Genomic DNA, 109,505 nt, shown 5'->3' with positions numbered 1-109,505 from the left:
GCAGCGCTCCGGCGTGGTCTCGGGCGGCTCCGAGGTGCTCGTGGTCGGCGACCTGGTGATGAACACCCGCACCCACGAGGTGACCCGCGGCGGCGACGAGATCGAGCTGACGGCCACGCAGTACAACCTGCTGAAGTTCCTCATGGCCAACGTCCGCACGGTGCTCTCCAAGGAGCGCATCCTGCAGGACGTCTGGGGCTACGACTTCGGCGGCCGCGCGAACATCGTCGAGCTGTACATCTCCTACCTGCGGAAGAAGATCGACGCGGACCGGGATCCCATGATCCACACCATCCGCGGCGCCGGGTATGTCATCCGGCCTGCCTGAGACCGCCGCGGTCCCGTCGGGGCACGGCAGCACCCGCCGCAGGCGGCCCACGTCGCTGGCCCGACGCATCGGCGCCGGCGTCCTTCTGATCCTGATGGCCACCATCCTGGCCTACTCGTTCTACGCGGCCGGCATCACGAAGGCCCTGCTGACCGAATCCGCCTCCCGGGACGCCTCCGAAGCATGGATCCGCGCCTCGGAGCAGCTGACGGCCCCCTCGCCGGGCGGAGGGGGCGACGGCGGCCCGGGGCAGGGGGACCTCCGCGTGCCGGGCACCCTCGGCCAGCCCGAGGGCACGGTGGTCGCGCTCGTCCCGCTCTCCGGTCTGGAGGAGCATCAGCAGGACGCCCTCATCGGGCACCGGGTCGGTGACGCCGGGGAGTCCGTGCCGCTCACGGCGCGGGAGGCCCACGACCTTCTGCACGCCCTCCGGGACCGGCCGGGCGGGCCGATGCTGGACGCCGTCGTCGGCGACGTCTCCTATCGCGTCCAGGCCCAGACCCTGACCGCGCCGGGCCCCTGGGTGGCCGCGGACCAGGTGCTCGTGGTGGGGGCGCCGACGGGCGCCATGTCCGACGTCACACGGCAGGCGCTGCTCGCGGTCGCCGTCGGACTGTCCGTCACCGTCCTCACCACCGCGATCCTGGTGACCCTGTGGCTGCGTCGGGGACTGGCCCCGCTGCGCGAGGTCGCCGCCGTCGCCGAGCGGGTCGCCCAGGTGGACATGGCCCGCGCCGGGCTCGATCCGGAGGACTCACGCATGCCGCCTCGGCTCCTGCAGGGGCCGGACGAGGTGGCCGTCGTCGCCCAGGCGCTCGAACGGTTCACCGGCTCGGTCGAGGCGGCCCTGGAGCAGCGCCGCGTGCAGGAGCAGCAGATGCGCCGGTTCATGGCGGACGCCTCCCACGAGCTGCGCACGCCGCTCGCCTCGGTGCGCGGCTACGCCGAGATGATCGCGATGACGGAGGAGCTCTCCGCGGCCGGCCGGCGGTCGCTCGACCGGGTGCTGTTCCAGGCCGACCGGATGGCCGCCCTCGTGGACGACATGCTCCTGCTCGAACGGCTCGAGTCCGTCTCGCGCGGCCGGGCCATGGGCCTGGAGCCCTCCGAGGAGGTGGCGCTGGCCGAACGGGTGGATCTGTCCGAGGTGGTCCTCGAGGGGGTGATGGACGCCCGCGCGGCGTGGCCGGACCACACGTGGGTGGTGGACCTGCCCGAGGGGGTGGAGCCGGGCACCCAGCGGTCCGTCACCGGTGACCGGTCGCAGCTGGCCCGCGTGGTCGGCAACCTGCTCTCCAACGCGGCCAAGCACACCCCCGTCGGGACCACCGTCACGGCCTCCGTGCGGCAGGACCAGCCCCGGCCCGGCTTCATGCTCGTCAGCGTCCACGACGACGGCGGCGGCATCCCGGCCGACCGACACGCCACCCTCTTCCACCGCTTCGTCCGCGGCCCCGGGAAGGGCCGGACGGGCCCCCCGGGCACGGAGCCGTCCACGGGTCTGGGTCTGGCCATCGTGCGCTCGATCGCGCGCAGCCACGGCGGGGACGTGACCGTGGCGTCCGAGGGCGGGTGGACGCGTTTCGACGTCGTCGTGCCCTGCACCCCGGGGCGCGCCGGGCCGGGGGCTGCGGGCTCCTGCTGCGGCTCCGCCCGGGCCGGCCGGCCCTGACCCCGGGACGGCAACCGTTGACGTATCCCCACCCCCCTATGCGTACGGTGCCTGTGTATGACCGACAGGGTCGTCCGGGACTTCCGGCCGATCCACCCCGACGCCGGTCGGCGCAGGCCGCCGGTGAGAGGAGCACGATCATGACTGACATCCGCCGCACCGCCACCGCCCTGACCCTCGGCGCCGCCGTCGTCACCGGCCTCGGTGCCCCCGCCGCCGTCGCGCAGACCACGGCCCCGGCCACCGAGACCGCCACCACGGCACCGGCCTCCGAGTCGCCCGCCCCCCAGGAGGAGGAGAAGGACGACAACGGCAACTGGGGCCTGTGGGGCCTGGCCGGCCTGCTGGGCCTCGCGGGCCTGGCCGGTCGCCGCAAGCGTGAGGTGCACGCCGAGCCCGTGCGCCGCGACCACCACGTGGCCGGCGCGCACCGTGACCACGACGTGCACCGCGTGGACGACCGCGCCGGCGACGTGCGCACCGAGGGCGCGGACGCCCGCCGTCGCGAGGCCGACGGCACCCTGGGCGACGCCACCCGCCGCCCGGGCACCGGCGACGCCCGCTGACCCGACCCCGGCCGCCCCGAGCGGCCCGTGACCGCGACCCCCGCCCCTCCGGCGGGGGTCGCGGTGTGTCCGGGAGAGTCTCGAATGCGCCCGTCAGTCCGCGGTGTCCCCCGCCGAGGGCGCGGCGCGCAGCACCGCGTCCGTGAGGCGGTCCAGAGCCGCGGTCCCGGCCGTCCAGCGCTGCCAGTGCAGGTGCACGTCGGCCGCGCCGAGGGCCGGGATCGGCTCGAGGTCGGGGTGCCGGCCCTCGAGCACGCCCGGCGGGATCTGCACCGAGGGGAGCATGCCCCAGCCCAGCCCGAGCTCCACCGCCCGCAGATACGCGTGCACGGACGGCACGAGGTGGGTCGGCGGGTCGGCCACGGGCCGGCCGCGGGTGACGCGGCGCAGCACCGTGTGCTGCAGGCCGTCACGGGGGCCGTAGTCCACGATCGGCAGCGAGCCGAAGTCCACCCGGCCCCGCGCGTCGCGGTGCAGCTCCAGCAGGAAGGACGCGCACACCGCGTGATAGCGCATCGTGCCCAGCGGGGTGGAGGTGCACCCGGCCACGGGCGTGGGGTCGTCCGTCACGGCGGCCACGACCGCGCCGTCCCGCAGCAGGACGGCGGTGTGCTCCTGATCCTCGGACTGCATCTGCAGGACGACGTCGTCCCACGTCGCCGCCTCGCGCAGCACGGGCTCCCACCACGTGTCGAGGGAGTCCGCGTTGAGGGCCACGCGCAGCGGCACGCGGCCTCCGTCGCCGCGGCCGAGCGCGGCGAGCGCCTCGTCCTCGAGTGCGAGGGTCTGCCGGGCGAGACGGAGCAGGCGCTCTCCGGCCGCGGTCGGCCGGACGGGGACGGTGCGGGCCAGGAGCACCTGGCCCACCTGCCGCTCGAGGGCCTTGATCCGCTGCGAGAAGGCCGAGCCGGAGATCCGCAGGGAGTCCGCGGCGGCGTCGAAGGTGCCGTGGTCGACGGCCGCGACGAGGGCGCGCAGGTGGTCGGAGTTCATGCGGTCCAGGGTAGGGGTGGTCATGAAGGATGTCTTCAGATCTTGAAGAAGATCGCGATGGCACGGACGTGGGACGGCTCCTATCCTCGCTCGGTGACCATCTTCGCCACCGGATTCCTGACCTACCTCGCCCTCATCGTCGCCATCGGCGCGCAGACCCTGTTCCTGCTGCGCCAGATCGTCCGACGCGACCGCGTGTGGACCGTCCTGACCGTGTGCTTCGTGGCCGATGTGGCGCTGCTCGTGCTCGGCGCCGGCGGCGTGGGCGTGGTGGCCGAACGCTGGCCGTGGCTCGTGCCCGCGCTGACCGTGGCCGGCGTGGTCTACCTCCTCGCGTTCGCCGTGGGCGCGCTGCGCTCCGCCTGGCGCGGGGACCGGACCCTCACCACCGCGGCCGCGGACGTCGAGGGGACCGGGCACGGCCCTGACCGCATCGACCTCGCGGTCCTCACCGGCGAGCTGCCGCTGATCGACCCGGCGACCGGCCGCCTGGCCGATCGCGAGCCGGCCGGGGCCGGCGTCGGCCGTCACGACGACGGCGCGCCCGGCTTCGGCGCCCCCTCGGGCGGCGGGTCGGTGGCGGTGCGGCAGCGCGTGCAGCCGCGCCGCGTGGCGCTGGACCGCCCGCAGACGCCGCTGCCGCGGATCATCCTGCTGGCGCTGTCCGTCTCCCTGGTGAACCCGCACGCCATCCTCGACACCGTGGTGATGATGGGCACCTTCGCGCAGACGTTCGGGGCGGCGAAGTGGGTGTACGTGGGCGGCGCGGTGGCGGCCTCGCTCGTCTGGTTCACCGCGCTCGGCTGGGGCGGCACCAAGCTCGCCCCGTCCATGGACTCGGCGCGGACGTGGCGGATCGTGGACGCCGTGGTGGGCGTGCTCATGCTGGGAATCGCCGTGAAGGTGGGGCTCACGCTCCTCTGAGCCGCCCGGGGAGGATGATGGGGGCATGAGTCCTTCCCCCTCCGACTCCGCCCGCACGCCGACCGTCGCGGGCGGGGAGGTCATCCGCGTCTCCGCCGTCGTGCTGGCCCGCCCGGACCGCCGCGTGCTGACCGTCCGCAAGGCCGGCACCGCCATGTTCATGTTCCCCGGCGGCAAGCACCTGCCCGGCGAGGCCGCCGTGGACACCGCCGTCCGCGAGGTGGCCGAGGAGACCGGGTTGCGCCTGCGCCCGGACGAGCTGACCCGCCTCGGTGCGTGGGACACCGCCGCGGCCAACGAGCCCGGTGCCGCCCTGCACTCGGAGGTGTTCGCGCTGTGGCGGCCCGTCGCCCGGCACGAGGTCCCCGAGCCGACGGACGAGATCGTCGAGCTGCACTGGATGGACCCCGCCGCCCCGGCCGCACCGGGCGGGCACGGCGTGGCCCCGCTGCTGCACCCCGTGCTGGCCGCCGTCGCCGCCACGCCCCCGTTCTGACGTCCTGGCGGGCCGGCCGGCCCGCGCTGATGTCCGCCCCGGCCACTAGCCTGGCCCGGTGACGTCGCTGCTCCGCATCCTGCGCCTTGCGCCCCAGCTCCACCGCCTCTACCTCGGCATCGCCGTCAGCTCCGTGCTGGCCGCGGTGCTGGCCCTGGCCACCCCGTTCCTGATCGGTGCGGCCACGGACCGGATCGTCGCCGCCGTCGCGGGGGAGACCGACGTGGCCGAGGCCGTCACCGCGGTGACCTGGCTGGCGGTCGCGTTCCTCGCCGTCGAGGTGGCGACCACCCTGGTGGTGAGCGTCGGCGGCTACTGGGGCGACGTGATGGCCGCACGCATGCGCACCATCCTCTCCACGCGGTACTTCGAGCAGCTGCTGCACCTGCCCCAGCGGTACTTCGACACCGCGATCACCGGGCGGGTCGTCAACCGGTTGAACCGCACCATCAACGAGCTCACCCAGTTCCTGCAGTTCTTCGCGAACAACGCGTTCACCATGCTCATCACCACCGCCGCGGTGCTCGTGATCACCGCGTTCTACTGGTGGCCGCTGGCGATCCTGCTGGCCGTCGTCTTCCCCGTGTACATGTGGCTCACCGCCCGCACCTCCGCGAAGTGGCAGGTGTGGGAGGGGGAGAAGAACACGGAGGTGGACATCGCCTCGGGGCGGTTCGCCGAGGTGGTCTCTCAGATGTCCGTGGTGCGGGCCTACAACCGGCAGGACCACGAGCTCACCGGGTTCCGCGACCGGTTCCTGCGGACCGTGGGGATCACCCGGCAGCAGTCCCGGTTCTGGCACGGCATGGACGCCGGGCGGCGGCTCGCCCTGAACGTGGCCTTCGGCGCGATGTACCTGATCGTGTTCGTCCGCACCGCGCAGGGCCTGTTCTCCGTGGGCGACATGGTGATCCTCCTGCAGCTGATGAACATGGCCCGGCAGCCGATCTTCTCCATGAGCTTCCTCGTGGACTCCGCCCAGCGGGCCGTCGCCGGGTCGAAGGACTACTTCGAGGTGCTCGCCGAGGAGCGCGAGCGGGCCGGCGGGGCGGCGCTCGCGGTGGCGGGTGCGGAGGCGCCGCGCACGCCGGCGGAGCCGCGGGCCGACGTCGTGCCGGGTGCGCCGGGCGTCCCCGCGGACGTGCCGGCCGTGCGCTTCGACGAGGTCTCCTTCGCCTACGACGCCGACGCCTCCCGCCCCGTGCTGGACCGCGTGTCCTTCGACATCCCGCGGGGTGCCAGGGTGGCGCTCGTGGGCGAGTCGGGCGGCGGGAAGTCGACCATCGCGCACCTGCTGCTGGGTCTGTACCCGGTGACGAGCGGACGCATCGAGGTGTTCGGACAGGATGTCGCCGGGCTGGACCTGGCCGCGCTGCGCGGGCGGATCGCCACCGTGTTCCAGGAGCCGAGCCTGTTCTCCGGGACGGTGCGCGAGAACATCGCCTACGCGGACGCCGGCGCCTCCAACGAACGCGTCCGGGCCGCCGCCAAGGCCGCGTACGCGCACCGGTTCGTGGAGGCGTTCGACGACGGCTACGAACAGGTGATCGGCGAGCGCGGGCTGCGGCTGTCCGGCGGGCAGAGGCAGCGGATCGCGGTGGCGCGGGCCGTGCTCAAGGACGCACCGATCCTCGTGCTGGACGAGGCCACCTCCGCACTGGACACGAAGTCCGAACGGCTCGTGCAGGCGGCCCTCGAGGACCTGATGGTGGGGCGGTCGAGCCTGATCGTGGCGCACCGGCTGAGCACGATCGCGTCCGTCGACCGGATCGTCACGCTGCGCGGCGGGCAGGTGCAGGAGATCGGGACCCCGGCCGAGCTGGCCGAGTCAGGCGGGATCTACGCGCAGCTGCTCGAGCTGCAGAGGGCCGGCACCCAGGAGGCCCGGAAGATGCTGAAGGAGTACGGGCTGAGCGGATGATCCCGGAATCTTCTGCGGATCCGACCCTTCCGAGCGCTGCGCGGCGGCCCAGAAGGGTCAGATGTGCAACGGATTCCCAGCGCGCGGCAGGACGTCCACGACGACGTCGGCCCGACGCCTCCGCAGGGCCTGTGGACAACCGGGCCCGCCGACGTCGGGAGCGAGCAGGATCGGGGCCATGCGCGTGCCCGGACCCTTCCCCGCCCACCTCCAGGACGCCCCGTTCACGCGGGCGCAGGCGCTGGCCGCCGGGGTGTCCGGGTCGCGGCTGCGCAGCCGGGACGTCGAACGCGTCGCGCACGGCCACTACCGCTGGATCGGCCCCGTCACGGGGGCGACGCCGCCCGCGCGTCCCCGCGCCACCGAGATGTCCCGGCTGCAGGACCTGGCGGCGATGCGTCCCGACGTCGTGGTGACCGGAGAGTCCGTGGCCCGGCTGCTGGGCTGGCCCCTCCCGGACGACGTGAAGGCCCGGGTGCGTCCCACCGTCCTGCGGTCCCGCACCCGCCGGGTGCTGCGAGAGCCCGGCGTACGCACCCGGCTCGTGGACCTGGACCGCGTCCTCGTGCGGCGGGACCGGCTGCACGGGCTGCGGTGGACCTCGCACGCCGACACCTGGTTCCACCTGGCCACCGTCCTGGACCGGGACGCGCTCGTGGCGGTCGGAGATCGCCTGGCACGGGAGGACGAGCGGCGGGGGAAGGTCGCGCTGGCCACCCGCCGCGAGCTCGACGCCGCGCTCGAGCGGCACACGGGAGAGGCCGGGATCGTGCGGGCGCGAGAGGCGCTGGCACTCGTGCGCACCGGGTCCGACTCCCCGGCCGAGACCGAGCTGCGCCTGGCGCTGATGGCCGCGGGGCTGCCTGAGCCGGACCTGCAGATCGAGCTCTGGGACCCCGACTACTCGCTGTGGCACCCCGCGAGCGCGGACCTCGGCTACCGGCGGTGGCGGATCGCGATCCACTACGAGGGCAAGACCCACGACGGCGCCGCGCAGGTCGGCAAGGACACCCGCCGGGACGCGGTGTTCCTGCGTCAGGGCTGGCTCACCATCCGGGTGGCGGGGACGGACCGGTGGCGGGGATTCGTCGAGACGGTGGCGCTGGTGCGGGCCGCGATCGCGGAGCGTGGCGGTCTCGACGCCGGTGGCGCGGAGGATCGTCTGCGGACCTGACCCTTCTGGGGCAGGAGCGGACGTCCAGAAGGGTCAGGGGCGCAGAAGATTCCGCAAGGGCGACGACGGCGCCGCGTCACGCGACGACGCACCGCGGTCGCGCTCCTACCATGACGGGATGACCGCACCGGATCCCGCCCCCACCGACGCCCGCCGCGCGGAAGACCGCTCCGCGCGCATCGCCGTCACCGTCTTCCCGCTGCTGGTGCTCGCCGCCGCGCTCGTGGGCTTCCTCGCCCCGACCGCCGCGAAGACGCTGCTGCCCCAGGTGAACCTGTTCCTCGGGATCATCATGTTCGGCATGGGCCTGACGCTGACCCTTCCGGACTTCGGCCTCGTCGCCCGTCGGCCGCTGCCCGTGCTGCTGGGCGTGGTGGCGCAGTACGCGATCATGCCGCTGCTGGGGCTCGGCGTCGCCGTCGTGCTCCAGCTGCCGCCCGAGCTCGCGGCGGGCGTGATCCTCGTGGGCTCGGCCCCGGGCGGCACCTCCTCGAACGTGGTCAGCTACCTCGCCCGCGCCGACACAGCCCTCTCCGTGGCCATGACCTCCGTGTCCACGCTCCTGGCTCCGCTGCTCACGCCGCTGCTCACCCTGTGGCTGGCCGGCCAGTACATGGCCGTCGACGGCGGCGCCATGGCGAAGTCCATCGTGAACATCGTGCTCCTGCCGGTCCTGGGCGGACTCGTCGTGCGCCTGCTGCTGCGCCGCGTCGTCGACCGCGTGCTGCCCGCCCTGCCGTGGGTCTCGGTGGTGTTCATCGCGCTGGTGGTGGCCGCCGTCGTCGGGAACAGCGCCTCGCGCGTGCTGTCGGCGGGCCTGCTGGTGTTCGCTGCGGTGGTGCTGCACAACGGGCTCGGCTACCTGCTCGGCTACGGCGCGGCGAAGCTGTTCCGGCTGCCCACGCCCGTGGCGCGCACGGTCTCGATCGAGGTCGGCATGCAGAACTCGGGCCTCGCCGCGGGCCTCGCGGCGCAGTACATCTCGCCGGCGGCGGCCCTGCCGGGCGCCGTGTTCTCGATCTGGCACAACCTCTCCGGGGCCGTGCTCGCCATGGCCTACCGCCGCTCCGACGGCCGCAGGGCCGCGGGCGTCCCCGGCTCGGCCCCGGCGAATCGTCTGCGGAACTGACCCTTCTGAGGCGGGACCGGACGTCCGGAAGGGTCAGTTCCGCAGACGATTCCGAACGGTCGACGGTCGTCGGCCGACGACGGCGGCCGTCAGCCCTCGGCCGGCGGCTCGTTGATCTGGAACGTGGCCCCGGCGGGGTCCTGCACGGTGGTGACGCGGCCGAACGGGGAGGCCTGGGGACCGTCCAGGACCGTGCCGCCGTGCTCGCGGATCACCTCGAGCGCGCGGTCCGTGTCCGCCACGGCGATGTACATGCGCCAGTACCCCACGGCGTTCGGCGGCAGCCAGGCCCGCGCGTCGCACAGGCCCGCGGTCGCGCGGTCGAACGGGTGGTTCGTCGCGTAGCGGGGGCCGTCGTGGACCGCGTCCTCGGCGTCGGCCGCGGTCTGCGTGTCCTCCGGGGCGTCGTCGTCCCCCATCAGGGTGGGCTGCCAGCCGGCCACGGCGCGGTAGAACTCGGCGGACTCGTCGAAGCGGGTGGTCATGAGCTCGAACCACACGGAGGTGCCGGGGGTGAGCGGCAGATCGTGGCCGGAGAAGGTGCCGGACTGCCAGAAGCCCACGACCTCGTGGCCCGGGCCCTCGGCCACGGCCATCACGCCGAGGTCGCCGACGGGCATCGCGTCCACGAGCACGGCGCCGCCGTTCTCCCGCACGGCGGTGAGGGTGGCGTCCATGTCCTGTGTGCGCAGGTACACGGTCCACGCGGCGGGCGGGGCGTCCTCGCCGGTCATCTGCGAGAGCTGGTCGGCGTCCATGGCGCCGCCCACGGAGGCGCCGTCCTTGGTGATCATGCGGTAGTGGCCGAACTCCTCGCCGGAGTCGGTGAAGGACCAGCCGAAGAGGGCCTCGTAGAAGGCCTGCTGGCGGGCGAAGTCGGGGGCGGTGTAGTCGATCCAGGCGGGGGAGCCGGCGGGGGCGGCAGGGGCAGCGAGGAGGGTCTCGCTCATGCGGCTCAGCGTAGGGCGCGCCCGGGACCCCGTCACGAGGTCTCGGGCGCGTCGCCGGGGCCGCGGACCGGCGCCGAGCTGTGGGGCGCGGCTCGCACGCACCGCGCCCCGCCTGCTCACACCTCGGTGGAGGTGGCGGTGTCCAGGTTGCCGGTGGGCTCGTCCCCGAACACGACGCCCGGTCGGGTGAGCAGGGCGCGGGCGACGGCGACGCGCTGCTGCTGACCGCCCGAGAGCTCGTGCGGGCGGTGGCGCAGGCGGGTCAGGGCGGTGTCGTCCAGTCCTGTGATCTCCGTGCCGCCGATCCTCACGGAGCCCGAGGTCCGCGCGTCCAGCCCGGCCAGGCAGTGCAGGAGCGTCGACTTGCCCGACCCCGAGGGCCCCATGATCGCGGTGAACGCGCCCGAGGCGAAGTCCACGTCCACCCCGCGCAGGGCGTGCACCTGCGCGTCACCGCGCCCGTAGGCGCGGGTGAGGCCGCGGGCGCAGACGGCGGGCGCCGTCGTCGTGGTGGCGGACGACGACGGCGTGCCCGGCCCCGGCGCGACGGGGCCGGGGGTCGTGGGGGAGAAGGGGTGTGCGGGGGAAGAGGTGTCCATGGCGGCCACTCTCCCGCGCGGACCCGGCGGGGCGGATCGGAGGAGGGGACCACCTCCGCGGGCGGCGGGTCATGCCCGGGGATGAGGCGGGCCGGCGAGGCGTGGACCCGAGGGCGTCAGGTCCCCGCCGCCGGGCGGTGCCGGGCGGAGTGGGATGATGGGGACATGAGAGCCGACGCCCGCGCCAACCGCCAGGACCTGCTGGCGGCCGCCGGCCGTCTCATCGCCACCCAGGGGGCCGCGATGTCCCTCCGCGGGGTGGCGCAGGAGGCCGGGGTCGGCGTGGGCACGCTGTACGGGCACTTCCCCACGCGTCGGGATCTGCTGGACGCCGTGCTCGAGGACGTCGTGGCCCGCACCGGAGGGATCCTGCAGGCCTTCCTCGACGGGGCGGCCGGGGACGAGCGCGACGGCGGGGCCGAGGCGCGGTGGCGGCGGCTCGCCGAGGACCTGGGGGCCGTGAACCTGGCCTCGCTCGCGGCGGCCCGGGACGACTTCGACCCAGCCGACCGGCCGCCGGAGGCCCTCATCGCCGAGGCCGAGCGTGTGATCCTCGAGCTCGCGGACCAGGTGGTGGCCGGGGCGCGGCGGGCCGGGCTCGTGGGCCCGGACGTGACCGGGGCGGACTACCTGTTCGGCCTGCTCATGGTCACCCGGTCGCCGGAGTGCGAGCTGCTGGGCCACGGCCCGGGCCAGCGGGGCTGGCTGCTGGACACGTACCTGCGCGGCCTGCGGCCCTGAGGGCGCAGCCGGGTCAGTCGCCCGGGGCGTCGTCCTCCAGGACGGGGCGGGCGGTGGCCCACGCGACGGCGCCGGCGAGCAGGCCGGCGCCCGCGGTGAGTGCCAGGCGGAGCAGCCCCTCGACCCCCGTGAACAGGCTCAGGCCCAGCATCACGACGGCGGCCGTCACCAGCGCCACGAAGAAGGCCACGCATTCACTGTCCCGCTGCGCCTGCTCGGCGGCTGGGTCGGAGGCGCGGGACGTCGTCGGGGTGGGGTGGTCCAGGATGCTGCCGGTCATGGTGCCTCTCCTCCAGTGCGCGTCGGGCCGGGGCGGCCATCGGCGCGTGCACCCCGGCGGCGGACCCGCTGCGGGGCCTGCGTCCAGCATCGCGGAGGGGGTGGGCGCACCGGCAGGGCCATGAGGATGAACCTCGGGGCGTCCGACTCATACCCAGGTATGACCTGTGATTGTGCTGGCAGGTGCCTGGGGAGTGGCTCAGGGAAGGGCCCCGCCGCCCCGGCCGACCGCTGAGGCCGGCCGTTGAGGCCGGCCGTTGAGGCCCGCCGCCCAGGCCCGCAGACACGCCGCTACGACGACGGCGTAGCGGCGCGTCTGCGGGCCTCGACGAGGGGTGGGGCAGGGGCTAGGGCGGGGGCTGCAGGGCGTGCCGGAACGGCGGGTCAGAACTGCACGAGGCCCGCGCGGTGGGCGATGAGCACGGCCTGCACGCGGTCGCGGGCGCCGAGCTTGGCCAACACCCGGCCCACGTGCGTCTTCACCGTCGCCTCGGAGAGCACGAGCTCGGCGGCGATCTCCAGATTCGCGGCGCCCTGCGCCATGAGCACCAGCACCTCGCGCTCGCGCGGGGTCAGCGACGCCACCGCCGCCTGCTGCTCCTCGCACTCCGCGCTGCGGACCTGGTCCGAGCGCAGACGCGGGGCCATGTGCGTCAGGAGCCGGCGCGTCGTGGACGGGGCGATCACGGCGTCGCCCCGGTGCACCGTGCGGATCGCGGCGAGCAGCTCCTCGGGCGGGGCGTCCTTGAGCAGGAAGCCGCTGGCGCCCGCCTCGATCGCGTCGAAGGCGTACTCGTCCAGGTCGAAGGTGGTCAGCACCACGACGCGCGGGGCGTCCGGCCGGCGCAGCAGCGCGCGGGTGGCCTCGATGCCGTCCATCTCCGGCATGCGCACGTCCATCAGCACGACGTCGGCGCCCGCCACGGACACCGACGCCACCGCCTCGCGCCCGCTGCCCGCCTCCGCCACGACCGTCAGGTCCGGCTGCGAGTCCACGAGCATGGCCAGCCCGGACCGGATCAACGCCTGGTCGTCCACCAGGGCCACGCGGACGGGGGCGGTCTCCTCGGAGCTCATGGGGTCATCCTCTCAAGTCGGGCGGGGGCGGCCACCCCTCACACCGCCGAGTACGGCAGGTGGGCGGACACGCGGTACCCGGCCCCCACGCGCGGCCCCGACTCGAGCGTCCCGCCGAACAGGGCCGCCCGCTCGGCGGCCCCCCGCAGACCCTGGCCGCTTCCCCGGGTGGCGGGGTCGGCGGCGGCGCCGCAGCCGTCGTCGTCGATCTGCAGGTCCAGGCCGCGCGCCGTCCAGGCGAGCGTGACGAACGCGTCCGCGTCCGGCCCGCCGTGGCGCAGCGTGTTGGTCAGCGCCTCCTGCACGATCCGGTACGCGGCCAGCTCGCCGCCCGCCGGCAGCGCACGGCGGGGCGTGCCGGTCTCCAGCAGGGACACCTCGAGTCCGGACAGCCGCATCGTCTCCACGAGCGCGGGCAGGTCCGCGAGCCGCGGCTGGGGTCGGCGGCCCGGGGGTAGGCGGGTGCCGCGGCCGTCGGGGGAGGCGTCGGCGGCGGGCCGCCGGGCGTCGTCGTCCGTCACGCCGGGCACCCCGGCCACGGTCTCGCCGGTCTCGCGGAGCACGCCGAGCAGCTGGCGCATGTCCGCGAGCGCGGAGCGGCCGGTCTGGCCGATGGTCTCGAGCGCGGTGACCGCGAGCGCGGGCTTGGCGGCGGCGGCGTACCGGGCGCCGTCGGCCTGGGAGATGACCACCTGCAGGGAGTGGGCGACGATGTCGTGCATCTCCCGGGCGATGTGGCTGCGCTCGTCGGCGGCGGCGAGCTCGCGCTCCTGCCGGGACTGCACCTCGAGGCGGTGGGCGCGGTCCTCGAGGGCGCGCACGGTGAGGCGGCGGTTGCGCACGACGTCGCCGAACGCCCACGCGGTGAGCACCATGAGCCCGCAGCCGATCGCCATGATGACCATGGCCAGCGGCTCCGCGGGGGAGCGGACGGTGAGGCCGTCGGGCGTGACGAACTGCGCCGGGAACAGCCACACCTTCACCCCGTTGGCCACGCCGCCGGCCAGCCCCGTGAGGAGCCCGGCCACGGAGATGCTCCGGGGCGCGTTCGCGGCGAGGTTGTAGACGGTGAGCGGCACCATCAGCAGGGACATGCTGAACTCGGGCCCGGCGAGCAGGTGCAGGACGGCCGCGGCCGTCACGACGGCGGCCGAGGCCACCGGGCGCACCCGACGCACGGCCCACGGCAGGACCATGCCGGCCCCGGCCAGGAGGGAGACGGCCGTCTGCCTGCCCTGGGGGTCCGGGGCGACCATCGGCCCGAGCGCGATCCACGGGAGCGCCACGAGCACGGTGAACAGTGCCGCGGCGGCCATCACGTCGGTGCGCACGGGGTGCAGGCGCGTCCACTGGTCGAGGCGGCGCAGGGGGTTCACGCGGGCCAGCCTAGGCCGCAGGCGGAGGGGCCGGCGTCAGCCCGCGGGATGATCCGGGGCGGTCCTCAGGGCGTGAGGGAGGCGAGGACGTCGACGGCCGGCGCCTCCCGGACCCGGTGCGCCTCGGTGCCGGCCCACAGGTGGACGCGTTCGAGGTCGCCGGCGGCCGCGGCGGCGGCGCGCAGCCCCTTCGTCAGGACGTTGACCTCGGGGTACGCGGCGGGGGCGTCCGGGTGCTCCGCCATGAACGCGGTGGCCAGCGACCGCGCCCACCGCCCCGTGTAGGCGCGGGTCAGGCCGGTGCGGGCCCGGCCGTCGTCAGCGGAGAAGCGTGTCCCGGCCGCACACGCCGCGACGGCGGCCCGGTGCGCCGCCGAGGTGCCCGCCTCCGGGGTGAGGAGGAACGCGGTGCCGGCCGAGACGGCGTCCGCGCCGGCGGTCAGCAGGGCGCGCACGTCCTCGGCGGTGCCCACGCCGCCGGCGGCCACCACGGGCACGGCGCTCGTGGCCCCCGTCCCGACGACGTCGCGCACCGCCGGCAACACCGCCGGCAGCTCGGCGCGGGGCGGCTCCGCGGCCGGGTCCGACGTGCCCCGGTGCCCGCCGGCGCGGTGGCCCTGCACCACGAGGAACGCGGCCCCGTGCTCGAGGGCGGCCCGCGCCTCGGTCGCGTCCGTCACGGTGGCCCCGGCCGGGATGCCCGCGGCGGCCAGCCGGGCGAACACGTCCGCGGCCGGCAGGCCGAACGTGAAGGAGACCAGCGGCCACGCCTGCTCCTCGGCGGCGGTGAGCAGGGCGTCGAAGTCGGCCCGTTCGGCGTCGGGGTCCGGGACCACGTCCGCGGCCGTGGGCAGGTCGGCGGCGCCGTCGGCCGTCAGGTCCGCCCGGTACGCGGCGACGGCCGCCGCCCGCGCCGACCGTGCCGCCTCCGTGCGCGCCGCGTCCGGGATGGCCGTGTTCACCGCGTCCGGCACGAACAGGTTCACGCCCCAGCGGTCCGGCCCCTCCGCGCCCAGCAGCGCGCGCAGCGCGTCCACCTGCGCGCGCATCTGCGCGGCCGTCCGCATGCCGCCGGCGAGGAACCCGCCGCCGCCTGCGCCGACGACGGCGGCGACCAGCTCCGGGGTCGAGGGGCCGCCGGCCATCGGGGCCACCGCCACGGGCACGGGCGGGATCAGGCGGGCGCGGGTGACGTCGTCGGGGTGGGATGGCTGCGTCATGACCCCCAGAGTAAGGGGAGGGGTGTCGGCCCCACCCCGCGCCTACAGTGGGGCGCAGTACACGAGGAGAGGGGGTGCGCCGTGGAGGTGCTGCTCGCGCTCTCACCCATCCTGCTCACCCTCGTGCTGCTGCTCACCCGGCTGCCCGCGTGGGTGGCCCCGGCCGCCGGGACGGCCGTGGCCGTGCTGCTGGCCCTCACGGTCTTCGGCGTGGCCCCGGGCGACCTGGGCGGCGCGGTCGGCGCCGGCGTGCCCACGCTGCTCGAGATCCTGGCGATCATCGCTGGCGGTATCACCCTGTCCCGCGTCATGGAGTACTCGGGCGGGCACGCGCGCCTGGCCGCGTGGCTGTCGGCGGGCAACGGCCCCACGATCGCGACCGCGCTGCTCATGGTGCACGGCGTCATCCCGTTCCTCGAGACCGTGACCGGGTTCGGCGTCTCCCTGATCGTGGGTGTGCCGCTGCTGCTGGGTCTGGGCTACACGGCGTTCCGGTCCGCGCTGATCTCCGTCCTCGCGCTCACCATCGGCCCGTGGGGGTCCATGGCGCCGGGCACGCTCATGGGCGCCCGCCTGTTCGGCCTGGACTTCCGGGAGATCGGGGTCACCGCCGCGGTGTTCAACCTGCCGGCCTGCCTGGTGGCGGGCGTGGCCACGGTGCTGCTGCTGCGCGGGGCGCGCGGCATGCGAGTCGACGTCGGCCCGGCCCGGACACTGCCCTGGCTCGGCGTCGCCGTGCTCTCCGGGGTCGCCCAGTGGGCGCTGATCCTGGGGGCGAACCTCGTGGTCGGCACCGCGCCGGCGGGCGCCGTCGCCACGTTCGTGCTCACCGTGGCCTGGCTGCTCGTGATCCGCGGCGGCCGGCTGCTGCCCGGGCCGGGGCGGGACGTGGTGCCGTACCTGACGCTCATGGCCGGCACCGTGCTGGGCACCACCGTGAAGGGCGCGTTCGGACTCGAGGGGGCGGCGGCCCTCGTGGGGACGCCGGCGCTGTGGGCGTTCGTGGCGGTGGGCGTGGGCGTGCAGCTGCTCCACCTCGACGCCGCCGCCCGCCGCCGCGTCCCCCGCGAGGCCGGGAAGCTGTGGGTGGGCACCGCCATCCCCAACGCGCTCTACGTGGCGTTCGGGCTCATCCTCTCCGCCGGCGGGGTCTCGCAGGCGCTCGCGGGCGCGCTCAGCGGGATGGGGGAGTCCTACCTGGTGGCGATGCCGTTCCTCGGTGCGTTCGCAGGCTTCATCACGGCCTCGAACACCGGGGCCATGGCCCTGATCGGCCCCCTGCAGATGGACACAGGCGCCGCCCTGGGCGTCCCCCCGCCCTGGTCCAACGGCCTGCACAACGCGGCCGCGGGCTGGGGCATCGTCGCCGGGCCCGCTCGCATCCAGGTGGCCCACGGCATGGCCGCGGGGGCGCAGTCGCCGCAGATGCCCGGCTGGGCCGTGACGCGGCGGAACCTGTTCGTGGTGCTGCTGCCGGCCATGCTCGCCGGGATCCTCGGCATGGCCGTGATGGGCTGGTTCCTGCTGCCGCGGTGACGCGCGGGGGGTGGAGCGGGGCCCGGGTGGGGCGGCCCGGTTCCGTGGGCGGAAGCGGCAGGCCAGAGCGTTCCGTGGGCAGAAGTGCCCTCTCTTCTGCCCACGGAGGCGATGGGGTTGTGGGTTCTGCCCACGGAGGCGCCGGGACTGCGGTGGCCGGCCGGGCGCGGGAGCCGGCCCGGTCCGCCCCGAGGCGGGGGCCGACGTCGACCTTCGGTGGACGCGCGGCGGCCTGTGCGCCTCCTAGGCTGGGCGCCATGATCCGAGTAGTCGTGGCCGACGACCAGGCGTTGATGCGCACCGCCCTCGAGCACTTCGTGGCCCAGGCCGAGGACCTCGAGGTGGTCGGCTCCGCCGAGGACGGGGTCCAGGCCCTCGAGGCGGCCCGCACGCTGGCCCCCGACGTCGTGCTGATGGACATGCAGATGCCCCGCATGGACGGCGTCGAGGCCACCGCGCGCATCTCCGCCGAGGCCCCCGGCGTGCGCGTCCTGGCGATCACCACCTTCTCCTCCGAGCAGTACCTCGTGCCCGCCTTGCGCGCCGGCGCCGCCGGCTACCTCGTGAAGGACGCCCCGCCGGCCGAGGTGGTGGACGCCATCCGCCGCGTCCATGCCGGGGACGCCGTGTTCTCCGCCCGCGTGGCCGCGGACCTGGTGGAGGCCGTCACCGCGGCCCCCGAGCACACCGCCCCCTGCCCGGCCGAGCCCCTCGCCCCGCACGAGCGCCTCACCGAGCGCGAGCTGGACGTGGTCCGCGAGCTCGCCAAGGGCGCCTCCAACGCGGAGATCGCCGGCGCCCTGTTCCTCGCGGAGGCCACGGTGAAGTCCCACATCGGCAAGGTCCTGGACAAGTGGCAGGTCCGTGACCGCGTGCAGATCCTCATCCGCGCCGCCCGCGCGGGCCTCGTGGACATCGGATGAGCATCGCGGCGCCCGCCCCGGCTCGGACGACGACGGCGACGTCGCCCCCGCCTGCCGAGTCTCCCCTGGGCTCCCGCCTGCCGGCGATCCTGCGCACGGAACCCGTCTCCCGGCACACGCGGATCGTCCTCTATGTGATCGTCGGGCTCATGGTGCTGGGGGAGATCCTCACCCTGATGCTGGGGCCCACGGTGGCCGCCGGGCTGAGCGCCGACCCCGAACTCGCGGGCATCCTCGAGGAGGACGGCGGGCTGACGGGTGAGGGGCGGGAGCCGCTCCTGCGCTGGGTCCTGTTCCTGGCGAGCGTGCTGGTCACGCTGCTGTTCGGGTGGCAGCCCACCCTCGCGGCGGTGTTCGTGCTGCTCGGGTGCACGTTCGGTCTGGTGGGCCTCGTGGAGGCGGACCACGCGCACCTCACCCCGCAGGCGTTCAGTGGCGGGGTCGTCCTGGGCGCGGCCATGGTGACGCGGTACTCGCACCGGGTGTTCGTCTGGTTCGCCCTGGGCGCCCTCATCCTGCTCACCGTCGCGGGCGAGGTCCTCACCGACGGCACGTGGGCGGACGAGGACAGCCTCAAGGGCGTCATGGTCATCACGCTCATCGTCGCGCTGTGCGTGGCGGTGCCGGCCTTCATGATCCGCCGATCCCGGCATCGGGCCCGGGACCGCGAGGCGGCCCTGCGCCGGGCCGAGGAGGCCGCCGCCTGCGCCGCGGAGGCCGAGCGGCAGCGGATCGCGGCGGAGCTGCACGACGTCGTCGCGCACGGGCTCACCGTGATCTCGATGCAGGCCGCCATGCTGCCCACCCAGAGGGACCCGGACAAACGGGCCGCCGCGGAGAAGGCCATCGAGGAGGCCGCCCGGCAGTCCCTCGTGGACCTGCGCCGCATGCTCACCGCGCTGCGCGGCTCCTCCCGCAACGCGCAGACGGCGGAGGGGGACGCCGTCGTGGACCTGCCGGCCCGCCTCGACGAGTTCGAGGCCCAGCTGCACGCGGCCGGGTTCGCGGTCGAGCGCTCGCTGACCGAGCTGGACGAGCTGCCGCGCTCCCTGGAGCTGACCGTGCTGCGTGTGGTGCAGGAGTCGGTGACGAACATCCTCAAGCACGCCCCGCGCCGCGGCACGGTGCGCCTGACCTCGCAGCTCGAGGGCGCGGACCGCCTCGTGCTGTGCATCGCCAGCCCCATGGACGAGGGCGAGCCCCGCCGCGACCGCGTGGTGGTCGCGATGGCCAGCGGCTTCGGCCTGGCCGGCATGCGCGAGCGCGTGGCCGTGTTCGGCGGCACCCTCACGGCCGGCCCGCTGGGCGGCTGCTGGGTGGTCCGCGCCGAGCTGCCGCTGCGCTGAGCCGGGGCGGCAGCCGCGTCCTCCCGCGTCCTCCCGCGTCCGGGGGCGAAAGTGGGCGGTATCCGCGCGGGATACCGCCCACTTTCGCCCCCAAAGGGACGGGGTGGGGTGGCCGACGACGGCGGCCCTCAGCCCAGCGGGACCGTCAGCTTCTCGCCGGGGGACAGGGTGTGCTCGCGGCCGGCGATGATCATCGGCACGTCGTGCCACATGCCCTCGCCCGCGGCCACCGTCACCTCCCGCTGGGTCATCTGGATGACCACGGGCTGCTGGCGGAACCGGATGGTGAACCGGGCGCCGGGCAGCTGGGCGGGCATGCGGGGGTGCAGCCGGACGACGTCGTCGCGCGTCTCGAGGCCCGCGTAGCAGCGGATCACCGTGTCCACGGTGCCCGCCATCAGGCCCAGGTGGATGCCCTCCTTCGTGGTGCCGCCCTGCGTGTCCGAGAGGTCCGACTCGAGGGCCTCCGTGAACAGGTCCCAGGACCGGTCCGGGTCCGTGCGGGCCGACACCCACGCGTGCACCAGCCGGGAGAGCGTGGAGCCGTGCGTCGAGCGGGCCTCGTAGTACGTGACCATCCGCTCGAACGCCTCCTCGGGCAGCTCGTAGCCCATGCGGCGCAGGATCCGGTCCAGCTCCTCGGCGGAGAACAGGTATCCGAGCATGAGGGTGTCGGCCTGCTTGGAGAGCTTGTACCGGTTGGTGGCGTCGCCCTCGGCCTGCAGGATCAGGTCCATGCGGCCGATGTTCCCGTACTTGGCGCGGTAGGCCTCCCAGTCGAACTCGAGCAGGTCCTGGTAGCCCTCGAACTGGGCGAGGATGCCGGCCTCCTCGCCCTCCTCGAAGAACGGCACGGTCAGACGGGTGCTGACCTCCTCCCAGCGCTCGATCTCCTCCTCGGAGATCTCCATGAGCTCGGGCAGGCCGTCGTCGATCGTGTCCAGCCAGCGGACCAGGCGGGCGGTCTCCGCGAGCACCCACGAGGTCAGCACGTTCGTGTACGCGTTGTTGCGCAGGCCGGAGCCGGGGGTCTCGGGATAGCCGTCGTGGAACTCGTCCGGGCCCATGACGCCGTGGATCTCGTAGCGGTCCGTGACGGCGTTGTGCAGGGTCATGGACATGAAGAACCGGGAGATCTCCACGAGCATCTCCGCGCCGTAGTCCGAGATGAAGGACGTGTCCTTCGTGATCTCGATGTACCGCAGCACCGAGTAGGCGATGTCCAGGGAGACGTGCCGCTGGTTGTGGGAGTTGTCCGGCATCCACATGCGCGAGCGCGGGTTCCACAGCTCGGTGGGCGTCTCCTCGGAGCCGTCCGCCCCGGACTGCCACGGGTACATGGCACCGGCCCAGCCCTCGGCCTGGGCGTTGGCGCGGGCCTCGTTGAGACGCCGGTAGCGGTACATCAGCAGGCCCCGGGTGATCTCGGGGCGGCGCAGCGTGAGCATCGGGTAGACGTAGATCTCGTCCCAGAAGATGTGGCCGCGGTAGCCCTCGCCGTGCAGGCCGCGTGCCCCCACGGAGGCGTCCAGGTCCCGGCGGCGGCCGTAGGCCGTCTGGAGCACGTGGAACGTGTGCAGGTTCAGGGCGAGCTGCTGGCGCAGCGACGCGCCGTCCTTGCCCATCGGGACCGCGGACCCCACCGGGGCCGAGTGGCCGGCGTCGACGACGGGCGGCGCGTATTCGCCGCCGGCCTCCGCCGCCGTGGAGCGGCGCTGATGCCGGTACGGCTCGGCCAGGTCGATGCGCACGGAGAACCGGTCCCAGTTGGTGCCCCAGCGCTGCTCGTGCAGGGTCAGCAGGTTGCGGAAGTTCTGGGCGCGCTGGACGTCCTTCACCGCCGACTCCCACACGGAGGCGTTGGCGTGGTCGTGGCTCGTGGCGACGGCGGCGATCTTCTCCAGCACGAGCGGCACGCCCTCGTCCACGTGGAGGAGGATGTCCTGGCCGACCACCAGGTCCGAGCCGTCCACGGGGCGGCGGATGGGCTCGTGGTGGCCCACCGGCGCCACCTGGCGGGTGCGGGTGGCCACGGCCACGTGGATGCCGGACTGGTTGGTGGCGGTCTCGAGCAGGACGGTCTCGCCGTCGATCTCCCGGGCCTGGACCGGCTCGAGGTGCTGGTTGGCGAGGGTGCGGTCGTCGGAGACGTTGAGGTTGGCCACGCGGCCCTCGATCTTCGAGCGCACCGTGAGGTCCCCGGACCAGTTCTCCGCCACGACGGTCAGCTCGATCGCGGCGAGGTGCCGGTTGGCCAGCGAGGTGAACTGTCGGGTGTGGACCGTGGTGCGCCGGCCCTGCTCGTCCTCGAAGGTCATGGTGCGGGAGAGCACGCCGCGGCGCAGGTCCATCTCCTGGCCGTACTCCACGAGGTTCTCCTCACCCGGCAGCAGCGGGCGGCCGTGGCGCGGGGTCACCACGAGCGGGGTCCAGTCCTGGATGTTGACCATGTGCTCGGTCTCCACGACCCGGCCCTGGACCATCGAGGTCAGCCGGTTGAACACCCCGGCCATGTAGGTGCCGGGGTAGTGGACGGAGGAGATGTGCGTGCCGGGCACAGCGCCGCGGGTGCCCCAGTACCCGTTGGCCAGGGTGCACAGCACCTCGCGCGTGCCCTCGGAGGCCGGGTCGAAGCGGTCCCAGCGCAGCACCCACGCGGGGTCGAACGGGGTGGTGGTGCGGTCCTCCAGATGCAGGGTCCCGTAGTCCTGGACCACCAGGTGGGCGCCGGCCGCCTTGAGTCGGCCCTTGCCGAGCTCGGGCTCGCGGTCCACGCCGATCACGAGGCCGAAGCGGCCGTCCGAGGCGGCCTTCACGCCGGAGACGGCGTCCTCGAGGACCATCGCGTCCGCGACGTCGACGCCCAGCTCGCGGGCGGCCTCCCAGAACATCGCCGGGTCCGGCTTGCCCGGCAGCCCGCGCTCGACGGCGGTGTTCCCGTCCACGATCACGGGGAAGAAGTCCAGCACGCCGCCGGCCGTGAGCACGGCGCGGGAGTTCTTGGAGCTGGTGACCAGTGCGACCGGCACACCCTTGGCCCGCAGCCGCTCGAGGAGGTCCTGGGCCTCCGGGAACACGCGGACGCCGTCGCGCTCGAGGACCTGCTCGAAGTAGCCCTGCTTGCGCTCGGCGAGGGCGAGGACGGTCAGCTCCGGGGCGGCGTCCGCCTCGGGGGCGTCGGCCTCCGGCACCCTCAGGCCGCGGGAGGCGAAGAACGTGCGGACCCCGTCCTCGCGGGGGCGCCCGTCCACGTGGTGCAGGTAGTCGGCGGCGGCGTCGAAGGGACGCAGCACGTCCGGGTCCGCGGCGACGACGGCGGCGTTGGCGGGCAGCGCGCCCACGGCGGGCAGCGCCCCGTCGAAGAGCTCCTTCCACGCCTGCGCGTGCACGCCGGCGGTGTCCGTGATGACCCCGTCCATGTCGAAGATGACGGCGCGGTAGCGGCGGAGCCGGTGACGGCGGGCGTTCAGGTCCTGCGGAGCGGCGGGGGTGAGCGTCTGCGACATGGGAACCAGCCTACGGGCGGGGAAGTGGGGCCGCACGGGGAGTGCCGCGGCGATGTTCACCGCAGCGAGCGCGCCGTCGTTCCGGCCGACCGCACCGCAGCGACATCACAGCGGTTCTCAGCTGCGGTGATGTCGCTGCGGCGCGGTGGGTTCCGGGAATAGGGTCGTGCCGACGGGGCGGACGTGTGCCCCCGCGCGCCGGAAGCGTGGCCCGGGAACGAGCAGGACACACTCGGCGGAGATGGCCGGGGGGCGAAGGGCTCATGAACTGGATGATGAGCAAGTGATGGATGCGAAGCCGACGCGGTTGCGGAAGAAGGCGACGCGGGAGGAGATCCTGGCGAGTCTGCCGGTGCAGGCGCGGGTGCGTCCGGCGCGGTGGTTGCTCCTGTGGCTGATCGTCGTGGTGTGCATCGCGGTGTTCGTGTGGGTGATCTTCCGGCCGCCGGAGGATGTCTCGGCCGGGTTCGGGGTGTGGCGTGTGGCGTCGTTCATCGGGTTGGCGCTGGCGTTGGCGGTGCTTCCCGCCGCGACGATGGGTCTGTTCCTGCCTCGGCATGTCACGTTCGATGAGCGACGGGTGTGGACGCGGGACTGGTCCGTGGACTGGGCGGACGTGAAGGAAGTCCGTGCTGTGGCGCCAGAGTCGGAGCACACGATGAAGGTGGCGCTCAAGGTGGACGAGCGGCTGTGGAACGAGGGTGGTCTGCGCAAGGCCAACCGGTGGGACTCGGGACGGCCGTTGCAGGGTGGCGGGTTGACCCGTGCGCAACCGCTCGTGCTCACGCAACCCGCGCTCGCGCCGTCGGCTCTGACGCTGCTGCAGGTCTTCGTCGAGTTGAAGAAGCGGAACCGTCGGGCGGGGAGCCCGCGGTGACGCGCCCCGGCTTCCGTCACCGCCGGGTCAGCAGCGTGAGCACCTCCGCGTGCCGGGTCTGGGGGAACATGTCGAACACCTGCACCCGCGCCACCCGATAGCTCGGCATCCGGGCCAGGTCCTGCGCGAGCGTCGCCGGGTTGCAGCTGGAGTACAGGACGGTGGGCACACCCGAGTCCTCCAGCGCGTCCGCCAGCTCGGCGCCGATGCCCCGCCGCGGCGGATTCACGACGACGGCGTCCGGGCGGGGCCGCCGTTTCTTGGACGAAAGCGCCTCCGGAGCCCGCCGTTTCTCGAACGAAAGCGCGGAGGTGGCGTCGCCGTCGGAGAAGCGCGCCCGGTCGGCCAGGCCGAGCTCCGCGGCCGTCTCCCGGGCCGCGGCCACCGCCTCGGCGGAGGACTCCATGCCCCACACGTCGCGCACGCCGGCCCGGGCCAGGTGGAACGCGAACCCGCCCACCCCGCAGTACAGGTCCCACGCCGACGCCGGCACACCGCCCTCGGCGACCCACGCCGCCGCCGTCGCGTACAGCCCCTCGGTCACCGCGGTGTTCGTCTGGAAGAACCCCTGCGGGCGCAGCCGCAGGCCGATCCCGTTCAGTTCCATCCGCAGGGTCGGCCCGCCGGCGAGCACGATCTCCTCGTCGCCCTCGGGCAGGGCCACGTGCTCGGGCAGCAGGTTCGCGCTCACCACGGCGGCGGGTGTCCCGCGCGCCGCGAGGTCGTCCAGCAGCCCCGGCACCGCCGCGCGCAGCGCGTCCAGCCGGTCGGCGGAGCGCAGCACGAACCGGACCATCGCCTCCCGGTCGGGGGAGAGCGTCACGATCACGTTCTTCAGCTCGCCCGTGCGGGCGGCGACGTCGTAGGGCTCCAGCCCGGCCGCCGTCACCGCCGCCGCGCACGCGTCGAACACGCCTTCCATGCCGGCCTCGTACAGGCCGCAGTCGCGCAGGTCCACGCCGGCGCCGTCGTGATGCCGGGGGTGCTGGCGCGGGTCCAGGATGCCCAGCCGCGGCGCCGCCGCCGACCCCGTGACCACGAGCTTCGCCTTGTTCCGGAATCCGGCCTCCGCGGAGGCGAACGGCTCGGCCACGACCGTGTCCGCGTCGACCGCGTCCGCCAGGGCGGCCAGGACCGCGGCCTGCTTGTCCGCGAGCTGCCGGGCGTACGGCACGCCCATCAGCGGGCAGGAACGGCACTCGCCGACGTCGAAGTGGGGGCACTGCACGGGCGTCGCCTCAGCCCTCGAGGCTGACCCGCAGGCCGGGCCGGTCCAGGCGGATCGCGAGCTGCTCGAGGGCCAGCTCGGCGGCCGCGGCCAGGTCCGCGTCCACGTCCATCACCATGCCGGTGAGCACGGGCAGGGCGGACTCGAGGTCCTCGGGGCGGGCGAGGGCGCCCAGCGCGGACGCGGCCGACGCGCGGACCTCCGGGTCCGGGTCGGCACAGCCGGCCCGCACCGCGTCCACGAGGGTGCGGTCGACGGCGGCATCGCGGCGCAGCGAGCCGGCGCGGGAGGCGAGCACGAGGTGGGCCGCCGAGCGGACGTCCGCCTCGGGGGCGGTGAGCGCCCCGGTCAGGGCGGGCAGCGCGCTGCGGTGCCACGCGTGCATCAGGGCCAGGGCGCCGGTCGCGGCGGGGCTGAGGTCGCCGTCGTCGCCGGTGAGGGCGCGGGCGGCGCCCGAGGTGACGTCATCGGGAGTGGCCGCGCCGGTCATCAGGCGCACCGCCAGCCCGGCGACGGCGGCCTCCCCGCGCTCGGCGACGGCGGCCTCGGTGCGGCGGCGCAGGCGGTCGTGCGGAGTCTGGGGCTCCGCGGGCAGGGGGAGACGGTCGAAGGCGGTCATGGGTCCATTGTCCCCCGTGCGCGGACCCGCCTGGGGCGCGGCCGGGAGGTTCCCCGCAGACTCCTGGACGGGGCGTGACCGGCCGCACAGGGCCCGGACTCGGGTGATACGTTCGACGGCATGAGACCCCCCGGAGCCCTCGCCCTCGAATTCCGGGCGGACAGCTTCGATCATCCCACCGGCCTGGTGGACGCCGGCACCGTCATCTCCTGGATCGAGAAGGCCGGCTACGCCGTCGCGGCGAGTTGGGCCGGGACGTTCGTGCGTGCCCGCTACATGGGGCACACCCAGTTCCGGCACCCCGTGCCGGTGGACCGCCGCGCTGTGGTGCAGGCGCGCGTGGTCCACACGGACGGCGCCGAGGTGCACGTCCAGACCCGCCTGCTGCTGCCGGAGATCCGCGACGACGACGGCGACCCCGTGGTCGCCACCTCGTCCCTCGTGGTCTACGCCGCGGAGGAGGGCGGGGTGCCCGTGACCGTGCCGGTCTGGGAGCCCTCGACCCCCGGCCAGATCGAGCGCGACGAACAGGCCCGCCGCTCCACCGTGGCCCGCCGCGCCGTCGAGCGCGGCATGGCCCGACTGCCGTTCCCCGCGCCCGGGGAGGCCCCCGAGGAGATGAGCACCCTCGCGTTCCTGGCCCCCAACGCGGAGGCCACCGTGGGCGGCACCATCAACGCGGGCGCGATCCTGCGCTGGGTGGACGAGGCGGCCGCCGTCTGCGCCGCCCGCTGGACCGGACATGAATCCGTGGTCGCGGTGTTCGGCGGCGGTGTGCGCTTCGTGCGGAACATCCACGTGGGCGACCTCGTGCGCGTGGAGGCCCTCCTGGTGAACACCACGGAGCGGTCCATGCATGTGGCGCTGCGCGTCTACGCGAGCCGACGCACCGGGGCGGAGTCCCGCCTGGTGGCGCACTCGATCGCCGTCATGGTGGACGTCTCCGCGGAGGACCAGGCCCAGCGGGTGCGGCAGTACATCCCCGAGAGCGAGAGCGCCCGGAGGCTGCAGGAGACGGCGATCGAACTCGTGCGCATGCGCTCCGAGGTGAGCGCGGCCTGGACCGAGATGCGCCGCTCGACCGATCCGCGCTGACGGGGCCCTGAGTAGACTGAGCGAATGCGTCGACCGTCCCTGCCGTCCCTGTCCCGCCTGCCGGTCCGTCGTCTCCTCCGGGGAGCGGCCGTGGCCGCGGGCGTCGGTCTCGTGGGACTGCCGCTGACGGTCGCCGCCGGGCTCACCGGCGTGGACATGGTCAAGCGCGGCGGCCGAGTGCGCCGACCCGCGCCGAACCCCGGCGTGTTTGACGCCCACGTGGAGGGCTCCGAGCTGCGCATCTTCACCTCGGGTGAGGACCTCTACAAGGAGATGATCGCCGCGATCGACGGAGCGCAGCGGATCATCAAGTTCGAGACCTTCATCTGGAAGGGCGACCCCACGGGCCAGCGGTTCATGGACGCCTTCAACCGGGCGGCCGCGCGCGGCGTGGAGGTCTACGTCTCCTACGACGGGTTCGGGAACCTCGTGGTCCCGCCCCGCTTCTACCGTCAGCTGGACCCGCGCATCCACGTGTTCCGGCTGCCGGCCTTCGCCCGCCCGATCTGGCGAGGCGTGGTCCGGCACAGCGGGTTCAACCACTCGAAGATCATGGTGGTGGACGACGAGGTCGGCTTCGCCGGCGGCTTCAACATCGGCGACGACTACGCCCGCCTGTGGCGGGACACCCACGTGCGTGAGCGCGGCCCGGCGGTGTGGGCGCTGGGCCAGTCGATCTCCATCAAGTGGAACGCCCACCACCGCGCGGGCGAGCAGATGTCCTGGCGCCCCCCGGACACGTGGGACCCGCGCGTCACCGTGGCCGCGAACCAGCCGCCGCTCCTGGTCTACCCGATCCGGCTGAGCTACCTCGACGCCATCCAGCGGGCGCAGCACCGCATCCTCATCAACACGCCGTACTTCATCCCGGACCAGCAGGTCCTCGAGGCGCTGCTGCACGCGGCCCGGCGCGGGGTGGACGTGCAGGTGATGGTGCCGGAGGACTCCAACCACATCGTGGCGGACTGGGCCTCGCGCGGCTTCTTCGGGAAGATGCTCGAGGCCGGCATCACGATCCTGCTGTACAGGGCCAGCATGATCCACGCGAAGACCGCCACCGTGGACGGCATCTGGTCCACCGTGGGCTCGGCCAACGTCGACCGCCTCTCCCTGGGCTTCAACTACGAGTCCAACGTGGTGGTCGTGGACCGCGACTTCGCCGCCCGGATGGAGGAGATCTTCGCTCTCGACGCCCAGCGGGCCGTCCGGATCGACACCCCGCGCTGGGAGGACCGTCACGGCCTCGCCCGCGTGGTCGAGGCCCTGCTGGTACCACTGCGTCCCCTGCTCTGAGGACCCCGGGCGCTGAGCCAGACGTTTCTGCAGTTCTGACGCCCGATCCGCAGCGGAATCATCTGGCTCACGCCCCCCGCCGCGTGAGCCAGACGTTTCTGCCGTTCTGACGCCCGATCCGCAGCGGAATCATCTGGCTCACGCCCCCTGGCGACGTCTCCCGACCGTGCCGTCCCTTCCCGTCGCCGCCCGGGCTCACCCTCTCTCTTGCATACCCCTGGGGGTATACCCTACGCTCGTTCTCGACATACCCCAGGGGGTATCGGATGGACATCGAGACCCCCCGACCCGGAGGAGAACCATGCTGCTCGAGCGCATCTACGACGAGGACCTCGCCCAGGCCAGCTACGTGACCGGCTGCCAGGCGAAGAACGAGGCGATGGTGGTGGACCCCCGCCGCGACATCCAGGTGTACCTGGACCTGGCCGCCAAGAACGGCATGACCATCACCCACGTGACCGAGACCCACATCCACGCGGACTACCTCTCCGGCACCCGCGAGCTGGCCCACGCCACCGGCGCCCAGATCCACCTGTCCGGCGAGGGCGGCGAGGACTGGGCCTACGGCTTCGAGGGCAACCTCCTCAAGGACGGCGACACGGTGACGCTCGGCAACATCACCGTCGAGGCCGTGCACACCCCGGGCCACACCCCCGAGCACCTGTCCTTCCTCGTCACCGACGGCGCCTTCGCGGACGCCCCGGGCTACATGCTCACCGGCGACTTCGTGTTCTCCGGCGACCTCGGCCGCCCGGACCTGCTGGACGAGGCCGCCGGCGGCGTCGACACCCGCTTCGAGGGCGCCCAGCAGCTCTTCGCCTCCCTCAAGGCGAAGTTCCTGACCCTCCCGGACCACGTGCAGGTGTTCCCGGCCCACGGCGCCGGCTCCGCCTGCGGCAAGGCACTCGGCGCGCTGCCCTCCACCACGGTCGGCTACGAGCGCAAGTACGCGTGGTGGTCCGACTACCTGAAGAACGACGACGAGCAGGGCTTCATCGACGAGCTGCTCGACGGCCAGCCCGACGCCCACGCCTACTTCGCCCGCATGAAGCGCCAGAACAAGCAGGGGCCAGCCATCCTGGGCGAGCTGCCCGAGCTCGAGGAGCTGGACGCCGGGGGCGTGCAGGCGACGCTCGCCGAGGGCGCCGTGTTCGCGGACACCCGCGGTGTGGACGAGATCCTCGCCGGCACCGTGCCGGGCGCGCTGGCCTTTCCGTCCCGCGGCAAGGTCGCCACGCACGCCGGCTGGGCCTACGACCCGGAGAGCGACGACGCCGCCCTCGTCCTGCTCGCCGAGGACCGCGAGGACGCGCACACGATGCGCGACCACATGATCCGCGTGGGCGTCGACGCCGCCGCCGCGTTCACCACCTCCGTGGACGGCCTCACGTTGGAGCCGGTGCCCACCGTGCAGGCCGACGAGCTGCGGTCCCGCATCGAGGCCGGCGAGGTCGGCGCGGAGCAGGACACCGTGCTGGTGGACGTGCGCAACAAGACCGAGTTCTCCCACGGCACCGTGGCGGACGCCCGGCAGCTGAACGCCGGCAAGGTGCTCTTCCACCAGGAGGAGCTGCCGAAGGACAAGACCCTGGTGACCTTCTGCCAGTCCGGCCTGCGCAACATCGTGGCCGCCCAGGCGCTGCGCCGCGCCGGGTTCGACGTGATCGAGCTCGAGGGCAGCTACGCCGCCTGGCAGCAGTCCTGACACACCCCCAGACCAACCCCGAGGAGCCCCTCCCATGAGCGTCACCCTGTCCCCCGTCGCCCCGCGCGACCTGAAGGCCGAGCTGGCCGCCCGCCCCGACGCCGTCGTGCTGGACGTGCGCACCCCCGGCGAGTTCGAGACCGAGCACATCGCCGGCTCCTACAACGTGCCGCTGGACCTGCTCCAGGAGCACGCGGACGAGGTCGCCGCCCGCCTGGACGGCACCGCGGTGCTCGTCTGCCAGTCCGGCAGCCGGGCCGGCACCGCCCAGGACCGTCTGGCCCAGGCCGGCTTCACCTCCGCGCGCGTCCTGCAGGGCGGCATCTCCGCCTACGCCGAGGCCGGCGGCGAGGTCGTCCGCAGCGGCAACCGCTGGTCCATGGACCGTCAGGTCCGCATGACCGCCGGGTCCATCGCGCTGGTCGGGGCCGTGGCCTCCCAGGTCGGCTCGAAGCGGTTCGGCCTCATCCCCGCCGCGATCGGCGCGGGCCTGTCCTTCTCCGCCGTGTCCAACACGTGCGCCATGGCGTCCGTGCTGGCCAAGATGCCGTGGAACCGCCCCGCGCAGGAGCGCTCCGCGGGCGACGTGATCGGCCGCATCCCCACCGGCGCGGGGAAGCGGAGCTGACCCGTGATGTGGATCGTCCTCGCCCTGGCCCTCGTGGTCGGCCTGCTGCTCGGCCTCATGGGTGGCGGCGGGTCGATCCTGATGGTGCCCCTGCTGACGTACGTGGCCGGCCTCGAGCCGAAGCAGGCCATCGCGGGCTCCCTGTTCGTGGTGGGTGTGACCTCGCTGGTCTCAGTGCTGCTGCACTCGCGGCACGGCACCGTCCGGTGGCGCACCGGCCTGATCTTCGGCGCGGCCTCGATGGTGGGTGCCCTCCTGGGCGGCGTCGTCGGCGGCTTCCTGCCGGGGACCCTGCTGCTGATCGCCTTCGCGGTGATGATGCTCTTCACGGCGTGGGCCATGATCCGGCCCAAGAAGACGCAGCCGGCGGCCGCCCCCTCAGTGGAGGCCTCGGCTGACGTCGAGCCCCGCCGCCACCCGCTCGGGAAGATCCTGCTGGAGGGCGTCGTCGTCGGCTTCGTCACGGGCATCGTCGGCGCCGGCGGCGGGTTCCTCGTGGTCCCTGCGCTGGTCCTGCTCGGCGGCCTGCCGATGTCCGCTGCGGTGGGCACGTCCCTGCTGGTGATCGCCATGAAGTCCTTCGCGGGCCTCGGCGGCTACCTGACCAGCGTGACGCTGCCGTGGGACCTGCTGCTGTGGGTCACCGGTGTGGCCGTGGTCGGTGCGCTGATCGGCGTTCCGCTCATGAAGCGGGTCCCGGAGAAGGCGCTGAAGAAGGGCTTCGGCTGGTTCGTGCTGGCCATGGGCCTGGTGATCCTCGTCCGGGAGCTCATCGGTCTCCTCGTGTGACATCCGGCGACGTCGCCGGATACCCCTGGGGATATGATTCCCCTCCCCGCCACCGTGACAAAGGAGGTCGCCGTGCGCACCGCCGACGCCGAGACCCAGCGCAAGATCCTCAACCGCCTCAAGCGGGCCCGCGGCCAGCTGGACGCCGTCATCCGCGAGGTCGAGGGCGAGGGTCGCTGCAAGGACGTGGTCACGCAGCTCTCCGCCGTCTCCACCGCGCTGGATCGCGCCGGCTTCGCGGTCGTCTCATCCGCCATGCAGTATTGCCTCGCCGACCCCGAGAAGGCGGAGGACGAGGAGAAGCTCACCGTCGCCGAGCTCGAGAAGCTCTTCATGACCCTGGCCTGACCGGCCACCCCGAAGCCCCCTCGCCGAAAGGATCCCTCATGTGCCGTCCGGCGCGCTGACCCGTCTGCCGCAGGGCCACCTGGGCCGGATGCGGCCGGCACGTCGAGTCCCTCAAGGCCGTCGTCCCCGCGGCGCAGTGGTGCGATGGCCGTCACCCTGATGCCGAGCGCGACGCAGCCCGCGCGGGCCGTGCCGGGGCCGCAAGGTTCTTCGCGAGGCTCTTCGGGCGCTGAGCCAGGCGTTCCGGGGGCGTGAGCCAGATGTTCGTGCTGTTCTGAGGGACCCTCAGCCGCGGAAACGTCTGGCTCACGCCCCCCGTCTGGCGTCGCTCAGTCCTCGTACGGGTCCGCCAGCGGGTGGTTCGGCAGCCGGCTGTCCGGGGTGCGCCCGCGTCCCCTCGACGACGGCTGCTGCCCGCGCCCTCCCGCGGCTGGGGCACAATGAGCCCGGCCCCCTTCGGCCCACCTCACTGCAGCCCACGCGGCCGCGCGCCCATCCCGACTCCCTGGGAGCCCCATGCTCTGGACCCTGCTCCGCCGTCACGGCCGGCGCTATCGCGGCGCCGTCGCGGCCGTCGTCGTGCTGCAGCTGATCAGCACGCTGGCCATGCTGTACCTGCCCAGCCTCAATGCCCGCATCATCGACGAGGGCGTAGCCCGCGGCGACACCGCCCGCATCTGGGACATCGGCCTCGTGATGCTCGGCGTCGCGCTGGTGCAGGTGGTCGCCGCGATCGCCGCCGTGTGGTTCGGGGCGAAGGCCTCGATGGGCGTCGGCCGGGACCTGCGCCGCGCCGTCTACACCCGCGTGGACGCGTTCTCCGCGGAGGAGCTCGGCCGCTTCGGCGCCGCGACCCTCATCACGCGCGGCACCGACGACGTCAACCAGGTCCAGATGCTCACCCTCATGGCCCTGAACTTCATGGTGGCCGTGCCGATCATGGCGGTCGGCGGCATCATCATGGCCATCCGCGAGGACCCGGGCCTGTCCTGGCTCGTGTGGGTCTCCGTGCCGGTGCTGCTGGTGATCGTGGCGTGGATCGTCGCCCGTCTCATGCCGCTGTTCCAGCGGATGCAGGACAACATCGACGACGTCAACGGCGTGCTGCGCGAGCAGATCCAGGGCATCCGCGTGGTCCGCGCGTTCGTGCGCGAGCGCCACGAGACACGCCGGTTCACGGACGCCAACGCCGCCCTGACGGAGACCTCCGTGCGGATCGGCCGGCTGTTCGTGCTGCTCGGCCCGGTCATCACGATGATCCTCCACCTCGCCACCGCCGCCGTCCTGTGGTTCGGCGGCGAGCGCGTGGACGCGGGGCTCGTGCAGGTCGGCGCGCTCACCGCGTTCATGCAGTACCTGCTGCAGATCCTCATGGCGGTGATGATGGGCACCTTCATGATGATGATGCTCCCGCGCGCCGTGATCTCCGCGGGCCGCATCGGCGAGGTCCTGGACACCGTCCCCACGCTCGGTGAGCCGGTCCGCCCGGTGACCCCCGCGCGTCGCGACGGCGCCGTGGAGCTGCGCCACGTCACCTTCCAGTACCCCGGCGCCGAGGCGCCGGTGCTCGACGACGTGAGCTTCGCCGTCGCCCCCGGCACCACGACGGCGATCATCGGCTCGACCGGCTCCGGCAAGTCCACGCTGATCAGTCTGCTGCCGCGGCTGTACGACGCGACGTCCGGCGAGGTGCTCGTGGACGGCGTGCCGGTGACCGACCTGGCCCGGGCCGAGCTGACCGAGGCCGTGGCCCTCGTGCCGCAGAAGCCGTACCTGTTCTCCGGCACCGTGCGGGAGAACATGCAGTTCGGGGCCCCGGACGCCTCGGACGAGCGCATCTGGGCGGCCCTCGAGACGGCCCAGGCCGCCGACTTCGTGCGCGCCCGCACCACCGGCAAGGGAGAGGCGGCGGCTTCCGGTCTGGACTCGCGGCTGTCTCAGGGCGGCACGGACGTCTCGGGCGGCCAGCGCCAGCGCCTGTCCATCGCGCGTGCCCTCGTGGCCGAGCCGCGGGTCCTCGTGTTCGACGACTCATTCTCCGCCCTGGACGTCACCACCGACGCGCGGCTGCGGGCGGCGCTCGACCGCGCGGCGGCCGGGGTGACCCGGATCGTCGTCGCCCAGCGGGTGGCCACCATCACCGACGCCGACCAGATCATCGTGCTGGACGAGGGCCGCGTGGTCGGCCGCGGCACCCACGCCGAGCTGCTGGCGGACAACCAGACCTACCGGGAGATCGTGGACTCCCAGCTGACCGCGGAGGACGTGGCATGAGCGAGCACCTGACGGACGAGGAGATCCTCGAGATCCAGGAGCAGGGCGCCACCGACGACTGGGGCGGCGGGCCGGCCCGCAAGGCCAAGGCGTTCTGGCCGTCCGCGAAGCGGCTCATGAGCCTGTTCCGCACGGAGAAGCTGGGCCTGGTGGTGGTCGCGCTGATGGTGCTGGTCGCCGTCGTGCTCAACGTGTGGGCCCCGCACGTCCTGGGCCGGGCGATGGACGTGATCTTCGGCGGCGTGGTCTCCGCGCAGATGCCCGGCGGGCTGAGCCGCGAGCAGGTCATCGACGGGCTGCGCGCCCAGGGCGAGGACCAGGCCGCAGAGATGCTCTCCGGCATGGCGTTCACGCCGGGCGAGGGGATCGACTTCACCGAGCTGGGCCGGCTGATCCTCATCGTCCTGGGCATGTACCTGGTGGCGCAGACCTTCATGTGGCTGCAGGGCCGCGTGCTCAATGACATCGTCATGCGCATCGTCTTCCGCCTGCGCGAGGAGATCGAGGCCAAGATCAACCGGCTGCCGCTGAGTTACTTCGACCGCGGGCAGCGCGGCGACCTGCTCTCCCGCGCCACCAACGACGTGGACAACGTCCAGCAGGCCCTCCAGCAGGCGTTCGCCTCGCTCGTGTACTCGGTGCTGACCGTGATCGGCATCGTCGGCATGATGTTCTGGCTGTCCTGGCAGCTCGCGCTCATCGCCCTGGTCGCCCTGCCGGTGGCCGGTGTGGTGGTGGGCGTGATCGGCAAGAAGTCCCAGGCGCTCTTCTCCGCGCAGTGGCGGGAGACGGGCCGGCTCAACGGGCACATCGAGGAGTCGTTCACGGGGCACGAGCTGGTGACCGTGTTCGGCCGTCAGCGGGACATGGCCGCGCGCTTCGACGAGCGCAACGAGGAGCTGTACGAGGCCGCGTTCACGGCGCAGTTCTACTCGGGGATGATCATGCCGATCATGCAGTGGGTGAACTGGCTGGGCTACGTGGGCATCGCGGTGGTCGGCGGCCTGCGCGTGGCCAACGGGCAGATGACCCTCGGCGCCGTGACCGCGTTCATCCAGTACTCGCGCGAGTTCAACCAGCCGCTTGGGCAGATCGCCGGCATGTCCAACATGCTGATCTCCGGCGTGGCGTCGGCCGAGCGCATCTTCGAGCTCCTCGACGAGCCGGAGGAGACCCCCGACGGCACCCCCGCCCGCACCCCCGACGGCACTTTCGTTTGGGAAACGGCGCCCTCCGAGAGCGCTTTCGTTCGGGAAACGGCGCCCTCCGCCATCCCCGGGCCCGACGGCGTCGCCCACCTCCCGCGCCCGCTGCGCGGTCGCGTGGAGTTCGAGCATGTGCGCTTCTCCTACACGCCGGAGAAGCCGCTCATCACGGACCTGAACTTCGTGGCGGAGCCGGGGCAGACGGTCGCGATCGTCGGGCCGACCGGTGCCGGCAAGACCACCCTGGTCAACCTGATCATGCGGTTCTACGAGGTGGACGGCGGGCGGATCCTGCTGGACGGCGTGGACACCCGCACGGTCAGCCGCGGCGAGCTGCGCGCCGCCACCGGCATGGTGCTCCAGGACGCCGTGCTCTTCGGCGGGACCATCCGGGAGAACATCCGCTACGGCCGACTCGACGCCACGGACGAGGAGGTCGTCGCGGCGGCGAAGGCCACCTACGTGGACCGTTTCGTGCACACCCTGCCCGACGGCTACGACACCGTGATCGAGCAGGACGCCGCCAACGTGTCCGCGGGCGAGCGGCAGCTCATCACCATCGCCCGTGCGTTCCTGGCCCAGCCCTCGCTCCTGATCCTGGACGAGGCCACCTCCTCCGTGGACACCCGCACCGAGGTGCTGGTCCAGGGCGCGATGGCGGCGCTGCGCTCGGACCGCACGAGCTTCGTGATCGCCCACCGCCTCTCCACCATCCGGGACGCGGACGTCATCCTCGTGATGGAGGACGGCGACATCGTGGAGCAGGGCTCGCACGATCAGCTGCTGGCCGCTCGCGGCGCGTACTTCCGGCTGTACAGGAGCCAGTTCCAGGGCGGGGAACAGGCGGAGGAGCAGGACGACGACGGCGCGCCCGCCGCGCGCGAGGACGCCCGCTGAGGCCGGGGCTGGATGGCGCCGGCGCCCAGCCACTGGCCGCTGGCGTCGCTGCGACACGGGACCACCCGATGACCTTCTCGATCCAGGTGCCGGTGAGTTTCACGAGCCCGCACCTCTCCGGAGCCGGAGGTGTACGGGGCTAGGGCGCGCGGCGGTGACGGGAGTATCGAAACCCGATCGTCGGGCCACCCCTGCCGGTGTGGCCGCGCTCATTCGTCCCCTGAGATTGCGCATCCGTCACGCGCAGGACCCTCTTGACTCCCTGGTGGGGCACGTCTGTGGACCGACCGAGAATTCTCTGGACACAGGGCGAGCACCTTCATAGAGTGTGATGTAGATCACGACTGAGCGTGAACCATAAAGAGGAGCGACATGGGTATGAAGCAGCGGATTTCTAAGGTCGGTGCCGGCGTGGCCGTCGCTGGACCGTTGGCCGTCTCCGGTGCGGTGCCAGCGCAGGCGCTGACGGACTCCGGTCGGCAGGACTGCAGCGCAGGACTCCTCCTGTCGGGCACCTACGGCTACTGCTACTACCCGTACTGACTCGCCGGCACCGATGACTTCATTACGCATTCCTGCGACGGCCGCCCTGGTGGCGGCCGTCGCCCTGACCCTCACCGGCTGCGTCGGTCGGGAGTCTGCGGGCCTCGGCGGTTCATCCACGGTCGCCGCTCCCCCCACCGCGACGGCCGAGAAGACCTGGGACGCCTCGCAGTGGGTTCCCACCGAGAGGATCGAACCCCTCCTGACGACGGAGGCGGAGAAGGAGCGCGCCTACCGTGAGCAAGTCGCGCGGCACGCTCAGGGGGCGGGAATGCCCGCGCCGCCTCAGGTGGAGCGCTCCGGGTGGTACGCCACGTCCCTCGAGTCGGACCGCATGGTGTCCACATGCCTGGCCGAGGCCGGGTGGCCGAACTCGGTCGGTCCGACCGGGGGAATTCAGATCGACACCCCACCTGAGTCCCAGAGGTCTGCTTTCGAGGCGGCCTACGTGACCTGCTACGCACAGCACCCGGTGGATCCGAGCTACACCCAGGACTGGACCGATCCGCAGCTCCGCCTCGTCTATGACTACTGGGACCAATACCTCATCCCGTGTCTCGAGGCCTACGGCTACACGGTCGACACCTCCGCGCGCCCCTCCAAAGAGGCATTCGTCTCCGCGTTCTACACTCCAGGCCGCCACCAGTGGTGGCCCTTCGCGGACAGCATGAGGGGCGTGTCGGCAGAACGCCAGGCCGAGGTCGCGCAGACATGCCCGGAGCTTCCGCCGCAGGATGTCTTCTGGGGGTCATCCGGATGAATCGCCCCGCCCGCTGGGCCGCCCTCGTCCTTGCGCTCGTGGCCGTCGCCGCGCTCGCCTTCTGGGCCGGCCGGGTCACGCTCACCCCTCCGGCTCAGGCCGAGCAGCGTCCGGCCGCGAGCGCCCTCGTCACCGTCGCCGAGCAGGAGCTCGGCCGCGTCATCACCCTCGGCGTCTCCGTGTCGCGCGAGCAGACGCCGGCGGCGGTGAACGCGCTGACCGGCGTCGTCACCCGGGCCGGAGAGTCCGGCGAGGTGGCTGCCGGGGAGGTGCTGTACGCCGTCGCCCAGAAGCCCGTGCTCGTCCTCCAGGGCGAGCTTCCCCAGTGGCGCCCTCTCGGGGAGGGCACTTCCGGCGACGACGTCGCCGCGTTCCAGCGCATGCTCGCCGCCACCGGCGCGAAGGTGGAGGCCACCGGCACGTGGGACGAGGCCACCGCGGACGCCTGGGACGACTGGCTCACCGAACGCGGCTACCCCGCCGCGGACACCGTGGAGCTCGGCCAGCTCGTGGTCCTCGACGCCCTCCCCGCGCCCCTCAGCGTGGACGCGAAGACCACCGCCGTCGGCACCACCCTCGCCGGCGGCGAGAACGTGGTGGCCCGCCCCGGCGACCAACCGGACTTCGCCCTCGAGGTCAACCAGGAGCAGGCCGCCCTCATCCCGGCCGGCACCCAGGTCACCGTGCCCCACGGCGAACACGAATGGAAGGCCGTCGCCGGCGAGTCCACCTCCGACGAGCAGGGCCTGATCCGCATCACCCTCACCGCCCCGGACGGCGGCGTGGTCTGCGGCGAGGACTGCGACACCCTGCCCGCCGACGCCACCACCTCCCTGCTCTCCCAGGTCAGCGTGGTCCCGCCCGTCTCCGGGCCCGTGGTCCCCGTGTCCGCCCTGCGCACCCAGCCAGACGGCGCCGCGACGGTCACGGTGGTCCGGGACGGCGCCGCGGAGGACCGCACCGTCACCGTCCTCGGCTCCGCCGACGGCCTCGCCGTCGTGGACGGCGTGGACGCCGGCGAGCAGGTGCGCGTGCTGAACGGCACCCGATGACGGGGCCCGCCACCCCGGGCACGCCCGCCGCCCCCGTCGTCCCCGCCGCCCTCGCCGTCGAGGACCTGCGCTTCGCCTATACCCGCGCCGCCGAGGAGCTGTTCGACGGCCTCACCCACGCGTTCACGCCGGGCGCCGTCACCGCCCTCACCGGGCCCTCCGGGCGCGGCAAGTCCACCCTCCTGTACGTGCTCGGGCTCATGCTCACGCCCACCTCCGGAGTGGTGCGCCTCGGCGACGTCGACGCCTCCACCCGCCCGGACCGGGAGCGCTCCCGCCTGCGCGCCACCTCCGTGGGATTCGTGTTCCAGGACTCGGAGCTGGACCCGTCCCGCCCCATCCTGGACTCCGTGGTGGAGCCCGGCCTCTACGCCGGGTTGGAGCGCCAGACGCTCGAGGACCGGGCACGGGCGCTGCTCGAGCGCTTCGGCCTCGCCCACCGCGCCGACCACCGGCCCGGGCAGGTCTCCGGCGGGCAGGCGCAGCGGGTGGCCGTGTGCCGCGCCCTCGTGAACGCGCCCGTCGTCGTCCTCGCGGACGAGCCCACGGGCAACCTCGACCCGGACAACGCCGGCCTCGTCATGGACGCCCTCGCCGATGCCGCCGCCGAGGGGCGCACCGTGGTGGTCGCCACCCACGACCCCGCCGTCGTCGCCCGCGCCGACGAGGTGGTGCGGCTGTGAACCGGGAGGACCGCCCATGAACCTGCGCACCCTGCTGCGTGAAGCCGTCACCGCCGCACGCACCTCTCCCGTGCCCTCCGCCCTCGTGCTGCTCGTGGTGGCCGCCATGTGCTTCGCCGCCGTGGCCACCGTGGGCAGGCAGGCCGCCACCGAGGCGGCCGTCGCCGCAGAGCTCTCCGGCCCCGGCGCCCGCGTGCTCACCGTCACCGACACCGGCGGCACCGGTTTCCTCACCGGCGCCACCGCGGCCACCCTCGCCGGACTCGACACCGCCGAGGCCGCCCTCGCCCGGGACTCGCCCATGGACGCCGTGAACACCGGGATCGGCCGGGGCGGCGCCCGCGTGGCCGTGACGAACGTGGTCGGCACCCTGGACCGTGGCATCGTGCTGACCCGCGGCCGCCTGCCCGCCCCCGGCGAGGTGGTGGTCCCCGAGGCCAAGCTCGCCGAGCTCGGCCTCGCCCAGCCCTCCGGAGCGATCGAGGCCACGGACGGCGGCCAGTGGGCCGTCGTCGGGGCGTTCCAGGCCCAGGACCCCTTCCAGGACCTCGACGGCTACGCCCTCACCGTCCCCGCCGCCCCGGACGCCCTCGTGATGCAGCAGGTCCGCGTCCTCGCCGCCGACACCGCCGGCACCCGCGCCATGCAGGAGGCCGCGCTCGCCGTGATCGACCCCGACCCGCGCGCCTCCTCCATCCAGACCGCCCGTGCCCTCTCCGCCGGCAACCAGGTGATCACCGGCGAGCTCGCCGGGCTCGGACGCTCCCTGCTGCTGCTGATCCTCGGAGCCGGCGCGTTCTTCGTGTCCATCGTGGTGCTCGCCGACGTCCTCATCCGCCGCCGCGACCTCGGCCGCCGCCGCACCCTCGGCATCGGCCGCGGAGACCTGATCCTGCTCGTGGCCGTGCGCACCGCCGTGCCTGCGCTGCTGGGCGCCGTGCTGGGCTCCGGAGCCGGGTACGCCGTCGTCGCCGGCCAGGGCGGGACGCTGGGGGTGGACTTCGTGGCGGCGGTGGCCGTGCTGGCCGCCCTCACCGCGCTGCTGGCCAGCCTCGCCCCGGCGGCGTTCGCCGCGTTCCGCGACCCCGTGCGGGTGATGCGGACGGCGTGAGGGGTGGCGGGCGGGCCCGCTCACCGGCGGGCACCCCGCCCGCGCACCGCTACCCTCGGGAGCATGCCCGCCTTACCCGCCGCGCCCCCGCCTGCCCTCACGCCGCTCCAGCGGCAGTCCGTCCTGCGCACCCTGCGCAGCCCTCGGCTGCTGGGCACGGAGGTGCTGGCCGCCGTCGTGGTGGCGCTCGCGCTGATCCCGGAGGCCATCGCGTTCTCGATCATCGCGGGCGTGGATCCGCGCGTCGGGCTGTTCGCGTCCTTCACCATGGCGGTGACCACGGCGATCGTGGGCGGACGGCCCGCCATGATCTCCGCGGCCACGGGGGCGGTGGCGCTCGTCGTCGCACCGCTGTCCCACGCGTACGGGGTGGGGCACCTGCTTGCCGCGATCATCCTCGGCGGCGTCATCCAGATCCTGCTCGGCGTGTTCGGTGTGGCCCGGCTCATGCGGTTCGTCCCGCGCTCGGTGATGGTGGGGTTCGTCAACGCGTTGGCCATCCTCGTGTTCACCTCGCAGCTGCCCGAGCTGATCGGCGTCCCGTGGCTCGTGTACCCGCTCACGGCGTTGGCCCTGGCGATCGTGGTGCTGTTGCCGCGGCTCACCACGGCGGTGCCTGCGACGCTCGTGGCCGTCGTCGTGGTCACCGCCCTGGGGATGGCCGCCGGCCTGGCCGTGCCGCGCGTGGGGGACCGGGGCGCGCTGCCGGACGCGTTGCCCGCGCTCGGCCTGCCGGACGTCCCGCTGACGTGGGAGACGCTGTGGCTGATCCTGCCGTTCAGCATCGGCATGGCGTTCGTGGGGCTGCTCGAGTCCCTGCTCACCGCGAAGCTGGTGGACGACATCACGGACACCCGCTCGGACAAGACGCGCGAGTCCTGGGGGCAGGGGGTCGCGAACGTGGTCTCCGGGCTGTTCGGCGGGATGGGCGGCTGTGCAGTGGTGGGGCAGACCATGATGAACGTCAAGGCGAACGGCGCCCGCACCCGGATCTCCACGTTCCTCGCGGGCGTGTTCCTGTTGGTCCTCGTGGTGGCCCTCGGCGAGTTCGTGGCGCAGATCCCCATGGCCGCGCTCGTGGGCGTGATGATGTTCGTGGCCGCCGCCACCTTCGATTGGCATTCGGTGCGCCCCGCCACCCTGCGCGCGATGCCGCGCTCGGAGACCGCCGTCATGGTCGTGACCGTGGCGGCCACGGTGCTCACTCACAACCTCGCGATCGGCGTGGGTGTGGGTGTGCTCACTGCGCTGGTGCTCTTCGCCCAGCGCGTCTCGCGTCTGGTCACGGTGGCCCGCGAGGTCCACGACGACGGCGACGCCGTCACGTATCGCGTGCACGGCGCCCTGTTCTTCGCGTCCTCGAACGACCTCTACTCGCAGTTCGAGTACGCCCTCGATCCGCCGTGCGTCGTGATCGACATGGGTGCCGCGCACGTGTGGGACGCCTCCACTGTGGCCGCGCTCGACTCGGTGCTGACCAAGTACGCCCAGCACGGGATCCACGCCGAGGTGACGGGGCTGAACGAGGCCTCCGCGGAGATGCACGCGCGCCTCACCGGGCGGCTCGGCACCTGAGCCGGCGGGCTCAGGCGGTGACGAACTCCCACTGGTGCCCGTCCGGGTCGACGATCTCGCGGGAGTGCATGCCGGAGTCGGCCATCTCCTCGCGCAGGTCCTCGGGCAGGGGCACCTCGGCGGCGCCGAGCTCGATCGCCCGGTCCGCCAGGGCGTCCACCGCCGCGGCGTCGCCGACGGTCAGCGCCATGAGGGCGGAGTTGGTGGTGAGGCAGTCGGCGATCTCACGGTTGCCGATGAAGTCGGTGTAGTAGCCGGGGCTGAGGTACATCGCGTACGTCGACTCGGTGAGCTCGATGCACACCGAGTGCTCGTCCGAGTAGTCGTCCATCGCGGTGGCGCCCAGGGTCGTCCAGAACTCACGGATCCGCTCGGTGTCCGTCGTCGGGAGGTTGATGAACACCGGCTGGGAGAACAAGGCCATGGGGAGCACCGTAGACGAGGCGTTCGGCCCGCCGCCACCGCGCGCGTGTCGCGGGCGCGCGGGCGTGGCGTGGGCCACGGAGCCGCTCCCGACGACGGCGCCCGCGGCCTGGCGCGTCCGCCCCCGTTGGTAGCGTGGCCGCCATGAGCGTTCCTCCCTCCGGCCCGCCGGCCGGTCCGCCCGCCGGCTGGCCGCCGTCGGGCCGGCCGTCCGCCCGCCGCGCCGCCGTCGCCCCGAGCCTGCACGGGCACCCCGGCGCCCCCGGTGGCGTCCCCGCCGGCTGGCCCGGCCGCCGGCCTGCGGCCCGCACCGCGCCGGACTGGACCCCGGGTCGGTTCCACTGGGGCGACGCCGTCGTGGTGCTCGTGTACGTGGCGCTCATGGTGCTCGGGCTGGGGCTGTGGCTGGCGGTGTCGCTCGGCCTGGTCCCCGGTGACCTCGAGGCGTTCGACCTGGTCCGCGACGGGTTCACGGTGAACATCGTCAGCTACGCGATCCTCGTGGTGCTCGTGCTGGCCGTGGCCTGGCGACCCCTCGTGACGTCGCTGCGGGTGTTCCGCACGGGCACGTGGTGGAAGCTGTTGCTGCTGCCCGCCACGTGGCTGGCATGCATCGTCGTGAACGTGATCGTGCTGAGCCTCATCGGAGAGGCGCAGACCAGCGCCAACCAGGCCGCGCTCGAGGAGATGACCACGCAGGCCCCGCCCGTGCTCATGATCCTCATGACCGTGGTGGCCGCCCCGCTCGTGGAGGAGTACCTGTTCCGCCACCTGCTGATCGGCAAGCTCTCCCGCTGGATCAACGTGTGGGTGTGCGCCGTGGTCTCCGTGCTCGCGTTCACCCTCCTGCACTTCCTCGGCACCGGCGGCGACTTCCGGCTCGTGGAGACCATTCCGTACCTGACCCTCGCGGTGGCGATCACGGTGTCCTACATCCTGATGGGCCGCTCGTTCGGGTACGCGGTGCTGCTGCACATGGTGAACAACGGCATCGCCATCGCGATGCTCTACCTCGTGGCCCCCCTGCTGCCGGACACGCTGCCCGGCCCCACTGCCCCGACCACGGCGCTGGCCCCGCTGCTGGCCCTGCTGGGCTGAGATGGCAGGACCCTCCGGCTCGACGGCGGCGCCCGCCCCGCAGGACGCGCGCGCCCTCACGCGGCGCATCCTCGCGCTCGCGGTCCCCGCGTTCGGCGCGCTCATCGCGGAGCCGCTGTTCCTGCTGGCCGACACCGCGATCATCGGGCACCTGGGCACGGCCCAGCTGGCCGGCGTCGGGATCGGCACCACCATCCTGCACACGCTCACCGGCCTCATGATCTTCCTGGCCTACGCCACCACCCCGGCGGTGGCCCGGCTGATCGGGGCGGGGAACCCAGCCGCCGCGATGGACCGCGGCCGCGACGGCATCTGGCTGGGCCTGCTGCTCGGCGCGGTGCTGGCCGTCCTCGGCTGGCTCGCGGCCCCCGCGCTGACGGCGGCCCTCGGCGCGACGGGCGAGGTGCAGGCCCACGCCGTCGCCTACCTGCGCTGGTCCATGCCGGGGCTGCCGGCCCTGCTGGCCGTACTCGCGGCCACCGGGGTGCTCCGCGGCCTCCAGGACACCGTGACGCCGCTCGTGGTGGCGGGTGTGGGCTTCGGCGCGAACATCGGGCTGAACGTGGCCCTGGTGTACGGGCTGGGCTGGGGCGTGGCCGGCTCGGCCGTCGGCACGTCCGTGGTGCAGTGGGCGATGCTCGTGACGTACCTGTTCGTGCTGGCCCCGCGCTTCCGCCGCTCGGGCACGGCGTGGGCGCCCCGCGCGTCGGGCACGCGGGCCACCGCCCAGGTGGGCTCGTGGCTGCTGCTGCGCACCGCGAGCCTGCGCGCGGCCATCCTCATCACCGTCATGGCCGCCGCCGGCGCGGGCGACCTCACCCTCGCCGCGCACCAGCTCGTCTTCACGCTGTTCTCCACGCTGGCGTTCGCCCTCGACGCCCTCGCGATCGCCGCGCAGGCCCTGATCGGCGCCGAGCTCGGGGCCGCCCGGCCCGACGCCGCCCGTCGCCTCACCCGGACGATGGTGCGCTGGGGGCTGGGCTTCGGCGTCGTGACCGGGGCCGTGCTGGCCCTGGCGGCACCGGTGCTGCCGGGGCTGTTCACCACGGACCCGACCGTGCAGGCCGCCGCCACCGTGGGCCTGTGGGTGCTGGCCGCCGGGCAGCCGGTGGCCGGGTACGTGTTCGTGCTGGACGGCGTGCTGATCGGCGCCGGCGACGCCCGCTACCTCGCCCTCGCCGGCCTCGTGAACCTCGTGGTCTACGCGCCGGCGCTCTGGGTGCTCGCGCAGCTCGCCACGGGCGGATTCGGCTGGACCGCGGCCTGGCCCGGACCGAACGCCGCCGTGCCCGACGCCGGCGTGCAGCTGGGCCTGCTCTGGCTCGGCTTCGCAGGGGTCTACATGGGGATGCGGGCGCTCACCCTCGGCTGGCGGGCCCGGCGCGACGACTGGATGCGGCTCGGCGTCGTGTGAGCGCGTCCGGGCGGTGACGCGCGGGCCGGGCCGCGGCCGCACGGCTCCTAGACTGGGGCGGTGGCTACCGTGCAGACCCCCCTCGAGATCTCGTCCGTGGTGTTCAAGCCGATCCTGATCCGCGCCGTGGTGGCGCTGGCGTTCGGTCTGACCACCGTGTTCGTCGCCGAGCCGGGCCTGACGTGGATGAAGGTCATGTTCGCGCTGTACCTGGCGTTCTCCGGTTCGGCGATGTGGGAGTACCTGCGCCGCGACCCGGTGCCCGTGGCCATGCGCTCCCCGCTGTCCCTGGCGGCGGCCGCGTGGATGCTCGGCGTGATCGTGCTGCTGTTCCTGGGGTCCCCGGCGGCGGTGGGCGTGGCGGCCGGCGCCGCCCTCGTGCTCGGCGGCGTCGCCGAGCTCGTGGCGTGGGCCCGCCACCGCCGCGAGTTCATCCCCGCGCGGGACCAGCTGTGGACCGGACTCGTGGGCCTGCTCTCCGGGGGCGGCGTGGTCGTGGCCGCCCTGCAGGGCTTCGGCCCGCACGCCCTGCTCGGCATCGCCGGCGGCGGGGCGATCCTGATCGGCGTGCTCCTGATGGTCTCCGGGCTCGGCTTCCACCACGAGGTGCGCCGGGACCGCGGCACGGCCAGGGGCCTCTGAACCGGACCGACGTCGCCGTCCTGACCCGCGGGGCGGACGTTCGCCGGGGGAGGACCTCGGGGCCCCGAGGGGCCACCCGTCGGCCGGACGCGTAGACTGGCTCCGGTCCGCCGCGCCCCGAGGGCCTCAGCCCCGGGCGCCTGCGCGGGCCGTGTCGCCCCAGCCGCCCCCAGCCGTCAGGAGTCCCGCCGTGAGCGCACCGTCCCCCCGCCCGTCCGCCGATCGCGCCGGATCCGGCCGCCCGGCACGCGGCGGTCTGCGCACCACGGTCAAGGGCCCGCTCGTCTTCTCCGCCGTGCTCGGCCTGATCGGCGGGGTGATCGCCGGCATCACCGCCTCCGGCGGCACCCAGAATCCACTGCGCGTCGACATCGCGCTGATCGCCTTCGGCGTCTTCTTCATGACCTCGCTCGTGGTGGTGGCCATGCTGCAGCTCGCCGCGCGCGAGAACCCGGACCACCTCTCCCAGGGCTCCGGTGTGAACCGCTCCTCCGAGGAGATGTTCCGCAAGGCCGCCGCCGACCGCCGCGCCCAGGCCGCCGCCGAGCGCCGCGAGCAGGGCGGCACCGGAGGCGACGCCCCCCGCGCCTGAGCCCGGCGCCTCAGAACCCGAGGCTGCGTGCCTCCCGCCGCAGCGCGTCCGCCGAGGCGTGCAGCGCCCGCATCTCCGCGTCGTCCAGCTCGGGCTGGATCACGCGGGTGACGCCGTCGCGCCCCACCACGGACGGCATGGACAGGGCGACGTCCGAGAGCCCGTGGACGCCGTCGAGCACGGTGGAGACCGGCAGAATGGCGTGCTGGTCGCGCAGGATCGCCTCGAGCAGGCGGGTCGTGGCCACGCCGACCGCGTACGTGGTGGCGCCCTTGCCCTGGATCACCTCGTACGCGGCGTGCACCACGGTGTCCGCCACCTCGTCCAGGTCGGCGCGGGTGAACAGCGGGTCGACCGGCGTCGGCCACTCCAGGATGGGCGTCGGGCCGATGCGCGCCGAGCTCCACGCGGGGAACTCCGTGTCCCCGTGCTCGCCGAGGATGGCCGCGTGCACCGACGACGGGTGGACCTGCGCCCGCGACGCCAGCAGCCACCGCAGGCGGGACGTGTCCAGGAGGGTGCCCGAGCCGATCACCCGGCCGGCAGGCAGACCGGTGAGGCGCTGGGCCACCAGCGTGAGGACGTCCACGGGATTGGTGACGAGCACGATCAGCGCCTCCGGCGCGTGCGCCTGCACCTGGGGCAGCAGGCCGCGCAGGATCTCCACGTTGTGCGCGCCGAGGTCGAGGCGGGTCTGCCCCGGCTTCTGCTTGGCGCCGGCCGTGATCACCACGACCTCGCAGCCGGCCAGGACGTCCGGGTCCGCGCCGCCGGTCATCGCCGACGCGGAGGTGAACGGGGTGCCGTGGGCCAGGTCGAGGACCTCGGCGCGGACCTTGGGCTCGTCGATGTCGTACAGGGCGACCTCGCGGGCGACGCCGCGGATCAGCGCCGCATAGCAGATCGCCGTGCCGACGCCGCCGGCCCCCACGACGCCGACCTTGCGGTGGGCGGGTCCGAGGGTCGCGGGGGAGTGGGCAGGGGTGTGCTCGCTCATGCCTCGCAGGCTAGGGGTGTCCGGCCGGCCGACGGAACCAGAGGCCGCCCCGTCCCCGATGTTCAGCGGCGGGTCACCGGCGGGCAGGGCCGGGTCAGTCCTTCTTCTTGTCCGACTTCTTCTTGCCGGACATCTTCTCCGCCTTCTTGCGGGCCTTCTTCTCCGCCTTCTTCCGGGCCTTCTTCTCCTTCTCGGTCTCCTGGCGGGGCTCGTCGGCGGGTGCCTCGGAGTCCACGACGGTCTCCGGCGCCTCCGCCTCCTCCGGACCGGCCGGATCCGTCGCGGGCGCGGCCTCCGCCGCCTCGGCCAAGCGTGCCCGGTAGGAGCGCACGTGGGTGCGGTTGGCGCAGTTGGCCTCGTCGCAGAAACGCTTGGACCGGTTCCGGCTGGCGTCCACGAGCGCGTTCTCGCAGTCCTCGCCCTCGCACACGCGCAGGCGGGCCAGCTCGCCGTCCATCGCGGTCTCCGCCAGCGCGAGGGCGGCCATCGCGGCCAGCCGCTCCACCGCGTCGGCGGGGACCTGTGCCGGGGCCAGCCCGACGACGTCGCCCCCGGCCGTCAGCCGCAGCGGGCCGGCCGTGGCGAGGAGGGCGTTCACGCGCTCCACGGCGGCCGCCTCGTCCCCGGCGGCGAGGGCCCAGACCTCGGCCAGACGGCCGCGGAGCTCGCGGCCGCGCACGGCCGCGGCGGCGGCCAGGCGGAGGCGGACCTCGTCCTCCTGGAGCTCAGGGACGAGAGAGGGCAGCTGCGTGGCGGCGGTGAACCGCTCGTCGGCCGGCTGACCGCCCCGCAGGCCGGGGGCGGTGTTCAGGAACGCGGCCAGGGAGGCGAGGCGGGAGAGCGTCGGCGCGGAGAGCATGGGGAAAGCGTACGGCGGGCCCGCCCTCGCGTCACCGGCTTCACGCCGCGTATCGGGTCGCCTCCGGCGCCGTCCCGTCCAGTACCCTGACCCCCACGGACCCCGTCTGCGCGGCGGGGTGCACCCACGGGGCCGGAGGGGCCCCCGAACCAGCACAGGAGACCTCCATGTCCCAGACCTCCCAGGCGACCGGTCGCCTCTCCGCCGGGCACGTCATCGTCAAGACCCTCGAGTCCCACGGCGTGAAGCGCGTCTACTCCGTGCCGGGCGAGTCCTACCTGGACGTCCTGGACGGCCTGCACGACTCGGGCATCGAGAACGTGGTCTGCCGCCACGAGGGCGGCGCCACGTACATGGCCGAGGCCGACGGCAAGATGAACGAGGTCCCCGGCGTCGCCATGGTGACGCGCGGCCCGGGCGCCGCGAACGCCCACGTCGGCCTGCACACCGCGTGGCAGGACTCGACGGCACTCGTGCTGTTCGTCGGCCTGATCCCGTTCGAGCACCGCGACCGCGAGGCCTTCCAGGAGTTCGACCCGCACGCCTGGTTCGGCACCGGTGCGAAGCGCGTGATGGTCCTGGACCACCCGGAGCGCGCCTCCGAGATCGTGGCCGAGGCCATGTTCGCCGCCAGCTCGGGCCGGCCCGGGCCCGTCGTCGTCGGCCTGCCGGAGGATGTGATCCGCCAGGAGATCGACGCGCACCTGCACCCGCAGATCCCCGTGGCCCCGGGCGGCATGACCGTGGAGGACTGGAAGTCCCTGCACGCCGCCCTCAAGGAGTCCAACAAGCCGCTGTTCATCACCGGTGGCAACGACTGGACGGACGAGGGCGCGCAGACCCTGACGACGTGGCTCGAGGAGCACAAGATCCCCGCCGCCGCCGAGTGGCGCTGCGAGGGCACCGTGCCGTTCTCCTCGCCGTCCTACGTGGGCCCGATCGGCTACGGCCGCCCGAAGCCGACCTACGACATGCTCGAGGAGACCGACCTCATCGTGTTCGTCGGCACCGTGCCCGGCGACGTCGTGACCAACGGCTTCACCATCCGCCAGAACTGGGACAAGAAGAACTTCCTGGTCACCATCGACCCGTCCCTGCGCGGCCGCTCCGGCCCCGTGTCCCACCAGATCGTGGCCAAGCCGGACGTGTTCATCCGCGACCTCGTCCGCATGGAGCTCGAGGTCAAGCCGGAGTGGGAGGAGTGGACCTCCCGCATGCGCGGCGAGCAGGAGAAGTTCGCCACCCTGCCCCCGGCCGAGCCGTCCGAGGGCCAGGCGAAGATGGCCACCCTCATGGCCAACCTGGTGCCGAAGCTGCCGAAGGACTCGATGATCTCCCTCGGCGCGGGCGAGCACACCAACTGGGCGCACCGGTACTTCCCGACCGAGGGCTACCGCGCCATGATCTCGGCCCGCAACGGCTCCATGGGCTACTCGGTGCCGGGTGCCGTGGCCGCGTCCCTGAACTTCCCGGACCGCACCGTGGTGACCATCGCCGGCGACGGCGAGTTCCTCATGAACGGCCAGGAGCTGGCGACCGCCGCGCAGTACGGCGCGAAGCCCCTCGTGATCGTCATGGACAACCAGGAGTACGGCACCATCCGCACCCATCAGGAGCGCGAGTACCCCGAGCGCGTCTCCGGCACCCAGCTGAAGAACCCCGACTTCGCCGCCATGGCCCAGGCGTTCGGCGGCTTCGGGGTGCGCGTGGAGCAGGACGCGGACGTGCCGGCGGCCGTGGACGCGGTGCTCAAGGCGGTCCAGGAGGAGGGCCGGTTCGCGCTCATCCACCTGATCGTGGAGCAGCGCGTCAAGGCCTACTGAGGCCGGCGGCGCGGCGCGGTCGTCGCCGTTCCTCCGGTCAGGCCGCCGTCGTGGGGACGTCGAAGCGCAGCTTCGGGACGGGGAAGGGTGCACCGTCGAGGTCCGCCTCGACCCGGTCCCGCAGCACGCCCCCGCACGCGCGGATGTGGCCACGGAGGCGGTGTTCGTCTCGTCGCACGTGAGCAGGGCGGTGGACACCCCGCGTGCGGCCAGCAGCATCAGGGTGCCGCGCAGCAGGCGCGCGGCGTGGCCCCGCCGCCGGAACGCGGGCCGCACCGCGTAGCCCACGTGCCCGTTGACGTGGCGCAGCGCGTCGTTCAGCTCCCACCGCACGGACACCCGGCCCACCAGATGGCCCGCCTCGTCCACGCCCACGTAGAAGGAGGCGGGCACCCGGCCGGGTTCGACGTCGCCGCGCGCCTCGGCGGCGAACGCGCGGCGGATCGCGGGGAAGGAACGGGTGCCGGCCATCAGGAAGTCGAACCCCTCCCGGTGCAGCTCGGCGTCCGCCTCGCGCGCCGCGATCTCGTCTGCGGCGCGCAGCGGGCGCAGCAGGAGGCCGTCCACGGTGACGGTGGGGCTGGGGTCGGGGAGCATGTGCCGAGTGTAGGGGGGTGGACTCCGGGCGCGGCCGCGTGAGCCGCCCGCCGCCCCCGCCCTCGTGCTTTCCCCACCTCCGCGCCACCCCCGCGCCGTGAGCCAGACGTTTCGGTCGTGATCAGCCCCTGATTGCAGCCGAAACGTCTGGCTCGCGGCACAGCCCCCGGGCCGCCGCGCCCCCCACGACTCGAGCAGGGGTGACGTGGATCACGTTCGAGGCTAGGGTGTGGGGACTGACGATCGCCCATCCCCAGGAGGTCGCGATGACCGTGCCGTCCTCGTCGGCGGAGCGTGCGCTCGACGCTCGCCCCGAGCTGCCGGGCGAAACCGTGTCCCGCGTCGCCATGACGCCCGCGGCGCTCGAGCTGATCCGCCGACTCCTCCCGATCCACGGCCCGCTCATGTTCCACCAGTCCGGCGGCTGCTGCGACGGCTCCGCGCCCATGTGCTATCCCGCCGGCGACTTCACGACCGGCGCCGCCGACGTCCTGCTGGGCACCTTCGCGCTGCCGGCCGAGGGGGACCAGGCCGCCGTGGAGATCCCGTTCTGGATGTCCGCCGCCCAGTTCGAATACTGGAAGCACACCCACCTCACCCTGGACGTGGTGGACGGGCGCGGCTCCGGCTTCTCCGTCGAGGCGCCCGAGGGCAAGCGGTTCCTGATCCGCTCGCGGTTGATGGCCGGCTCGGGATGAGCTCGACCCTCGCCACCGGCGCCTACCGACGCGCGGTGGACCGGGCCCACGAGTCCCTCGCCTCGGTCCGCCTGTCGCTCGCGCCGTCGTCGCCCACCGCTCCGACCGGCGCGGAGCAGGGCCTGCGCGCCGCCCTTCAGGGGCTGCGCCGGGAGGTCCGCGAGTCCTGGCTGCGCTCCCTCGGCGCCCTCACCCCCGCGGTGCCCGGCCAGACCGACCCGGCCACCCTCTCCGACGACGACCTCGCCGCCGCCCGCCGCGACCAGCGCCTCGCCGTGGCCCTGCCGGTGGTCCGCCGCATGCTCATCCACCCCGCGGCCGAGGCCGGGATGCTCGCCGCGATCGGCAACGCGCGCGGCCACCTGCTGTGGGTCGAGGGCGACCGGACCGCGGTGCGCCACGCCGAGACCATGGGCTTCGTGGCCGGCGCCGACTGGTCCGAGGCGTCCATGGGCACCTCCGCCCCCGGCATCGTCCTCGCGACCGGCGCCCCCACGCAGGTCAGCCGCGGCGAGCACCTGAGCCCGCGCGTGCACCCGTGGAGCTGTTCGGCCGTCCCGCTCACGGACCCGGCCACCGGGCGGCTCGTCGGGGTCCTGGACCTCACGGGCGGCGAGGACGCCGTCAGCCACCTCGCCCTGCCGCTGCTCCAGGCCACCGTGGACGCCGTGCACGCCGCCTGGCGGGACCTGCCCGCCCCGTCCCGGGGCCGTCCCCGCGGCACCGTCACGACGCCGGGCCCCTCGGCTCCGCCGTCCGCCTCGCCGGGGCCGAGCCCCGCCGCCGCGCCGCACCGCCACGACGCCGCCGCGGGCCTGCTGCGCGTCACCGGCCACCTGCCGCCCACGCTGGACGGGGTCGAGCTCACCGGCCGGCACGCCGAGATCCTCACCCTCCTCGCGTGGCACGGTCCGGGCCTGACCGGCGCCGAGCTCGAGGTCGCGCTGTATCCGGAGGAGACGGCCGGGCCCCGGTCCGCGCCGGGCGACGCCCCCGCCCGGGCCATCTCGCTGCGCGCCGAGGTGCATCGACTCCGCCGGGCGCTGCGGGACGTGGGGGCGCCGGTGGAGCTGCTGTCCCGGCCGTACCGGCTCGTGGGGGAGGTGCACGCGGACCTGCTGTGCGCGCGGGAGGCGCTGCGCGCCGGGGATCTGGACCGTGCGCTGCACGCGGCGGCCGGGCCGGTGCTGCCGCGGTCGGCGTCCCCCGGTGTCACCTCGATCCGCGCGGAGCTGGGGGAGGCGCTGCGCGAGGCCGTCGCCCAGGACGCGGATGTCGAACAGCTCTGGGCCTACCTGGGCCGCCCCGAGGCCCGCGACGACGTCGAGCTCTGGGGCGCCGCCCTACGTCTGCTGCCGACGGACTCGCCGCGGCGCGCGCTCGCCGTGGCCACGCTCGAGCGGATCGAGCGGGACCTGGCCTGAGCCGGCCCGCCCCTCACCCGCGCCCGGCTGCAACCTTCGTGCAACCTCCTTGTGACTAGCGTCACAGCCACGGCAGGGCGCCACCCGGCGCCGAGGCAACCGCAGGCAAAGGAGCCAGCACCATGACCGTCTACGCATTCCCGGGCACCGAGGGAGCCAAGGTCGAGTTCAAGTCCCGCTACGAGCACTTCATCGGAGGAGAGTGGACACCCCCGGTCAAGGGCCAGTACTTCGAGAACGTCACGCCCGTGACGGGCAAGGTGTTCTGCGAGGTCGCCCGCGGCACGGCCGAGGACATCGACGTCGCCCTCGACGCCGCCTGGAAGGCCGCCCCGGCCTGGGGCGCCACCTCGGCGGCCGAGCGGGCGCTCGTGCTGCACCGCATCGCGGACCGCATGGAGGAGAACCTCGAGATGCTGGCGGTCGCGGAGACCTGGGACAACGGCAAGGCCGTCCGGGAGACCCTCAACGCGGACCTGCCGCTGGCCATCGACCACTTCCGGTACTTCGCCGGCGCGATCCGCGCGCAGGAGGGCGGCCTGTCCCAGGTGGACGAGGACACCGTCGCCTATCACTTCCACGAACCGCTCGGCGTGGTCGGCCAGATCATCCCGTGGAACTTCCCGCTGCTGATGGGGGTGTGGAAGCTGGCGCCCGCGCTGGCCGCGGGCAACGCCGTCGTGATCAAGCCCGCCGAGCAGACCCCGGCCTCGATCATGGTGTTCATCGAGCTGATCGCGGACCTGCTGCCGCCCGGCGTCGTCAACGTGGTCAACGGCTTCGGCCTCGAGGCCGGCAAGCCGCTCGCGCAGTCGCCGCGCATCCGCAAGATCGCGTTCACGGGCGAGACGACGACGGGCCGGCTGATCATGCAGTACGCCTCGGAGAACATCATCCCGGTGACCCTGGAGCTGGGCGGCAAGTCGCCCAACGTCTTCTTCGAGGACGTCATGGCGGACGACGACGCCTACTGGGACAAGGCGCAGGAGGGCTTCACCCTGTTCGCGCTGAACCAGGGCGAGGTCTGCACGTGCCCGTCGCGTGCGCTCGTGCAGGAGTCGATCGCGGAGAAGTTCCTCGACGCCGTCGTGGAGCGGACCTCGCGCATCGTGACCGGCAACCCCCTCGACACGGACGTGATGATGGGCGCCCAGGCCTCCAACGACCAGCTCGAGAAGATCACCTCCTACCTGGACATCGGCCGTCAGGAGGGCGCCGAGGTGCTGATCGGCGGCGCCCGCGCCGAGATGGAGGGCGAACTGGCCGGCGGCTACTACGTGCAGCCCACGATCTTCCGCGGGGACAACTCGATGCGCATCTTCCAGGAGGAGATCTTCGGGCCGGTGGTCTCGACGACCACGTTCACCGACTTCGACGACGCCATGCGGATCGCCAACGACACGCTCTACGGGCTCGGCGCCGGCGTGTGGTCCCGGAACGGCAACACCGCCTACCGCGCGGGCCGGGCGATCCAGGCCGGCCGCGTGTGGGTGAACAACTACCACGCCTACCCGGCCCACGCCGCGTTCGGCGGGTACAAGTCCTCCGGCATCGGACGCGAGAACCACCTGATGATGCTCGACCACTACCAGCAGACCAAGAACCTGCTCGTCTCCTACTCCGAGGACAAGCTCGGGTTCTTCTGAGCCGACGCCGGCACCGCACGACCCCCCTCCCCACTCCACGAAAGGTGATCCCCCATGACCACGATGAAGGCAGCCGTCGTCACCCAGTTCGGCAAAGAGACCGACGTCCAGGAAGTCGAGCGTCCGACGCCCGGCCAGCACCAAGCGCTCGTGAAGCTCATCTCCTCGGGCGTCTGTCACACCGACCTGCACGCGATGGAGGGCGACTGGCCGGTGAAGCCGACCCCGCCGTTCATCCCGGGCCACGAGGGTGTGGGCATCGTCGAGGAGGTCGGACCCGACGTCGAGAACCTCAAGGTCGGGGACATGGTCGGCAACGCGTGGCTGTGGGGCGCGTGCGGCCACTGCCAGTACTGCCGCACCGGGTGGGAGACCCTGTGCGAGGAGCAGATCAACGGCGGCTACTCCATGAACGGATCCTTCGGTGAGTACATGCTCGTGGACGCCCGCTACGCCCCCGTGATCCCCGAGGGCGCGGACCCGATGGAGGTCGGCCCGATCCTGTGCGCCGGCGTCACGGTGTACAAGGGGCTGAAGCAGACCGAGGTGCGGCCCGGGCAGTGGGTCGTGATCTCCGGCATCGGCGGCCTGGGGCACATCGCGGTGCAGTACGCCGTGGCGATGGGCATGCGCGTGGTGGCCGTGGACGTCGCGGACGACAAGCTGGCGCTCGCCTCCCGGCACGGCGCGGAGCTGACCGTGAACGCGAACGTCGCGGACCCCTCCGTGGAGATCCAGGAGAAGATCGGCGGCGCCCACGGCGTGCTCGTCACGGCCGTGCACCCGCAGGCGTTCGGCCAGGCCATCGCAATGACCCGCCGCGGCGGCACCATCGTGTTCAACGGCCTGCCCCCGGGCGACTTCCCCGCGCCGATCTTCGACATCGTCCTCAAGGGCCTGACCATCCGCGGCTCGATCGTGGGCACCCGGCAGGACATGGTCGAGGCGCTCGAGTTCTACGCGGCCGGGAAGATCCACCCGACGTTCCACACCCGCCCGCTCACCGAGATCAACGACGTGTTCGAGGAGATGCGCCACGGCAAGATCGAGGGCCGCGTCGTCATCGACTACGCGATGCAGGACTGACGTGCCGCCTGGGCATCCGCTGGGCGCGGGGTAGTATCGACACATCACACGCACCAGTGCGACGGCGGTCGTCCCGCCCGGAGATCCGGGCCGGGGCGGCCGCCGTCGTCGTCGCGGGGACGGGACGGGCCGCAGCGATTCCGGTGCGCGAGCCTCAGCGGGCCGCGGCCGGGGCGACGCCGTCGCGCAGCCACTCCAGCGTGGCCGGCCAGAAGGCCGGCGCGAACCGAGCGTGGAACAGTCCGAAGTGCCCGATCTCTGCGACACCGAGCTCCTCCGGCCGCACCCGCCAGCGCACCGTCTGCCGACCCGGCGAGTAGGCGTCCGCGCGGTCGAGGGCGGCGTCGGTGCCGAAGTCGTCGTCCACGGGCGCCACGATCAGCGCGTCCGCCGTGAACGCGGCCAGACGACGGCGCAGCTCGTCCCGGCCGGCGGTGGTGCTGGCGCTCGCGGTGAAGTCGCGGCGACTGCGCGCCCAGTCCAGGGCGACCCCGCGCGGCAGGTCCTCGAGCCAGCCGAGCCGCCGCCCCGGGAAGTGCCCGCGGGCCAGCGTGATCGCCGGCATCGCCGCGTGCCAGCGCGCCCACATCCGCGCCCTCCCCGGCCGCGCCCGGTAGTCCCGCCAGTGGGCGTGCTGCCCGCCGACGGCCACGTGCCGGGCCACGTGACGCGCCTCGTCCGCGAGCCCGACGCCGAACCCGCCGAAGCTGTGGCCCACCGTCAGGAGGGGGCCGGGCAGGCGCGTCCGGGCCCAGCCGAGCACGGCGTCCGCGTCGAGGGCGCCCCAGTCCGCCCACCGCGCCCGCCGCGCCACGGCGAACGGCTCGCGGGACTCCCCGACACCCCGGTAGTCGAACGTGACCGCGTGGAACCCGTGGCTGGCCAGGAACTCGGCGTAGCGCCGGTAGTACGTGGCCTTCACCCCGGTCGCCGAGGCGATCACCACGGTGCCGGCAGGCGAGGCCGGGGGCGTCGTCGTGGGGGCGAAGTGGCGGGCCGCGAGCACGAAGCCGTCGCGGGCGCGGAGGCGCACGAGGGTGGAGGTGGTCTGCGTCACGCCGCCACCCTAGGCGCGGGGCGGCGCGACCTGCGACACAGACCTGCGACACAATGGGCCCATGACTGAGACCCCCCAGAGCTCGTCCGGCCAGAGCCGGGACGAGATCCTCGCCCGCCTCGAGGAGATCTACGCGAACGACCCCGCGGTGCGCGAGCACGGCGTCACCCTCGGCGAGGTGGCCGAGGGGCGCGTGGTGCTGCACCGCGACGTCACCGCGGACATGGTGAACTCCCACGAGATCTGCCACGGCGGCTTCCTGTTCCACCTCGCGGACTCGGCGCTGGCGTACTGCGTGGCGACCTTCGGCGCCGCCCCCGTCACCCGGCGCGCCGAGATCACCTACGTGGCGCCCGCCAGGCTCGGCGCGCACCTCGTGGCGACCGCCCGCCAGTCGGTGGAGTTCGGCCGCGACCGCATGATCGAGGTCGGCATCGAGGCGGACGGCCAGCTCGTCGCCTGGTTCACCGGCCACTCCACGAGCCCGCGGGTGCACGCGTGAGCGCCGGGCAGGACGCGACGACGGCCGGGCCGGTCGTCGAGTCGGTGGAGCTGCACGTGGCCGCGGGGGCGGAGGCGGCGTTCGAGGCCGCCGTCGCCGAGGCCGAGCCGCTGTTCCGGGACGGGGGCGCGACGTCCTTCGCGCTGTCCCGGCAGGTGGAGGACCCGGCGCACTACCGGCTGCTGATCGGCTGGCGCACGCTCGAGGACCACACCGTGGCCTTCCGCGAGTCCGACGCGTTCCTCGCGTGGCGTGCGCTCGTCACCCCGCACCTGGCGCAGCCGCCGGCCGCGACCCACTGGTCCGCCGTCTGACCCCCGCACCCCCCGCTTTCGTTCGGGAAACGGCGGTCCCCGGCGCGTTTTCGTTCGAGAAACGGCGCGAGGGCCGACCGTTTCCCGAACGAAAGTGCCCGACACGCCGCCGTTTCCCGAACGAAAGTGCCGACTGAGACGCGGTCGGTTCAGAGGTGACGGCCGGCCAACCGCGTGAGGCTCGACTGGATGCCCCGCCCGTTGTCCGCCGGCACCCGCAGCAGCTCGTACGCGCGGCGCACGGCCGGCCGGGCCCACGAGTAGTCGAAGGTCTCGGTGACCTCGGTGGTGCCGTCCCCGTTGTCCCGGAACGCCCAGCGCCACCGGTGTCTGCCCGGGTGGGCCCACTCCACGAGCTCGTCCTCGTCCACGGCGGTGGCGGTCAGCGTCATCGTGTACGGCACCCCGTACTTTCGCATGGCCACGCGGAACCGGTCGCCCACGGCCAGCCGGTGCGGCCCGCTCACCTTCGGCCGCACGGTCCCGGATCCGTCCGCCTCGTGATGGCGGTGCGGGTCCGCGAGCATCGCCCACAGCTCGTGCGCCGGCGCGGCCACGGTGACCCGGTAGGACACCTGGTGCTCGCCGGTCTCCACGCGCTCGGGCCACGCCGCCTGCGGGGCGGCCTGCGGCAGCCCGGACGACGACGGCGCGGCGGCGGACTCGGTCTCGGGGGTGGCGGACGAGGGGGTCGGCTCGGTGCTCATGTCGCCCATTCTAGGAACTGCCGCGGACGCCGGAAGCGGAGGCGACGGCACCCCTCGGCGGGACACCACAGGACTCTTGCCGGGGGCCCGCCCCGGGCCTAGGGTCAGGTCATGGGCGCATGGGGCAGAAACGTCTTCCAGAACGACACGGCGTTGGACATCGTGGACGAGGTCCTCGACGGCACCTTCGACCTGGACGAATTCCGCAGGAACTTCCGTCGCGACGAGGACGAGGGCCACCTGACCGCGAGCCAGGGCGCCGCACTCCTCACCCTCGGGGCGCTCGTGCGGATCGCCCGGAACGAGGACCACGCGGACCTCGAGGCCCTGCTCGAGCACGCGGAGACGGACGAGGTGGACCTCACCGCCTTCATCGATCAGTTCTCGGACGAGGACGTCGAGACCCTGCGCGAGCTGATCGGCGTGGTCATCCGCGAGCCCTCCTGCTCCGAGCTCTACCAGCTCTGGGAGGAGTCCGGCGAGCTCGAGCAGTGGCTCGAGTACTCCCGCGAATGCCTGCCCTGACCGGCCGGCCGGTCCGGGGTGGACCCGGCCCGGCCAGCCCCGCCCCGGCTCAGCGCGCGTAGCGGGTGAGCCGCAGCGAGTTCAGCACCACGAGCACGCTCGAGGCCGCCATCGCGCCGCCGGCGATCATCGGGTTCAGCAGGCCCAGGGCCGCGACCGGGATGCCGAGCACGTTGTAGAGGAACGCCCAGAACAGGTTGGTGCGGATGATCCCCAGGGTGCGACGGCTCAGGTCGAGTGCCTGGACCACCTGGTGCAGGTCGTCGCCCATCACGGTGATCTGCGCGGCCTCGCGGGCCACGTCCGTCCCCGAGCCCATGGCGATGCCCATGTCCGCCGCGGCGAGCGCCGGGGCGTCGTTGACGCCGTCGCCCACCATGGCCACCACGGCGCCCTCGGACTGCAGGCGCGTCACCACGTCCACCTTGTCCTCGGGGCGCACGCCGGACACCACGTCCGCGGCCGGGATCCCGACGGCGTCCGCCACCTGGGTGGCGACGGCGGCGTTGTCCCCGGTCACCAGCAGCGGGCGCAGGCCGAGCTCCTTGAGCCGGGCGATGGCGTCCGCCGAGGTCTCCTTCACGGTGTCCCGCACGGACAGGACGCCCGCCACGCGGCCGCCGACCGCGACCCACACGGCCGTGGCGCCGGCCTGCTCCGCCGCCTCGAACGCGGCACGGTGCTCGGCGGGGATGCCGCCGTCGAGGGCGGTCTCGAGGACGGAGCCGCGGCCGACGGCCACGCGGACCGGATCCGGGCCGGCGGCGCCGTGCGCGCCGGAGCCGAGGGCGCCGTCGTCGTGGGGGAGGGCGACCAGCCCGGACACGCCGCCGCCGGCCGTGGAGGCGAAGTCCGCCACGCCGGGCACGGTCAGGCCGCGCTCCTCGGCGCCGGTCACGATCGCGCGGGCGATCGGGTGCTCGGAGCCGCGCTCGACGGCGGCCGCCAGGGTCAGCAGGACATCGGCGGCCCGGTCCGGCGCCGTTTCGTCAACGAAAACGCTCCCGGAGGCGCCCGTTTCGTCAACGAAAGCGCTCCGGGAGGCGCCCGTTTCGGCCACGAAAGCGGGGTCGAGGACGAGCACGTCCGCCAGCGCCATGCGGCCCTCGGTCACGGTGCCGGTCTTGTCCAGCACGATCGTGTCCACGGTGCGCGAGTCCTCGAGCACCTCGGGGCCGCGGATGAGGATGCCCAGCTGCGCGGCGCGGCCGGTGCCGGCCAGCAGGCCGACCGGGGTCGCCAGGCCGAGGGCGCACGGGCACGCGATCACGAGCACGGCCACGCCGGCGCGCAGCGCGGACGGCAGGTCGCCGGTCACGATCATCCACACCGCGAAGGTCAGCACGGCGATCCCGAGCACGATCGGCACGAACACGGCGGAGATGCGGTCGGCCAGCCGGGCCACGCGCGCCTTGCCGGTCTGCGCCTCGGAGACGAGCCGCCCCATCTGGGCGAGCGTCGTGTCCGAGCCGACGCGCGTCGCGCGGGCCACGAGTCGGCCCGAGGTGTTCAGGGTGGCGCCGGTGAGGGCGTCCCCGGGGCCGACCTCCACGGGCACGGACTCGCCGGTGAGCAGGGAAGCGTCCACGGCCGAGGTGCCCTCGAGCACCTCGGCGTCCGTGGGCACCTTCTCGCCGGGGCGGATCAGCACGACGTCGCCCGGCGCGAGGGACTCGGCGGGCACCGTGCGCTCGGCGTGGGTCTCGGGGTCGTAGAGGGTGGCCTGGGCCGCGCCCAGGTCCAGGAGGGCGCGCAGCGCGGCGCCGGCCTCACGCTTGGCGCGGGCCTCGAGCCAGCGGCCCAGCAGCAGGAACGTGGTGATGACCGCGGCCGTCTCGAAGTACAGGCTGTGGTGGGCCATCTCCGCCATGGTCCCGCCCACGTGGGCGGTCATGTCCGGCGCCAGGATCAGCTCCACGGCCGAGTACACGAAGGAGACGAGCACGCCCACGGACACGAGGGTGTCCATCGTGGACGAGCCGTGCCGGGCCGCGCGGAACGCCGCCGAGTGGAACGGCCACGCCGCCCACAGCGCCACGGGCGCCGCCAGGGCGAACGCGACCCAGCCCCAGTGCGGGAACTGCAGCGCCGGGACCATGGAGATCAACACGAGCGGCACCGTCAGCACCGCCGCGCCGATCAGGCGCGGCTTCAGCACGTCCTCGCCCGGACCGTGGGCCATGTGGTCGTGGTGGTCCACGCCGTCATGGTCCGCGGCGTGGCCCTCGCCGTGGTCGGAGGTGTGGGCGTGCCCGGCGTGTGCCGCGTGCCCGGCCTGGCCGGCCGGCGGGGCGGGACGGCGCACCGTGGCGCCGTACCCGGCCTTCTCGACGGCGGCCACGAGCTCCTCGTCCGACACGCCGGCGGGCGCGGTGACGGTGGCCTGTTCGAGCGGCAGGTTCACGGACGCCGTGACGCCCTCGAGCTTGCCCAGCTTGCGTTCGACGCGACCCACGCACGAGGCGCAGGTCATGCCGGTGACGTCCAGGTCGACGCGACGGGTGGTCTCGGGCTGCGGGCCGGCTGGGGCGGAGGAGGCGGGGTGGGTCATGGGGCTCAGCCCTCCACCAGCGTGTAGCCGGCCTCCTCGACGGCGGCGCGCGCGGCGGCGGGGTCGAGGGGGCCCTCGGAGGTGACGGTGGCGGTGGAGACGCCCCCGGCGTTCAGGTCCACGTCCACGGCGGAGACGCCGGCGATCTCGCCGAGCTCCTCCTGGACGGAGGCGACGCAGTGGCCGCAGGTCATGCCGGTGATCTTCAGGTCGGTGGTGGTCATCTCGTGCTCCTCGTGCGGTGGTGGGTGGGCGACGGCGCCGGTCAGCGCAGCAGGCGGCCGAGGGCGGCCGTCGCCTCGGCGACCTTCTCGTCGATGAGCTCGGTGCGGCCTTCCGCCTCGGCCTGCACCGCGGCCTCCGCCACGCAGTGACGCAGGTGCTCCGAGGTGAGGTTCAGGCTGAGGGACTGCAGCGCCTTCGTGACGGCGGCGACCTGCGTGAGGACGTCGATGCAGTACACGTCCTCGTCCACCATGCGGTGGAGGCCGCGCACCTGCCCCTCGATGCGGCGCAGTCGCGCCAGGTGCTTCGCCTTGTCCCGGTGGACCTCGTGCGGGGGCCGGTGGCCGTCGCAGGCGTCCGCCGCGGCGGACAGGAGGGGCGAGGCGGCGGCGGGCGCCGTCGTCGTACTGTCCGTGCTCATACCCCCGTTCTATACCCCAGGGGGGTATGGGTCAAGGGGTCGGCCGACGCGGGTGCCCTCCTCCGGCAGCGGGGTGGCGGCTTCGCCCAGATCGGCGATCAAGCCGCGGACCTCCAGGTCCAGGGCGTCGCGCACGCCGCGCACCTGCTCGAGGCTCATGCCGCGGATCGACGGCACGGACCACTTCTGCACCTGCGCGCCCTCGGGGATCTCGAACGGGTCCGCGCCGTCGAAGAGCACCACGATCTCGGCGGCCCGGAGCACGTCCGGGTCCAGGCCCTTGGTGTACGTGTGGTGCAGCGGGATGCCGATCTCGTTCATCGCCTCGAACGCGGTGGAGATGACCTCGCCGGCGGGCTCCGTGCCGGCCGAGCGGGCCCTGACCTCGCCGTGGGTGCGGTTCTCGAGCAGGGCCGCGGCCATCTGCGAGCGGCCGGCGTTGCCGTGGCAGACGAACAGCACACGCGGGTGGCGGGACTCGATGCTGCCCTGGTTGATCGCCCTGGCGCGCAGGCGCGAGGCGGCATGCTGCACCGAGATGGTCGGCAGCATCTCCGGGTGGCGGCTCGTCTCGGCGAGCTCGGCGTAGGAGTCGAACAGGAGCTGACGCACCGTCGCCTCGTCGGCCACGCCGGGGAAGCGCGCCATCAGCGGCCCGACCTCGCGCTCGAGCACGTGCGCGGCCATCCCGTGCGGCACGGGGTCCACCGCGGCGGGGATGTCCGGCGCGGCCGTCGTGTCCAGCGGCATGTCGTCCACCGCCGGTGCGTGATCGGCGTGGGGGTCCGGGGGGATGGGGGCCATGATGCGAGTCCTCCGGGGAAGGCGGTCGGTTGAACGCGAGGTGAACGGGTGCCCCCACCCTGCGACGTCGGGTGTGCCGGCGCAAGCCTTGACGGGATCCCTCCGCGCCCGACGACGCCGCTCGCCGCCGTCGGGGCGGTGGCCGAGGCCCGGGCCCGGAGCGGGGGTCCGCCGAGGTGGGAGAGAATGGGGCCATGTCTGTCCGCTCCCTGCTCCCGGACCTCGGCACCTCCGCGACCGGGACCCCCGAGGCCGCCGTCCCCCCGTTCGCCCGGGCGGTGCTGTGGGCGCACGGGGACGACGCGTGGCGGGGCGAGGGCGGCTGGACCGTGCTCCTGGACGGCACCGACCGGCTCCGCCGGCTCTCCGTGCTGTGGCAGGCCGCCGTCGCCGGGCGACCGGACGCGACGGCCCCGCTGCGGGGCTGGATCTCCTCGACCTTCGCCGATGACTCGCCTGAGCCCGCGGTCCTGCGCATCCCCGCGGATCTGCGCCGCGCCACGCCGTCCGGCGTGCGGGACGTGGCCCAGCACGTGGACGCGGACGCGCTCGCAGCCGCCGTCGCCGCGGACCGCGGAGCCCGGCTGCTGGCCGACGGTGCGGTGCCCCTGCCCGCCGGCGTCGCCGACCGTGCCTGGGACGACGCCGGCTACGCGGCCGGGGTGCGCGAGCTGCTGACGCGGATGGCCGACTCGGGCGGGGAGCTGGCGAAGGTCGTGATCAGCCGCACGATGACCGTCCCCGCGGACGACGCCGACCTGTGGCGGGCGATCGGGGAGCTGCGCCGCGAGTACCCGCAGACCTGGGTGTTCGCCGTCGGCGGGCTGCTGGGCGCCACGCCCGAGGTCCTTGCCACGCGGCACGCGGGGCTCGTGGGCTCGCGGGTGCTGGCGGGGTCCATGCCGCGCGGCGCGGACGAGGAGGAGGACGCCGCGCTGCGGGAGCGGCTGGCCTCTGATCCGCGGCTGGCGGAGGAGCATCGCTGGGCCGCGCGGTCGGTGCTGGACGCGCTGGCGCCCGTCGTCGACCTCGCCGATGACGACCCCGCGCCCACCGTCCTGACCCTGCCGAACGTGCACCACCTGGCCACGTCCGTGCGCGGCCGGCTGCGGGATGGGCGGGGGACCGTGCTGGACGTGGTGGCCGCGCTGCATCCGACGGCGGCCGTCGGCGGGACCCCCACGCCGGACGCGGTGCGGGTGATCGCGGAGGTCGAGCCCGTGGACCGCGGCCGCTACGCCGGGCCGGTCGGGTGGCTGGATCAGGACGGCGACGGCGAGATCGCCCTGGCACTGCGCTGCGGCCAGCAGGTGCCCGGCGGGGTGCGGCTGCAGGCCGGGGGCGGGATGGTCCCGGGAGCGGTGCCCGAGGAGGAGGTCACGGAGATCCGGGCCAAGTTCCTGCCGATGCGCCGAGCGCTGGGCGTCGCCGAGGACTGAGGCCTCCCGTGCCGGTCGCGCTTTCGTTCGGGAAATGGCGGCGTGTCGCGGTGCTTTGGTGTGGGAAACGGCGCCGCACGCCGGATTCGCGTGGGCGGCGATGGAACGGCGTTCCGGAGCGGAGGTGCCGGACGACATCGTCAGCAAGGAGCGGTGACGCCGTTTCCCGAACGAAAGCGTCCTGAGGCCGGCCGTTTCCCGAACGAAAGCGTGCTGGGGCCCGCCGTTTCCCGAACGAAAGCGTCCTGGGAGGCGAGAAGACCCGCCGGCCACGGCCCCTCGCGGGGCGGGCCGACGGGTCTTCGCGTCGGTGTGGGGGATCAGGCGGCGACGGCCATGGCCTCGTGGGCCGGCGTCGTGGCCTGGAGGCGGCGGGTGGCCTCGCGCTCGGCGAGGGCCGGCAGGAAGGTGGTGATGCGGGCGCCGCGCTTGAGGTCGGCGACGACCTCGCGGACGACCGAGCGGACGGTCTCGGCGGTGACGGTGCCCTCGAAGCGGCGGAGGAGGGTCTCCTCGACGCGCTGGAGCACGTGGCGCTGCATGAGGGGGCTCGGGGCGGTGGGCAGGTGGTGGCTGGTCGTGTTGATGCTCACGGTGAGCACCTCCTTCGGTTGCCGGACCACGAGTCCGGCGGATCGTCGCGGCGGGGCCGCGGGTGATGAGTTCGGTGGAGTCCCGACCTCGCGTTCCGTAAACGCTAGGTGAACTGCTTGTGAACAAGTTTACAGATTTCCTCCCAGAGTGCAACTCCGTGTTCACCAACGTGACCTGAGGCACTCCGCCACACATGCCTGGATGGCGCAAAATCAGCGCAATCATGCGGTTTTCGGATCGAGGTGCCACGAGCGGCAGGCGAACAGCAAGATGAACAGAAGGTGAACGGCACCGTTCATCTTGGCTCCCTGCCCCTCCGCCCGGTCCGGTGCGAGGCTGGGACCATGCGCCCCGACCGCCACTCCGCCCCGACCTCCGCGGCCGCCCTCGCCCGCGAGGCCGTGATCCTCGCCGGCGCCGGTGCGGCGATCCTGCTCCAGGTGGCGCACCGGCCGGTGGGGGCCGGCGTCGCCGTCCACTCCCGGTTCACCGAGGACCCGATGCGCCGGCTCCGCCACACGCTCGCCTACATCTACGCGGTCACCCTCCCCGAGGCCGCGCCGTTGCGAGACGCGGTCGTCGACCGGGTGCGGGCGGCGCACCGCCCGGTCCGCGGGGTCGACGCCGGAGGCCACCCCTACGACGCCGCCGACCCGGACGCCCAGCTCTGGGTGGCCGCCACCCTCTATGCGATGGGGGAGCAGGTGCGCCGCCGGATGTGGGGCGCCCTCGACGCCGAGGACGCCGACCGCCTCTACAGCGGGTACGCCCCGCTCGCCACGAGCCTCGAGGTCCCCGCCTCCGCCTGGCCGGTCGACCGCGCGGCGTTCGCGGACTACTGGGACGACCGGGTGGCCCGGCTCGAGGTCACGGACGACGCGCGGCGGGTCGCCGCCGACCTGTTCTCCGGCCAGGGCGTCCCCGCGCCGCTGCGAGCCGCCCTGCCCCTGGCCCGGTTCGTCACCGCCGGTCTCCTCCCGGGGCGCGTGCGCGCCGGCCTCGGCTGGTCCTGGAGCGGGCGGGACTCCGTCCGGGAGGCACGCCTCTGGGGGCTGGCGCGCACCGTGTACCGGCCGCTGCCGGCGACGGTGCGCGGCGTCGTCGTCCGCTGGGTCCTGCGGGGGCTGCCCCGGACGCGAAAGCCGCGCGGCGCCGTCGACGTGGAGGCGACCCGCCGCGAAGTCCGCCCCGTCTGGGAGAATGGTGCCGATGTCTGACTACCAGCCCCGCCGCCCCGGATCGAAGCCCACCCCGAACCGCCAGAGGGACCGCGCCGGCAAGCCGGCCCTCGGCCGCCCCGAGCGCGGCCTGATCGACGAGTCCGAGGCGCGCCAGCTCGCCGAGGACCGAGAGCGCATGCGCCGCGCCGGCGTCGGCCACCAGCTCTCCGCGCCCAAGCGCCGCGAGGCCGCCACCGCCGAGCGCCCCCAGGTGATGCCGAAGACCGAGGGCTGGACCCAGCCGATGGGCCCGGACGGCCGACCGCAGCTGCAGTTCAAGCAGCCGCGCGTCTCCCAGCCGCCCACGCACCTGGCCGACCTCACGCTGAAGGAGCGGCAGGAGAAGGCCAAGGAGATCGGGCTGCCGGCGTTCCGCGCCAAGCAGCTCTCGGTGCACTACTTCGAGCACTACACCACCGATCCGGAGCAGATGACGGACCTGCCCAAGGACAAGCGGGAGGCGATCGCGGAGGCGTTCTTCCCGCCGCTGCTCACCGAGGTCCGGCGCATGGAGACCGACCGCGGGGACACCGTCAAGTTCCTGTGGCGGCTGTTCGACGGCGCGCTCGTGGAGTCCGTGCTCATGCGGTACCCCGGCCGCGTGACGCTGTGCGTGTCCAGCCAGGCCGGCTGCGGGATGAACTGCCCGTTCTGCGCCACGGGCCAGGCCGGGCTGACCCGCAACATGTCCACGGCGGAGATCGTGGAGCAGATCGTGCTGGCCAACCAGGTGATCGCCCAGGGCGGACTGGGCGGCAAGCGCAAGGACGGCGGGCACGACGCCGACCGCGTCACCAACGTCGTGTTCATGGGCATGGGTGAGCCCCTGGCCAACTACAAGCGCGTGATGGCCGCCGTGCACCGCATGGTGGACCCCTCGCCCGAGGGTCTGGGCATGTCCGCGCGGAACATCACGCTGTCCACTGTGGGCCTGGTGCCGGCCATCCGGAAGCTGGCCGAGGAGGGCGTGCCGCTGACGTTCGCGCTGTCCCTGCACGCGCCGGACGACGAGCTGCGCGACGAGCTGATCCCCGTGAACTCACGCTGGAAGGCGGACGAGGCGATCGACGCCGCGTACGACTACTTCGTGGCCACCGGGCGCAGGGTGTCCATCGAGTACGCGCTCATCAAGGACATGAATGACCACGCGTGGCGCGCCGACCTGCTGGCCAAGAAGCTCAACGCCCGGGGCAAGGGCTGGGTGCACGTGAACCCGATCCCGCTGAACCCGACGCCGGGCTCCATCTGGACCGCCTCGGAGAAGGACGTGACGCGCGAGTTCGTGGACCGGCTCAACGCCGCCGGCATCCCCACCACCCTGCGCGACACCCGTGGCAAGGAGATCGACGGCGCATGCGGCCAGCTGGCGGCCGAGGACGTCGACTGACCTGCCGAGGCCCCGCGCGCGGCGCCCACCGGCCCGTCCTCGGGCAAGCCGCGGGGCCGGCGTCGGGGAGCGCCGTCAGAAGCGGACGGTCTCGCTGTCGCCCGGCTCGGCGGTCCCGCCGGTGACCTTGGCCTTGACCAGCTCGACGGCGGTGGCCACCGCGCCCGGGGACTCCCAGAACTGGGCGGTCTGCACGTCCACGCGCACGAGCACGATCTGCGGATCCTCGGGGCTCGAGCCCTCACCGAAGAAGGCCTCGGTGGCCGGGTTCCAGAACTCCTTCTTGCGCGCGTCGTCGCGGACGAGCTGACCGTGGCCCGCGAGGGAGGCCCAGAAGTCCTTGTCCTGCACGGCGACGTTGACCGGGCGCTGCGGAGCGTCCGCGGCGACGTCGGAGGTGGCGCGCGTGAGGAACCAGAGCGTGCCGCCGTCCTCGGCCTGTTGCAGGCCCATCGGGCGGGTGACGAGCGTGCCGTCCCGCTCAGCGGTGGTCAGCATGCAGACGTTCACCTTCGCGAGCTTCTCGAGCAGACGGGCGCGGGGATCCTGGGTGCCCATGGCGTGACTCCTTCGTCGTCGGGTGCCGGCGCCCTGATGTGGCCACCGGCTCGTACCACCGACCCTAGGCACGGCCAGGCGGGCCCTGACCAGCGCTCAGCGGCGCACAGCCGCGGCGAGCCAGTCGACGGCGAGGGCGTAGCCCTGGACGCCCGCCCCGGCGATCACGACGTCGGCGACGGCGGAGACGTGCGAGTGGTGCCGGAACGCCTCGCGCCGGTGGACGTTGGAGATGTGCACCTCGGCGATCGGCCGGTCGACGGCGGCGAGGGCGTCCCGGATGGCGATGGAGGTGTGCGAGTACGCGGCGGGGTTGATGAGGACGCCAGCGTGGGAGGTGCGGGCCTCCTGGATCCAGTCGATGAGCTCGCCCTCGTGGTTGGACTGTCGGAAGTCCACGGTCAGCCCGTGCTCGGCCGCGCGGGCCTCGGTGAGCGCACGGACGTCGTCGAGGGTGGCCGTGCCGTAGACCTCGGGCTCGCGGGTGCCGAGCAGGTTCAGGTTGGGGCCGTTGAGCACGAGCAGGGGCAGGGCGGTAGTGGCGGTCATGCGGTCAGTCTAGGAAGCGACGACGACGGCTCCCGTCTCGGCCACGACAGTGCGTGGAAGGCGCCCGTTTCCCGAACGAAAGTGCCGGGACACGCCGCCGTTTCCCGAACGAAAGCGGGGTGGGGCGGAATAGGTGCGGCGGGGTGTCCGTTGTAGTCGGCAGGACGATCGCCGGCGTGAGCGCGTCGGCCCCGCTGACGAAAGGACCCACCGTGGCCACCAAGGACCTGACCCTGGAGGAGTTCGGCTCCACCGTCGCCGAGAACGACACCGTGCTCGTGGACTTCTGGGCCGGCTGGTGCGGCCCGTGCCGCCAGTTCGCCCCCGTGTTCGAGGCCGCCTCGGAGAAGCACGACGACGTCGTGTTCGCCAAGGTCGACACGGAGGACCAGCAGCAGCTGGCGGCGATGGCCGGCATCACCTCCATCCCCACGCTCATGGCCTTCCGCGGCGGCGTGCTCGTGTTCTCCCAGGCCGGCGCCCTGCCGGGCACCGCGCTCGAGCAGCTGCTCGACCAGGTCAAGGGCCTCGACATCGCAGAGGTCCGCCGCCTGGCCGAGGAGCAGCAGGGCCAGCAGGGCGACGCCGAGCCGGGGCAGGACGAGGCCGTGCAGTCCACCGCCGCCCACCTCGACGACGTCAACGGCCGCTGACGGCCCGCGCGGCGTCGCCGCGCCGGCCGCTCACCGCGGGTCGAACGCCCCCTGCTGCCACTGCTCCACGAGCCACGGGCTGAACGCCCGGGGGACGGCGGCCAGGGCGGCGGCCAGATCGGCCGGCTCCACCCAGCACCACTCCGCGACCTCGTCCCGCTCCGGGGCGGGGTCGCCGTGCATCCGGGCCCGGAACACCGGGCAGATCTCGTGCTCCTCCATGCCGGAGGCGTCCGCGGCCCGGTAGCGGAAGTCGGGGAGCACCTCGACGACGTCGGACACCTCCACGCCCAGCTCCTGCGGGGCGCGGCGCAGCACGGCCTCCGCGGGGGACTCGCCGGGGCCGGGGTGCCCGCAGAACCCGTTGGTCCACACCCCGGGGAACGCCGCCTTGCCCAGCGCCCGGCGGGTGAGCAGGAACCGGTCGGCCTCGTCGTACACGTGACAGGAGAAGGCCAGGTGCAGGGGCGTGCCGCCGTCCTCGGTGCGGCGGTGGACCGTGGCCTTGGCCTCCGTGCCCACGGCCTCGCCCGCCGGGGACAGCAGGACCACGCGCTCGACGTCGTCGGGGCCTGCGACCGGGACGTCCGAGGCCGCCATCCACGGTCGGGCGACGGGGGAGGGGTGGTCGTGCGGGGAGGGCGTGGCCGGGGTCTGCATGCCTCTCAGTGTGGCAGGCGAGCCGGGCCGCCCATCAGATGTGGGCCATGTCACCCCGGCCCGATCCTGATGGCCGGGCGTGGCTAGAGTGCTGAGGTCGGCGCCACACCCCGGCGCGTCCCACGTCACTCGAGGAGAGCACCCCCATGGCCTTCGCCGCCCTGTCCCGTTCCGCCCGTCTTGCCGGCCTGTCCGCTGCCGCGCTGCTGGCCCTCACCGCGTGCGGCGGTCAGGACTCGTCCGACGCCGACGCGTCCGCCTCGACGACGGCGCCCGCCTCCGCGTCCGCGCAGGGTGCGGAGTCGTCGTCCGCCTCGGCGTCGTCGCTGTCCGCGGCCCCGGCCGACTACGAGGCCGGCACGTGCTTCACCGCCCCGCTCGGCGCCCGTGACCTGTCCTCCTTCGAGACCACCGACTGCGAGGGCGCCCACACCGCGGAGTACCTGTGGGCCGTGCCGGCCGTGGCCGAGGGCGAGGAGGCCGACCCGGCCGCCGCCCAGACCTGCACCGCCCAGGCCCAGCGCCTGAGCGAGGAGAAGGAGGACCAGCTGAACGGGGCCGTCCTGACCTCCTCCGAGCTGGGCAACTACGGCACCGACGAGAAGCACTGCGTCGTGTACGGGGTCTCCGGTGAGTGGGAGGGTCAGATCGTGGACCCGGAGATCACCCTGGAGACGGCGTCCGCCGACGCCTGATCCCGACGGCGGCCCCGTGCGTCGTGAGATCGCGCCGCCCGGGACCGCCGCGCATGGACGCGGGACCGGCGAGGCCCGTAGTGTCTTCTGCGTCCAGAAGTTAGACGGTCGAACAGATGCGGCGGTCGGTGCCGCGTCGTGTCCGCCACCGAGGAGGCGCCATGGGTGAAGCGAGGACGGGCGGCGAGGCCGCGCTCTCCGGGGTGACCGCCGAGCTGGACGCCGCGCTCCGACATGCCGCGGCCCAGGCACCCGGATCCGCCGCCTTCGCCGAGCTGCTCGACTCGCTCCACGTCCATGTGGGCGCCGGCAAGCTCATCCGCCCCCGTCTCGTCGAGCTCGGCTGGCGCCTGGCGACCGCCGACCCGGTCCCTCCGTCCGGCCGCGCTGCCGTCGACCGACTCGGGGCCGCCTTCGAACTGCTGCACACCGCGCTGCTCGTCCACGACGACGTCATCGATCGGGACGTGCTGCGGCGCGGCCAGCCCGCCGTGCACGCCTCCGCCCGGCACCGCCTCGAGGCCCGCGGGGTGCCCGCCGCGGACGCCGCCCACGCCGGGGTCGCCGTCGCCCTCATCGCGGGGGACGTCCTGCTCACCCAGGCGTTCCGGCTCGCCGCCACCTGTGCCGCCGACACCGCCCGGGCCGCCGAGGCCGCCGCCGTCGTCTTCGACGCCGCCGCCGTGACTGCGGCCGGCGAGCTCGAGGACGTGCTCCTGGGGCTGTCCCGCCACACCGGTGAGGAGCCCGATCCCGACCGCATCCTCGCCATGCAACGGCTCAAGACGGCGCACTACACGGTCGGCGCGCCCCTGCGCGCCGGCGCCCTCCTGGCCGGGGCGGATCCCGACCTCGCCCGGGCGATGGGCGAGGCCGGCGCCGACCTCGGCGCCGCCTACCAGGTGATCGACGACGTCCTCGGCGTGTTCGGCGATCCCGGGGAGACCGGCAAGTCCGCCGACGGCGACCTGCGCGAGGGCAAGGCCACCGTGCTCACCGCCCACGGCCGCCGCATCCCCGCCGTCCGCGCCCTGCTCGACGCGGGCCCGGCCACCCCCGCGGACATCGAGGCCGCCCGCCGCGCCCTCGAGGCGGCCGGTGCCCGGGAGCACGCCCTCGACGTCGCCGCCGAGCTCACCGTCCGCGCCCGCGAGCGCATCGCGGCCCTGCCCCTGGACGAGACGGTCCGGGCGGAGTTCGCCGACGCCTGCCACGCCGTGCTGACCCGGAGGTCCTGAGATGGCCGCGCCCACCCCGAGCCCTGCCGCGCTGTACACGCGGACGGCCCACACCGCAGCGGCCCAGGTGATCCGCCGCTACTCCACGTCCTTCTCCTGGGCCTGCCGCACCCTGCCCCGGCAGGCACGCCAGGACGTGGCCACGATCTACGCCATGGTCCGCGTCGCCGACGAGGTGGTCGACGGCGTCGCGGTGGCCGCCGGGCTCGACGAGGCCGGGGTCCGCGCCGCCCTGGACGACTACGAGCGGGCGTGTGAGGCCGCGATGGCGTCGGGCTTCGCCACCGACCCGGTCCTGCACGCCTTCGCCGACGTGGCCCGTCGCCACGGCATCACCCCGGAGCTGACCCGTCCCTTCTTCGCCTCCATGCGCGCGGACCTGGGGATCCGCGAGCACGGCGCCGAGTCCCTGGACGCCTACATCCACGGCTCGGCCGAGGTGGTGGGGCTGATGTGCCTGCAGGTCTTCCTCTCCCTCCCCGGCACGCGGGCCCGGACCCCGGGCCAGCGGCAGGAGCTGCGCGCGCAGGCCTCCCGGCTGGGGGCGGCGTTCCAGAAGGTCAACTTCCTCAGGGACCTGGCCGCGGACCACCACGAGCTGGGCCGCACCTACCTGCCCGGTGCCGCACCGGGCGTGCTCACCGAGGCCCGCAAGGCCGAGCTCGTGGCCGAGGTCCGCGCCGACCTCGACGCCGCCCTGCCCGGCATCCGTGCCCTGGACCCCGGGGCCGGGCGCGCCGTGGCCCTGGCGCACGGACTGTTCGCGGCCCTGGTGGACCGGATCGAGGCGACCCCGGCGGCCGAGCTGGCCCACCGCCGTGTCCGGGTGCCGGACCATCAGAAGGCCCGGATCGCCGCCCGCGTCCTGGCACGGGGCCGCCGGGGAGGCCGCCGATGAGCGCCCGGGACACCGCTCTCGGCCCGCGCACCGTGGTGGTGGGCGGCGGTTTCGCCGGACTGGCCACGGCGGGCCTGTTGGCCCGCGACGGGCACCGGGTGACGCTGCTGGAGCGCGGCGCCGTCCTGGGCGGCCGTGCCGGACGCTGGTCTGAGGCGGGGTTCACCTTCGACACCGGGCCCTCCTGGTACCTGATGCCCGAGGTGATCGACCGCTGGTTCCGCCTCATGGGGACCTCCGCCGCCGAACGGCTGGACCTGCGCCGTCTGGACCCCGGCTACCGGGTGTACTTCGAGGGGCACCTCCACGAGCCCCCCGTGGACGTGCGCACCGGCCACGCGGAGACGCTGTTCGAGTCCCTCGAGCCCGGCGCCGGGCGCCGGCTGCGGGCCTACCTCGACTCCGCGTCCCGGATCTACGGGCTCGCCAAGGAGCACTTCCTCTACACGGACTTCCGCCGGCCGGCCGCCCTGGCCCACCCGGACGTCCTGCGCGCCCTGCCGGCCCTCGGGCCCCAGCTGCTGGGGGGCCTGCGCTCCCACGTGGCGGCCCGCTTCCAGGATCCCCGGCTGCGCCAGATCCTGGGCTACCCGGCGGTCTTCCTCGGCACGTCCCCCGACCGTGCCCCCGCCATGTACCACCTGATGTCCCATCTGGACCTCGCCGACGGCGTGCAGTACCCCCTCGGCGGGTTCGCGGCCCTCGTGGACGCCATGGCGGAGGTCGTGCGTGAGGCCGGTGTGGAGATCCGCACCGGGGTCGAGGCGACCGCCGTGGAGGTCGTGGACCGTCCCGCCCCCGCCGGCCGCCTCGGACGCCTGGCCGCCCGCCTGCCCAGGCCGGGAGCAGCCCGCGGGGACGAGGGCCGACGTCGCCGCCCGGGCCAGGTGACCGGCGTCGCCTGGCGGTCCGACGACGGCGCCGCGGGACGCCTCGACGCCGATGTGGTGGTGGCCGCCGCGGACCTGCACCACGTGCAGACCCGTCTGCTGCCTCCCGGCCGGCGCGTCGCGGAGTCCACGTGGGACCGGCGCGACCCCGGTCCCTCCGGCGTGCTCGTGTGCGTGGGGGTGCGCGGATCCCTGCCCCAGCTGGCCCACCACACCCTGCTGTTCACGGCGGACTGGGAGGACAACTTCGGGCGCATCGAGCGGGGGGAGGACCTCGCCGCGGACACGTCGATCTACGTCTCGCGCACCTCCGCCACGGACCCGGGCGTGGCCCCGGAGGGCGACGAGAACCTCTTCATCCTCGTCCCGGCCCCCGCCGAGCCGGGGTGGGGGCGCGGCGGCATCCGGGTCCGTGACGGCCAGAGCTGGCGGGTGGACCGCGCCGGGGACGCCCAGGTGGAGGCCGTGGCGGACCGGGCCCTCGATCAGCTGGCCCGCTGGGCCGGGATCCCCGACCTGGCCGAGCGCATCGTGGTGCGGCGCACCTACGGGCCCGGTGACTTCGCCGCGGACGTGCACGCCTGGCGGGGTTCGCTGCTGGGCCCCGGGCACACGCTGGCGCAGTCGGCCATGTTCCGCCCCTCGGTGCGGGACGCGGACGTGGCCGGCCTGATGTACGCGGGCTCCTCGGTGCGCCCGGGAATCGGGGTGCCCATGTGCCTGATCTCCGCCGAAGTGGTCCGGGACGAACTGCGCCACGACGCGCGCAGGGCCCGGCCCGCGGGCCCCGGGGGGAGCGGCACATGATCCGCACCCTCTTCTGGGCGTCCCGGCCGGTCAGCTGGGTGAACACGGCCTACCCGTTCGCCGCCGCCGCGATCCTGACCGGGGGGCTGCCCGCGTGGCTGGTGGTCCTGGGCGTCGTGTTCTTCCTGGTGCCCTACAACCTGGCCATGTACGGCATCAATGACGTGTTCGACTTCGCCTCGGACCTGCGCAACCCCCGCAAGGGGGGTGTGGAGGGCTCCGTGCTGGGCGACCCCGCGGTGCGCCGCCGGGTGCTGGCGTGGTCGGTGCTGCTGCCCGTGCCGTTCGTGGCCGTGCTCGCGGGCTGGTCCGCCGTGCGGGGCGAGTGGGCCGCCGTGCTGGTGCTGGCGGTGAGCCTGTTCGCGGTGGTGGCGTACTCCTGGGCGGGGCTGCGGTTCAAGGAGCGGCCCTTCCTGGACGCCGCGACCTCCGCCACCCACTTCGTCTCCCCCGCGGTCTACGGCCTCGTGCTGGCCGGGGCGACCCCCACGCCCGCCCTGGCGGCGCTGCTGGGGGCCTTCTTCCTGTGGGGCATGGCCTCGCAGATGTTCGGGGCGGTGCAGGACGTGGTGCCGGACCGGGAGGGGGGCCTGGCCTCGGTGGCCACCGTGCTGGGCGCTCGGCGCACCGTCCTGCTCGCCGCCGGCCTGTACGCGGCGGCGGGCCTGCTGCTGCTGGCCACCGACCCGCCGGGCCCGCTCGCGGCGCTGCTGGCCGTGCCCTACGTGGTGAACACCCTGCGCTTCCGCCGCATCACGGACGCCACCTCGGGCGCGGCCCACCGCGGCTGGCAGCTGTTCCTTCCGCTGAACTACGTGACCGGCTTCCTCGTGACCCTGCTGCTGATCGGGTGGGCGCTGACCCGGGGGGCGGCGGCATGATCTACCTGCTGGCCCTGCTGGGTGTCATCGGCTGCATGCTGCTGGTGGACCGGCGCTTCGAGCTGTTCCTGTGGCATCGCCCGCTCCCGGCGCTGCTGGTGCTGGCCGCCGGGGTGGCCTACTTCTTCGCCTGGGACCTGTGGGGGATCGCCGAAGGCGTGTTCCTGCACCGGCAGTCGCCCTACATGACCGGGGTGATGCTCGCCCCCCAGCTGCCCCTGGAGGAGGGGTTCTTCCTGCTCTTCCTCAGCCAGATCACGATGGTGCTGTTCACCGGGGCGCTGCGCCTGCTGCGCGGCCGGCGAGGTGACGCCCGTGCCGCGACGCCGGCCGATCCGACCGACGGGGGCAGCCGGTGACCTTCCTCGACCTCGTCCTCGTCTTCGTGGGCTTCGCCCTGGCCGTGCTCGTGGGCGCCGCCCTCGTCGGCCGCGTGCGGGGCGAGCACCTGCGGGCCGTGGCGGCCACCCTGGTGGCCCTGTGGGCCCTCACGGCGGTCTTCGACAACGTGATGATCGCCGCGGGGCTCTTCGACTACGGCCATGAGCTGCTGGTGGGTGCCTACGTGGGCCAGGCGCCCGTGGAGGACTTCGCCTACCCGCTCGGCTCCGCCCTGCTGCTGCCGGCGCTCTGGCTGCTGCTGACGAGCCGTCGTGCCGATCGGCGCGGCCGTCGGCCGGGACGCCGCCCCCACCCGGACGATCGCTGACATGCTGCCGTTGATCCCCGCAGACCTGCTGCGCGCGCTCGGCCTGATCCTCGTCCCGGTCGCGGCTGTGCACGCCGGATGGCCGTCCGCGGCGGCGATGCTGCTCGTGTTCGGCTCCCAGTGGCTCACCCGCTGGCTCGCCCCGGGCGGCGCCCTGGACTGGGCCGCGCAGGCGGTCCTGCTGCTGGCCGGGTGGCTGAGCGTCATCGGCCTCTACCCGCGGGTGCCGTGGCTGGACCTGCTCGTGCACGCCGCCGCCTCCGCCGTGGTCGCCTGTCTGACGGCACTGGTGGTGGGGGCGTGGCTCCGGCGTCGGGGGACCGAGGCCGGGCAGGCCGTGGCGCTGCTCGGCCCGGGCCTGGCCGGGCTGGGGATCGCGGCCGCCGCCGTGGCCCTGGGCGTGGTGTGGGAGCTGGCCGAATGGTGGGGGCACACGGCGGTGACCCCCGAGATCGGTGTGGGCTACACGGACACCATCGGCGACCTCGCCGCCGACCTCGTCGGCGCCGGGGTCGGCGCCGCCCTCGCCGTGCGCCGGGAGCGCACCCGGTGACCCCGGCCCGCCCCACGGTCTCCGTGGTCGTCCCGGTGCTCGATGACGCCGAGCACCTGCGCGTGTGCCTCGCCCTGCTGGCCGCCCAGAGCCGGCCGGCGCTGGAGGTGGTGGTGGTGGACAACGGCTGCGTGGACGACTCGGCGATGCTCGCCCGCGCCGCCGGCGCGCGGGTGGTGCACGAGCCGCGCCGCGGGGTCCCGGCCGCGGCGGCCGCCGGCCTGGACGCCGCGGTCGGGGAGCTGCTGGTGCGCTGCGACGCCGACACGCGGATGCCCGCGGACTGGCTCGAACGGATCGTGGCCCGGTTCGACGCCGACCCCGGGCTCGACGCCCTCACCGGGCCGGGGACCTTCCACGACCAGCCCGGCCTCCGGGGACAGGTGCGGGCGGCGCTCTACACCGGCGCGTACCGCTGGGGGGCGGGCGCCGCGGTGGCGGCCACCCCCGTCTGGGGCTCCAACTGCGCCCTGCGCGCCGAGGCGTGGCAGGCTGTGCGGACCCGCGTCCACCGCGAGCGCGGGGACGTGCACGATGACCTGGACCTGTCCTTCCAGCTGGCCCTGGCCGGCCGCCGGATCCGGTTCGATCCGGACCTGCGGGTGGAGGTCGCCGGGCGCATCTTCCACTCCCTGCGCCAGCGGGTGCGGCAGGGCCGGATGGCCGTCACCACCCTGCAGGTCAACTGGGCTCGGCTGTCCCCCGGGCGGCGGTGGCTGCGCCGGGCGGCCCGGGCACGCCCCCGGCCCCGCTGGGGGCGTGGCCCCGACGGTCAGTCCCGCGACTGAGCACCGCCGGCGCCGCGGGCTCGCCTGTCCAACGGGTTGCGACGCAGGGGCAGCCGGTCCACCAGCGGCCGCAGCAGGCCGCGGGTGCGGGGACGCTCGCCGCCGTCGTGCCGGCGCTGGGCCTCGGCCAGGATGTTCGCGGCCATCTCCGGGAACACCACGGCGTGGAAGGGCAGGATGGCGGTCCAGTAGGCGCGTCCGAGCAGGCCGTCCGGCATGAAGACCGCCCGCTGGCGGTAGACGGAGCCTCCGCCCTCCCGCGGCTCGGTGCTCAGCTGCAGCCAGGCCCGCCCGCCGGCCTTCATCTCCGCCCGCAGGGTCAGCCGCCGCCCCGGCTCCACGTCCTCCACCCGCCACCAGTCCACGGCGTCGCCGCGTCGCAGGTGGTCCGGGTCCCGCCGGCCGCGGGTCAGGCCGGGCCCGCCGGCCAACTTGTCCATCAGCCCGCGGATCTTCCACAGCAGCGGGGTGGAATACCAACCGTTGGCGCCGCCCACCGACTCGATCACCGGCCACACCTCCTGCGCGGGCAGGTCGGACTCGCGCTCGCGCTCGTCCGTGTAGACCGTGGTGCCGGCCCACTCGGGATCCGAGGGCAGGGGGGCGGCCGGGTCCGCGGAGCTCTGGAGGTCCGCGTCGAAGGTGACGTCCAGGGGACCCTCCTTCTCCCGCTTCAGCGCCAGCCGCACGGCGTCCATGTAGGAGGTCAGCCCGCCCGGCGGGTCCGGGATGAGGTCGCGGACCGAGCGGTCCTCCACGACCGCCTCCTCGGCGAGGGATGCGGCCAGGGGCAGGGCCACCGCGACCGGGATGGGGGTCACCATGCCGATCCAGAAGCCCGCCAGGGTCTTCAAGGGCAACGGGGTGGGGATCACGATGCGTCGGGACAGGCCGGCGGCCTTGGCGTAGTCCACCAGCACGCTCGCGAACGACTGGGGGTGTCCGTTGCCGATCTGGGCCCTCAGCTGCACGGGCTCCGGGAGGGCGCAGGCCTGCAGGAGGTAGTACAGGACGTCGCGGATGGCCAGCGGCTCCACCCGGTTCCTCAGCCAGGACGGGCCGGGCATCACGGGCAGCCGCTCGGCGAGATGGCGGATCATCTCGAACGAGGTGGAGCCCGAGCCGATGATCACCCCGGCCTCGAACGTCAGCGCCGGGGTCGCCGCCCGCTCGAGACGCTCGGCCACGAGGGCGCGGGAGCGCATGTGGTCGGACAGCTCCGCGACGGGGACCGTGTCCGGGTGCAGGCCGGAGAGATAGACGAGCTGGGCCACGCCGGCCGTGTCCGCGGCGGTGCCCACGATGTCCGCGATCCGCTGCTCCTGGGCCACGAAGTCGCCGCCCCCGCCCATGGAGTGCACGAGGTAGAGCACGGTGTGCACGTCCTGCATGGCGGCTTCGACGAGGTCCGCCTCGGTGAGGTCGAGCTCCACCGCCTCGATGCTGTCCGACCACGGTCGGTCCGCGAGGACGGAGGGGTTCCGGGCGCCGGCCCGGACGTCGAAGCCGGCGGCGAGCAGCTCGGGGATGAGGCGCCCGCCCACGTAACCGGTGGCACCGGTGACGAGGACGCGACGGCCCCGGCCGTCCGGCAGGGACAGGCCGAGGGGGGAGGTGTGGGACGCCGGCGTGGCACCGGCGGGGACGGGGGAGGGCTGTGTGGACGCCATGGGCGCACTCTAGGGTCCGGGGCGGGTCGGGCTGAAGGTCTCAGGTGTGCGGACCCGGGGCCCGTGAGTGGGCACGCCGCCGGACCTGCGTCGGTCGGAGCGGGCCCGGCACGGTCCGTGAAAGACTGCTCGCTATGGCCACTGCAGATTCCGGAGACGTCCTGCCGCACCTGCGCACCGAGGCCATCCGCGCCGTCGTCGGGCCCACCAGTGCGGACCGCGGCTTCGCCGTGGCCGCGTCGGGCGCCGTGGGGCGCCTGCGCTACGACGCCGCCACCGGCCGCCTGAGCGCCTCCGTCCAGGGCACCGCGCCCAGCCCCTACCGGGTGCAGGTGCAGCTGCAGGAGGCCTATGACGACGCCGCCGAGGACGGTGCCGGCGCCCTCATGGAGCCGGTGGGCGGGCGCTGCACGTGCCCGGTCGGGACGGACTGCAAGCACGTGGCCGCCGCGCTCTACCAGGTGGTCCGCCTCGACGCCGACCAGGCCCTCGACGACGCCCGCCGCAAGCTCGCCGAGATGGTCACCACGGCGGACGCGCTGCCCGCGCCCGCCGGACGGGGCCACGACGACGGCGGCCCGGCCGGCCTCGACGCCCCGGCCGCGGACGGGGCGGCGCCCCCACCCGCTGCCGGCCTGGACTGGCGACGGGTCATGGAGCCGCTGGCCGGGCTCGACGGTCCGCACCGGCTGGGCACGCCGCCCGCGCTGGCGATCGGCGTGGAGCTCGTGGCCGAGTCCTCCCGCAACGCGTTCCAGCAGTGGGGTCCGGCGACGGCCGGGGAGGAGCAGGTGCGCGAGGGCCGTCCGCTGTACGTGACCGTGCGCCCGCTCAAGCGCGGGGCCAAGGGGACGTGGATCAAGGGCGGGCTGACGTGGAAGGCGTTCCAGTTCCCGCGCGCCGAGTTCGCCCCCGCCCAGGAGCGGGCGATGCGCCTGATCTGGCGTCAGGTCCAGGCCGAGGACTCGTACCCGGGCGACGCCTGGTTCGGTCTGCACGTCTTCGACTCCCCGCGGATCTGGCAGCTGCTCGCGGAGGCCCGCGAGGTCGGGGTGGAGCTCGTGCCGCTGGGGTTGCTGACGGACGTGGTGCTGGAGGCGCCCGCCGCCGTCGGGCTGGACGTCACCCGCGCCCCCGACGGCGGCCTGGACGTGGCCCCGGCCCTGGACCCGGCCCCGCCCGGCCCCGGGCTGAGCGGTGTGCACGCCGTGGGCGGCATCGGCTTCTACCGCGTGGAGCTCACGGACGAGGAGGCCGTGCTCCACCTGATCCCCGCCGCACGCCCCGTCCCCGAGGCCGTGCAGCAGCTCGTGCTCGCCGGCGGGCCCGTGCGGGTGCCCGCCGCGGACCGCGAGGAGTTCCTCGGCCGGATCTACCCGCGGCTGCGTGGCGCCCTGCCCGTGGCCAGCGGCGACGCCTCCGTGGAGCTGCCCGAGTTCGAGCCGCCCGTGCTGCGGCTGCGCGCCGACTTCCGGCCCGACCACGAGCTCGTGCGGCGCTGGTCCTGGCTCTACTTCGACCCGCCTCGCGAGCTCGGCCTCGACGCCGGCGGCGACCCCCTGCGGGACACCCGGCACGAGGACGCGGTGCTGCGCGCCGTGGCCGAGCTCTGGCCGCGCGCCGGCCGCGCCGAGGAGCAGGTCCTCGAGGGCGTGGGCGCCGCCCGGTTCTCCGAACAGGTGCTGCCGCTGCTGCAGCGCGCCGACCACGTGCGCGTGGACGTCACCGGCGACCGCCCCGACTACCGCGAGCTGAAGGCCGCCCCGCGCATCGAGGTCGGCACGAAGGCCACGCAGAACGACTGGTTCGACCTGGGCGTGCAGGTCTCCGTGGACGGGCACGTGCTGCCGTTCGTGGAGCTGTTCACCGCGCTCGTGCAGGGCAGGACCACGCTGATCCTCTCGGACGGCTCCTACCTGGGCCTCGACCACCCCGCCTTCGACCGGCTGCGCGCCCTGCTCTCCGAGGCCGCCACCCTGCAGGAGTGGACCCCGGAGCACACCCCCGTCTCACGGCACCAGGTCGGCTTCTGGGAGGACCTCAAGGAGCTCGCGGACGAGGTGGACGAGGACCCGGAGTGGACCGCCGCCGTCGGGCGTCTGGCCGCCGTCGAGCGCCTCCCCGAGGCCCCGCGCCCCGCCGGCCTGAAGGCCGACCTGCGCCCCTACCAGGAGGAGGGCCTGCGCTGGCTCGCGTTCCTGTGGGAGCAGGACCTCGGCGGGATCCTGGCCGACGACATGGGCCTGGGCAAGACCGTCCAGACCCTCGCGCTCTTCGCCCACGCACGCCAGGCCCGGCCCGAGCGGCCGCCGTTCCTCGTGGTCGCGCCGAGCTCCGTGGTGTCCGTGTGGGCGGCCGAGGCCGAGAAGTTCACCCCGGACCTCGACGTGCGCGTCCTGGACACCACCACCCGCAAGCGCGGCACCGCCGTGGCGGACGAGGTGGCGGGGGCGGACGTGGTGGTCACCAGCTACACGCTCCTGAGGATCGACGCCGGCCAGTACGGCGGACTCGACTGGGGCGGGGTGGTCTTCGACGAGGCACAGTTCCTGAAGAACCGCGCCGCGAAGGTGCACACGGTGGCCCGCGACCTGCGCGCCCCCTTCCGGCTGGCCATCACCGGCACGCCGATGGAGAACTCCCTCAGCGACCTGTGGGCGCTGCTGGGCGTCGTCGTGCCGGGCCTGTTCCCGAGCCACCGCCGGTTCCGCGAGACCTACGTGACCCCCATCGAGACCGGGGGGGACCCCGAGCGGATGGCGGCCCTGCGCCGCCGCGTGCGCCCGTTCATGCTGCGCCGCTCCAAGGAGCTCGTGGCGAAGGACCTGCCGTCCAAGCAGGAGCAGATCCTCCAGGTGGAGCTCGAGCCGGCCCACCGCAAGCTCTACGACCGCGTGCTCCAGCGCGAGCGCCGCAAGGTGTTGGGCCTGCTCGGGGACATGGACGGCAACCGGTTCACCATCTTCACGTCGCTCACGCTGCTGCGGATGCTCGCGCTGGCGCCGCAGATCGTCGACGACCAGTACGCCTCCGTGCCCAGCTCGAAGCTCGAGCGGTTCCTCGACGACCTCACCGAGGTGATCGGCGAGGGGCACCGCGTGATCGTGTTCAGCCAGTTCACGAGCTTCCTGCGGGTGATCGCCGAGGAGCTGGACCACCTGGAGATCGAGCACGCGTACCTCGACGGCTCCACGCGCGGGCGCGCCGACGTGATCCGCGGCTTCCGCGAGGGCGAGGCGCCGGTGTTCCTGATCTCCCTGAAGGCGGGCGGCTTCGGCCTGACCCTGACCGAGGCGGACTACGTGTTCCTCATGGATCCGTGGTGGAACCCCGCTGCGGAGGCGCAGGCCGTGGACCGGGCGCACCGGATCGGGCAGGAGCGGACCGTGATGGTCTACCGGCTCGTGTCCGAGGGGACGATCGAGGAGAAGGTGCTCGAGCTGCAGCGGCGCAAGGCCGAGCTGTTCGGCGCGCTCATGGACGAGTCCGACGACTCCGGAGCCGGCGCCTTCACCGACTCCCTCACCGCCGAGGACATCCGGGAGATGCTCGGCGCCGAGGAGTGAGGGCCGCGCGAGGCGGGCCGGACGTTTTCGTTCACGAAACGGCGGCGTGTCGCGACGTTTTCGTTCGGGAAACGGCGGCCCGCCCGCCCGTTTCGTCAACGAAAGTCGTCCCCGGGGCGCCGTTTCCCGAACGAAAGCGGGGGGTAGCCTCGGGCCATGCGTCGCCCGTCCCGTTCCAGCACCGCCGACCCCGCCAGCACCGCCGCCCCTGCCCCCACCGGAACCCCCGCCTTCGCGCCGTCCGCCCGGTCGCAGGTGCCGCCGTTCACGGTGATGAGCATCCTCGGCCGGGTCGCCGAGCTGCGCGCCGCCGGCCACGACGTCGTCAGCCTGTGCGCGGGGGAGCCGGGCGGGGGCGCCCCTCCCGCCGTCGACGCCGCGGCCGCCGCCGTCCACGCCTCCGGCCGTGCCCTCACCTACACCCCGGCGCTGGGCCTGCCGGAGCTGCGGGCCGCCGTCGCCGGCCACTACCGCCGCTGGTACGGGCTCGACGTCCGCCCCGAGCAGGTCGCGATCACCACGGGCTCCTCGGGGGCGTTCATGCTCGCCTTCCTCGCGGCGTTCTCCCCGGGGGACCGCGTGCTCCTGCCGCGCCCCGGCTATCCGGCGTACCGCAACATCCTCGCGGCGCTCGGGGTGGAGGTGGCGGACGTGGACGTCGACGCCGGCACCCGCTACCAGCCCACGGTCGCCCACCTGGAGGCGGCGCTCGCGGAGGGCCCGGTCGCGGGGCTCGTGCTCGCCTCCCCGGCCAATCCCACGGGCACGATGGTCAGCGCCGACGAGCTCGCCGAGCTCGCCCGCTGGTGCGAGGAACACGGTGTGCGGCTCGTCTCGGACGAGATCTACCACGGCATCGTGCACACGGACGGGCAGGGGCCCGGCGCCTGCGCATGGCGCACCTCCCGCACCGCGCTCGTGGTCAGCTCGTTCTCCAAGTACTGGGGCATGCCCGGCTGGCGGCTGGGCTGGATGCTCATGCCGGACGACCTCGCCGCCGCGGTCGACGGCCTCGCCGGCTCGGTCGCCCTCTGCCCGCCCGCTGCCGCCCAGGAGGCGGCCGTCCACGCGTTCAGCGAGGAGTCCTACGCGTTCTGTGCCGAGCAGGCCGGCGGCTTCACGGCGACGCGCGGCGTCGTGCTGGCCACCCTGCCCCGGCTCGGCTGGGCCGACGCCGCCCCCGCCGACGGCGCCTTCTACCTCTGGGCCCGTCTCGCCCCGGGCATGCTGGCGGAGTTCGGCAGCGCCGTCGGCTACTGCGCCGCCCTGCTGGAGGAGGCCGGCGTCGCGCTGACCCCCGGCGACGACTTCGACGCCGTCCACGGGCCCGAGTCCGTCCGCCTCTCCTTCGCCGCTGGCCCGGACGCCGTCCACGAGGCGCTCGAGCGGATCGCCGCCTGGCATGCGGCGCGCGGCCTGGCCTGAGGGGCTCCGCCGCGCGCCACACCGCCCGACGCCTCAGCCGCCCAGCCGGTAGTGGCGCTCGAGCGGCGTGCCGTTGACGGCCCGGTCGCCGAGCAGTCGGGCGCGGTAGATCAGCGGGTTGTGGCTGGCGAGCACCCGCGCATTGCGCCCATGCCGGCCCAGCCCGCGCGTGCGCAGCGTCGCGGAGGCTCCGCCCACCTCGAACAGCCGGGTCGCCGCGTCGAGGGCGTCACGTGCCGGTTCCCGCGACGGGGGCGCGCCGTCGGCGCCGCCGGGATGACGGGGCGGGGTCCACCGCCATATTGCGAACCATCCGCAACAGTCTTTATTGTGAATCAGTCGCATCTTCTCGCCCTCGTGAAAGGCTCCCCGTGTCCCACTCCGCCCCGCAGCGCCGTTCCGCGCGCACCGCCGCCCTCTCCGCCACCCTCGCCGCCGCGGCCATCGCCCTCACGGCGTGCGGCGCAGACGCCGCCCCGTCCGGCCCGACGTCGGCATCCGCCTCCGCCTCGGGCGGCTCCGAGTCACCGGCGGGTGAGGCGACGGCGGCCTCCTCCGTCTCCGAGGAGGACCGCGTCGACCCGACCCAGACCACCGAGGTCTCCGCGGTGACGCTGCGCATCCTGCTCTCGCACGAGGACGGGCTCACGCTGCTCGACGCCGAGTCCGGTGAGGTGGTGAAGGAGCAGGACATCACGGGCTTCACGCGGCTGAGCAACGCCGGCAACGGCAAGGACGTCCTGGTGACCACCGGGAAGGGCTGGGAGGTGTTCTCCACCGGCATCCAGGCCAAGGCCCACGGCGATCACTTCCACAACTACGAGTCCGCGCTCGGCATGACCGGCGTAACGTTCCCGGGTGAGCATCCCGGCCACGTCGTCACCCACAACGGCAAGACCACCCTCTTCGCGGACGGCACGGGCGCGATCCGCACCTTCGACTCGACCCACCTGGACAAGGCGACCCCGGACCTCATGCCCGTCATGACGGAGGCCGAGACCGAGGACCCGCACCACGGCGTGGCGCTCGAGCTCTCCGACGGCGCCCTCTTCACCACGCAGGGCACCGAGGACTCCCGGGACACGCTCCAGGTGATCGACCCGAAGACCGGCGAGGTCACGGCCGAGACCGACGACTGCCCCGGCAGCCACGGCGAGGCCGCGGCCCAGCCGACGGAGGCGGGCGACGTCGTCGTGATGGGCTGCGAGAACGGGCCCGTCGTGTACCGGGACGGCGAGTTCCACAAGGTGGACGTCGAGACCGAGTACCAGCGATCCGGGAACCTGTTCGGGCTGCATGACTCGCCCATCGTCCTGGGTGATCACAAGGTCGAGGAGGAGCCGACGGAGGCCGTCGAGCGGCCCACGGAGATCGCCCTCATCGACACCCGCACCGATGAGCTCACCACCGTGGACCTCGGCTCGTCCTACTGGTTCCGCTCGCTCGGCCGCGCCGAGGACGGCTCCGCGGTCGTGCTGACCTACGACGGCGAGGCCAACGTGATCGACGAGGAGACCGGTGAGGTCACCGCCGAGTACCCGGTGATCGAGCCGTGGAAGGAGAAGGACGAGTGGCAGGAGCCCGGCCCGATCCTGAAGGTGGCCGGGAACACCGCCTACGTCACCGACGCGGAGGCCCAGAAGCTCGTGGCCGTCGACCTGGAGACCGGTGAGACCGTCCTGGAGAAGGACCTGGAGTTCGCCCCGGTCGAGATGGCCGTGGTCACCGGCCAGCCGGAGTCCGTGAAGCCCGAGGAGGGCGCGCACGGTGACGAGGACCACGACGACGACGGCCACGAGGGCCACGACCACGGCGCCGAGCCCTCGGAGGGCCACGAGGGGCACGACCATTGATCGTGTGACGAGACTCCGGCCGGGCGCCCTTCGTGGGGAGGGGTGCCCGGTCGGCGGCCGGGGGCGTCGTGGGGACGCTGACGGCCAGGGCCGGCACCTGCCGCCGGCCCGTGGATGGAGGAGGGCGGGGTCGCGTCGTGGGGACGCGGCCCCGCCCGCCTGTCCGCAGGCCCCGCTCCGGGAGGGCCTGCCGGATCCAGGAGGGCCTGCCGGAGAGGATGCCCCGGGGATGGTGGGGTCAGTCGGCCACCGGATCGTGGTCCGTGATCACGCTCAGGCGGTACCGGGTGCCCTCGGGGACCTCGGCGCTCACCACCAGGTCCTCCGCGTCCGACTCCGGCACCATGACGACGTATCCGCCGCAGCGGTCCGACCACCCCAGGGGTTGGTAGGCGGCGAAGCCGTCCGCCCCGAGGATGCCCACCGAGGACGGGCCGGCGTCCGGGTCGTCGCACAGCAGCATCAGGCGCAGGGTGCCCTCGGGGCGTTCGCCGCCCATCGCCGCGCCCCCCTCCCCGGGGGTCTGGAGGCCCTGCAGCTCGGAGGCGATCACGTTGACGTCCGTCGTGGGCGTGCCGGGCAGCTCGACGCCCTCCAGGGCCCGGGCCAGGGGGTCCTCCGTCGGACTGCCCGCCCGGTGCGTGACGGCGGCCTCCGGGAGGGCGGCGAGGAAGCCCTCGCTCAACGGCAGAGCCCCGTTCCTGGCGGGATCGGCGCCCTCGGGCACGAACCCGGCACCGGCGGTGGAGCCGCCGCCCGAACCCTGCGTGGCGCTCCCGGAGGCCGGCGCCGGAGTGCTCGGCGCCGTGGTGCCGGAGGCTGGCCCGCCCGCGGACGGCGTGGTGGTCTCGGACGTGCTCGACGGGGACGGCGTCGTGTCGGAGGACGCCGCAGGGGAGGGTGTGGTGCCGGACGCCGTCGCTGGGCCCCCGCCGCCGGAGCAGCCGGCGAGCGTGAGGGCCAGGGTCAGGGCCGCCGTCGTGGCCGGGAGGGCATGGCGGGCGGAGCGGAGGGAAGGGGGTGAGGGGGTCAAGGCGGACCTCCGTCGGTCGGGGGAGCCCGTGCTCCCGGACGCCGGCCCGACCGGTCGTCGTGCAGTGCGTGAGGGGAGACTAGGCATCGCATGGGTCCCCGTCTAGCCCCCGGTGTGAGGGACGCCGGATGTGCGCTTCGCGCGCGGCGGGGAGGAGTCCTCAGGCGGCCGGTGCCTGACCCCGCACCTGCCGCAGCACCTCGGGGGCGACCGCCGCGGCCCAGTCCTCGTAGCCGGCGCCGTTGGGGTGGAACAGGTCCCGGGCCAGGCGGCTGACCTGGTGCCTCAGATTCCGCCGCCACGTGGCCGCGTGCACGTCCGCCACGCCGAGGCCGTGCCGGGCGGCCACCCGCCGCACCACCGTGTTCGCCCGGCGCACGCGAGCCTCGAACGGCGGGATGCGGAACGTCGGGACCAGGCCCAGCGTGGCGCCGGCGGGCAGGGCGCGGGCGATCGCCTCGAGGGGCTCCTCGAAGGCGGCCTCGCGGAACCGCCAAGCCCAGGTGACGTCGTTGCCGCCGACGACGCACGTCACCGCGTCCACCCCGCTCGCCGGCATGAGGGGCAGCTGGTCGGCGAGCACGTCCTTCGCCATGGCCCCGCTGACGGCGAGGTTCACCACCCGCACGGGCCGGCCGGTCTCGGCGGCCACCCGCTCGGCCACCTGGGCCACGTACGTGCGCTCCACGCTCTCGGCCCCGATCCCGACGGCGGCCGAGTCGCCCAGCACCACCCACGTGAGCGCGTCGGGGTCCGCGCGGGCGGCGAGGGCGTGCCAGTGGGCGCGGTAGTCGGCGTCGTGCTGGGCCTGCCAGCCGGAGGGGGAGGGCATGCGCGCCAGGCTACCGGCGCCCTGACGTGCGGATACGCGGGAGGGCATCGACTCGGGCCACCTCATGGGCCAGGATTCGGCCATGACGTTCCTCCGGGCCGTGGGCCGCTTCTACGGACGCTACGCGCAGTTCGGCGGCCGGGGCGGGCGCGCCGAGTTCTGGTGGGTGGTGCTGTACCTGTCCCTCGGCATCACCCTCCTGTTCGAGGCCCTCGGGGCGGACACGACGACGGCCGCCCCCTCCGCCGTCGTGTTCCCCGGCTTCGCGGTCAGCGGTCTCAGCGTCCCCGCCGTCGACTCGATGACCGAGGCCTACCAGGCCTTCTCGGGGGTCTGGGGCCTGCTCCATCTGGTGCCCGCCTGGGCGCTGACGGCCCGGCGCCTGCACGACGCCGGGCTCAGCCGCGCCTGGCTGCTCCTGGCGCTGCTGCCCGTGCTCGGTGCGATCGCCCTGCTGGTGATGGTGCTCCAGCCCTCGGATCCGCGGGTGGCCGCGGAGGCCGCCGCGCCGAGCGGTCAGTCGTCGACGACCTGAACGTCCACGCGGATGTTGCCGCGGGTGGCGTTGGAGTAGGGGCAGACCTGGTGGGCGGCGTCGGCGAGCTGCTGCGCCTCGTCCTGGGGCAGGTCCGGGATGACGACCTCGAGGGTGACGGCCAGGCCGAAGCCCTCGCCGGCCTTGCCGATCGAGACGCGGGCGCCCACGGAGGAGTCGCCGAGCTTCTTCTTGGCCTGGCGGGCGACGCTCTGCAGGGCGGAGTGGAAGCACGCGGCGTAGCCGGCGGCGAAGAGCTGCTCGGGGTTGGCGCCGTCGCCGCTGCCGCCCATCTCGGCGGGGATCGCCAGGTCCATGTCGACGCGGCCGTCCGCGGTCCGGACGTGGCCGTTGCGGCCGCCGCCCGTGGCGATGGCCTCGGTGGTGTAGAGGGGCTCGATCTCGATCACGGTGTGCTCCTTGACGGTGTCTGGCCCGGGGTGCCGGGGGCCGCTCGACGGCGGCCACGGTCCAAGGTAGTCCGCGATCAGGTTGTGTGCAATCCAGTTGTCTGCGGGGTAGGTTGTCCGGGTGGACGTCACCCCCCTCGACCTCGACCGCCAGCTGTGCTTCTCCCTCTACCGCGCCAGCCGGGCGGTGACCCGCGCCTACCGGCCCCTGCTCGAGGAGCTGGGCCTCACCTACCCCCAGTACCTCGTGATGCTGGTGCTCTGGCAGGAGGACGGGCCGGTGGGCGTGAACGACATCGGCGCGCGCCTGGGACTCGACAGCGGCACCCTCACCCCGCTGCTGCGCCGCCTCGACCACGCCGGCCTGGTCACCCGTGCCCGCAGCGCCGACGACGAGCGGCGTCGCCTCATCTCCCTCGCCCCCGCCGGCCGGGACCTGCGCGAGGCCGCCGCCGACATCCCCGCACGCATGGCCGACCGCTACCCCGGGCCGGCCGGACAGCGGGAGGAGCTCAAGGCCTTCCTGGACGAGCTGGCCGCGGGACTCGACTGAGCCGGGGCGCGGGCGGGGGCGCAGGATCCCCGCGACCGCCTGCTGTGCTCAGGACCGCGTCATGAGGACGCGGTCCTGAGCACATCGAGCGGTCTTCTCAGGACGCCGCCCGGGCCACCACACCGCCCCGCCCCGACCGCACCGGCGCGGTGCGGCGGTACCAGTCCAGGCAGAAGACGGCGATCAGCACGAGGTCGATCCAGTCGCCGCCGTAGTACATGAGCTGGGCGCCGGCCTGGGCCTCCGCCACGCCCACGCCCGCCGGCGGATGCGCGTAGACGTGCTTGGAGAGGATCGCGTGCAGCGCGAGGAACGCCACGAGCACACCTGCCCGCAGCGGGTATCCGTGCGGGTGCGGTGCCGGGTCCACCTGCAGGATCGCGGCGGTGAACACCCACCCGGCCAGCAGCACGTGCACGTGCACCAGCAGATGCCCCACCGCGGAGGCATGCATCCAGGCGTGCAGGGGTGTGGTGTAGAGCAGCCACAGCCCGCCGATGTTCAGCAGCCCCGCCACCACCGGGTGCGAGACCACCCGCACGTACGGCGTGGACAGCACCCGGGACAGCCGCCGCGCCCACGCCACGGGCAGGCCCCGCAGGGCCACGGTCACCGGCGCGGACAGCACCAGCAGCAGCGGGGCGAGCATGCCCAGCAGCAGGTGCCCCCACATGTGGGCCGTGAAGTCGTGGTGGCCGAGCACCCCCAGCGGTCCCACCGCCACGACGCCGGCCACCACCCCCGCGGCCGCGCTCAGGGTGCGCGCGTCGGACCAGGCGCGGCCCCGGCGTCGTCCGGCGCGGACCAGCGCCGCATAGGCGACCAGGAACAGCAGGAGTCCGCCGCCGATGACGACGCCGGCCAGCGGGAACGGGGCGCTCGCCGCCTGGGCGCCGAGCTCCGCCCCGATCCCGCCGGGGTGCTCATGCACGGGCGGCCGCCCGGCGGGAGCCGCGCCGCCACGCCAGGGTGCCGATCACGAGGAAGGCGATCGCAATGGCCATCCACACGAGGTCGTACACGAGGATGTCGTCCACGGGCGCGTACGGGCCGGTGCCCTGCAGCTCCGTGGGGATGACCTCGTACCGGATCTGGTGGATCCTCATGAGCTTGTGCTGGACGGTGCCGTCCCACGCCTGGAACGCGCCCGCGCCGATCAGCACCGCCGGCCACCACCGGCCGACGCCGGGGCCGCCGCGGCGTCGCACGTCCGCGAAGAGGAACAGCCCGGCCACGGCGGCGAACCAGCCGAAGGCGTGGAAGAGTCCGTCGGAGACCAGGCCGACGGCCGCGGTGGACAGGTCGTAGAAGTGGTGCCAGTGCAGGAGCTGGTGCAGGACGACCTCGTCGACGAAGGCGGCCACGCCCACCCCGAAGAGGATCCCGGACAGCAGCAGGCGGCGGTGGAGGTCGGGGGCGGGGCGGCCGACGGGCCGAGCCGTGACGGAGGGGGAGGCCATGGCGCCCACGCTAGCGGCAGTTCCCAGCGAATGCCCAGGTCACGGGCGTCATCCACGCACCGGCCGCAGTGGCGGTCCCGTGAGGCGATGATGGTGCCCATGGCCGCCCACTCCTTCGCCCTCGTGCCCTCCTCCTTCGTCCTCTTGCTGCGGGGACGGGAGGTGCTGCTGCAGCGCCGGCATCACACCGGGTACATGGACGGGTTCTGGGTGGCGGGCGCCGCCGGGCACGTGGAGCCGGGGGAGGCGGCCCGGCAGGGGGCGGTCCGGGAGACGGCGGAGGAGCTCGGCGTCGAGATCGAGCCTGCTGCCCTCGAGCTGCTGACCGTCATGCAGCGCACGGACGGCACGGACACCCCGCGCGAGCAGCGCGTGGACTGGTTCTGGGCCTGCCGGTCCTGGGCGGGTGAGCCGCGGATCTGCGAGCCCGGCAAGGCCTCCCACCTGGAGTGGTTCCCCCTGGATTCGTTGCCGAGCCCGATTCCGGACTACGAGCGGCTCGTGCTGGAGGGCCTGCGCGACGGCGACCTCACCCCGGACACGGCGGTCGGGTTCGGGGGCTGAGGGGCATAGGGGCTCGCCGTCCACCGCCCGGTCAGTCCCGCACCGCCTCCACCACCATGAGCGGGTGCTCGGCGGGGTCGAAGGCCGTGCGGTGCCAGTCTCCGGAGAGCCGTTCTACCCGCAGCCCCGCTGCGGCCAGGTCCGCGCGCACCTGCTCCGCGGAGCGGAACTGCAGGTGCTGGTCCACCTCGGACACCTCCCCGGAGTCGAGGAACTCGGTGCGCACGCGCATCGTCACCACCCCGTGCCGGTCCGGGGCGGAGGTGCGCTCCGACTCGAGGACCCGCCCGGCCGGCATCGTGCGCTCCGTGGGGTCCTGCTGCCAGCCCTCCCACGCGCGCCGGACGGGGTTGCGCGTCTCGAAGACCAGGCGGCCGCCGGGCACGAGCCCCGCACCGATGCGCCGCAGCGACGCGTGCCAGTCGTCGTCGACCAGGTGCATGGCCACGTTGCCGCTCATCACCACCAGGTCGGCGGAGTCCGGCGCGATCAGCCCCGCATCCCCGTGTCGCCACTCGACGCCGTCCCCGCCCGGGCGCGCGCGGGCCGCCGCGAGCATGGCCTCGGCCGGGTCGATCCCGACAACGTCCCGCCCCGGGCCCGCGAGCGTCACCGTCAGGATGCCGGTGCCGCAGCCGAGGTCGACGATGCGGGTGCTGGCCCGCGCGGCCGAGACCTCGTCCGCGACCCGGCGGAAGAACGCGTGGTCCTCGCCCGCGGGGTTGTCCACGTCGTAGATCGCGGCGAGGCGGGCGTCGTCGTAGGTGCGCCGGTTGGCCTCGGCGCGGGAGGGGGCGTCGGTCATGCGCGCAGTCTGTCACCCGGGGCGGGCGCCCCCTGCCGCAGGGCCTGCCCCGCCACGATCAGCAGCATCGCCGCGCCGGCCGCCGCGGCCCCGGCCGGTCCCGCGGCGGGCACGCGGAGCATCGCCGCCAGGGCGCCGACCAGGCCCAGGACCAGCATCGACCCGCCGATCCACCGGAACACCGGCGCGCCGAACGCGCGCGCGAACGGCAGGAAGTGCGCGCCCACCACGGCCGCCACCAGGGCGATCTGCGCCGTCGGCGCGTCTGCGGCCCGGGCCACCAGACGGGTCACCGGGAACAGCAGCAGCATCACGACGACGGCGGCCCCGTACACCCGCAGCGCCCCGGGCGCCGGGGGCGGCAGGGCGGGCAGGGTCCGGCGGCGGAGCAGGACCGCCGCGAGGGCGAAGACGGCGAGGGCGACCGCCGCACTGCGGAGCATGCTCTGAGCGTCGCCGGGCAACCCGGCGATCCCGGCGAGCAGGAAGGCCATGCCGCCGACCACCCCGATCAGCCCGCCGAAGACCACCGGATGACCCGCCCGGCTGATCCCGCGGACGCGCTGGCCGTCCACGATCTGCCTGTGAGCGTTGCCTGTGTGCACCTGTGTCATCGTTTCCCTCCTGCTGTGTGCGACCGGGGCCATCGTGTCACGGCCGTTAGCCTCCTCCCATGCCCTCCGCCTCGATCGACCACGTGCGGCAGGCCCGCCGCGTCCTGTTCCACGGGGTCACGGGGGCCGGGAAGTCCACCGCGGCCGTGCGGCTCGGCGCTGTGCTCGGCCTGCCGGTCACCCTCGTGGACGAGGAGTTCGGCTGGCTGCCGGGCTGGGTCCCGCGGCCGGAGGCCGAGCAGACCGCCCTGGCGGACTCGGTCACGGCGGGGGAGGCCTGGGTGCTGGACTCCGCCTACGGCTTCTACCGGCCGATGGTCATGAAGCGGACCGACGTCGTCATCGCCCTGGACTACTCGCGGGCCCGGACCTTCACGCGCCTGGTGCGGCGCACGATCCGCCGGGTGGTGGGGCAGGGGGAGATGTGCAACGGCAACCGCGAGTCCTGGCGTCGGGTGCTCGGGGAGGAGTCGATCCTGCGCTGGCACGCCGCCACGTTCGACCGCAAGCGGGCATGGGCCCGGGAGCGGGAGGCCGCGGCGGAGGGGGCGCCGGTGCTGCGCCTGAGCACGCCGCGGCAGTGGGAGTGGGTGCTGGCCCGGCTGGAGGGCAGGCGGCAGGCTCCCTGAAGCACGCTGCTCCTCCGGACCTCACGTCGTGCTCAGGACCGTGTCCTCAGGACACGGTCCTGAGCAGAAGGGGAGGTCCTGCGGCCGCCTCGCCCTTCGTCCCGCGCTCTGACAGGGTGGGGCCATGGACGGGATGGAGCGGGAGAAGGTCTGGCACGTGCGGATCGCCGTCGCGGCGGCGCTCGTGGGATGCGCCGGCGTCGTGTCCGGACTGCGGCACGAGCTGGGGCTGGGATGGGCGGTCGGGCTGCTGACGGCGTGCCTCCTGGGCGTGGTCCTCGCCCTGCGCGACGTGCACCACCGGGTGGACCAGGAGGAGGCGGGGCGTCAGGTGTTCTACGCCGGCCGGGGGAGTACGGCGTGGTTCGCGGTGGTGATGGTGGGGGTCGCGATCGTGCCGGGCATGGTGATCCCCCTGCTCGCGGACGGGGCCGCCACGGCGCTGGGTGTGGGACTCTTCGCCGCCGTGCTGACCGCGGCGGCACACGGCGTGCTCGCGGCCACCACCACCGGGGAGCCTGAGCCCGAACCGGTCCCGGTGCCGTTGCGCCGCGAGGACGGCTGAGAATCCGCTGCGGAAGTGACCCTTCTGAGGGCGGTGGCGGTCGCCAGAAGGGTCAGTTCCGCAGTGGATTCGGCGACGCCGGAGCACTCAGGAGCACGTCGGGCGCCGGGCGTCGGACGCTCCCGTGGCACCATCGGCTCATGCCCGAGCGCCCCGCCCCCACGCCGCCCGCCGCCACACCCGGCCCCGCCCCTGCCGTCCATGCCGCGGGCTTCGACGAGCTCGACCGGACGACGGCCTACCGCCTCTGGCAGCTGCGGTCGCTGGTGTTCGTCGTCGAGCAGGACTGCCCCTACCTGGACCTGGACGGCCGCGACCTCGAGCCGGCCACCGTCCACCTGTGGGTCGAGGACGAGGCGGGCACGCCCGTCGCCACGCTGCGGCTGCTGGACGACGGCGACGTCGCCCGCATCGGCCGCGTCGTCACCCACCCCGACGCGCGGGGCCGGGCCCTGGCCGGGGCGCTGCTGGACGAGGCGGTCGCCCGGATCGGCGGGCGGCCGAGCGTGCTGGACGCCCAGGCCCACCTGGCGCACTGGTACGCCCGCTGGGGCTACGCGCCGGACGGGCCGGAGTTCCTCGAGGACGGCATCCCGCACGTGCCGATGCGGCGGGCGGGGGCGGGTGCGACGGACGGGCGTCGCGCGCACACCTGAGAATCGACTGCGGAAGTGACCCTTCTGGGGGTGTCAGCGGGCGTCAGAGGGGTCACTTCTGCAGTCGATTCCGGACGTCGCCGCTCGACGTCGCCTGGGTCACCGTCGCCTGCAGCTCCGCGGCCGTCTCTGGATCCGGGGTCACCACAGTGAACCGCTGTCCGTCGTGGGTGGTGAGGACCAGCCCGGCGGGGCCGCCGAGGTCCAGGCGCACGCCGCGGCGGGAGCGGGCCCGCCCCGTCACCGGCCAGTTGATGTAGGCGACGCCCGGGCCGACGTCGTCCTGGACCTCCACCGTGGCCAGTGAGTCCAGGGGCAGCTCGCGGGAGTACAGCGGGGCCCGGAGGCGGAGTACGCCGGCGGCGGGGTCCGCCGCGAGCTCGATGCGGGCGCGCAGGAACGCCACCTGGCTCAGCCACACGACCAGCCCGAGGCTCACCGCGGCGATCACGAGGATGCCCGCCGACCGTAGGGCCTGATCCAGCACGAGCAAGAGGACCAAGGGGAGCGCCGTGACGAACACCAACGCCCACCCCAGCACCGCGTAGCCGGGCGGCGGCTCGACGACGGCGGTGCGCGCCGCCTCGGCCGGCGCGGTGGTCATCGGCGCCGGTCCGGGTCCGACGGGGGCTTCAGCCCGAACCGGACGATGTGGAACGCCAGACCCAGCAGCAAGAGCCCCCAGCCGATGAGTCCTCGCCATTCGAGGTCCGTGAAGGAGAGGACGTAGAGGCCCGCGACGGTGGCGAGCACCGCCGCAAGAGGCCAGTCGGCGGCCGCCATCGCCAGCACCACCAGGAGCACGGCGGCGATCGTCACTGCGGTGTACCGCAGGAACAGGGCGCGGTTGCCGAGCGCCTCCTCGAGTCGTGACTCCGTGCCGGTGTGGACGGGGGTGGTACCGGGGGCGGCCTTGAAGAGGCGGATGTGGCCGTAGGTGAGCGCGGGCGTCCAGCCGGCGGCCCGGAAGAGGTCGAAGTGGTGGTCGTCGGGGTCGGTCTCGTAGGACATGTCGAAGACGACGTCCTCGGGCTCGGCGTCCTCGAAGCGCCAGCCGTGGGCGGCCAGGGAGAACCCGGTCAGCCGCTGGCCGCGGCGGGCCGTGTCTTCGAACCTCGCGAGGTCCTTCTCCGGGGTGAAGGCCGGCCCACTGCTCATGCGTGTGGTGCTCATGTCGTCTCCATGATCTGGTCGGCCATCGCCAGGATTCCGCGCCGGCGCTCGATGTCGCTCATCAGGACGCCGCGTCCCCGGGGGTGAGGCGATGGACGCGTCGGGCGTCGTCGCCGTCGAACTCCTCGATGAACCCGGCATCCCTGAGCTTCTTCAACGTGGTGTGGAGATGCGGATCATCGGGGTCCCGCCACTCCCCGAGAATCATTGAGGGATATATCTCTGAGTGACACTCAGTCATCGACTGCCGGTGGGTGCAAGGGGATGGGGCATCGGATGCCGACCTTGACGCCCCCCCGGGCGCGACGACGCCCCGGATGCGCGCGGCACCCGGGGCGTCGTCGGTGGGACGAGGTGGTCGGTCAGTGGCCGTAGCCGCCCTCGTCGTTCTCCTCGGTCTCCTTCTCGGACTGCTCGGCCTTGGCCGCGAGGCCGTCGACCTCGGCGGGCGCCTGCTGCGCGGCCTGGTCCTGGTCGCCGGGGGCGTCGGAGTTCTTCGTCTCGGGGATCTGCTGATCAGCCATGGGTGCCCTCCTCAGGCGTGGTGGGAGGGGCGCCGGGTGAGCGCCCCCTGTCCGACGGCGCCCGGGGTGGGGTGGGCCGACGTCGTCGCAAGTCAACCAAGGGTCAGGCCGACACGCCCACCCCTGGCCCTCCTGCCGGAGGCCCCCGGGTCAGTCCTTGCCGGGCAGCAGGTCGCGGGCGGTCTCGGCGGCGCGCTGGAGCAGGGAGTCGTCCCCGCCGCCGGCCCAGGAGGGGTCGTGGGGCATCGGGCCCATCGGATCGGCCGCGTCCGGGTCGGGTCCACCGCTGCACCTCGTTGCGCGACTTGGCTCGCGGGTAGTAGCGCATGACCTCCGCGTCTCCGAGGAGCCGGCACATGTCGTCGAGGTCAGCGTCGGTCATGCACCGGAACGTGAGTCGATCGGTGGGTTGCGGGATCACCCGACGACCTTACCGACGGCACTGAGCCGTGCCGCGGTCTGCCGCGCTCACCCCACGAAGACGCAGAAGGGGTGGCCGGCCGGGTCCGCGAACACGTACAGGGGCTCGTCCGCGTCGTCGGAGCGGTCCTGGACGAGGCGCCCGCCCAGGCGCAGGGCGTGGCCGTGGGCCGCGTCGAGGGAATCGCGGTCCGGCACGGTGAAATCCAGGTGCAGCTGCATCGGCACCTCGGGTGACGGCCACGTGCTGGGCTTCAGTTCCTCGGTGCGCTGGAATGTCAGGACGCGGCGGCCGTCGTCGTCCAGCAGCACGAGCCAGTCCGCGCTGTCCGGCTCGCGGCCGTCCGCGAGCTCGTCGCCCGCGCGGTAGTGGAGGCCGAGGAGCTCGCGGTAGAACTCCGCGACGGAACGGATGTCGGCGGCGTCGACGACCGGCTGCTGGAGCACGGGGCGGCTGACCATGGCCACACATTAAGCGACCTCGGCGTCCGCGTCAGCGTCTCGGCCTCAGTCGACGTCGTCGCGCCCCGCATCCACCCACCGCGCGGCCGGCACGACGGCGGCCAGCGAGACCACCGCCAGGACCTGCCACCCCGCGAGCGCCCAGCCGACCCCGAGCGTCGCCCCGAGCGCACCTCCCGCGAGGGTCGCCAGCGGCACGGAGCCCCGGGTGAGGGTGCGGCGCATCGCGGTGACCCGCCCGAGCGTGCCCTCGGGGCAGGCGCGGGCGGTCACGGCGGCCTGGGTGATGTTCCCGAGCAGGACCATGAACCCCCAGAGGGCCGCGCCGGCCAGCAGCCACGGCCCGGCATGAGCGCGGTCGACGTAGGCCAGCAGGTGCAGCCCCACGGCCACGGCGCAGCCGACCGAGCCGAGGAGGATGCACCGGCGCTCGCCCAGGCGGTCGATGGCCCGGCCCGCCAGGGACGAGGCCGCCAGTGCCCCGACCGCGCCCGCGGTGATCTGGACGCCCAGGAACTCCGGCCCGAGCCGCAGGTCGGTCAGGATCCAGACCGCCTCGACCGGGGCGAAGAGGGCCATGCCCACATTGGCGGCCACCGACCCCATCGTCAGCAGCCACAGGACCGGGGTGCGCCGCAGGACCGTCCACCCCTCCGCGGCGTCCTTCCCGAACCGGGCCCAGCGGGAGAGGACGTCCGCGACGCCGGGGTCCCCGTCGTCGTCCGGGACGTCCGCCGCGGCGGAGGGCCGCAACCGCACCCGGAGCGCGACGATCGCCGCCGCGAAGAGGAACGCCGTCGCGATGCCGAGCACGGGCCCTGCGCCCAGCGACCCGACGAGGACGCCCGCCGCGGCGGGCACGATCAACACGAGGGCGGCGTCGGCGGACTCGAGCCGCGCCGTCAGGCGGGCGACGGCGGTGGCCGGCACGACGCGCGGCACGAGCGCGGTCTGGGTGGTCTCGGCCAGCACCGTGAGCACGCCCAGCAGGGCCATGACGGCGGCGAGGTGACCGAACGTGAGCGCGTCGAGCGCCCACGCCACGACGAGCGAGCCGAGCACCGCCGCCTTGGCGAGGCCGGTGGCCGCGAGCAGCCGCGGGCTGAGGTGTCGGTCCACCACGATGCCGATGGGCACGCCGAGCAGGAAGAATCCCAACCCGGAGAGCGTCATCAGCACGCCCATGCCGTCGGCGCCCACGCCGAGCAGGAGCACCGCCAGGACGTCCAGGGCGACGTCCGAGGCGGACCGGCCACCCGCGTCGAGGGCGTTGGAGGCGACCAGCCACCGCGCCCGTCCTTCCGGCGGCGGGGGCGTCCCAGTGTCAGGGGTGCGGGGGGCAGGCGTCTGGCGACGCGGGTCCGTGCTCACCGCCACACGTGGAGCAGGTAGCCGTAGCTCAGCGACGTCGCTGCGGGGTGCTCGGCGAGCCACGCGTCGGCGACCCCTCGCTCGAACTCCAGCCGCAGGACGGCCTCGAGGTCGGCGCGGGAGTCGAAGGTCCACGAGCTCATGACCTCACGGGTCTCGGCCCCGACGCCGGCCCACCACTCGCGGGCGTACGTGTCCTGGCCCTGCGCCGCGGCGTTCGTGCTCGCCCGCAGCAGCTCGGCGAACTGGCCGCGCTCGGTGTCGTTGTCGATCACCACGAGCGCGCCGCCGGGCCGCAGCACCCGGGCGACCTCGTCCAGGCCGGGTCGGACGTCCCAGTGCGGGTGCGGGAAGAAGTACGCGAACCGGGCATGCACGACGTCGACGCTCGCCTCCGGCAGCGGGATCCGCGCGGCCGAGCCGTACAGCACGCGCGCCCCGCCGGGGCGGGCGCGGGCGGCCCCCAGCAGGCGCACGTCCGGCTCGACGGCGATCGTCTCGGCCGCGTCGGCGTAGCGGGGCAGCCAGAAGCCGGTGCCCGCACCGAGGTCGAGCAGCGTCCGCCCGGCCCAGGGCGCCGCCTCCTGCAGCGCCGCCCAGAGGGCGCCCTCACGGTCCATGGCCGCGTTCTCGATCTCGTACAGCGCCGGGTCCACGCCCTGGTTGCCCGAGGGCCGGAAGTCGGGCAGGTCCACGGCCGGTCCGCCCGGTGTGCTCTGCGTCATGCCCGGGAGTCTGACACACCCCCCCTCCACGCCGGTCCGTCACACGAGTCCGCCACGGCCCGCCGCGCCCCGGAGAGGCTCCGGCCGGTCCTGGATGGCGCGGTGGCGGCTCATGTGACGTGGGAGCCGGCCGTCCGCTGGACTCGCGGCGGCCCACCGCGTGGGATGGGCTCACCACCCATCCAGAGCGGCCGAGAGATCTGGCTCGACGACGCCGCAGCAACCCGCCCGCCGCACCCGGACCCCCGGGAACGGCAGGCCCGGTGCTACCGCCAGGACCGATGGAGGAGAGCAGATGCCCCGTCACGCCACACAACAAGTCCACGCCGGCTACGAGCCCGCCGCACCCCACCGGCCGGTCGTCCCGCCCATCCACCAGACCACGGCGTTCCGTTTCCCGGACCACGCCACGGCGGCATCGATGTTCCGGCTCGAGACCCCCGGCTTCACCTACAGCCGCACGGGCAACCCGACCGTCGCCGTGTTCGAGAACCGCCTCGCCGCACTGGAGGGCGGCATCGGCGCGATCGCCACGGCCACCGGCCAGGCCGCCGTCGCGCTGTCCCTGCTGGCGCTGCTGCAGGGCGGCAAGCACCTGGTCGCCTCCAGCCAGCTCTACGGGGGCACCGTCGACCTGCTGACGGACACGTTCGCGGACTTCGGCATCGAGGTCACCTTCGCGGACCCGGCGGACCCGCCCGCGTGGGCCGCCGCGGTCCGGCCCGACACCCGCGCGTTCTTCCTCGAGGCCATCACCAACCCGCTCGCCTCCCTCCCGGACCTGCCCGCGCTCGCGGACCTCGCCCACGCGGCCGGCGTGCCCGTGGTGGTGGACAGCACCCTCGCGACGCCGGCCCTCTACCGGCCGCTGGAGCACGGCGCCGACATCGTCGTGCACTCGGCCACCAAGTTCCTCGGCGGGCACGGCGCGGTGCTCGGCGGCGCGATCGTGGACGGCGGCACGTTCGACTACGGCGCGGCGCCGGACCGGTGGCCGCAGCTGGCCCGGCCCAAGGCCCGCTACGGCGGGCAGACGCTGGTCGAGCGGCACGGCCGCGGAGCCTACCTGACGCTGGCCCGCAGCAAGTTCCTGCACGACCTCGGCCCCACCCTCGCCCCCGCGAGCGCGGCGCAGTTCATCCAGGGGCTCGAGACGCTCGACCTGCGCGTGGCCCGCCACACCGCCACCGCCCTGGCCGTGGCCGAACACCTGGCCGGGCACCCCGTCGTCGCGCGGGTGCACCACCCCGGCGTGGCCGGACATCCCAGCGCGGCGCTGGCCGCCCGCGACTTCCCGGACGGCGTCGGCTCGGTGTTCTCCTTCGACCTGGCCTGCGGCCCCGAGGCCGTGGCCCCGTTCCTCGACGCGCTCGAGCTGTTCCAGCTGGTGGTCAACGTCGGCGACGCCCGGTCCCTCGTCTCCCACCCTGCGACCATGACGCACTGTCGCCTGACGCGGCAGCAGCGCGAGGACGCCGGGATCGCCGAGACCACCGTCCGGCTCTCCATCGGGCTGGAGTGTCCCGACGACCTGATCGCGGACCTGGACCGCGCCCTGGCCGTGGTGTCCGCCGCCGGGCCGGCCGTCCCCGCCACCACGCCCGCCGTCCCCGAGACCGCCGCCGTCACCCAGGAGGTGCGCTGAGATGACCGCCGTCCACCACACCACCCGCTCCGTGTCCCGTCCCGCCGTCCGCGGCTTCACCACCACCGCCGTGCACGCCGGCCAGGAGCCCGACCCGCTGACCGGCGCCGTGGTGCCGCCGATCTACCAGACCAGCACCTTCGTGCAGGACGGCATCAACGTGCTGCGCGCCGGGCACGAGTACAGCCGCGGCTCCAACCCGACCCGGAACGGCTTCGAGACCCAGCTCGCCGCCCTCGAGCACGGCGACCGGGCGTTCGCGTTCGCCTCCGGGCTCGCCGCCGAGGACGCCCTCCTGCGGGCCGTGCTGCGCCCCGGCGACCACATCGTGCTGGGCGGCGACGGCTACGGCGGCACCCACCGCCTCATCACCACCGTCCTCGAGCCGTGGGGTGTGTCCAACACCCCCGTGGACATCACCGACCCGACGGCGGTCGCCGCGGCCGTCCGTCCCGGCCGCACCGCGCTGCTGTGGGTGGAGACGCCCTCCAACCCGCTGCTCGGCATCGCGGACCTGGCCGCCTGGGCGCAGATCGCCCACGACGCCGGCGCGCTGCTGGTCGTGGACAACACGTTCGCCTCGCCCTACCTCCAGCGGCCCCTCGACCTCGGCGCGGACGTGGTGGTGCACTCCACCACCAAGTACATCGGCGGGCACTCGGACGTGCTCGGCGGCGCCGTGGTGGTGGCCGACCGCGAGTTCCGCGGCCGGGCGCTGGCCGAGGCGGTGGCCTATCAGCAGTTCGCCGCCGGCGCGGTCGCCGGCCCGCAGGACTCCTACCTCGCCGCCCGCGGCCTCAAGACGCTCGGCCTGCGCATGGACCGGCACGGCGCCAACGCCGCCGCGCTCGCGGGCTGGCTGCAGGGCCGCCCCGAGGTCGCCGAGGTCTTCTACCCCGGGCTGCCCGACCACCCGGGCCACGAGCTCGCCGCGCGGCAGATGGACGGCTTCGGCGGCATCGTCTCCGTCCGGTTGGCCGGGGGAGAGGCCGCGGCCCGCGCGTTCGCCGAGGCCACCGAGCTGTTCGCGCTCTCGGTCAGCCTCGGCGGGGTCGAATCGCTGCTCTGCTACTCCTCCGAGATGACCCACGCCTCCGTGCGGGGCACGCCCCTGGCCGTCCCCACGGACCTGGTCCGGCTCTCCGTCGGCATCGAGGACGTGGCCGACCTGCAGGCGGACCTCGAGGCGGGCCTCGAGTGCGCCGCACGCGTCGCCGCCGGCCGCGGGGCGCCGTCGTCGTCCGCGGTGCCCCGTCCCGCCCCCGCCCACCACCGCACCACCCGCGCCCGCACCCCGGAGAGGACCCGATGAGCCACGCCACCCTTGTCCCGAGCACCGCGCCCGCCCGCGTGGACGACCTGACGTTCAGCATCCACACCACGCCGTTCGACGAGGACTACACGCCCGCCGCCAGCACGCGCGCCACCACGAACTTCGCGAACCTCGCCCGCGGCGCGGACCGGCGGGAGAACCTGCGCGCCGCCCTGGCCATGATCGACGGGCGCCTCAACGACCTCGCCCCCTGGGACAACCCGGAGCGGGACCGCTACACGGCACGGATCGAGATCGTCTCGATCGACGTGCACTTCACCGCCGACGACGGCGCAGACGTCGACTTCCCGCTCATGGAGATGCTCGACGTGCGGGTGGTCGAGCGTGCGACGGGCGCTGTGCTCGGCCGCAGTGTGGGGAACAACTTCTCCTCCTACGTCCGCGACCACGACTTCTCCGTGGTGCTGCCCGCGCACGCGGCGACGTCGCCGGGGACCGAGGAGCCCGACGGCTTCGGCGACCTGCACGGGCGGCTGTTCCGGCACCTGCTCGACTCGCAGGCGTACCGGGAGCGGTTCCCGCAGCCGCCCGTGATCTGCATCAGCGTGTCCACGAGCCGCACCTACCGGCGGCTGACGAACGAGCACCCGGTGCTCGGGGTCGAGTACCGCCAGGACGAGCCCTCCCGCACGGACCGCTACTTCGGCCGGATGGGCCTGGGGATCCGGTGCTTCCTGCCGCGCGGGGCCGTGGCGCCGCTGGCGTTCTACTCGCGGGGCGACCTGCTCAACGACCACGCGAACCTCTCCCTGGCCGGGCTGATCGCCACCATGGAGACCTTCCAGCGGATCTACCGGCCGGAGATCTACAACGCGAACGCCGGGGCCGGCGAGGTCTACCGGCCGCGCCTGGACCACGGCGACTTCTCGCAGACCCGGATCGCCTACGACCGCGAGGAGCGGGCCCGCCTCGGCCGGGAGCAGGGGGAGTACACGCAGGAGCACTTCGTGGGCCCGCACCGCGACCTGCTGGAGCGCTGGGCCGCCGCCCACGCCGCACGAGACACCGAGGAGACCCGATGACCACCCTGATCCCCACCGCCCTCGTCGGCAGCCTGCCGAAGCCCGGCTGGCTCGCCGAGGAGGAGACGCTCTGGTCGCCCTGGAAGCTCGAGGGGGAGCAGCTGCGCGAGGGCAAGCTCGACGCGCTCGCCCTCGCCGTGGCCGATCAGGAGCGTGCGGGCATCGACATCGTCTGCGACGGCGAGCAGACCCGCCAGCACTTCGTCACCACGTTCATCGAGCACCTCGGCGGCGTGGACTTCGACCGGCGCGAGACGGTGCGGATCCGCGACCGGTACGACGCGAGCGTGCCGACCGTCGTCGGGGAGGTGGGCCGGCCGGCGCCGGTGTTCGTGGACGACGCGAAGGCTCTGCGCGCGCGGACGGACCGGCCCATCAAGTGGACCCTGCCCGGGCCGATGACCATGATCGACACCCTCGCCGACCGCCACTACGGCAGCCGCGAGAAGCTCGCGTGGGAGTTCGCGCGCATCCTCAACGAGGAGGCGCGGGAGCTGGCGACGGTGGGCGTCGACGTCGTGCAGTTCGACGAGCCCGCGTTCAACGTGTTCTTCGACGACGTCCGCGACTGGGGCGTGGCGACGCTCGAACGTGCGGCCGAGGGCCTGACGTGTGAGACGGCCGTGCACATCTGTTACGGCTACGGGATCAAGGCGAACAACGACTGGAAGGCCACGCTCGGGGAGGAGTGGCGCCAGTACGAGACGTCGTTCCCGCTGCTGCGCGAGTCCACGATCGACACGATCGCCCTGGAGCGGCACCACTCCCGGGTGCCGGCGGAGCTCATCGGCCTGCTGCGCGGCAAGAAGGTGATGGTCGGCGCGATCGACGTGGCGAGCGACGAGATCGAGACGCCCGAGGAGGTCGCGGCGACCCTCCGGGAGACCCTCGAGTTCGTGGACGCGGACAAGCTGATCGCGAGCACCAACTGCGGCATGGCGCCGCTGGCTCGCTCCGTGGCGCGGGACAAGACCGCCGCGCTCGTGGCCGGCGCGCGGATCCTCCGGGAGGAGCTGGGCGGGGAGTGAGGGGGGCCTGATGGCCTTGCCTGGCCGGCGGGGCCCCGTCAGGATCGTCTGCATGGATCCTGATGCGAGCCCCCGTGTCCGGCTCACCGCTGACGATCCCCGGCCGGGCAGTCGTCCCGCGACGTCGACCGAGGGGCCCCACCGACAGCTTGATCAGCGATCATCGCCGGAGCTGTGGGGCCGTCTGGTCGCTGCGGTGTTCGCCCTCGACGGCGTCGAGGAGGGCCACAGCACCGTCTCGCCAGCAACGTCGCGCGCCCTCCACCTGACAGGCCGGCCGGAGGAGCGCACCCCGGAGGTCAACCTCTCACCAGGCCGGCGCTGGGAGCCGGTGCACCTGCATGGGGTGGACGACACGTCAGTGCACCTCGTCCTGGCGCCCGAGCGCGGCGTCCGTCTGGCCGAGCTCGGATGGCTCGAACCGCATGGCTACGCGGACTTCGGCACGGAGTGGATGCTCTACGGTCCGCGGGACGAGGCAGAGCTGGCCGTCGTCGTCGGGATCATCGAGGAGTCGCTCGCCTACGCGCGCGGTTGACGCAGCGCCCCGGAGCGGGGAAGCGGACGCGAGAGGAAACTGCGAATTTTTCGTTTTCGCGGGTAGTCTTGTTCCATGACTGCGACGGTGAATGACAAGCACACGGTGCTGCCGCCGACGGACCTCGAGGAGATGCTCGACGTCGGCAGGTTCCTCGACGGCCTGACGCAGCCGGCCGCCCTGGTCGGCCCTGATGGGCAGAAGGTCCCCCTGCCGCCAGAGGCTTTCAACGTCCTGCGGGACGTCGTCGAGGCGATGCGGGTGGGCAAGGCCATCACGGTGGCACCCGTCGACCAGCTGCTCACGACACAGGAGGCGGCGAACTTCCTCGGCATCAGTCGTCCCACGCTGGTGAGGCTGCTCGAGGAGGGCGCGTTGCCGTACGAGAGGACGACCGGTGGTCGGCACCGACGCATCCGGCTCCAAGACGTCGTGTCCTATCAGCAGCGGAAGCGCGGGGAGCGGCGTGCCTCGCTGAGCGACCTCGTAGGGGAGGCCTCGTCTGCGGGGCTCTACGACCAGAAGGCGGAGTCCTACCGCGAGGCGTTGCGTCAGGCTCGCGCCGACCTCCGGGGTGAGCGCGGGTAGTGGCGCGCTTCAGCGCGGTGCTCGACGCGTGCGTCCTCGTGCCCATCGCCCAAGCGGACACCTTGCTGCATCTGGCCGAGGCGGGCCTCTATCGGCCGGTATGGAGCGGGCGGATCCTCGACGAGACGGTGCGCGCACTGGAAGCGATGCATCCAGACATGCGTGCGTCGGGGGCGGCGCGTCACCGTGCCGGGGTCATGGACGCCGCCTTCGACGACGCGCGGGTCGAGGGGTGGGAGCAGCTCGTGCCCGGGATCGATCTTCCGGACCCCGATGATCGGCATGTGGTCGCCGCCGCGATCCAGGGACGTGCTGACCTGATCGTCACGGCGAATCTGAAGGACTTCCCGCGGGAGGTCGTTGAGTCCTTCGACATCGAGGTGCAGAGTCCGGATGAGTTTTTCATGAACCAGCTCGACCTGGACCCGGCTCGAGTGATGACGGCCCTCGCAGCCCAAGCGGGCGCGACACGGAATCCTCCGTTGACCGTCAGGGACGTCCTTGAGCGGCTGGTGCCGTGCGGTGCACCCCTGTTCGCGGAGGCCGCACGAGCCCAGCTCTGGCGGGTCGACGTTGAGCGACCTTGATTCAGCCCGACGCCAGAACCGGCGTCTGTCGGCTCACCCCCACACGCCGGAACCGGCGATGAGCCGGACCGCGAGCACCGCCATGACCACCGCGATCACCACGTCCACCACGCGCCACGCCTTCGGGTCGGCGAGCACCCGGGCCAACAGGCGCGCGCCGTAGCCGAGCGCGGTGAACCACAGGACCGAGGCGGCGACGGCACCGGCGGCGAAGACCCACCGCGCGTCGGGACCGTGCTGGTTGGCGAGGCTGCCCAGCAGCACCACGGTGTCCAGGTAGACGTGCGGGTTGAGCCAGGTCAGCGCGAGCGTGGTGGCGATGACCGAACCCGCGGTGCGCGGCGCCTGTTCGGCCACGAGCCCCTGCGGGCGCAGCGCGGCACGCAGGGAGGAGACCGCGAACCAGAGCAGGTACAGGGCGCCGCCCCAGCGCAGCACCTCGAGCAGCCACGGCACGGCCTGCACGAGCGCGCCCACCCCGGCGGTCCCGGCCAGGATCAGCACGGCGTCCGAGGCCATGCACACCAGCACGACGGCGCCCACATGCTCCCGGCGCACGCCCTGGCGGAGCACGAAGGCGTTCTGGGCGCCGATGGCGACGATGAGGGCGAGTCCGGTGAGCAGGCCGGTGCCGGCGAGGGTCCACATGGGTGAGGACGCTAGAGCCCGGCCGGGCCTGAGCCAAACGAAGAGAACTGCAGGTGCCTAAGCTCTGCTTCATGAACCTGGATCAGCTGCAGGCGCTACGTGCGATCGCCGACGAGGGCTCGTTCGAAGCGGCCGCGTACGAGCTCGGCGTCAGCGCCTCCGCGGTCAGCCAGCGCATCCGCGCCCTGGAGCGGGAGGTGGGCCAGGTGCTGCTCCGGCGCGGCACACCCTGCGAGCCGACCGAGGCCGGCATCGGCCTGGTGCGCGTGGCCCGGCACATGCGGGTGCTCGAACAGGAGGCGTGGGCCGGGCTGGGCCGCACGGCGGCCGGGCGCAGCGTCACCTCCCTGGCCGTGCCCGCCGACGTGCTGGGCACGTGGTTCGGGCCCGTCCTGGCCGAGGCCGCCGACTGGGACGACACGGTCCTGGACCTGCACGTCGAGGACCAGGACCACAGCGCCCGGCTGCTGCGCCGGGGCGAGGTGCTGGCCGCCGTCACCACGGAGCCGCAGCCGGTGCAGGGGTGTGCGGCGGAGCCGCTGGGGAGCATGCGCTACGTCCCGCTCGCCTCGCCCGCCCTGCTCGCCCGGCACGCGGCGGGCGACGTCGTCGACCTCGGCGCGATGCCCATGATGCGCTACAACGCGAAGGACGACCTGCAGCGCCTCGCGCTGAGCGGCGCCGGGCTGGACGTCGCCCCGCCCACGCACCTGGCGCCGTCGTTCGACGGGTTCCACCGGTCCGTCCGGGCCGGCCTGGGGTGGGGGATGCTCGTGGACGCCCAGGCCGTCGAGGACGTGCGCGCCGGCCGGCTGGTCCGCGTGCCCGGGCTCGACGACGTCCTCGTACCCCTGTACTGGCAGGCGGCCACACTGCCCGTGACGCGCCTGGTGCGGCTCACGCGGGCGGTGCGGGAGGCGGCCCAGCGGACGCTCGAGCGGGGGTGAGGCGGCACCGAGGTCGCGGACCGTCAGCGACGTCGCAGGGGTGCCGGCGCCTCCATGGACGCCTCGACCAGCACGGGCCGGAAGCCCAGCGCCTCGTTGACGTCGAGCATGTGCCGGTTCTCCTCGGCGTTCCACGTGATGATCGCGCGGGCCTCGGGCAGCGCGTCGCGCACGGCGATGAGGTTCGCCGCCTTCACGCGCATGCCGAGGCGGTGGCCGCGGTGCTCGGGCAGCACGATGGTGTCCCACTGGTCGATGAGACCGTCCGGGCGCGAGCGGGGCGCCACCAGCTCGCTCAGGGCGACGATCCGACCGGTGGCACGGTGCCGCGCCACCGCGCGGAAGAGCCGCCCGGTCGTGAGGATCTGCTCGTCCATGCGACGCACGCGGGCAGCGTCCCAGACCTGCTCCACCACGGTGCGTTCCCCGGAGGGCACGTCCGTGGCCATGCGGGCCTTGAGGACGGCGAGGTCGTCCTGCAGGGACGCGTCGGCCGCGCCCTCCCAGGCGTGGAGCTCGTAGTCCGGCGAGACGCGTTCGGCCTCGGCCAGGGCGACGGCGGGGTCGATCCCCGGATCGGCGAAGTCATACCGGCTCACCCGCTCGATCTGGGCGAGCGCGAAGCCGTAGGACTGGGCGAGACGCACACCCGGATGTTCGGCGGGCACCGCGCCGGCGCCGTTGGGCGGGGTGAGCGTCCGGGGCCCGGCCACCGGCCGCGGCGTCAGCGGCCAGGTCTCGAAACGGGTGAGGCCGGCGGTGTCCTGGACGAGCCGCTCGGCCAGTGCGCGGCCGTGGCCGCGTCCGCGGTGCCGCGGGTGGACGTAGACGTTGAGGGCGGCCGCGTCAGGGTCGTCGACGTGGTTGATCAGGACGCGGGCGTAGCCGACCGCATCGCCGTCGACGTACGCCAGGTAGCGGCGCTGCGTGTGGTCGGTCTCGGCGGCGGCCTGGATGAGCGCATCCGTGGGGGTCTCATCCCACTCGGTCGTGCCGATCAGCTCGTGGTTGTACTCGTCGCCGAGCTGGCAGTAGGCCCGCCAGCGGGGGTCGTCCGGCGAGGCGGGCAGGGGGAATTCGATGATGTCAGGCATGCGGTGACTGCTTTCTGCAGAAAGGGGTGGGCGCAGAGGCACCCGTCGAGCCGTGCTCGAGACGGGCGCGTGGGGAGGCCGGTGGTGGGTCGTCGGACCCCCGGGGTCACTGCTGCTGCATCATGGGGTGAACTGTGTCACGACGCGGATCGGTGGGCAAGGGCTTTTGCCGGAGAGATGCAGGCAGATTCCACCTGATGCGCGGGGAACTCTTCGCATGTCGGGCGGGATCCGGTCGGCGTGAAAACTGGGTGTCCAGGTGGGCGCCCCCGCGGGCCCCAGGGATCGCCCGAAACGTACGGGCGGCTGCCGCTCTAGCGGGTTGGTTGTGGCGAGCCGTGTGGCGGGCGGACAGGGCCGGAGGGGGCGCACACGGCGCATGGCGGGGCCCCTCGTCACAAACGACCGATTGTGCCGCCTGGGCGAGCTTGCCGGACGGGCGGGGCGATCCGTCGGCGCCCCGATTCTCTGATGGTTTAGCTCTGGGCGGGTTCGATCGCCCCGTTGACGAGCCGCACGACCTCGTGGGGGTCCTCGACCGTGACCATCACGCGCTCGTACTCCTCCTCCGGGCTCAGGGTGAAGACGACGACCTTCTCGTAGCCTGAGATGTTCCAGAACTGCTTGTTCCCGCCAGCGTGGAAGGTGCCGGAGAGCTTGTTCGGCAGACCCAGTCCGGGGCCACGCCACCCCTTGGGCTCGTTGCGCAGGTCTGGATCGTAGGTCGCGCCCAGGACGTGCTCCAGGGGGAACTGCAGCTTGCCAGTGAAGGACCACAGCTTGTCTAGGCCGGTGGGCTCAATGGTCAGGGTGCCATCCTTGATGGTGACCGTGTTGTTGCTCATGAGGTGCTCCTTTTCTGCGGGGTCGAGATGCCGGCTCGGGTGAACAGGCGCTCGGCGAGGACGGCGGGGGTGATGTGGAAGCGGGCGAGGACGGCGGCGACCTTCTGCTGTATGCGCTCATCGGACGGAGCAAGATCGGTCAGCGCCACCAGGCAGAGGTCCAGTCGGGTGGCGGGGTCGACTTCTGGCTCGCATACGTGGTCGAGGGCGCGCAGGAACAGGCCTTGCTTGCTGCCGAAGACGCCGTAGAGGCTGCTGCGGTTCACGCCCGTGGCCCGCACGAGGTCCTCGACGGAGGTGGCGTGGAACCCGCGGTTGCAGAAGACGTCTACCGCCGCGGCAATGGCGGTCGCTTCGTTGAACTCTCTGGGCCTGGGCATGGTTACAGAATGATCGTTCCAGAACGATCAGTCAAGACCGGAATGGCCTAGGGGGAGTTGGGTGCCAGCTGCGGGTCGGTTTCCAGCGGAGCGGGCCCCGCGTGGGAGCTGTCTGGCGAGGGTTGTGGCGAGGATTCAGTCCGCCCCACACGACCGTTTGCGCCCTTAGTCCGAACACGGAGAGTGGCTGGGCAGATGCGTCACGGGAGTTTTCGCCGAGGGGCCTCCCGGCGTGCGTCTGATGCGACACTGGCCGCATGAATATCGCTTGGACCAGACGGCCTAGGTGTTGTGGGTCATGAGGTTCTTGACATGGGTACCGGGCTGAGATGAGACGAGTGGGCCTCTCCCGCAGGATGGAAGTACCGGGCGTGTCAACTTGTCTGTGTAAGCGGGGTGGTCACAGGTAGGGGTTGATCCGGTCGGGGTAGGCCGCGGCGAGCTGGGCGAGGGCCTGCTTCCAGTTCGTGACGGCCTGGCCTTCGACGAGCCGGCCCTGGGCTTTGCGCTGGCCGGCGGGTTTGCCCCGGTCCCGAGCGCGTTCGGCGGCGCGAGTTGAGTCCCGCATAGTGGTGTAGCGCCCGGTGGTCGGGCACGTCGTTCCAGACGTGGACGCGGCCACCGTGTGATCCTTCGAGTCAAC

At 73.8% G+C, this 109,505-nt stretch carries 111 protein-coding genes and 5 pseudogenes (1 of these 116 running past the window's edge); 69 read left to right on the top strand and 47 right to left on the bottom strand.

The window, feature by feature from the left end; all coding sequences use genetic code 11:
- The 3 genes from AUV08_RS08530 to AUV08_RS08520 all read left to right on the top strand — a co-directional run.
- Positions 1–328: the final stretch of a response regulator transcription factor gene (locus tag AUV08_RS08530; RefSeq protein ID WP_036314541.1), read on the top strand. It extends 401 nt beyond the left edge of the window; 328 of the gene's 729 nt are visible here — the last part of the coding sequence; the start codon falls outside the window, past its left edge; its stop codon occupies positions 326–328.
- A gap of 94 nt (positions 329–422) precedes the next feature.
- Complete coding sequence (locus AUV08_RS08525) at positions 423–2,000, top strand: HAMP domain-containing sensor histidine kinase (RefSeq protein WP_223247485.1); 1,578 nt, start codon at positions 423–425, stop codon at positions 1,998–2,000.
- Positions 2,001–2,140: 140 nt separating this feature from the next.
- Complete coding sequence (locus AUV08_RS08520; protein WP_061866758.1) at positions 2,141–2,566, top strand: WGxxGxxG family protein; 426 nt, start codon at positions 2,141–2,143, stop codon at positions 2,564–2,566.
- Positions 2,567–2,659: 93 nt separating this feature from the next.
- Here AUV08_RS08520 and AUV08_RS08515 read toward each other — a convergent pair whose 3' ends face one another.
- Positions 2,660–3,583, bottom strand: coding sequence for an ArgP/LysG family DNA-binding transcriptional regulator (locus tag AUV08_RS08515; RefSeq protein WP_084776531.1), 924 nt, complete (start codon positions 3,581–3,583; stop codon positions 2,660–2,662).
- Positions 3,584–3,652: 69 nt separating this feature from the next.
- Here AUV08_RS08515 and AUV08_RS08510 point away from each other — a divergent pair, with 69 nt between their 5' ends.
- The 5 genes from AUV08_RS08510 (at position 3,653) to AUV08_RS08490 (ending at position 9,203) form a co-directional block, all read left to right on the top strand.
- Entirely contained in the window at positions 3,653–4,483 is an 831-nt protein-coding gene (locus tag AUV08_RS08510; RefSeq protein ID WP_231862037.1) for a LysE/ArgO family amino acid transporter, read from the top strand.
- Positions 4,484–4,508: 25 nt separating this feature from the next.
- Positions 4,509–4,979 (top strand): NUDIX domain-containing protein, encoded by a 471-nt coding sequence (locus tag AUV08_RS08505; protein ID WP_061866760.1) that lies wholly within the window; start codon positions 4,509–4,511, stop codon positions 4,977–4,979.
- A 58-nt stretch (positions 4,980–5,037) separates the two neighbouring features.
- Positions 5,038–6,900, top strand: coding sequence for an ABC transporter ATP-binding protein (locus AUV08_RS08500; RefSeq protein WP_061873187.1), 1,863 nt, complete (start codon positions 5,038–5,040; stop codon positions 6,898–6,900).
- A gap of 178 nt (positions 6,901–7,078) precedes the next feature.
- Complete coding sequence (locus AUV08_RS08495) at positions 7,079–8,074, top strand: hypothetical protein (protein ID WP_061866762.1); 996 nt, start codon at positions 7,079–7,081, stop codon at positions 8,072–8,074.
- A gap of 118 nt (positions 8,075–8,192) precedes the next feature.
- Complete coding sequence (locus tag AUV08_RS08490) at positions 8,193–9,203, top strand: bile acid:sodium symporter family protein (protein ID WP_049158216.1); 1,011 nt, start codon at positions 8,193–8,195, stop codon at positions 9,201–9,203.
- 89 nt (positions 9,204–9,292) lie between these two features.
- Here the strand turns inward: AUV08_RS08490 and AUV08_RS12360 are convergent, their stop codons facing one another.
- The gene (locus AUV08_RS12360; RefSeq protein WP_061866763.1) at positions 9,293–10,153 is read right to left on the bottom strand and encodes a VOC family protein; all 861 of its coding nucleotides are present in this window, start codon (positions 10,151–10,153) and stop codon (positions 9,293–9,295) included.
- 119 nt (positions 10,154–10,272) lie between these two features.
- Positions 10,273–10,752: pseudogene (locus AUV08_RS08480) on the bottom strand (ABC transporter ATP-binding protein); the annotation flags it as partial.
- A gap of 165 nt (positions 10,753–10,917) precedes the next feature.
- Here AUV08_RS08480 and AUV08_RS08475 point away from each other — a divergent pair.
- Positions 10,918–11,493, top strand: coding sequence for a TetR/AcrR family transcriptional regulator (locus AUV08_RS08475; protein ID WP_061866764.1), 576 nt, complete (start codon positions 10,918–10,920; stop codon positions 11,491–11,493).
- A 13-nt stretch (positions 11,494–11,506) separates the two neighbouring features.
- Here AUV08_RS08475 and AUV08_RS08470 read toward each other — a convergent pair whose 3' ends face one another.
- The 4 genes from AUV08_RS08470 to AUV08_RS08455 form a co-directional block, all read right to left on the bottom strand.
- Positions 11,507–11,773 carry a hypothetical protein gene (locus tag AUV08_RS08470; RefSeq protein WP_020625619.1) on the bottom strand — a complete coding sequence of 89 codons (267 nt, stop codon included), beginning with the start codon at positions 11,771–11,773 and terminating at the stop codon, positions 11,507–11,509.
- Between the two features lie 383 nt (positions 11,774–12,156).
- A complete protein-coding gene (locus AUV08_RS08465) occupies positions 12,157–12,849 on the bottom strand; it encodes a response regulator transcription factor (RefSeq protein ID WP_012751126.1) in 693 nt (230 codons plus the stop codon).
- 38 nt (positions 12,850–12,887) lie between these two features.
- A complete protein-coding gene (locus tag AUV08_RS08460) occupies positions 12,888–14,225 on the bottom strand; it encodes a sensor histidine kinase (RefSeq protein ID WP_061866766.1) in 1,338 nt (445 codons plus the stop codon).
- A gap of 65 nt (positions 14,226–14,290) precedes the next feature.
- Positions 14,291–15,445: a nitronate monooxygenase gene (locus AUV08_RS08455; protein WP_036316206.1), complete on the bottom strand. Its 1,155-nt coding sequence runs from the start codon at positions 15,443–15,445 to the stop codon at positions 14,291–14,293.
- Positions 15,446–15,526: 81 nt separating this feature from the next.
- On the opposite strand from AUV08_RS08455, the gene AUV08_RS08450 reads away from it, so the two are divergent.
- From AUV08_RS08450 to AUV08_RS08440, 3 genes are all read left to right on the top strand, one after another.
- On the top strand, positions 15,527–16,981 hold the full coding sequence (locus tag AUV08_RS08450) for an L-lactate permease (protein ID WP_036316204.1): 1,455 nt from the start codon (positions 15,527–15,529) through the stop codon (positions 16,979–16,981).
- Positions 16,982–17,238: 257 nt separating this feature from the next.
- Positions 17,239–17,904 carry a response regulator transcription factor gene (locus tag AUV08_RS08445; RefSeq protein WP_036316202.1) on the top strand — a complete coding sequence of 222 codons (666 nt, stop codon included), beginning with the start codon at positions 17,239–17,241 and terminating at the stop codon, positions 17,902–17,904.
- Positions 17,901–19,250 carry a sensor histidine kinase gene (locus tag AUV08_RS08440; protein WP_051995287.1) on the top strand — a complete coding sequence of 450 codons (1,350 nt, stop codon included), beginning with the start codon at positions 17,901–17,903 and terminating at the stop codon, positions 19,248–19,250. The genes AUV08_RS08445 and AUV08_RS08440 overlap by 4 nt, the downstream gene beginning before the upstream one ends.
- Positions 19,251–19,378: 128 nt before the next feature.
- Here AUV08_RS08440 and AUV08_RS08435 read toward each other — a convergent pair whose 3' ends face one another.
- On the bottom strand, positions 19,379–22,756 hold the full coding sequence (locus tag AUV08_RS08435; protein ID WP_036316201.1) for a beta-phosphoglucomutase family hydrolase: 3,378 nt from the start codon (positions 22,754–22,756) through the stop codon (positions 19,379–19,381).
- Between the two features lie 286 nt (positions 22,757–23,042).
- On the opposite strand from AUV08_RS08435, the gene AUV08_RS08430 reads away from it, so the two are divergent.
- Positions 23,043–23,633 (top strand): hypothetical protein, encoded by a 591-nt coding sequence (locus tag AUV08_RS08430; RefSeq protein ID WP_061873190.1) that lies wholly within the window; start codon positions 23,043–23,045, stop codon positions 23,631–23,633.
- A gap of 16 nt (positions 23,634–23,649) precedes the next feature.
- Here AUV08_RS08430 and rlmC read toward each other — a convergent pair whose 3' ends face one another.
- Positions 23,650–24,861 (bottom strand): 23S rRNA (uracil(747)-C(5))-methyltransferase RlmC, encoded by a 1,212-nt coding sequence (gene rlmC, locus AUV08_RS08425; RefSeq protein ID WP_036316199.1) that lies wholly within the window; start codon positions 24,859–24,861, stop codon positions 23,650–23,652.
- Between the two features lie 10 nt (positions 24,862–24,871).
- Positions 24,872–25,480 (bottom strand): HEAT repeat domain-containing protein, encoded by a 609-nt coding sequence (locus AUV08_RS08420; protein WP_020628173.1) that lies wholly within the window; start codon positions 25,478–25,480, stop codon positions 24,872–24,874.
- Between the two features lie 120 nt (positions 25,481–25,600).
- On the opposite strand from AUV08_RS08420, the gene AUV08_RS08415 reads away from it, so the two are divergent.
- The 14 genes from AUV08_RS08415 (at position 25,601) to AUV08_RS08355 (ending at position 41,438) form a co-directional block, all read left to right on the top strand.
- Positions 25,601–26,575 (top strand): acyl-CoA thioesterase, encoded by a 975-nt coding sequence (locus tag AUV08_RS08415; RefSeq protein WP_036316197.1) that lies wholly within the window; start codon positions 25,601–25,603, stop codon positions 26,573–26,575.
- A 24-nt stretch (positions 26,576–26,599) separates the two neighbouring features.
- Positions 26,600–27,868 (top strand): phosphatidylserine/phosphatidylglycerophosphate/cardiolipin synthase family protein, encoded by a 1,269-nt coding sequence (locus AUV08_RS08410; protein WP_036316196.1) that lies wholly within the window; start codon positions 26,600–26,602, stop codon positions 27,866–27,868.
- A gap of 301 nt (positions 27,869–28,169) precedes the next feature.
- A complete protein-coding gene (locus tag AUV08_RS08405; RefSeq protein ID WP_061873186.1) occupies positions 28,170–29,573 on the top strand; it encodes an MBL fold metallo-hydrolase in 1,404 nt (467 codons plus the stop codon).
- A gap of 34 nt (positions 29,574–29,607) precedes the next feature.
- On the top strand, positions 29,608–30,201 hold the full coding sequence (locus tag AUV08_RS08400) for a rhodanese-like domain-containing protein (protein WP_052007121.1): 594 nt from the start codon (positions 29,608–29,610) through the stop codon (positions 30,199–30,201).
- Between the two features lie 6 nt (positions 30,202–30,207).
- Positions 30,208–30,990 carry a sulfite exporter TauE/SafE family protein gene (locus AUV08_RS08395; protein WP_080696032.1) on the top strand — a complete coding sequence of 261 codons (783 nt, stop codon included), beginning with the start codon at positions 30,208–30,210 and terminating at the stop codon, positions 30,988–30,990.
- A 72-nt stretch (positions 30,991–31,062) separates the two neighbouring features.
- Complete coding sequence (locus AUV08_RS08390; RefSeq protein WP_044659303.1) at positions 31,063–31,338, top strand: metal-sensitive transcriptional regulator; 276 nt, start codon at positions 31,063–31,065, stop codon at positions 31,336–31,338.
- Positions 31,339–31,854: 516 nt separating this feature from the next.
- On the top strand, positions 31,855–33,612 hold the full coding sequence (locus AUV08_RS08385) for an ABC transporter ATP-binding protein (protein ID WP_061866771.1): 1,758 nt from the start codon (positions 31,855–31,857) through the stop codon (positions 33,610–33,612).
- Positions 33,609–35,714, top strand: a complete 2,106-nt coding sequence (locus tag AUV08_RS08380; protein ID WP_049147053.1) for an ABC transporter ATP-binding protein — start codon at positions 33,609–33,611, stop codon at positions 35,712–35,714. The genes AUV08_RS08385 and AUV08_RS08380 overlap by 4 nt, the downstream gene beginning before the upstream one ends.
- Positions 35,715–36,086: 372 nt before the next feature.
- Positions 36,087–36,257 (top strand): hypothetical protein, encoded by a 171-nt coding sequence (locus AUV08_RS11980; RefSeq protein WP_020621742.1) that lies wholly within the window; start codon positions 36,087–36,089, stop codon positions 36,255–36,257.
- A 49-nt stretch (positions 36,258–36,306) separates the two neighbouring features.
- Entirely contained in the window at positions 36,307–37,017 is a 711-nt protein-coding gene (locus tag AUV08_RS08375) for a hypothetical protein (RefSeq protein WP_020621741.1), read from the top strand.
- Positions 37,014–38,069, top strand: coding sequence for a hypothetical protein (locus tag AUV08_RS08370; protein WP_020621740.1), 1,056 nt, complete (start codon positions 37,014–37,016; stop codon positions 38,067–38,069). The genes AUV08_RS08375 and AUV08_RS08370 overlap by 4 nt, the downstream gene beginning before the upstream one ends.
- Positions 38,066–38,752, top strand: a complete 687-nt coding sequence (locus AUV08_RS08365) for an ABC transporter ATP-binding protein (RefSeq protein ID WP_020621739.1) — start codon at positions 38,066–38,068, stop codon at positions 38,750–38,752. Before AUV08_RS08370 ends, AUV08_RS08365 begins: the two co-directional genes overlap by 4 nt.
- A 16-nt stretch (positions 38,753–38,768) precedes the next feature.
- Positions 38,769–39,863 (top strand): hypothetical protein, encoded by a 1,095-nt coding sequence (locus AUV08_RS08360; RefSeq protein WP_049147055.1) that lies wholly within the window; start codon positions 38,769–38,771, stop codon positions 39,861–39,863.
- 63 nt (positions 39,864–39,926) lie between these two features.
- The gene (locus AUV08_RS08355; RefSeq protein WP_061873185.1) at positions 39,927–41,438 is read left to right on the top strand and encodes a SulP family inorganic anion transporter; all 1,512 of its coding nucleotides are present in this window, start codon (positions 39,927–39,929) and stop codon (positions 41,436–41,438) included.
- Between the two features lie 10 nt (positions 41,439–41,448).
- On the opposite strand, the gene AUV08_RS08350 is transcribed toward AUV08_RS08355, so the two are convergent.
- Complete coding sequence (locus AUV08_RS08350; RefSeq protein ID WP_020621736.1) at positions 41,449–41,862, bottom strand: VOC family protein; 414 nt, start codon at positions 41,860–41,862, stop codon at positions 41,449–41,451.
- Positions 41,863–42,005: 143 nt separating this feature from the next.
- Between AUV08_RS08350 and AUV08_RS08345 the strand changes: the two genes are divergently transcribed.
- From AUV08_RS08345 to AUV08_RS08330, 4 genes are all read left to right on the top strand, one after another.
- Positions 42,006–42,959: a CPBP family intramembrane glutamic endopeptidase gene (locus AUV08_RS08345; protein WP_061866773.1), complete on the top strand. Its 954-nt coding sequence runs from the start codon at positions 42,006–42,008 to the stop codon at positions 42,957–42,959.
- Between the two features lies 1 nt (position 42,960).
- Positions 42,961–44,373, top strand: coding sequence for an MATE family efflux transporter (locus tag AUV08_RS08340; protein WP_061866774.1), 1,413 nt, complete (start codon positions 42,961–42,963; stop codon positions 44,371–44,373).
- Between the two features lie 60 nt (positions 44,374–44,433).
- Entirely contained in the window at positions 44,434–45,015 is a 582-nt protein-coding gene (locus tag AUV08_RS08335; protein ID WP_010079963.1) for a hypothetical protein, read from the top strand.
- A 190-nt stretch (positions 45,016–45,205) separates the two neighbouring features.
- A complete protein-coding gene (locus AUV08_RS08330; protein WP_049144854.1) occupies positions 45,206–45,607 on the top strand; it encodes a hypothetical protein in 402 nt (133 codons plus the stop codon).
- A gap of 10 nt (positions 45,608–45,617) precedes the next feature.
- Here AUV08_RS08330 and AUV08_RS08325 read toward each other — a convergent pair whose 3' ends face one another.
- Positions 45,618–46,604 carry an L-lactate dehydrogenase gene (locus tag AUV08_RS08325; protein WP_061873184.1) on the bottom strand — a complete coding sequence of 329 codons (987 nt, stop codon included), beginning with the start codon at positions 46,602–46,604 and terminating at the stop codon, positions 45,618–45,620.
- A gap of 94 nt (positions 46,605–46,698) precedes the next feature.
- Positions 46,699–47,463: a CGNR zinc finger domain-containing protein gene (locus AUV08_RS08320; RefSeq protein ID WP_061873183.1), complete on the bottom strand. Its 765-nt coding sequence runs from the start codon at positions 47,461–47,463 to the stop codon at positions 46,699–46,701.
- Positions 47,464–47,630: 167 nt separating this feature from the next.
- On the opposite strand from AUV08_RS08320, the gene AUV08_RS08315 reads away from it, so the two are divergent.
- On the top strand, positions 47,631–49,286 hold the full coding sequence (locus AUV08_RS08315; protein WP_036384667.1) for a thiamine pyrophosphate-dependent enzyme: 1,656 nt from the start codon (positions 47,631–47,633) through the stop codon (positions 49,284–49,286).
- Between the two features lie 37 nt (positions 49,287–49,323).
- Here AUV08_RS08315 and AUV08_RS12240 read toward each other — a convergent pair whose 3' ends face one another.
- A complete protein-coding gene (locus AUV08_RS12240) occupies positions 49,324–49,464 on the bottom strand; it encodes a hypothetical protein (RefSeq protein ID WP_231862038.1) in 141 nt (46 codons plus the stop codon).
- Positions 49,465–49,475: 11 nt separating this feature from the next.
- Positions 49,476–49,883: pseudogene (locus tag AUV08_RS08310) on the bottom strand (GNAT family N-acetyltransferase); the annotation flags it as partial.
- A 266-nt stretch (positions 49,884–50,149) separates the two neighbouring features.
- Between AUV08_RS08310 and AUV08_RS08305 the strand changes: the two are divergent.
- The 4 genes from AUV08_RS08305 (at position 50,150) to adhP (ending at position 54,737) form a co-directional block, all read left to right on the top strand.
- Entirely contained in the window at positions 50,150–50,581 is a 432-nt protein-coding gene (locus tag AUV08_RS08305; protein WP_036384275.1) for a DUF779 domain-containing protein, read from the top strand.
- Complete coding sequence (locus AUV08_RS08300; protein ID WP_061866777.1) at positions 50,578–52,005, top strand: GAF domain-containing protein; 1,428 nt, start codon at positions 50,578–50,580, stop codon at positions 52,003–52,005. Before AUV08_RS08305 ends, AUV08_RS08300 begins: the two co-directional genes overlap by 4 nt.
- Before the next feature lie 122 nt (positions 52,006–52,127).
- Positions 52,128–53,651: an aldehyde dehydrogenase family protein gene (locus AUV08_RS08295; RefSeq protein ID WP_036384281.1), complete on the top strand. Its 1,524-nt coding sequence runs from the start codon at positions 52,128–52,130 to the stop codon at positions 53,649–53,651.
- Positions 53,652–53,705: 54 nt separating this feature from the next.
- Positions 53,706–54,737, top strand: coding sequence for an alcohol dehydrogenase AdhP (gene adhP, locus AUV08_RS08290; protein WP_061866779.1), 1,032 nt, complete (start codon positions 53,706–53,708; stop codon positions 54,735–54,737).
- A gap of 154 nt (positions 54,738–54,891) precedes the next feature.
- On the opposite strand, the gene AUV08_RS08285 is transcribed toward adhP, so the two are convergent.
- Complete coding sequence (locus AUV08_RS08285) at positions 54,892–55,794, bottom strand: alpha/beta fold hydrolase (protein ID WP_061866780.1); 903 nt, start codon at positions 55,792–55,794, stop codon at positions 54,892–54,894.
- 61 nt (positions 55,795–55,855) lie between these two features.
- Here AUV08_RS08285 and AUV08_RS08280 point away from each other — a divergent pair, with 61 nt between their 5' ends.
- Entirely contained in the window at positions 55,856–56,296 is a 441-nt protein-coding gene (locus AUV08_RS08280) for a hotdog fold thioesterase (RefSeq protein WP_020624653.1), read from the top strand.
- The gene (locus AUV08_RS08275; protein ID WP_061866781.1) at positions 56,293–56,610 is read left to right on the top strand and encodes a putative quinol monooxygenase; all 318 of its coding nucleotides are present in this window, start codon (positions 56,293–56,295) and stop codon (positions 56,608–56,610) included. Before AUV08_RS08280 ends, AUV08_RS08275 begins: the two co-directional genes overlap by 4 nt.
- 149 nt (positions 56,611–56,759) lie before the next feature.
- Here AUV08_RS08275 and AUV08_RS08270 read toward each other — a convergent pair whose 3' ends face one another.
- Positions 56,760–57,317 carry an SRPBCC family protein gene (locus AUV08_RS08270; protein ID WP_061866782.1) on the bottom strand — a complete coding sequence of 186 codons (558 nt, stop codon included), beginning with the start codon at positions 57,315–57,317 and terminating at the stop codon, positions 56,760–56,762.
- A 111-nt stretch (positions 57,318–57,428) separates the two neighbouring features.
- Here AUV08_RS08270 and AUV08_RS08265 point away from each other — a divergent pair, with 111 nt between their 5' ends.
- Entirely contained in the window at positions 57,429–57,842 is a 414-nt protein-coding gene (locus AUV08_RS08265; RefSeq protein ID WP_036384294.1) for a DUF4259 domain-containing protein, read from the top strand.
- A 49-nt stretch (positions 57,843–57,891) separates the two neighbouring features.
- Here the strand turns inward: AUV08_RS08265 and AUV08_RS08260 are convergent, their stop codons facing one another.
- Genes AUV08_RS08260 through AUV08_RS08245 form a run of 4 tightly spaced genes read right to left on the bottom strand, consistent with a single transcriptional unit; the run spans position 57,892 to position 61,843 of the window.
- Complete coding sequence (locus AUV08_RS08260) at positions 57,892–60,393, bottom strand: cation-translocating P-type ATPase (RefSeq protein ID WP_061873182.1); 2,502 nt, start codon at positions 60,391–60,393, stop codon at positions 57,892–57,894.
- Positions 60,394–60,398: 5 nt separating this feature from the next.
- Positions 60,399–60,617 (bottom strand): heavy-metal-associated domain-containing protein, encoded by a 219-nt coding sequence (locus AUV08_RS08255; RefSeq protein ID WP_061866784.1) that lies wholly within the window; start codon positions 60,615–60,617, stop codon positions 60,399–60,401.
- Between the two features lie 41 nt (positions 60,618–60,658).
- Positions 60,659–61,039 (bottom strand): metal-sensitive transcriptional regulator, encoded by a 381-nt coding sequence (locus AUV08_RS08250; protein WP_061866785.1) that lies wholly within the window; start codon positions 61,037–61,039, stop codon positions 60,659–60,661.
- A 9-nt stretch (positions 61,040–61,048) separates the two neighbouring features.
- Positions 61,049–61,843 (bottom strand): low molecular weight phosphatase family protein, encoded by a 795-nt coding sequence (locus AUV08_RS08245; protein ID WP_044659293.1) that lies wholly within the window; start codon positions 61,841–61,843, stop codon positions 61,049–61,051.
- Positions 61,844–62,037: 194 nt separating this feature from the next.
- Between AUV08_RS08245 and AUV08_RS08240 the strand changes: the two genes are divergently transcribed.
- Positions 62,038–63,282: an isochorismate synthase MenF gene (locus AUV08_RS08240; protein ID WP_061866786.1), complete on the top strand. Its 1,245-nt coding sequence runs from the start codon at positions 62,038–62,040 to the stop codon at positions 63,280–63,282.
- A gap of 320 nt (positions 63,283–63,602) precedes the next feature.
- Here AUV08_RS08240 and AUV08_RS08235 read toward each other — a convergent pair whose 3' ends face one another.
- Positions 63,603–63,875: a three-helix bundle dimerization domain-containing protein gene (locus AUV08_RS08235; RefSeq protein WP_223247481.1), complete on the bottom strand. Its 273-nt coding sequence runs from the start codon at positions 63,873–63,875 to the stop codon at positions 63,603–63,605.
- Positions 63,876–64,220: 345 nt separating this feature from the next.
- Here AUV08_RS08235 and AUV08_RS08230 point away from each other — a divergent pair, with 345 nt between their 5' ends.
- Both AUV08_RS08230 and rlmN read left to right on the top strand, forming a co-directional pair.
- A complete protein-coding gene (locus AUV08_RS08230; protein ID WP_061866787.1) occupies positions 64,221–65,093 on the top strand; it encodes an oxygenase MpaB family protein in 873 nt (290 codons plus the stop codon).
- Positions 65,086–66,483, top strand: a complete 1,398-nt coding sequence (rlmN, locus tag AUV08_RS08225) for a 23S rRNA (adenine(2503)-C(2))-methyltransferase RlmN (protein ID WP_036384305.1) — start codon at positions 65,086–65,088, stop codon at positions 66,481–66,483. The genes AUV08_RS08230 and rlmN overlap by 8 nt, the downstream gene beginning before the upstream one ends.
- A 75-nt stretch (positions 66,484–66,558) precedes the next feature.
- Here the strand turns inward: rlmN and AUV08_RS08220 are convergent, their stop codons facing one another.
- Complete coding sequence (locus AUV08_RS08220) at positions 66,559–67,041, bottom strand: pyridoxamine 5'-phosphate oxidase family protein (protein ID WP_044659290.1); 483 nt, start codon at positions 67,039–67,041, stop codon at positions 66,559–66,561.
- Positions 67,042–67,137: 96 nt separating this feature from the next.
- Positions 67,138–67,590: a type II 3-dehydroquinate dehydratase gene (gene aroQ / locus AUV08_RS08215; RefSeq protein WP_044659289.1), complete on the bottom strand. Its 453-nt coding sequence runs from the start codon at positions 67,588–67,590 to the stop codon at positions 67,138–67,140.
- A 212-nt stretch (positions 67,591–67,802) separates the two neighbouring features.
- On the opposite strand from aroQ, the gene trxA reads away from it, so the two are divergent.
- Positions 67,803–68,243, top strand: a complete 441-nt coding sequence (gene trxA, locus AUV08_RS08210; protein WP_051995255.1) for a thioredoxin — start codon at positions 67,803–67,805, stop codon at positions 68,241–68,243.
- A 30-nt stretch (positions 68,244–68,273) separates the two neighbouring features.
- On the opposite strand, the gene idi is transcribed toward trxA, so the two are convergent.
- Complete coding sequence (idi, locus tag AUV08_RS08205) at positions 68,274–68,903, bottom strand: isopentenyl-diphosphate Delta-isomerase (RefSeq protein ID WP_020626536.1); 630 nt, start codon at positions 68,901–68,903, stop codon at positions 68,274–68,276.
- 146 nt (positions 68,904–69,049) lie between these two features.
- On the opposite strand from idi, the gene AUV08_RS08200 reads away from it, so the two are divergent.
- The 9 genes from AUV08_RS08200 (at position 69,050) to crtX (ending at position 76,362) form a co-directional block, all read left to right on the top strand.
- Complete coding sequence (locus AUV08_RS08200; RefSeq protein WP_020626537.1) at positions 69,050–69,598, top strand: hypothetical protein; 549 nt, start codon at positions 69,050–69,052, stop codon at positions 69,596–69,598.
- 161 nt (positions 69,599–69,759) lie between these two features.
- Complete coding sequence (locus tag AUV08_RS08195) at positions 69,760–70,836, top strand: polyprenyl synthetase family protein (RefSeq protein WP_010079993.1); 1,077 nt, start codon at positions 69,760–69,762, stop codon at positions 70,834–70,836.
- Between the two features lies 1 nt (position 70,837).
- On the top strand, positions 70,838–71,734 hold the full coding sequence (locus AUV08_RS08190) for a squalene/phytoene synthase family protein (protein ID WP_061866788.1): 897 nt from the start codon (positions 70,838–70,840) through the stop codon (positions 71,732–71,734).
- Positions 71,731–73,431, top strand: a complete 1,701-nt coding sequence (crtI, locus tag AUV08_RS08185) for a phytoene desaturase family protein (protein ID WP_061866789.1) — start codon at positions 71,731–71,733, stop codon at positions 73,429–73,431. Before AUV08_RS08190 ends, crtI begins: the two co-directional genes overlap by 4 nt.
- A complete protein-coding gene (locus AUV08_RS08180) occupies positions 73,428–74,312 on the top strand; it encodes a prenyltransferase (RefSeq protein WP_060775176.1) in 885 nt (294 codons plus the stop codon). The genes crtI and AUV08_RS08180 overlap by 4 nt, the downstream gene beginning before the upstream one ends.
- A complete protein-coding gene (gene crtYg, locus AUV08_RS08175) occupies positions 74,282–74,671 on the top strand; it encodes a C50 carotenoid gamma-cyclase subunit alpha CrtYg (RefSeq protein WP_036314902.1) in 390 nt (129 codons plus the stop codon). Before AUV08_RS08180 ends, crtYg begins: the two co-directional genes overlap by 31 nt.
- Positions 74,668–75,021 (top strand): C50 carotenoid gamma-cyclase subunit beta CrtYh, encoded by a 354-nt coding sequence (gene crtYh, locus AUV08_RS08170; RefSeq protein ID WP_010079998.1) that lies wholly within the window; start codon positions 74,668–74,670, stop codon positions 75,019–75,021. The genes crtYg and crtYh overlap by 4 nt, the downstream gene beginning before the upstream one ends.
- Before the next feature lies 1 nt (position 75,022).
- Complete coding sequence (locus AUV08_RS08165; RefSeq protein WP_197459295.1) at positions 75,023–75,574, top strand: hypothetical protein; 552 nt, start codon at positions 75,023–75,025, stop codon at positions 75,572–75,574.
- The gene (crtX, locus tag AUV08_RS08160) at positions 75,571–76,362 is read left to right on the top strand and encodes a C50 carotenoid glucosyltransferase CrtX (protein WP_061866791.1); all 792 of its coding nucleotides are present in this window, start codon (positions 75,571–75,573) and stop codon (positions 76,360–76,362) included. The genes AUV08_RS08165 and crtX overlap by 4 nt, the downstream gene beginning before the upstream one ends.
- Here crtX and AUV08_RS08155 read toward each other — a convergent pair.
- Positions 76,347–78,032: an SDR family oxidoreductase gene (locus AUV08_RS08155; protein ID WP_061866792.1), complete on the bottom strand. Its 1,686-nt coding sequence runs from the start codon at positions 78,030–78,032 to the stop codon at positions 76,347–76,349. The two genes, crtX and AUV08_RS08155, sit on opposite strands and share 16 nt — an antisense overlap.
- A 134-nt stretch (positions 78,033–78,166) precedes the next feature.
- Here AUV08_RS08155 and AUV08_RS08150 point away from each other — a divergent pair, with 134 nt between their 5' ends.
- Both AUV08_RS08150 and AUV08_RS08145 read left to right on the top strand, forming a co-directional pair.
- On the top strand, positions 78,167–81,598 hold the full coding sequence (locus AUV08_RS08150) for an SNF2-related protein (RefSeq protein WP_061873181.1): 3,432 nt from the start codon (positions 78,167–78,169) through the stop codon (positions 81,596–81,598).
- 156 nt (positions 81,599–81,754) lie between these two features.
- Positions 81,755–83,023: an aminotransferase class I/II-fold pyridoxal phosphate-dependent enzyme gene (locus tag AUV08_RS08145; RefSeq protein ID WP_061866794.1), complete on the top strand. Its 1,269-nt coding sequence runs from the start codon at positions 81,755–81,757 to the stop codon at positions 83,021–83,023.
- Between the two features lie 33 nt (positions 83,024–83,056).
- Here the strand turns inward: AUV08_RS08145 and AUV08_RS11810 are convergent.
- Positions 83,057–83,260: pseudogene (locus tag AUV08_RS11810) on the bottom strand (acyl-CoA dehydrogenase); the annotation flags it as partial.
- A gap of 134 nt (positions 83,261–83,394) precedes the next feature.
- On the opposite strand from AUV08_RS11810, the gene AUV08_RS08140 reads away from it, so the two are divergent.
- A complete protein-coding gene (locus AUV08_RS08140; RefSeq protein WP_061866795.1) occupies positions 83,395–84,876 on the top strand; it encodes a hypothetical protein in 1,482 nt (493 codons plus the stop codon).
- A 238-nt stretch (positions 84,877–85,114) separates the two neighbouring features.
- Here the strand turns inward: AUV08_RS08140 and AUV08_RS08135 are convergent, their stop codons facing one another.
- Both AUV08_RS08135 and AUV08_RS08125 read right to left on the bottom strand, forming a co-directional pair.
- Positions 85,115–85,561: a hypothetical protein gene (locus tag AUV08_RS08135; RefSeq protein WP_049145741.1), complete on the bottom strand. Its 447-nt coding sequence runs from the start codon at positions 85,559–85,561 to the stop codon at positions 85,115–85,117.
- 508 nt (positions 85,562–86,069) lie between these two features.
- The gene (locus AUV08_RS08125) at positions 86,070–86,741 is read right to left on the bottom strand and encodes an SGNH/GDSL hydrolase family protein (RefSeq protein WP_010080009.1); all 672 of its coding nucleotides are present in this window, start codon (positions 86,739–86,741) and stop codon (positions 86,070–86,072) included.
- A gap of 82 nt (positions 86,742–86,823) precedes the next feature.
- Here AUV08_RS08125 and AUV08_RS08120 point away from each other — a divergent pair, with 82 nt between their 5' ends.
- Positions 86,824–87,276, top strand: a complete 453-nt coding sequence (locus AUV08_RS08120) for a DUF805 domain-containing protein (RefSeq protein ID WP_061866797.1) — start codon at positions 86,824–86,826, stop codon at positions 87,274–87,276.
- Here the strand turns inward: AUV08_RS08120 and AUV08_RS08115 are convergent.
- The gene (locus AUV08_RS08115) at positions 87,258–87,686 is read right to left on the bottom strand and encodes an organic hydroperoxide resistance protein (protein ID WP_036341242.1); all 429 of its coding nucleotides are present in this window, start codon (positions 87,684–87,686) and stop codon (positions 87,258–87,260) included. The genes AUV08_RS08120 and AUV08_RS08115 overlap by 19 nt on opposite strands.
- A 121-nt stretch (positions 87,687–87,807) precedes the next feature.
- On the opposite strand from AUV08_RS08115, the gene AUV08_RS08110 reads away from it, so the two are divergent.
- Positions 87,808–88,239 (top strand): MarR family winged helix-turn-helix transcriptional regulator, encoded by a 432-nt coding sequence (locus tag AUV08_RS08110; RefSeq protein ID WP_061873180.1) that lies wholly within the window; start codon positions 87,808–87,810, stop codon positions 88,237–88,239.
- Between the two features lie 97 nt (positions 88,240–88,336).
- Here AUV08_RS08110 and AUV08_RS08105 read toward each other — a convergent pair whose 3' ends face one another.
- Together AUV08_RS08105 and AUV08_RS08100 are read right to left on the bottom strand one after the other, a co-directional pair.
- Positions 88,337–89,170, bottom strand: coding sequence for a cytochrome c oxidase assembly protein (locus AUV08_RS08105; RefSeq protein ID WP_061866798.1), 834 nt, complete (start codon positions 89,168–89,170; stop codon positions 88,337–88,339).
- On the bottom strand, positions 89,163–89,699 hold the full coding sequence (locus AUV08_RS08100) for a DUF2243 domain-containing protein (RefSeq protein ID WP_010080014.1): 537 nt from the start codon (positions 89,697–89,699) through the stop codon (positions 89,163–89,165). The genes AUV08_RS08105 and AUV08_RS08100 overlap by 8 nt, the downstream gene beginning before the upstream one ends.
- 99 nt (positions 89,700–89,798) lie before the next feature.
- Here AUV08_RS08100 and AUV08_RS08095 point away from each other — a divergent pair, with 99 nt between their 5' ends.
- The gene (locus AUV08_RS08095; protein WP_061873179.1) at positions 89,799–90,263 is read left to right on the top strand and encodes an NUDIX domain-containing protein; all 465 of its coding nucleotides are present in this window, start codon (positions 89,799–89,801) and stop codon (positions 90,261–90,263) included.
- 31 nt (positions 90,264–90,294) lie between these two features.
- On the opposite strand, the gene AUV08_RS08090 is transcribed toward AUV08_RS08095, so the two are convergent.
- Together AUV08_RS08090 and AUV08_RS08085 are read right to left on the bottom strand one after the other, a co-directional pair.
- Positions 90,295–91,068: a bifunctional 2-polyprenyl-6-hydroxyphenol methylase/3-demethylubiquinol 3-O-methyltransferase UbiG gene (locus tag AUV08_RS08090; RefSeq protein WP_010080016.1), complete on the bottom strand. Its 774-nt coding sequence runs from the start codon at positions 91,066–91,068 to the stop codon at positions 90,295–90,297.
- Entirely contained in the window at positions 91,065–91,682 is a 618-nt protein-coding gene (locus tag AUV08_RS08085) for a hypothetical protein (protein ID WP_036341240.1), read from the bottom strand. The genes AUV08_RS08090 and AUV08_RS08085 overlap by 4 nt, the downstream gene beginning before the upstream one ends.
- 59 nt (positions 91,683–91,741) lie before the next feature.
- Between AUV08_RS08085 and AUV08_RS08080 the strand changes: the two genes are divergently transcribed.
- The 3 genes from AUV08_RS08080 to AUV08_RS08070 all read left to right on the top strand — a co-directional run bounded on the left by AUV08_RS08080 (position 91,742) and on the right by AUV08_RS08070 (position 93,532).
- Positions 91,742–92,311, top strand: coding sequence for an adenylate kinase (locus AUV08_RS08080; protein WP_049145716.1), 570 nt, complete (start codon positions 91,742–91,744; stop codon positions 92,309–92,311).
- Between the two features lie 124 nt (positions 92,312–92,435).
- Positions 92,436–92,876 (top strand): hypothetical protein, encoded by a 441-nt coding sequence (locus AUV08_RS08075; RefSeq protein ID WP_061866799.1) that lies wholly within the window; start codon positions 92,436–92,438, stop codon positions 92,874–92,876.
- A 140-nt stretch (positions 92,877–93,016) separates the two neighbouring features.
- Positions 93,017–93,532: a GNAT family N-acetyltransferase gene (locus AUV08_RS08070; RefSeq protein ID WP_049145708.1), complete on the top strand. Its 516-nt coding sequence runs from the start codon at positions 93,017–93,019 to the stop codon at positions 93,530–93,532.
- 52 nt (positions 93,533–93,584) lie between these two features.
- On the opposite strand, the gene AUV08_RS12235 is transcribed toward AUV08_RS08070, so the two are convergent.
- From AUV08_RS12235 to AUV08_RS08045, 8 genes and pseudogenes are all read right to left on the bottom strand, one after another.
- Complete coding sequence (locus tag AUV08_RS12235) at positions 93,585–94,136, bottom strand: hypothetical protein (protein WP_225348748.1); 552 nt, start codon at positions 94,134–94,136, stop codon at positions 93,585–93,587.
- On the bottom strand, positions 94,133–94,705 hold the full coding sequence (locus AUV08_RS08060; protein WP_049145701.1) for a DUF2812 domain-containing protein: 573 nt from the start codon (positions 94,703–94,705) through the stop codon (positions 94,133–94,135). The genes AUV08_RS12235 and AUV08_RS08060 overlap by 4 nt, the downstream gene beginning before the upstream one ends.
- Positions 94,706–94,766: 61 nt before the next feature.
- A complete protein-coding gene (locus AUV08_RS12070; RefSeq protein WP_158184041.1) occupies positions 94,767–94,946 on the bottom strand; it encodes a hypothetical protein in 180 nt (59 codons plus the stop codon).
- A 121-nt stretch (positions 94,947–95,067) separates the two neighbouring features.
- Complete coding sequence (locus AUV08_RS11975; RefSeq protein ID WP_153239435.1) at positions 95,068–95,229, bottom strand: hypothetical protein; 162 nt, start codon at positions 95,227–95,229, stop codon at positions 95,068–95,070.
- Positions 95,230–95,515: 286 nt separating this feature from the next.
- A pseudogene (locus AUV08_RS12320) lies at positions 95,516–95,650 on the bottom strand (GNAT family N-acetyltransferase); the annotation flags it as partial.
- Positions 95,651–95,697: 47 nt separating this feature from the next.
- Positions 95,698–96,111 carry a VOC family protein gene (locus AUV08_RS08055; protein ID WP_061873178.1) on the bottom strand — a complete coding sequence of 138 codons (414 nt, stop codon included), beginning with the start codon at positions 96,109–96,111 and terminating at the stop codon, positions 95,698–95,700.
- Between the two features lie 45 nt (positions 96,112–96,156).
- Positions 96,157–97,482, bottom strand: coding sequence for an MFS transporter (locus tag AUV08_RS08050; RefSeq protein ID WP_230955748.1), 1,326 nt, complete (start codon positions 97,480–97,482; stop codon positions 96,157–96,159).
- A complete protein-coding gene (locus AUV08_RS08045) occupies positions 97,479–98,207 on the bottom strand; it encodes a class I SAM-dependent methyltransferase (protein WP_061866800.1) in 729 nt (242 codons plus the stop codon). Before AUV08_RS08045 ends, AUV08_RS08050 begins: the two co-directional genes overlap by 4 nt.
- A gap of 295 nt (positions 98,208–98,502) precedes the next feature.
- On the opposite strand from AUV08_RS08045, the gene AUV08_RS08040 reads away from it, so the two are divergent.
- From AUV08_RS08040 to AUV08_RS08010, 7 genes are all read left to right on the top strand, one after another.
- A complete protein-coding gene (locus tag AUV08_RS08040) occupies positions 98,503–99,852 on the top strand; it encodes an O-acetylhomoserine aminocarboxypropyltransferase/cysteine synthase family protein (protein WP_061873177.1) in 1,350 nt (449 codons plus the stop codon).
- A gap of 1 nt (position 99,853) precedes the next feature.
- On the top strand, positions 99,854–101,164 hold the full coding sequence (locus AUV08_RS08035; protein WP_061866802.1) for a cystathionine gamma-synthase: 1,311 nt from the start codon (positions 99,854–99,856) through the stop codon (positions 101,162–101,164).
- Positions 101,161–102,207 carry a DUF1852 domain-containing protein gene (locus AUV08_RS08030; protein ID WP_061867626.1) on the top strand — a complete coding sequence of 349 codons (1,047 nt, stop codon included), beginning with the start codon at positions 101,161–101,163 and terminating at the stop codon, positions 102,205–102,207. Before AUV08_RS08035 ends, AUV08_RS08030 begins: the two co-directional genes overlap by 4 nt.
- The gene (locus AUV08_RS08025; RefSeq protein ID WP_061867627.1) at positions 102,204–103,235 is read left to right on the top strand and encodes a methionine synthase; all 1,032 of its coding nucleotides are present in this window, start codon (positions 102,204–102,206) and stop codon (positions 103,233–103,235) included. Before AUV08_RS08030 ends, AUV08_RS08025 begins: the two co-directional genes overlap by 4 nt.
- 196 nt (positions 103,236–103,431) lie before the next feature.
- Positions 103,432–103,773, top strand: coding sequence for a luciferase family protein (locus AUV08_RS08020; RefSeq protein WP_036314941.1), 342 nt, complete (start codon positions 103,432–103,434; stop codon positions 103,771–103,773).
- Between the two features lie 75 nt (positions 103,774–103,848).
- Positions 103,849–104,361 carry a helix-turn-helix domain-containing protein gene (locus AUV08_RS08015; RefSeq protein ID WP_036314943.1) on the top strand — a complete coding sequence of 171 codons (513 nt, stop codon included), beginning with the start codon at positions 103,849–103,851 and terminating at the stop codon, positions 104,359–104,361.
- A complete protein-coding gene (locus AUV08_RS08010; RefSeq protein WP_036314945.1) occupies positions 104,361–104,948 on the top strand; it encodes a PIN domain-containing protein in 588 nt (195 codons plus the stop codon). The genes AUV08_RS08015 and AUV08_RS08010 overlap by 1 nt, the downstream gene beginning before the upstream one ends.
- Before the next feature lie 33 nt (positions 104,949–104,981).
- On the opposite strand, the gene lysE is transcribed toward AUV08_RS08010, so the two are convergent.
- On the bottom strand, positions 104,982–105,596 hold the full coding sequence (lysE, locus tag AUV08_RS08005) for an L-lysine exporter (protein WP_036314948.1): 615 nt from the start codon (positions 105,594–105,596) through the stop codon (positions 104,982–104,984).
- A 71-nt stretch (positions 105,597–105,667) separates the two neighbouring features.
- Here lysE and AUV08_RS08000 point away from each other — a divergent pair, with 71 nt between their 5' ends.
- A complete protein-coding gene (locus tag AUV08_RS08000; RefSeq protein WP_012751104.1) occupies positions 105,668–106,543 on the top strand; it encodes an ArgP/LysG family DNA-binding transcriptional regulator in 876 nt (291 codons plus the stop codon).
- Between the two features lie 23 nt (positions 106,544–106,566).
- On the opposite strand, the gene AUV08_RS07995 is transcribed toward AUV08_RS08000, so the two are convergent.
- The 4 genes and pseudogenes from AUV08_RS07995 to AUV08_RS12225 form a co-directional block, all read right to left on the bottom strand.
- Positions 106,567–107,637 carry a GNAT family N-acetyltransferase gene (locus tag AUV08_RS07995; protein ID WP_061873176.1) on the bottom strand — a complete coding sequence of 357 codons (1,071 nt, stop codon included), beginning with the start codon at positions 107,635–107,637 and terminating at the stop codon, positions 106,567–106,569.
- Between the two features lie 476 nt (positions 107,638–108,113).
- A complete protein-coding gene (locus tag AUV08_RS07990) occupies positions 108,114–108,482 on the bottom strand; it encodes a hypothetical protein (RefSeq protein ID WP_044659264.1) in 369 nt (122 codons plus the stop codon).
- Positions 108,479–108,862 carry a TetR/AcrR family transcriptional regulator gene (locus tag AUV08_RS07985; RefSeq protein WP_044659263.1) on the bottom strand — a complete coding sequence of 128 codons (384 nt, stop codon included), beginning with the start codon at positions 108,860–108,862 and terminating at the stop codon, positions 108,479–108,481. The genes AUV08_RS07990 and AUV08_RS07985 overlap by 4 nt, the downstream gene beginning before the upstream one ends.
- 400 nt (positions 108,863–109,262) lie before the next feature.
- Positions 109,263–109,505 (bottom strand): annotated as a pseudogene (locus AUV08_RS12225) (hypothetical protein); the annotation flags it as partial.

Source organism: Micrococcus sp. CH7 (assembly GCF_001595485.1).
GTDB lineage: Bacteria > Actinomycetota > Actinomycetes > Actinomycetales > Micrococcaceae > Micrococcus > Micrococcus luteus.
The sequence above is the reverse complement of the archived record's forward strand: the minus strand, read 5'-3'. Positions and strand labels throughout refer to the sequence as shown.

Excerpts from the sequence above, each read along its gene's own strand:
- AUV08_RS08525 (WP_223247485.1), top strand. The coding sequence starts at position 423 with ATGGCCACCATCCTGGCCTACTCGTTCTACGCGGCCGGCATCACGAAG.
- AUV08_RS08520 (WP_061866758.1), top strand. The coding sequence starts at position 2,141 with ATGACTGACATCCGCCGCACCGCCACCGCCCTGACCCTCGGCGCCGCC.
- AUV08_RS08515 (WP_084776531.1), bottom strand. The coding sequence starts at position 3,583 with ATGACCACCCCTACCCTGGACCGCATGAACTCCGACCACCTGCGCGCC.
- AUV08_RS08505 (WP_061866760.1), top strand. The coding sequence starts at position 4,509 with ATGAGTCCTTCCCCCTCCGACTCCGCCCGCACGCCGACCGTCGCGGGC.
- AUV08_RS08495 (WP_061866762.1), top strand. The coding sequence starts at position 7,079 with ATGCGCGTGCCCGGACCCTTCCCCGCCCACCTCCAGGACGCCCCGTTC.
- AUV08_RS08490 (WP_049158216.1), top strand. The coding sequence starts at position 8,193 with ATGACCGCACCGGATCCCGCCCCCACCGACGCCCGCCGCGCGGAAGAC.
- AUV08_RS12360 (WP_061866763.1), bottom strand. The coding sequence starts at position 10,153 with ATGAGCGAGACCCTCCTCGCTGCCCCTGCCGCCCCCGCCGGCTCCCCC.
- AUV08_RS08475 (WP_061866764.1), top strand. The coding sequence starts at position 10,918 with ATGAGAGCCGACGCCCGCGCCAACCGCCAGGACCTGCTGGCGGCCGCC.
- AUV08_RS08470 (WP_020625619.1), bottom strand. The coding sequence starts at position 11,773 with ATGACCGGCAGCATCCTGGACCACCCCACCCCGACGACGTCCCGCGCC.
- AUV08_RS08465 (WP_012751126.1), bottom strand. The coding sequence starts at position 12,849 with ATGAGCTCCGAGGAGACCGCCCCCGTCCGCGTGGCCCTGGTGGACGAC.
- AUV08_RS08455 (WP_036316206.1), bottom strand. The coding sequence starts at position 15,445 with ATGACGCAGCCATCCCACCCCGACGACGTCACCCGCGCCCGCCTGATC.
- AUV08_RS08445 (WP_036316202.1), top strand. The coding sequence starts at position 17,239 with ATGATCCGAGTAGTCGTGGCCGACGACCAGGCGTTGATGCGCACCGCC.
- AUV08_RS08440 (WP_051995287.1), top strand. The coding sequence starts at position 17,901 with ATGAGCATCGCGGCGCCCGCCCCGGCTCGGACGACGACGGCGACGTCG.
- AUV08_RS08435 (WP_036316201.1), bottom strand. The coding sequence starts at position 22,756 with ATGTCGCAGACGCTCACCCCCGCCGCTCCGCAGGACCTGAACGCCCGC.
- AUV08_RS08430 (WP_061873190.1), top strand. The coding sequence starts at position 23,043 with ATGGATGCGAAGCCGACGCGGTTGCGGAAGAAGGCGACGCGGGAGGAG.
- AUV08_RS08420 (WP_020628173.1), bottom strand. The coding sequence starts at position 25,480 with ATGACCGCCTTCGACCGTCTCCCCCTGCCCGCGGAGCCCCAGACTCCG.
- AUV08_RS08415 (WP_036316197.1), top strand. The coding sequence starts at position 25,601 with ATGAGACCCCCCGGAGCCCTCGCCCTCGAATTCCGGGCGGACAGCTTC.
- AUV08_RS08410 (WP_036316196.1), top strand. The coding sequence starts at position 26,600 with ATGCGTCGACCGTCCCTGCCGTCCCTGTCCCGCCTGCCGGTCCGTCGT.
- AUV08_RS08405 (WP_061873186.1), top strand. The coding sequence starts at position 28,170 with ATGCTGCTCGAGCGCATCTACGACGAGGACCTCGCCCAGGCCAGCTAC.
- AUV08_RS08400 (WP_052007121.1), top strand. The coding sequence starts at position 29,608 with ATGAGCGTCACCCTGTCCCCCGTCGCCCCGCGCGACCTGAAGGCCGAG.
- AUV08_RS08395 (WP_080696032.1), top strand. The coding sequence starts at position 30,208 with ATGTGGATCGTCCTCGCCCTGGCCCTCGTGGTCGGCCTGCTGCTCGGC.
- AUV08_RS08385 (WP_061866771.1), top strand. The coding sequence starts at position 31,855 with ATGCTCTGGACCCTGCTCCGCCGTCACGGCCGGCGCTATCGCGGCGCC.
- AUV08_RS08380 (WP_049147053.1), top strand. The coding sequence starts at position 33,609 with ATGAGCGAGCACCTGACGGACGAGGAGATCCTCGAGATCCAGGAGCAG.
- AUV08_RS11980 (WP_020621742.1), top strand. The coding sequence starts at position 36,087 with ATGGGTATGAAGCAGCGGATTTCTAAGGTCGGTGCCGGCGTGGCCGTC.
- AUV08_RS08370 (WP_020621740.1), top strand. The coding sequence starts at position 37,014 with ATGAATCGCCCCGCCCGCTGGGCCGCCCTCGTCCTTGCGCTCGTGGCC.
- AUV08_RS08365 (WP_020621739.1), top strand. The coding sequence starts at position 38,066 with ATGACGGGGCCCGCCACCCCGGGCACGCCCGCCGCCCCCGTCGTCCCC.
- AUV08_RS08360 (WP_049147055.1), top strand. The coding sequence starts at position 38,769 with ATGAACCTGCGCACCCTGCTGCGTGAAGCCGTCACCGCCGCACGCACC.
- AUV08_RS08355 (WP_061873185.1), top strand. The coding sequence starts at position 39,927 with ATGCCCGCCTTACCCGCCGCGCCCCCGCCTGCCCTCACGCCGCTCCAG.
- AUV08_RS08350 (WP_020621736.1), bottom strand. The coding sequence starts at position 41,862 with ATGGCCTTGTTCTCCCAGCCGGTGTTCATCAACCTCCCGACGACGGAC.
- AUV08_RS08345 (WP_061866773.1), top strand. The coding sequence starts at position 42,006 with ATGAGCGTTCCTCCCTCCGGCCCGCCGGCCGGTCCGCCCGCCGGCTGG.
- AUV08_RS08340 (WP_061866774.1), top strand. The coding sequence starts at position 42,961 with ATGGCAGGACCCTCCGGCTCGACGGCGGCGCCCGCCCCGCAGGACGCG.
- AUV08_RS08325 (WP_061873184.1), bottom strand. The coding sequence starts at position 46,604 with ATGAGCGAGCACACCCCTGCCCACTCCCCCGCGACCCTCGGACCCGCC.
- AUV08_RS08320 (WP_061873183.1), bottom strand. The coding sequence starts at position 47,463 with ATGCTCTCCGCGCCGACGCTCTCCCGCCTCGCCTCCCTGGCCGCGTTC.
- AUV08_RS08315 (WP_036384667.1), top strand. The coding sequence starts at position 47,631 with ATGTCCCAGACCTCCCAGGCGACCGGTCGCCTCTCCGCCGGGCACGTC.
- AUV08_RS08305 (WP_036384275.1), top strand. The coding sequence starts at position 50,150 with ATGACCGTGCCGTCCTCGTCGGCGGAGCGTGCGCTCGACGCTCGCCCC.
- AUV08_RS08300 (WP_061866777.1), top strand. The coding sequence starts at position 50,578 with ATGAGCTCGACCCTCGCCACCGGCGCCTACCGACGCGCGGTGGACCGG.
- AUV08_RS08295 (WP_036384281.1), top strand. The coding sequence starts at position 52,128 with ATGACCGTCTACGCATTCCCGGGCACCGAGGGAGCCAAGGTCGAGTTC.
- adhP (WP_061866779.1), top strand. The coding sequence starts at position 53,706 with ATGACCACGATGAAGGCAGCCGTCGTCACCCAGTTCGGCAAAGAGACC.
- AUV08_RS08280 (WP_020624653.1), top strand. The coding sequence starts at position 55,856 with ATGACTGAGACCCCCCAGAGCTCGTCCGGCCAGAGCCGGGACGAGATC.
- AUV08_RS08270 (WP_061866782.1), bottom strand. The coding sequence starts at position 57,317 with ATGAGCACCGAGCCGACCCCCTCGTCCGCCACCCCCGAGACCGAGTCC.
- AUV08_RS08265 (WP_036384294.1), top strand. The coding sequence starts at position 57,429 with ATGGGCGCATGGGGCAGAAACGTCTTCCAGAACGACACGGCGTTGGAC.
- AUV08_RS08260 (WP_061873182.1), bottom strand. The coding sequence starts at position 60,393 with ATGACCCACCCCGCCTCCTCCGCCCCAGCCGGCCCGCAGCCCGAGACC.
- AUV08_RS08255 (WP_061866784.1), bottom strand. The coding sequence starts at position 60,617 with ATGACCACCACCGACCTGAAGATCACCGGCATGACCTGCGGCCACTGC.
- AUV08_RS08250 (WP_061866785.1), bottom strand. The coding sequence starts at position 61,039 with ATGAGCACGGACAGTACGACGACGGCGCCCGCCGCCGCCTCGCCCCTC.
- AUV08_RS08245 (WP_044659293.1), bottom strand. The coding sequence starts at position 61,843 with ATGGCCCCCATCCCCCCGGACCCCCACGCCGATCACGCACCGGCGGTG.
- AUV08_RS08240 (WP_061866786.1), top strand. The coding sequence starts at position 62,038 with ATGTCTGTCCGCTCCCTGCTCCCGGACCTCGGCACCTCCGCGACCGGG.
- AUV08_RS08230 (WP_061866787.1), top strand. The coding sequence starts at position 64,221 with ATGCGCCCCGACCGCCACTCCGCCCCGACCTCCGCGGCCGCCCTCGCC.
- rlmN (WP_036384305.1), top strand. The coding sequence starts at position 65,086 with ATGTCTGACTACCAGCCCCGCCGCCCCGGATCGAAGCCCACCCCGAAC.
- AUV08_RS08220 (WP_044659290.1), bottom strand. The coding sequence starts at position 67,041 with ATGGGCACCCAGGATCCCCGCGCCCGTCTGCTCGAGAAGCTCGCGAAG.
- aroQ (WP_044659289.1), bottom strand. The coding sequence starts at position 67,590 with ATGACCGCCACTACCGCCCTGCCCCTGCTCGTGCTCAACGGCCCCAAC.
- idi (WP_020626536.1), bottom strand. The coding sequence starts at position 68,903 with ATGCAGACCCCGGCCACGCCCTCCCCGCACGACCACCCCTCCCCCGTC.
- AUV08_RS08200 (WP_020626537.1), top strand. The coding sequence starts at position 69,050 with ATGGCCTTCGCCGCCCTGTCCCGTTCCGCCCGTCTTGCCGGCCTGTCC.
- AUV08_RS08195 (WP_010079993.1), top strand. The coding sequence starts at position 69,760 with ATGGGTGAAGCGAGGACGGGCGGCGAGGCCGCGCTCTCCGGGGTGACC.
- AUV08_RS08190 (WP_061866788.1), top strand. The coding sequence starts at position 70,838 with ATGGCCGCGCCCACCCCGAGCCCTGCCGCGCTGTACACGCGGACGGCC.
- crtI (WP_061866789.1), top strand. The coding sequence starts at position 71,731 with ATGAGCGCCCGGGACACCGCTCTCGGCCCGCGCACCGTGGTGGTGGGC.
- AUV08_RS08180 (WP_060775176.1), top strand. The coding sequence starts at position 73,428 with ATGATCCGCACCCTCTTCTGGGCGTCCCGGCCGGTCAGCTGGGTGAAC.
- AUV08_RS08165 (WP_197459295.1), top strand. The coding sequence starts at position 75,023 with ATGCTGCCGTTGATCCCCGCAGACCTGCTGCGCGCGCTCGGCCTGATC.
- AUV08_RS08155 (WP_061866792.1), bottom strand. The coding sequence starts at position 78,032 with ATGGCGTCCACACAGCCCTCCCCCGTCCCCGCCGGTGCCACGCCGGCG.
- AUV08_RS08150 (WP_061873181.1), top strand. The coding sequence starts at position 78,167 with ATGGCCACTGCAGATTCCGGAGACGTCCTGCCGCACCTGCGCACCGAG.
- AUV08_RS08145 (WP_061866794.1), top strand. The coding sequence starts at position 81,755 with ATGCGTCGCCCGTCCCGTTCCAGCACCGCCGACCCCGCCAGCACCGCC.
- AUV08_RS08125 (WP_010080009.1), bottom strand. The coding sequence starts at position 86,741 with ATGCCCTCCCCCTCCGGCTGGCAGGCCCAGCACGACGCCGACTACCGC.
- AUV08_RS08120 (WP_061866797.1), top strand. The coding sequence starts at position 86,824 with ATGACGTTCCTCCGGGCCGTGGGCCGCTTCTACGGACGCTACGCGCAG.
- AUV08_RS08100 (WP_010080014.1), bottom strand. The coding sequence starts at position 89,699 with ATGGCCTCCCCCTCCGTCACGGCTCGGCCCGTCGGCCGCCCCGCCCCC.
- AUV08_RS08095 (WP_061873179.1), top strand. The coding sequence starts at position 89,799 with ATGGCCGCCCACTCCTTCGCCCTCGTGCCCTCCTCCTTCGTCCTCTTG.
- AUV08_RS08090 (WP_010080016.1), bottom strand. The coding sequence starts at position 91,068 with ATGACCGACGCCCCCTCCCGCGCCGAGGCCAACCGGCGCACCTACGAC.
- AUV08_RS08085 (WP_036341240.1), bottom strand. The coding sequence starts at position 91,682 with ATGACACAGGTGCACACAGGCAACGCTCACAGGCAGATCGTGGACGGC.
- AUV08_RS08080 (WP_049145716.1), top strand. The coding sequence starts at position 91,742 with ATGCCCTCCGCCTCGATCGACCACGTGCGGCAGGCCCGCCGCGTCCTG.
- AUV08_RS08075 (WP_061866799.1), top strand. The coding sequence starts at position 92,436 with ATGGACGGGATGGAGCGGGAGAAGGTCTGGCACGTGCGGATCGCCGTC.
- AUV08_RS08070 (WP_049145708.1), top strand. The coding sequence starts at position 93,017 with ATGCCCGAGCGCCCCGCCCCCACGCCGCCCGCCGCCACACCCGGCCCC.
- AUV08_RS12235 (WP_225348748.1), bottom strand. The coding sequence starts at position 94,136 with ATGACCACCGCGCCGGCCGAGGCGGCGCGCACCGCCGTCGTCGAGCCG.
- AUV08_RS08060 (WP_049145701.1), bottom strand. The coding sequence starts at position 94,705 with ATGAGCACCACACGCATGAGCAGTGGGCCGGCCTTCACCCCGGAGAAG.
- AUV08_RS12070 (WP_158184041.1), bottom strand. The coding sequence starts at position 94,946 with ATGACTGAGTGTCACTCAGAGATATATCCCTCAATGATTCTCGGGGAG.
- AUV08_RS11975 (WP_153239435.1), bottom strand. The coding sequence starts at position 95,229 with ATGGCTGATCAGCAGATCCCCGAGACGAAGAACTCCGACGCCCCCGGC.
- AUV08_RS08055 (WP_061873178.1), bottom strand. The coding sequence starts at position 96,111 with ATGGTCAGCCGCCCCGTGCTCCAGCAGCCGGTCGTCGACGCCGCCGAC.
- AUV08_RS08045 (WP_061866800.1), bottom strand. The coding sequence starts at position 98,207 with ATGACGCAGAGCACACCGGGCGGACCGGCCGTGGACCTGCCCGACTTC.
- AUV08_RS08040 (WP_061873177.1), top strand. The coding sequence starts at position 98,503 with ATGCCCCGTCACGCCACACAACAAGTCCACGCCGGCTACGAGCCCGCC.
- AUV08_RS08035 (WP_061866802.1), top strand. The coding sequence starts at position 99,854 with ATGACCGCCGTCCACCACACCACCCGCTCCGTGTCCCGTCCCGCCGTC.
- AUV08_RS08030 (WP_061867626.1), top strand. The coding sequence starts at position 101,161 with ATGAGCCACGCCACCCTTGTCCCGAGCACCGCGCCCGCCCGCGTGGAC.
- AUV08_RS08025 (WP_061867627.1), top strand. The coding sequence starts at position 102,204 with ATGACCACCCTGATCCCCACCGCCCTCGTCGGCAGCCTGCCGAAGCCC.
- AUV08_RS08015 (WP_036314943.1), top strand. The coding sequence starts at position 103,849 with ATGACTGCGACGGTGAATGACAAGCACACGGTGCTGCCGCCGACGGAC.
- lysE (WP_036314948.1), bottom strand. The coding sequence starts at position 105,596 with ATGTGGACCCTCGCCGGCACCGGCCTGCTCACCGGACTCGCCCTCATC.
- AUV08_RS08000 (WP_012751104.1), top strand. The coding sequence starts at position 105,668 with ATGAACCTGGATCAGCTGCAGGCGCTACGTGCGATCGCCGACGAGGGC.
- AUV08_RS07995 (WP_061873176.1), bottom strand. The coding sequence starts at position 107,637 with ATGCCTGACATCATCGAATTCCCCCTGCCCGCCTCGCCGGACGACCCC.
- AUV08_RS07990 (WP_044659264.1), bottom strand. The coding sequence starts at position 108,482 with ATGAGCAACAACACGGTCACCATCAAGGATGGCACCCTGACCATTGAG.
- AUV08_RS07985 (WP_044659263.1), bottom strand. The coding sequence starts at position 108,862 with ATGCCCAGGCCCAGAGAGTTCAACGAAGCGACCGCCATTGCCGCGGCG.